We start from the raw sequence: 115,343 nt of genomic DNA on the forward strand, positions 1-115,343 counted from the left end.
AAAAGCTGATGGTTGAGGACGGAAGAAGATCAACCTCAGGAGATACCCTATCGCAACGACAACTGGTCTCTGCAATGGAACCTTCAATCTCCAACATCAGAAGCTTTTTCAAGGCGATCCACTCACAACACTATCTCGTTATGTCTGTCCTGAATGCGGGACGCCCATCGTTCCTCGGCGTAACGGTATTCAATGGACCTCGCAGCCTCACAGCAGCCCTAGGGCACCCGATACGTCCGCCGCCTATACGGTCAGGCATGAGGTTTCAGTTCAATCCTTCCATCCAGCAGACGAATAAGGCTGAGGATGAAAATCAGAGACAGCCAATTGAAAGGCTCACCAGCAGACTGATGCAGCCCTAGGCCTAGCCGCAGGTAAAAGCTAACTACCAGGGGCAGTAAAGCAGAATGAGGTCATGCCCGGTTGCATTCCGGGCACTCATTGACATGGTTCCAAAACTCGACAGAATCTCCATGAGCGTCCCGATCATCTTCGGCACTAAGGGGCGCGAGAGGGGAAGCATTCGGTGTCCGTGTGCAGTGTTCCATCCAGAGTTCGATCCCTGAGGGACATTCCAGAAAGAGCTCCGCGACATTGAGGGTTCGAAGGAACTCTCTTGCCATCTCACGATGAAGATGTTCTTCTACTCGCAGGACGAAGGCTTCATCCATGATTTTGGCCATCGTTTTACCTGTGACGACACGCTTAATCGCACCGCTTTCTGTTGTTAGATGCAAAGTTCCTCCCGCGGATTGATCTCCGGCAGGAGCAGCTTTGTTGTCAAGCAATCAGTTGATTCGTGCCTAGCGGCCACGTGCCGGGAGCGTCGCGGCGCCTAATGCAGCCGGAGATCGAGGGTGACGCGTTCTCAAACGACTTTTCAGCGATCTTGTTCCGTTCAAACAAAAACTATCCAGTCCCAACTTTAAAGCGGATACAGCAATAGCTGGTTTTTAATGATGGTGCACAAGCATTTGATCTTAGCGCTATGGCATCCGGAGATGTTCGACTACGTTTTTCTATGAGCACAGGATATTTCTCAACGGTTTCAACCAAATTGAACACAACAACGAAGCGGTTTTACAGTATGTAGCGGGCCGTTCCTTTAGAGAGTTTTGTGATCGGACGCGCGGCAGAGACGACAAACTCACAGCCGTGCATAGCGCCGCTACGTTAGAGATCCTCGACAAGTACAAGATTGCTCATAGTTATGTCGAATTGGACGGTCTCCATTCATTCGTCTTCCCAAGACGGTTTCTCCCTTCTATGTTTCCGCAGATGTTTCGATAAGACTAGCCTGAACGGCAGCGTGTATTTGTGGTTCTTCAGTGCGTTACAAACAAGAAGCAGTTGTGTGGGCGACGTTGTCATGGCGCATGGTAAGTGCGGCGAATTACACTACTTTCTCTGACATCCTGGGAAGCTCTGAACTTCTCTGGAATACTCTAAGCAGACCGCTTGCCGCACTTTCTGCTCGTAGTCTTAATCGTTTGAAGGAAAAGGCGTCAAACCGCGCCCTCCTGTAACTACGCGGCTCATCCGGCGATTGCCGAAGTCTAAGTCATACCGGCTCAAACTTGCGACTCACTTCGAGTCGATCCCAATCCAAAGTAAAAACTACGCCGTACTTCGTAGGGAGCAAGGGATTTTATATTGCACCTCTGGGCGTTTAAAGAATACTGTCTTGCTATATGGCGTTGCGTTCTCCCGTTAGATGAAGGTGTACAAGTGCAATTTCATGCTCACGTGTCGACGTCATGAGAATACTTTGTCCGGTCTTCGCACTGCTGTCATTTTTTTTTGCTCTTACCGGTCCAATGATGTGCCGTTGCGCGATCGCGGATTCTCTCCCACGCAACCTCACGCAGGTCGGACAAATCAGACGCCTCAGCCAGCAGGAAGCGGCAGGAGCTGTTCCTGTGGTCGTTTCGGGTGTGGTGACCGCATTCTCCGGTTACAAGAACTCCTTTTTCATGCAAGACAGCCACTTCGGCATCTCTGTCGATCGCACGGACCATGCGAAAGTCCACATTGGGGACTTAGTTGAAGTCACTGGCACCAGCAATCCTGGTATGTTTGCACCGACAATCATGGCGTCAAAGGTCCGCGTCACTGGTCGCTCCTCGCTCCCAAACGCACATCTTAAGCTTTTCAGTGATCTTCTGGGCGGAGGTGAAGATAGTCAATGGATCGAGTTACAGGGCGTTATTCATGCCGCGAAGCACCAGCAACTCTTTGGTCATGACATTCTTCGGTTGACTCTCAGTCTTGGAAATCAAAGCGTCGCTATCCTGCTGCAGCAGTTCGAAACGCTTGATACTAATCACCTCGTTGATGCAACAGTTCGTGTACATGGGGTCTGCTCAACTTCGTTCAACGACAAGAGACAGTTCGTTTCCGCTGCGCTTATAGTTCCTGATCAAAGAGATATCACTATTGTCGATCGAGTTAGCGATGATCCGTACGCAATTCCGCAGGTCCCGGTCCGCAGTGTTCTGCAGTTTGGACAGGCACTTCACCGGGTCAAGATCACGGGCGTTAGCACGTACCAGAGCGTTGGCCACTCTCTTTACCTTCAGCAAGGCGATGACGGCATCCAGTTGCGAACCTCATCGAAGGAGCAGGTTGGAGTTGGCATGAAAGTTGAAGCTGTCGGCTTTCCGGTGATGGGCAACTATTCCCCAATGCTGACCGACGCTTCCTACCGCCTGATTGGATCCAGAGCACCTATTCTACCCAAGCACGTGGAGGCGGAGCAGATTATCGGTCATGCGACATTTTCCTCTATTCCGTATGATCAGCAACTCGTGGAACTCAGAGGTAGTGTTGTTGAGGACCATGAATCGGGAGGTAATCGGTTACTTGTGCTCCATATGGGCGATCATGTGTTCGAAGCGAAAGGTGACGAAACCTCGCTCAAGCAACTCAAACGGGTTCAAGCCGGCAGCATGCTTTCCGTGACCGGGATCTGCGATGTGCATCTGGACTCTGACGGCGCGCCGAGTGGCTTCGATATTCTGCTCCGCTCTCCAAGCGACATTTTAGTTCTCAAGAAAGCCTCGTGGTGGACACTGCCTCGCACCTTTGTCGTCCTAGGCGGATTCGTTGCGCTCGCGCTCGTAGCAGCCCTGTGGGTCATAGCCCTGCGATCCAGAGTTCGACGACAGACCCAGACGATCCGCGAGAGCGAATGTCGCTTTCGTGAGCTTGCGCAAGTAGATGTCCTCACGAAGCTACCGAATCGCTTGATGCTTGAAGAGCACATCACACGAAGCCTTGAGCACTCGAAGATCTGTGATGCCAAAGCAGCGGTCTTCTCGATTGACATCGATCACTTCAAACAGATCAATGACCACTATGGTCATCATGTGGGAGATGAGTGTCTCAGGGTTGTCGCCGAGCGCCTTCGCAGCCGCGTGCGCAAGGTGGATTTGATCGCTCGTACCGGCGGCGAAGAGTTCATGCAGGTGACAGGCTGCCTCGCCGACAGAGAAAGCGCATTGAAGGTCGCCAATGGAATCCTAGAATTTTTTATTGAACCTCTTTCGTTGGCGGGACATGAGATAAAGATAACGGTCAGCGTTGGAGGAGCTATCTATCCAGATGATGGAGAGACAGTCGAGCTGTTGCGGAAACGTTCTGACCTGGCACTCTACGAAGCAAAGCGCGTGGGACGGAATTGTGTGATTTTCGCAAACGAGCGACTGGATACGTCGAATGACTTAACTGCCTCAATCGAAACAGCGCTTCGACATGCTCTCCAAACTCGAAGCTTTTATCTTGTATATCAGCCGATCGTCGACTCGGCAGGAGCAATTTGTTCATTTGAGGCTCTCATTCGAAGCTCGAATCTGTGGCTGAATGAACTTGGTCCTTCGAAATTCGTTCCCGTGGCGGAGAGCAGCGGACTTATCGTTGAAATCGGACGCTGGATTTTCGATGAGGTCTGTCATCAGGTTGTGACCTTCACTCTTCATGGCATCTGTGAATGCCCGATCGCAATGAACATTTCATGTCGAGAACTCCTTGAAAAAGGGTTCGCGGAATATATTTTGGAGACTTTTGAGCAACGTAGTATTCCCGGCGGCATGCTTCATTTTGAGGTTACCGAGACAACGATGATGTACGACCCAATTCGAGTGAAGGCCGTCATCGATCGTCTCGCAGCCGTCGGCATTCTTTTTTCCATCGATGATTTCGGAACAGGCTACTCGTCACTTTCGCGGCTCCATGAACTGTCGATTAGCCAGCTCAAAATTGACAAGTCTTTCACGAAGGACTTGTTAGCCGGCGGCGGCTCATACTCGATCGTTTCCGCCATCGTTCAGATGGCGAAGAGTATGCACCTAAGAGTTGTTGCCGAAGGGGTCGAAACAGAAGAGCAACTTAGATTATTGTCAACGCTCGGCTTGGATCGTTTTCAGGGTTATCTGTTTGAACCCGCAGTCAAGTCTGACAAGCTACTGCATGTCCTTCAACAGAATCAGGATCAAGTTGCTACCGCTGACCACAACCAAAGCTTTACCGAGGGGCCTGCGAGTTCATTCTCATAGCTGGGGACACATGACTCAGGTCAAAAAGCGTGAGCGTCCGGTGCTAGCCGCTTGTACATGGTGTAGCTTCGTCATCATGATGTGTGGATGGTTGGTGGGTTGGGTGGGAGTTTGGACCTCTGCATCGGCAAAATGCTGAGGTGTGTCGTCAGATGTATTGAGGAAGACGCGAAACGGGAGGGGAAGAGGTGTAAATCCTCCCGTCAGTCTTCAAGCTACTTTTCTGGCTGCAAGGCAACGAAGAAAGCAGCGGCAACGAACGATCTCGCGACTCAAGGCGAACTCACCGAAACGGCAGAAGAAGCAGTCGTTTCGAAGAAGAAGCGCAGGCCCGCATGCTGCACGTCGGATTTAGCGATGTCTTGTAATTGAATATCGACCAGATCAAGCCGCGAGCACAACCTAAATTGCGAGGCCTGCAAATCCTACCGTTGATGGGACCTGCGACTTCTATGGTGTTAATCAGGTGCTCAGGATGCACGTTCACAAGAACGTCGTCTATTTCGCTGCTGCTCATACGTGCGGCTCCAGGTGGCAATGGCGCGCCTTCAGAAAGGGAAACGGCTTTATGTTTTCCTCGCTTTCCATTAGGCTGTCATCTCCACCGCGGGCGCCGCTGCGTCTTTCGGTTTGTAGTTGGGTCCGTAAAGTAAGCGAGGGTTCTTTCTTATAGCCGATCTTCTCGCTGTTGGTCTGCACCTTCGGTTCATGCTTGTTGTCCTTCTGTGCCTTCACGGTAGCGAGTGCATGGCTGAGCCGCTTGTTCTCGACGATGGCCGTGTGCCTCACACGCTGGCCTTGCTGAAGACGCGGTAGGGAAGTAAGTGGCCTTTTCATCGCACCTCGAGCGGTCGATCGCTGAAGTCATAGACCTCGACGTACTGCCTGCTAAGCCATCTGCGAGCTCGCTACGCTCCTAGCGAAGTATCGAGTCACTAACGTAAGGGACATCAGTGAACTCTTTCCTCTGTTCAGTCGGAGCAGCTTCACTAAAGCTCTCCGGAGCGAATTACTAGGCTCAGTGGTTCTCGATTCCGCCGCGAGATTCGTTAGAAGTCAATGGCCTGCCGCACGCATACTCTTGCTTGGAAGCGCTTAGAGAAGGCTCGAAGATCACCTTTATGACGAGAGAATTCGTGCTTTTGCACTCCGCAAGACTTGCTGTCCTACTGGGCTGCGGCAGTATGATAGAGGCGAACCTTGAACTCGGCAAGGGTTTCTGGACCACCTATCCATTGCATCGGTCGTATGACCGGGCGACCTTCATCCCCATTGAGTCGGCGACCGGGTTTCCACTTACCGTTTGTATATAAGCCCTCTTCAATGGTGCCAATTTGCACGCTGGCGGAGTTCACTTCATCTAGCGTAAAAGTGGGGCTTAAATTTGAACCGACAAAAATAAACTCATCGGGTGAGACATTGAGGATCAGCCCAAATGATCTGGTGTCACCCGTCATCGCACGTGACTCATACGACACACCACCCGCCATCAGGGTAGGTGCTGTGGCTGCCGGTTCCGTTGTGCGAAGCTTTTTTACCGTGATCTTGTATCCGCCTAACGTGACGACTTGACTCATTTCTCCTTCGAGCAAGAGAACGGCTGCAATGTTATTGGCGGCCTGTGCTTGAGCAAGTTCAGGCAACATGCCCTCCAGAGTTCTATAGGACTTCGAGATCTGATCTTCGGGAGTGAGATCATCGACGCCAAACACTGCCCAGCCCAGCGCAGCATTGTTTCCGAGGGCCCAGAATAGGTTTCCGGCTTGGTCCCTGGCTTCCGGAATGAAGAGAGGGTTGCCAGACCTAGCATAGCGAGAGCACACGCCTTTGAAGTCATCCGCGTAGATGTCGGGAGCGAAAAGATCCACCTGGGGAGCCCCCGCCCGCCATACATCCATGACGCGAGCTACAGGTCCGCCGCTTGGCCAGTCTCCAGGTAAAGCCATTCCGGGCTGAGGGCCCAGCCATGCGTTCACGTACATAGGAAGATTGAGTTCTGATTTTCCGGCCCCAATCACGACGTTAATATAACGCGCGTAGTTCCACGCCATGAACACCTCATCCGCCCACTCGCTGTTGCCGAAGACCTCGACCCATGTTCCTTCTGTCTTGTATCCGCTGCGACCCCAAAGCTCCAAGAGCTCTGGAAGCAGTGTGGTTTTGTTGCTGATCAGATACTTTAAAAGATCGGAGGGGACAGGCTTCGACCATGCTGCATCCGCCGCGGGAGAACGGTCGCGACTATCACCGAGCAATCCTATTTCGTTCTCCACTTGCATCATGATGACGGTGTGGTGCTCATCGACCACCTTGATATGGTGCATCAATGCTCGAAAGGCCTTTGTGTCCGCTGCCATTGCGGCCTCGCCTAAAGGGCTCAGCGGAGGATCGTGTTGTAGCTTAGACATCGCCATCACGATGGAATTGGTAGATTCGCTCCCCCTCTTAATTTGTAGAGGAAAGCGTTGATGATTCGACTTGACCCACAAGGGAGCATATGTCGATTCTCCGTTCTTCCACGAGCCAAACCAGATGAGCACCAGGTGGAGATTCCTCTTATGAGCTTCCGTGATCTGTGAATCGACCAATGTGAAATCGAATTTATCTTCCTCGGGCTCGATGAGTTCCCAGCTCACGGTGCTGATTACCGTGTTCAAGTGCATCGCCGCGAGCTTGTCCCAGATGGGCGCCATATACTCCGTGGTCGATGCGCTTGAGTTGTGCAGCTCGCCAGCAAGCATGATGTACGGTTTTTCGTCGACGAATAGCTGCGTCGACGAGCCGTTCTTTCCAATATGAGGCAATGTTTTGATAGAAGGCTTGCGATCGGACGATTGAGCGTTCACGGTACTCATAGAGGTTAGAATCAGCAAAGAGGCCACGCCGTATCTGAGTTTCATCGAGGGTGTCATCCTTATATGAAAAGCGTCGAGTGGTTCGGGCTCTCCAAGTGGCCTCTGCCATCTGTGAACCAAGTTATCTGCCGAGAATCTTATATGCAAAGCCTCCTTGAGCGACTTGCTCTCAAGTAATTTGAATCCTGTATCGTAAGATCGCCTCTTCGGAGGAAAGCAACTCATGAGTTAGGGGAAGTCCTTGCTCTCGCCACGACTTAAGGCCACCCGCGAGCACCTCAATCTTTTGGACTCCGTGTTTCCTTAGTTCAAGAGCCACACGAGAGCTTCTGAAGTGATTAGGCGAAGCACAGTAGAGAACAACGTCCAGATCGGAGGGAAACACTACATGGTGAGCTTGGCGAACCTTGCTCGGGTCCAAGCGAACGGAAGTCGGAATTCCTTCTGTACCTTCAGTCCCTTCTTCGTAGCTCAGAAGATCGAAGATAAGAATTTTGTCACCGCTGCTGATCTTCTGCCATAGGCGTTCTGGCTGAATTCGATGTAGATGGAGACTTCGGCTGACTGGAATGAACTTCAACGTGTGCCAGATCATATAGATGGCCAAGGGTATGCCGAGTGCAGCTGCGAGGATGCCGGCAAATCTGCTCACTTCAACAGCAATGCCGTTGAGTTGGCGGCTGAAAAGCAAGCCCAGCCCCGCATAGGCGGCTGCCCAGATCGCTGCCCCAACGCTATCATAGGCCCAAAAACGGTATATGCTGCCTTCAGACATTCCCGCTAGCGGCGGCGCAACCGCGTCGATGCCCGGAATGAACTTGGCGACTAGCAAACAGCGCAGCCCGTACTTCTCGAATGTTCGCTTGGTCTTCCGAATCTGCTCATTTGGATCGGCAGAGAAAGCGGCGAGCAAACGGAGTACGCGACCGCCATGTTTTCGTCCTATCAGGAACCATGCCGTATCCCCCAGCAAGGAAGCGCCGATTGCAAGCGCTAGAACAGCTGGAAGGCTGAGCTGTCCCATATGGCAGAGTGCTCCGGCCGCAAGTAAAAACAGCACTCCAGGAACCGGCATAGATAGCTGGTTGGCAAAGACCGCAACGAAGAGGACCGGATACGTTGTGAGAAGAAGATAGTGATTCATACGATGACCGCGGCTCTTTCTGAAGTAAAAGATCCTAACGTTGAAGTGCCATTTCCCAGCAAGCGTTTGTTAAGCCGAGGTGCTCAAGCTACAGCTAGAGGTACGCTCACGTGTTACGTAGCTCTGTGCTTAGACAAACTGTGGGGTTCTAATCGTCTGTCTTCGTAGTGCAATTGCTAACTTGTTACTTTATTTACAGGCAACTTCCGTATTTTTTTGGCCACAGCCTTCGCAACCGACTCCGCCACTCCCAAGCTCTCACTGTCCATTCTCTTGGTATTGGTCATGTCCTTCTCTAGGAAGTTCTGTCCATCTGTGCCGGTGAGTTCAAGATGAAACGAGACGGAAGTCTTGCCAACGAAAAAGCCAATCGGGCCAGTCGAAGCACGGAGTGCCTGGTTACCTTTCTTGAAACCGGTTACAGTGATCCTCAGCTTCATTGTCGAACAAGCTGTTCCGCCATCATCATCACCTGCGCGAATATAGGTAGCAGGAGACGGGCTCTCGCCCAACTCATGGATGAGGCCCTCATAGAGCAACGCACGATACTCCGCAGGTAGCTCTAAGCCACGAGCCATAACAGGTTCAACGACGACAGAGGCGGAACCTAAGGGTCCACGCTCACACAGTTCAGGTAGTTGGTTTGTGGTTGTCGACATATGAGACGTCATACGAGCGCTGAGAATCTTTGCGGAGGCCATCGGTACGACGAATACAGCCCCGTGGTATCCACCCTTCTGGTCCAGGTATTCGATCGTGAGGAGATCTACAGACTTTTGCGTAATGGTTGCCACAGCAACGCCGCCTCCATAAGGAATCATCATTCTCACAATTCGTCCTGTCTTACCCCCAGTCTCAATTCGTTCATTGCCGATTGAGACATGGGTCATGCGCGCAAAAGGAATTTCCGCCTTGAACTCGAGGTTTGTGAACAGCAGCTTCGTATCAGTCGTAGTGAGGCGGCCTTTGATATTCGGCTTTGCGTCGGGTAGACCTGTAATCTGTGTCACGTCATACCCTGTTGAACTCGAGGTTCCTTCCGGGCTTGTAGATTGAGCGAATGCCGTCATGCCCGAGATGAGGCAAAGGGCGATTGCTAAACAAGTTGCGTGGGGGCGCTGATGGGTCATGATGAAATCCTTCCGAAGCACGAAATGGTTCTAGGTAAAAACTAAACGGTACAGTACTAAGATGTGCTTATGCATGATCTGATTCAGTTAATGGAGCTCTAAACCTGATTTTCGTTAGGAAGGTGTCAGCCAATTCCAAATGTCTCGGCATGCTTCTGTGTTTTGCTGATCACTGTCTTTGCGGCGGAAGGAAAAGGATGGCAACACCGTCCCAGACGTTCTTGCCGGACAACTGCGGAGGCCTTGAGTTGAGAGAAACGACCCCGATGTCGTTTGCGTGCAAACGGAAGCGTTGTACGAGATAGTGCTCCACCAGAATGGCGCGCTGGTTTGAAAGGGTGATCTGCGCTGCCGCGTCAGCGTCGTTCGAGTAGCCCTCAACGACAATGGGCTGCAGGACGATAGAATCCTTCACGCTTCCAACAACCTGATCGATCTGCTTCTTACCCGCGTCCGACAAGATTTCCACCCCCTTTGCGTCGGTGGTGAAAGCCTCCGACCGGCTGATCCAAGAGCGGTGATTACGCTGGCTTTGAAAGTATGGGCTGGCACGATAGGCATCCGGGGTTAGATCGTTCAGGCTATAGAAGCCCCTTTTCTTAAAGAAGCCACGGAAGAGGAATCCGTGTTTCAGAGCCTCGGTATCATCGCTAAGGTTCGCCGTGGTGCGATTGACATTTCAGAGTGTGTCGCGGAGATTTTCAGCAGCACTTACGCCAGAGCTGTCCGGAGCGAGGGCATCTGTGATGGTGCCGTTTACCGTATGTGAGACCTGATCGATCTGCTGCGAGGCGTCGCGTGCGCTGACCATCGTGTCATCGATCTTCGCCGGCAGGTTGCGCGACTGAACATCGGTCATTAATTGCTGTGCCTGTACGGATACTTGATTCAGGTTGACGCTTGCGTGTTGGACGTTTGAGACGGCCTGCTTTACATCGTCCGCAGTCCGCTGATCGCTCAAGAGCATCCCGACAGTCCCTTTGCCGCTGCGTGCCTCGGTGACGAGTCCATTGGTGTTGGTAACCGTTGAGGTGATGACATCGAGCGCCCCGTCGAGTTTATGACGAACGTCGCCGATCGTGGCGTTCGCCTGGTCGATCGTGCCGGACACCTTCTCGATGATCGCGGAGAGTTCCATTGGCTCTTTGTTGGGCAAGGTAGAGCCGACTGCTGCCTCTGGTGATGCGTCGGTTCCGGCGTGGATCATGAGAAACTTGTCCCCGACCAAGCCGTCCGAATCCACGCTGACGAGCGAATCCTGCCGGATAAACGAATGAAGTTTCCTGTCCACTTCCAACTTGACGCGAAACTTGGCAGAAGGACGAGGCGGGAGCTCAATGACCTTGACCTCTCCGGCGTCGAAGCCACCGGCACGCACCTTTGAGCCGGGAGCGATCCCGGTGACAGTCGCCATCTCGACGTAAAGCTGTTCGTGCTTGCTGAATGCCTGATTGCGGTCGCCGATCAGGAAGAGCACCGTGGTGAACAAGATGAGTCCGGCAAGTACGAACGCACCCAGGACTCCGAAATTTGTTTTCATGATTGTGACTCCGAAATCAGTTCTCTAACGAGGTCGTTATCGCTACGGTCAAGTTCCTCGATCGTCCCAAAACCAACCAGGCTTCCCTGGTCCAAGACGGCCACCTTATCCGCCAACCTTCGCGCACCGCGTACATCATGGGTCACGATGATCATGGTGGTGTTCCGCTCCTTGTTGAACTTCATCAGGAGGTGGTCGATCTCGGACGCGGTGATGCGATCCAAGCCACTGCTTGGTTCGTCCACCAGCAGCAGCTTTGGGTTCAGGACTAGCGCCCTCGCCAGGCCCGCCCGCTTCTTCATACCGCCGGAGAGCTCACCAGGTAACTTGTCCATATCCTTCTCGAGGCCAACCTGGCGGAGCATGTCCTTCACCTCTGCCTGAATCTGCTGGGGAGACTTATGCTTCTTATCGAATCGCTGCACAGGCAGCGCGAGATTGTCACCCACGGTGAAGGAGTCGAAAAGCGCAGCGCTTTGGAAGAGGAAGCCTATGCCGCGGCGGACTTTGGAAAGCCCATCGCGCTCAAGCTGACTGATATCTTCATCCCCTATGAAGACTGATCCGCTGTCCGGCTTGAGCAAGCCAATGATGAGCTTGAGCGTGACACTCTTACCGGTTCCGCTTCGGCCAAGCACGCAAAGCACCTCGCCTTCGTTGACCGTGAAGGAAACGTTCTCGAGGACTTTTCTATCCCCGAACCTTTTCGACACTTGCTTGAATTCGACGACAGGATGGTCACTCACAGGGCTCCTCCGGGAAAGAAGAAATAAATGATCTTTACCAGCAACACGTCTGACAAGATGATGAGCAAAGACGACAGGACGACACTGTTGGTTGCTGCTTTGCGGACACCAGCAGAGCCTTCGTCAATGGTGTAGCCGAAGAAGGAGGAGACGCTTCCTATGATGAAGCCGAAGACACAGGTCTTGAGTGTCGGTGCAAGGAAATCTGACCAGGAAAGGCTGGCAAAGGCACGATGTACATAGAGGGCGACGGACATCTGAGAACTGAGGCGCTCAGAGATGAATCCGCCGAGGAGACTAGTGAAGTCCATGAACAGGGTGAGGAACGGTAAGGCGATAACACAACCCACAACGCGGGTGACTACCAGCATCTTGAACGAGTCAACGGACATCGCGTCGATGGCGTCGATCTGCTCGCTGGCGCGAAGGTTAGCGAGTTCGGCCCCGATCCCAGATCCCACGCGCCCGGCGATGAGCAAAGCCGTGACGAGTGGACCGAGCTCTGTGATGAAAGAGGCCGCTTGTAACGTGGGGCTGAGTGCGACAGCCCCGAATTTGATGAGCGTCGCATGGGTGTGCAAGGTAAGCACAACGCCAAGAGCCAGGCCCGCGGCCGCGATGAGCGGCACAGAGCGAGCACCGATCTCCTCCAATTGCTGCAGCGATGCCGTCCACTCATAGGGCGGAGCAAACGCAGAGGCGATCGCACGAAGACCGAAATGGCTCATCTCCCCTGCGTTTGAAACAAATCGGGTTGCTTTGGACATTGCGCTTACCGGTCCTTTCGGTCAATCTCAAACGGGACAGTCACGCGTGTGCAGTCGATCGGTGACTCAAGTGGAGGTGATATTTATGCTATTCAGTCAAGACTCACTTTCGGCTCCACAGACATGCCCGGACGAATCTTGTCCAGATTCTGTTGTCCCTTTTCGAGGCGGATGCGGACCGGGAGGCGTTGAATGACTTTCACAAAGTTGCCCGTCGCATTCTCTGCCGGAAGGACACTGGCGCGGTCACCCGTGGACGCCGGCATGGCTTCCACTGTGCCGTTAAATGATTCGCCGAGCGCATCGATTTTGACACGGACGTGCTGGCCTGGATGCATCTTGCGCAACTGCGTTTCCTTGAAGTTTGCAGTGATCCAAGTGTCGTTTATCTGTGCAATGACCAGTAATTGCGTACCGGCCGCGTTGCGTGCCCCCGTCTCAGCGCTTCGTTGCATCACGATGCCGCTGACGGGTGCTATAACATGGCAATACGTGACACTGAGGCGGGCCTGATCTAACTGTGCTTTATATGATTCGACGCTGGCCTTGCGACTGGAGATGTTTGCTCTTTTTATTTCGATCTGCCGGGGAGCATTGACGGAGGTCTGGGAGAGCTTCGAGCGCTGTTGCGCCAACTGGGCGCGCCGCTGATCGATCACCTTCTGCGATGAAGCGGCGGCGGCAACTGCTGAGTTTACATTGGCCTGTTGTGACTTTGCGGTAGCCAGGTACTGGTCATAGTCTGCATGCGCGATCTCCTGCTTATCCAGCAGCTCTTTGTAACGCACCAGATCAGTCTGGCTCTTTTCGTTGTTAGCCTCAGCCTGGCGAAGTTTGGCGACAGAGCTTTCGTAGTCGCTGGATGCGGAGCTTAGGGACGCCTCCGCGTTGCGAACCTCTTCCTGTTGCGAAGTGATGTCGTTTGAGTTCGAGGACTGCGTGATCGGAACATTGGGACTTTCGGCATTCAATTGGGCGACCGCCTGATCGTAGTCTGCCCGGGCTTGTGCCAATTTGACTTCGAGATCACTGGTGTCGAGATCGACCAGTGGCTGGCCGGCCTGCACTGCCTGGTTATCCTCGACGTAGACATTCCTGACGGTACCTTCGACCCGGGCGGCGACGGGGTTCAGATGAGCATCGGCCTGAGCGTCGTCGGTACTTTCATAGGTACGCGAACGGAGCCACCACACGATACACACAGCGATGAGCAGCACACCAACGATGCTGAGGGTGATGATGCCGCGGCGACGTTTTGCGGGGTCGACCGGCGTTTGGCTCGGTTCCGCCTGATCAGCCTGATCGGGCCGTCTGGCTTGCTGTTCCTGCTGGTCCTCGGTCTGTGTGGGCATGGTCTTAATCCTTTCGGGAAAGCTAATTGAGCAGGGTCGAAACGGAGATCTCAGCGTGGCCCATGGCTCGCGCCAGGCTGATCTTTCCAAGGTTCAGAGAGAAGAGTGTGTTGATGTAATCCAACTCAGCTGAGGCCAGCGTTTCCTGCGACTGAACGACTTCGACAGACGTGGTGACGCCGGCGGAGAAGCGATCCTGCGATTGCTCGAGTGTGCTGAGCGCCAACTTGCGGTTGTCTTCCGCGACCTTCACCTGTTCCGAAGCGACGCGCAGGTCGAGGAGCGCGGTGCGAATGTCGTTCTCAACAACGCCCTGCTGATCCGCGAGTTCTGCCCGGCGCTGGTCCACGGAGGCGCCTGCTTGTTGCACATCTGCCTTCGTTCGACCGCCCTGCCAGATAGGAATGGTTACCGTTCCGCTCGCCTGAAAGACCCCGGAGCCTTTGTTGGGATTATTACCCTGCAATCCATAGTCGCCGCTGACGCCGAAGGACGGCAGATACTCGGACTTCGAGGCCCGCAGCGACTCTTCTGCTGCTTTCAACTGACGACCCGCGGCCTCTAAGTCGGCGCGATGAGACAGGCCTTCTTGAATCGCTGCGTCGGAATCGGGAACAGAGGGAACACTCGTAGGCAGAGTCTGCTCAATGCAAGAGGGTGGCCCAAAGGAAGACCGATCAGGCGCTCTAAAGCCATCTGCTCCTTTTCCAACTGGGTTTGCTGCGAACGGAGACGCTGCTGCTGCGATTGCAGCTCGACCATGCTCCGCGTAGCATCGATCTGCGCCTTCGTTCCGGCGTCAAATTGATCCTTCGCCTGTCTATAGCTCGACTCTGAATACCGGACCTGTGTGACTTGCGAAGCGACGAGTGCCTGGGTGGCAAGTACGCGAAGATAGGATCCGCCGACAGCTAGCACAATCAATTCGCGAGCGTCTTTCGCGCTCAACTGTGCAGCGTCGCGAGAGGCCGTGGCTGCACGCAGGTTGTGCAGCGAAGTGAAGCTGAGTTGCTCCGAGAGGTTGGCCTGTGCACTGTAGTAGTGATACGGGCCGACGGTCGTTGGAAGAGCAATGCCTGCTCCTAACACGCCGCTGCTGAGCCCTTGAGTCTGGAGATCGGTCTTTGCGCCCGATTCGGCAATGGTGGCATAGATGTTCGGCAGCATCTGACTGAGCGCGGAAAGCCGCAGGCCGCGCTGCTGACGAGCAGAAGCAGCGGAGTCGAGACCACCGAGGTTGTACTGCAGTCCGCGTCTGATGGCATCGGCGAGCGTCAGCGGGACCGCTCCTTTGCCCATAGCCGGTCCTGGCACACTACCCTGATACGCCCCTTGTACGGTAATGGTGGTATTGAGCGTGTTGACGCTTGAACTCGTGCTGCCGGATGCAGACTGCTGCGCTACAACGGGTGCGCCGCCCTGCGCACGACCAGAGATCTGCAATTGCTGTGCTTGCGGAGTTTGCGTATTGGAGGCTGCTTGCGGCCACGCTGCGTCCACGGCGCAAAGCGCGAAAGTGATCCAAATACTCATCTTTCTAGGTGAAATCCTGATTTTCATCTGAGCTCCTTAGTGCATAACCACTTCGCTGCCTCTGTTCTTCTTCATGAGGAAGGCGATGGGTGCCATCGCAAGACTTGCGAGGGCGAAATACATGATGATGTCGAGATAGGAAAGCAGGCTCGCCTGCTGTTGCACACGCTGATAAATTTGCGCCAACGCCTGGTGGCTGCCATGCAGCCCCGTTAACTTCGCTAGCTGGTTGTTGAAGAAGAAATTGCCTTTCGTGGTGTGTCCTACCAGCACGTGCTGGTGGACCTGCTGATGACGTGCAAGGATGGTCGTGAAGAAAGCTGTGCCGCACGATCCGCCGATGTTGCGCGCCAGATTCGTCATGCCGGAGACATCATTGCTCTTGTCCGGTGAAACGCCAACATAGGACATCGTGGTGATGGGTACAAACAGGAAGCCAAGGCCCAGAGATTGGAAGAAACGGACCTGTGCAGCATAGCCCATGCTCATCTGCAGGTCGATTCCACTCATATAAAAGAGACCGGCAGCGGTGGCAAGGAAGCCGATGGCAATCAGTTTGCGTGGATCGACCTTCGCTGCGAGATATCCAACCAACGGCATGCACAGCAGAGTCGCCAGACCGCCGCTTGAGAGCGTGATGCCGGACTGCTCTGCGGAATATCCCATTAGATTTTGAAGAAGCTGAGGAAGAAGGGTATTTACCCCGTATAGCGCAGCACCGAGTACGAACATCATGACAACGGAGACAGCAAAGGTTCGGTTTGAAAAGAGGCTTAGATCGAGAATCGGTCTCTGTTTATTCCGTGCCAGACTCAGTTCGTAAAAAATCACGGAGATAAAGCAGACGGCAAAGACGACAGAGAACATCGTGATGAAACCGGAGCCGAACCAATCATCCTGCTGCCCCTTGTCCAGTACAACTTCCAGACTGCCGAAGGTCAGCGCAAGCAGGCTAAAGCCGATATAGTCAAGGCGAAACTTGCCGCTGCGCGCCTCTTTCACCTCTCTCTGAATGCTCGGAGGGTCTTCGACCAGGCGATGGGTCATATAGAGCGAGAGGATGACAATTGGAATATTGATGAAGAAGATCCATCGCCAGCTGAAGTTGTCGGTGATCCAGCCGCCGATCGTTGGCCCCAAGGTCGGTGCCATCACTACGGCGATGCCGTACAGCGCGAAGGCCTGACTCCGCTTCTTCGGCTCGAACGTATCGGCTAAAATGGATTGTTCCGATGGTCCCAGTCCTCCACCACCTACGCCTTGGAGGACACGAAAGAAGAGAAGGAGCGGCAGGGTTGGCGCTAGTCCACACAAGAGAGAGCTGAGCCCGAACAGCGCGACACAGGTCATGTAGAAGCGTTTGCGACCTATAAGTGTTGACATATAGGCCGCGACGGGAAGCACGACGGCGTTCGAAACGAGGTAGGACGTGAGAACCCAGGTCGATTCATCCTGGCTCGCCCCAAAGGTACCGGCGATGTGAGGAAGCGCGACGTTGGCCACGGAACTATCGAGCACCTCCATAAAGGTGGCCATGCTGACAGTGATGGCGATCAGCCACGGGTTATGTTTTGGCACCCAGCGTTGTTCTTCCACGTTGTCAACCTCCGCTCCATGATGAGTACTGTACTGTATAGTTTAGATACGCGCCAGAGTGTATGGTTGCATTTTTGTACGATACTTTCGAGAAAAGGTTGCGATATGCCCGTTGTAAAGGTTGCGAAGTCTGGCTTGCTAAGGTCCACACAAGAAGAGCGCCTTCTGGCCGCTGCGACAGAAGTTTTTCTCGATAAAGGGTTCTCTGCGACGTCGATGGACGAAATTGCTGGAGCGGCGAAAGCCTCCAAGATCACTTTTTACAATCATTTTGGAAATAAAGATGAGCTGTTTGAGACAGTCATCCTTCGATTAAATGAGCGGATTGACGCCAGATTTGCGGCTGCCCTCGAAGGAGATATTTCTGTTGAGAAAGGGCTGGTGTCGTTTGCTAGGCTGATGATGACCGTTTTGTATTCTGGCGAATCCATCAGGCTGCTCCGCGTACTGCACTCTGAATCAGAACGCTTTCCTCATCTGGGCCACATCTTCGAGAAAGCCGGGCCCGAGCGAGGCCGAAAGTTGCTGACTGGCTTCATTCTCAAGAAGATGGAGGCTGGAAAACTTCGGAAATTGGATCCTGAGCTTGCTGCTGAACAGTTTATGCATCTGGCTCTAGGTGAACTTGCGCGTCTTTTGTTGCTTGGTCTGGCAACACCGAGCAAAGAACAGGTTGAAAGAAGGCTCAACTCAGCTGTCGATGTTTTTCAGCGCGCCTACGGTGCTTGAGGATTAATCGCCACTCTACAGCCATCATGAAACGCTGTGAGGCTCTACAAAGTCATCTCCAGGCTATCTTCCTTTCTGTCCAGGCGTACCTTAGCAATGTGTCTATGTGGATGGTAGCGTTTGTGAAGGGCCTGAAGAAGGTATCGAATTCAGTGGGTTCATCGAAGAATAGAATTTATCTTCTGATGCAGAACGACATGTTCGGCTCTTTGCAGTACTTTAGATCTGATCTTAAACAGATTGTCCAAATGCTTTCAGGCGCGTTCCTACTCTCTTGCAATATCCCTCAACTCCCGCGGAGTGCACGCGGAGGCTGTCCATCATCGTTTATGCCAGCCCAAACGCCATCTGTCGAGTCTCGCTTTGATCCCGTCTCAAACGCTTCCTGTCAGGCAAGGTATATCCATGAGAGTCTGGACGCTTTTCTTCTGGGCGCTACTTACTTTGGCGCCAACTGTTACGGTCAACGCACAATCAGGTGGATTGGAGCCATCCGAGCTTACTGTCGACTCACAACACTCACCGTTCGGCACGGCCGCGGCTCATCCCACCTTCGCGTGGACCTTACGCTCCTCGCATCAGGATGCGCACGATCTGCACCAGAGCGCGTATCGCATCCTGGTAGCGACGTCGGCAGCACGGCTTACCCATCACAAGGATGCCTTGTGGGATAGCGGGCGGGCTGTCGATCGCACCTACTGGCAGCGACCCTATCTCGGTCCAGCCCTCCAGTCGCATACGACCTACTATTGGAAGGTACAAACATGGGATGGTGGCTCTCGACCGGGCCCATGGAGTGAAGTCGCCCACTTCACCACCGCTTTGCTCTCGGAATCGGACTGGACCGCTCACTGGATCGCAGCCGTGGCCGATTCTCCATCATCCACGCCTGCGCAAGAGCATTGGGGTATGGAACGAACGGTCGACCCGCCGCCTCTGCCCGTCTTCCGTCATGACTTCATCATTAGAAAATCTGTCGTCTTCGCCATCCTTTCTGTCGTGGGGCTGGGCCAGTATGAAGTCCGCCTGAACGGCAAGGGCATCACCGACACCGTGTTGAATCCGGGGTGGACCGACTACCGCAAGACTGTCTCCTTCGACACTTACGATGTCACCTCGCTCCTCCATACAAGCTCGAACACCTTCGGTGTCCTGCTTGGGAACGGCATGTACAACGTACAGGGTGTCAAAGGCCACTACACGAAGTTCATTGGGAGCTTCGGACAGCTAAAATGCCTGATTCAGCTCGATGTGCGCTACGCGGACGGTACGTCCGATCGATTCATCTCAGACCCGTCCTGGAAGACTCATTCGGGACCAATCCTCTACTCCTCGATCTACGGTGGCGAGACGTACGATGCAAACGCGCTTCCTGTTGGCTGGGATCTGCCCGGCTTCGATTCAAACGACTGGCAGCCCGCGCTTGAGGTAGCCGGACCAGGAGGCAGGCTCATTGCAAGGTCCACTGCTCCCATGGTCATTGCCGAGACCTATCAACCTGTCCGCGTCACGACTCCGAAGCTTGGCGTCATGGTCTACGATCTTGGCCTCAACATGAGCGGCTGGCCCAGCATGACCGTTGAAGGCCCGGCGGGGTCGCGGGTCTCTCTCCTCGCCGGCGAGCTTCTAGATCAAGACGGTACCGTCACGCAGCACAGTGCTAACGCCTCGCCGACCGATCCCGTCCTCTTCAGTTACATTCTTCATGGAGGGCGGCCCGAGACATGGCGTCCTCGCTTCTCCTACTACAGCTTCCGTTACGTTCAGGTCACCACCGAGCCCGCTTCTTCAGCCGGATCCCTCCCCCGCGTTTCTTCACTTCAAGGAAACTTTGTCCACGCCAGCGCCTCAGTCGTCGGTCAGTTCAGTAGCTCCGACACTCTCTTCAATCGCATTCATGTCCTTATCGACCGCGCGGTTCTAAGTAATCTCGCAAGTGTGGTCACCGATTGTCCCTCCCGCGAGAAGCTCGGGTGGCTTGAACAGACGTACCTTAACGCCTCGACCTTGATGCTGAACTACGATGTGACCGGCCTCTATGAGAAGATGAGCGGCGATATGATTGACGCCCAGCTTCCTGACGGACTCGTGCCTTCCATAGCGCCAGAGTTTGTCCAATTCGTTGACAGCCACGGTGAGAGTACCGATTTCCGTGACTCGCCGGAATGGGGAAGTGCCATTATCCTCAGCCCCTGGGCGCTCTATCGTCACACCGGCGATGCCCGGCCGCTCGCCGCGAGCTATGAGGGGATGAAACGCTACGCTGCCTATCTAAAGAGCCGCTCTCTGCGCGGTTTGCTCAACTACGGACTGGGCGATTGGTACGATCTCGGTCCCAAGCCTCTGGGCCCCTCACAGCTCACTAGCAAGATGATCACCGCGACCGGCGTCTACTATGAGGATCTTCAGGTCCTCACCCAGATCGCGCGTCTGCTCGGTCATTCCATCGATGCTAAAACCTACGCGGACCAAGCGACTGAGGTCCACGCCGCCTACAACAAGACACTCTTCAACCCAGATACAAGTCTCTATGATCGCGGCAGCCAGACCGCCCAGGCCATCCCGCTAGCCCTCAAGCTCGTCCCTCCCGACCGCGTTTCGGCTGTGCTCGAGCATCTTGTGGCGGATATCCGCTCGCATGGCGACCACGTGACTGCGGGCGACGTCGGCTTCCACTACATCGTCCGTGCGCTCACTGACTACGGACGCTCCGACGTTCTCGCCGCCGTGCTCTCCCGCACCGACTCTCCGAGCTATGGATACCAGATTGCACGGGGCGCCACCACTCTCACTGAAGCCTGGAACGCAAATCCCGATAGTTCGCAAAACCACTTTATGCTCGGTCACGGGGAAGAATGGTTCTACCGTGGCCTCGCTGGACTGTCGATCGATATGGCTAAAGGGCTCGATCACGCTCTCAGCTTCAGGCCTTCGCTGCTTGAATCTGTCGCCAGCGCTTCGGCAACCTACCGCTCTCCCCTGGGCCTCGCAAGCATCGCGTGGAAGCGCTGCGGACAGATCGCATCGATTGACCTCGTCGTACCCATCGGAGCTCAGGCCCATCTGGCCCTCCCGCGAGGCGGCTCATGGAAGAGTGGTGCTGCGTTGGAGCATGCCCAAACCTCTGACGAGATCATCCTCCCCTCCGGAACCTACCACTTCTCGACCAGTAACTTGCGCAGTGATAAAAAGGCAAGCGCGCATTGAGCAATAAGGGGCCGCCGCAGGCACGGGACGCCGGCAAGGACGACATCAATCAAGCTGCGAACTGGTTCATGTAGCCAGAACGAAGATCTCCTTCGTGTAGGCGCAGTCCGCGTTCATGCGGTCTCGACCTCGCGTATCATCATGATTTGAAGCCAAATTTTACCGGCTTGCGCCCAAGAATGGCGAGGCAGGTGCCCATTGCAATGCCGCTTGCGGGGAGGGCGTTCACCTGCACGACATCGGTTGCTTAATAATCTCCTCCCTGATCGACCTTGCGGGTCCGGATACGAATGTCTCATCACCCAAGTGCTTCCGTATTTCACGTGTGCAACTTCCACGCTGCTCCTGCTTCATAATTACCTTTTACGGGGGCTTGTTGTAACGTTCTGATGAATTTGGCGTAACTTGCTGTGACTCTGGCGCACTTTGCAGAGTCAAGAGCCTTGCGTCCTTCAGTAGACGAAGTGTTGGATGAGGTGGTGTCCGAAGCGCCATGAACAAAACCTTTCGAGTTGCGGGTGTGATTGCTAGGAGGATGGAGAAGTCAGGAATCTCCGTTGCCTGAAGCGGATCAAAGAAGGCCCTGGCTCAATACCCGCTGTTTCGAAGAATCAGTGACGGGGTCGTAGCAATTATCTGCTCATCAGCGCGACGAAGACCAAGATTCGTTTCACTCGGCTCTGGTCAGAAATTCTAGCTTTGTAGTGAGACGAGATCCGACGAGGGCTGAGGGAGCATTTCAACGGCAGGATTACCGGCCCTCACATCACCTTCGTGGGGCGGTGAGATTCCCGCCAATCGCTGGGCGGTACACCTTCCCAGTTCCGAAACGCTCATCCGAAAGAGTTGGGGTATTCAAAACCCAGAAGGTATGCGGCTTCATTCAGTTCCAGGGCGGAGTTGCTGAGATAGTAGCGAGCCATCTGGTGACGAGCCCCATCAAGAACACGCTGGAAGCTGGATCCTGAATCCTGCAGACGACGCTGTAAAGTCCGCGGTCCATGTGAAGAGCCTTGGAGATCGCATCGATGCTCCGTCGTTGTACGGACCTTCAGTCCAGCGCGCTTCAGAACCCAACGGCGAGTCTCGAGTAAGCGATCATCACGACCGTATACCAGGATGGCGGCTGGCTCACCCTGTTCTCCTCCCCCGTTTTGCAAATCCTGCACCAGATCATTCTGCACTTAGTCTGAAATCTCATCGCCTTCTTCGACAATCGGCGCGTTGTTAACCTGATCTCTCACGTCAAACAGAAACTGCCCATGGAAAAGTGTAGCTGTCTGGTTCGAGAAGTGGATCAGGAGCGCGCCGTCCTCCATTACATCTGCAGCAACGACATCGATGCGGTTCTTCTTTTCAGCCATGTCCACCTCATTGCAAGGCATTGTCGTAAAGGTTGGCGAGATTGAAGCTCGCCTAGTTAGTCGGCCCTACATAGTAGAAAGTTGGTTCGGATTGTCCATGGTCTGTTGTTCCCGTAAACGGCGGAGGAGATCTGTCGGGTGAACTGGCTTGGAGAGCAAGCTGAAGTTGTGTCCCTGGTCACGAGCTGCGCGCAGCAGGTCTGCCGTTTGAGCCTGTCCCGAAAAGAGCAGTACCTTGCACTTCGGACAGAGGAGTTGAAGTCGAATCGCCAGGTCGATGCCCGAGAGCTGCGGCATCACGACATCGGATATCAGCAAGTCAGGGGCGTCTACGCCTGCTGCATCCAGTGCTTGCAGGGGATCGAAAATAGCCGTGGCCGAATAGCCGCTTTGTTCGAGGATTATCGCGAGAGTCTGGGCGATGATCTGCTCGTCATCGACAATAAACACACGAGGCCGCTTCAGGTCAGGCAAGAGATCGCTACTTTCGACAAGCGGAACAAAGGATTGAACCTGCGTGGGAACACCTTTCCAACTTCTATTAAGAAAAGGGAACTGTAGCGTATAACGTTCCACTTGGGCTGTCTGTCCTATCCCTTACAAAAGTAGAAGGATGATCGCCAAGGCCTTTGTCCTACGGAACACATACAGTCTATAGACCAGACGCTAGACTATGCTTACTCCGTGATTTCTTAGAAAGACGGAATCATCTGTCCTCCGGAGATTTAAACGCCCAAGCCTGTTCGGTCGACCCCACCTATTCCTGCGACACAGCCTGGCTGGTATTGGCAAAGCTGGGAGTCCGCAGTGCGTGAACTGTGCCCGTCCCGTTCGAAATTGATATTGATCCGCAAAGAGCAATCGATACCCAACTCTGCTCCAGTTTTACCTGATGTACCTTTTACGACGAGCACAACCAAAGTCCGATAAATTCAATGACCCGCGATCCTGTTGATTCATTTTTGCATGTCGATGGCGACAGTTTCGAGCGTCGACATGGATGGTGTTCCGGTCTCGACAGAGAAGCCCCTATTGAGGGTGGAGTAATACATTGCGGGGCTCTGGTAACGGTAGCGTCCGCTATTCTGCAGGTTGACCTGGTTTGAACTCGGTGAGTAGAAACGGGTACCATCCAGCGTGCGGACCAACTCATCGAGACCTGTGTTGAGGATGGGTTGAGGAACCCCTTCGTTCCGCCCACACCAGAGTACGATTGACGGATGATTGCGAAAGTGCATGATGGTATCGCGCGCACTCGCCAGAAAGAGTTCGGGATCCTCTACTTCAATGTTGTAGTTCTCAGTTGACTCCCAGAAATCGTTCCACACGAGCATGCCGTACTCGTCAGCGAGATCGAAGAAGGTCTCCTCGGTGCTCTGACCGACCCAGTTTCGAATCATGTTCAGGTTTGCGTCGCGATTTAGCCGAAAGAAGGGCTCAAGATGGTCCCATGAAACTCGTTTGCGGGAGTCGTCCATGCCCCAGTTTCCGCCACGTGCTGCAATACGAAAACTCCATTGACCTTGATGACAAGGTAGGGTGCTGGCACTCCATCTTCAATCGACCGGATCGCAGAGAGTTCTCACCTGCTGGAGCGAGGGTGGAGACATACGAGTGATAGCGTTCGCTGCGTTCTTCGGGGATGAGGAGCGCTGCTGCGTCGGCCGAGGCAATCTCTCGCGCATCCCTTCGTGGCGGACATCAACAATGGGAGCCTTGGCTGCGCGGCCCTCGGTCGGAGAGAACTCGACGCGCCGGAGGTGCCCGGCCTGATCAAGCAGGCTGAGTTCATAGCTGATCTCCTGAACCCCGAAGCGGATGTCTTTCGTGTCAGAAGGCGTTTTTTCACCCGCAACACCAAGCGAGAGTCCAAGTTTGTAAAGAGCCGGAGCACCATAGCCGTTTGGCCACCAGAGACGTGGATGCTGCATGACAAGTTGCGGGAAATTTGCAGGAGTGAGCCTTATCTCACTTTCACCGGGAGGTACTACGACACTCTCGTGAATGCGGACATCCTCAATGGTGGCATTGAGCGTTGCTCGGATGGGCTGCGTTGTCTGGTTCTTAACCGGCACCTCGATCTCGACCGAGGATTGCGTGGTGTCGTTATGAGCGAATGATGTATTTACGTGTGCATCGCCAAGCTTGAGACCGCCTGTGAGTGTGAGTGTGACAGGCTGCCCATATGCCACTGTCACGATCCCGAACAGCAGGTATCCAATCCCAGCCCTCAGTGGCGAGGAAGATGGGACCATCGAGTTCCATGGACCCGCCGTTCTCACCCGGTCCTCCTCGTGCAGGCTGCCTCGACGTTTACATTATCCTGCCGTCCCTGGCGAAAACCGGGTGCCGAGACTTACAAACGGACCAGTTTCATCTCTTCGTTGGGGTAAAACCTACGACAAAAAGCGACCACTTCAAATCCCGATTCTGGGGTTTTCCGCTTAACTATCTATACTAGCTCGGGAACGAGCCGGCTCAAAAGCGACAAAAGTGTCTCGTAAGTCCCAATGCTCACTTCTGAAATAGCCGTTATTGCTTTTTTCATGCAGAAATACGTGCATAAACTTGGAGAGCGCAAAACAAGTATTTTCACGGGCTTTCTGACCACTGAGAACGGCCTGCGGCGAGGGTGAATTGCATGAGAGTTTGTCCGCCTTGATACGCAGGCGAAGGGTAGTCCGATAGGCATGCTCTTGCCCCTCAAGTTAAGCACTATGATCGCTGCAGAGTTAAGGCCATACCGATTGCTGACCTACTACTCGACACCAAGCGTACCGCACATGCGTCACCCTGTGGACCGAGACACCCGTTGCGAGCCTTTCAGGATGCAGATTCGAGCTCACAGGGACGAAAGACAAGGTCCAGTCGTCGTGAGAGTGGGAATCCCGAGAGTTGGAAAGAGTCGGAAGGATAAAAAGGCGGCATCACTGCTACCACATCCTGGCTTCCATGCTCGTTTTGTCCTGAGACCTGCATCAATCTTCCTCAGAACTTGGCCAAGAGAGGTTCACCTGTCACGAGACGCTTATTTGGATCGGCTGTGAATGAGTGCGTTGGCGATAACTCACTCACCGATAGCGCAGCCGAAGAGAAACGCGTTCATAGGTAACTAGGCGACATGATTTTAGATTCCGCTTGTCTACGGTTCGCTGACGTAGCGGAGGCTGTCTAGCCAGAGTTCGTGTGCTTTATGCATGAGATGACTACCAGACGCAGGATCCTTGCGATCTCCGGGTCCAACGCCTGTCTCTTCAGTAGTGACGAGGCAATTTCCGGCTTGGGGGACGAAGCGCCAGGCGTGGTAATGACCATGACGGGTCTCTGTTTCATCCGCACCGAACGGAATCCAGCTGATACGCCGGTCTGCCTCAAACTCCACGATCCGCGACTGAATTGGGCTGTTAAAGATCTTCAGACGGTATAGAGCGCCCTCGCCCGTTTTCTGCGGTGTCTCATTGGAAACATCCTTGACGATGACGAGCCAGCTTGGCCACGCAGTGGCATCGGCGAGCCGGGCAAAGGTACGGTGGCAATCTGCATGGATCAGCAGTTCATTATGGGAGAACACGGGAGCGACTGAAGGATCGTAAGCGGCAGGCCAATGGATTGCCATATCGCGACGTGCACGATCTAATTGCATCTCGCTCGCCTGGGCGTTCAACTTTGTCACGCTTCCTTGGCTCATGAGCAGCATGAATGCAAACACTTTGACTGCACTCTTCATTGGACCTCCATGACACACGGGATCATATGCTTTGCAGGCGAGTCCAGCGATACAGAGCTCAATCCTTAGAGTGAAAGCCTGCCACCAGGCTCCGATTCCGAGCTGGCCGCGTTGCTGGACTGTCGTTAACGGCGTTTCACAGTATTTATCGGTTCCGGTAGCATCTTTGAAGCAGGCGGAGGCCAATTACAGGCATTTCGCAGCTGCAGCAGGACTTGCAATCATGTCGCTCTCCATCGTCCAACAATCTTCCGTCGATCTACATGCCTATGATTCTGTTCCAATCGCATTCACCGCATCCCAGCGCTGGAACGGAAATGCGCTTTCGAGCCCTTTCATCAAGGACTACGACGCCATACCTGGGCATCGTCCAATCGATTGGCCGCAGAGGTTCAATTTGTCGGGATGGCGATTCGCGGCTGCATTCCTGGAGGACGTAAGAGTAGGCGGAGCCACCGTTGCCCTTCAAGGGTGTGAAATCGAGGAGATCGCCAATTGGCAGGATGCTGTTCTTTGGGATTTACGCGTACATCCCGAATACCGCCGGCGCGGCGCTGGTCGCGGGTTGCTACGGTGGGCGGAGAACGTAGCCCTCTCTGCAAAGCGGGCTCGCCTGCTGGTCGAAACGCAGGACATTAACACGGCAGCGTGCGAGTTCTACTGTGCAAATGGGTACCCTTGTTTGCTGATCGATCCGCTCGCATATCCGGAATTGCCGAACGAAGCGCGAATCTTCTGGGCGAAATCGTTCCAGTAATCGTTCTGTCCAGCCTGGCTAATGCCAAACTGTGCTCTGCCTCTTGAACAAACCAAGCAGGAGATGCTCTATGAAACAAACCACACAAACGCCAGACCCACGAATTGTCTGGCCGCGTGAGCACCGACCGGAATCAGCCACAGTCTTTACCAGGAACATCATAGAGATAGCGGCAAGCCCAGATGCAGTCTGGGCTTTACTGACTAACTGCGTCAGATGGCCGACCTGGTATAAGCATTGCTCAGACTTATCCATTTTACGTGGTGGCCGACTTCTAGGACCTGATTCGAAGTTTCGATTCAAGACGCTAGGATTTTATGGCGAGCCGGAAATAACGGCGTTCCAACTGTCGCAAATGCTTGCCTGGTCAGCAAAAGGCCCGCCGGGCTTGGTGGCTCACACGCCTGGTTTATAGAGCCTATGCCAGGAGCCTGTCGTGTCATTACAGAAGAAGTTCAGATAGGTTGGCTTCTCATCGTGTTGCGCTCACTTATACGCAACAGACTCCTAACTTTTCATCAAGAATGGCTGCGAGCACTCAAAGAGCTAGCCGAAGATAGTGAGACTATTAATACCGACAAGTCGGCGTGTCGGAAGTAATCTGCGCCGCTGGAGCAGTGGCTTGGCGATTTAGCGCTCATCGAGTTGCCGACGATCTGGGGCAAGTGACGAAAACCCCATGTGTCGCTTAGGCCGGTCGCTGAAGACAGGCGGGATCACAAAACTTGAATCCAAGCGCTGGTTGCTGACAACGAGCAGGAATAGTTAGATCGGGTGCAAAGAAGACGGTGGAGAGCGAACTCTCCACCGTCCTGAAGCGGTACAAGTACAAGGAAATTTCAGGGTAACGCTACAGGTTGCGCGCCCGGTTACCGGTAACGAGCCGCAGGAGAAGCGTAAGCAGTACAGCGCCGATGACAGCAACGAAGATGGTATAGATCAAGCCACCAGATCCTGCGTAGCCCAGATGCTGCATGATAAAACCGCCGACCACGGCCCCGATGATGCCGACGATGATATCCCCAACGGCGCCAAAACCAGAACCCTTCATAAGCTTGCCGGTAAGAAACCCTGCAATCAGACCTACGACAATCCACCAGATAATAAACATGTAAGCACCTCCAGTGCTTTGGTTGGGTTAGAAACGGATGCAGCCAGTTGCCGAGTGAGCATGATTCAGACGCGGACAGTCACCATGTTGACGCAAACGACACCGCCAACATCAAGGAAGAAAGCAAACTGAAAAGCTAGTACGTTCTGGTTGACGTGGAGTGCACGGTGTGGGCGACGTCACTCGCTTCACCTGTGTTGTCGGTGTGGGTGCTCACTGCTTTTTCTCCGGAAGACGCAATATCCTCGCCGCCTGCGGCCTTCAGCACGTCCTTGGCGCGGGAGATCTCTTCGGAACTCTCGCAATGTACGGACACCAAGATTCCGCCGTCGTTGACCCGCCCTTCATAGCGCTTGGCCTCATACTCTGGAATGCCCATCCCGACCAGCGCGCCCACCAGGCCGCCGACTGCGCCACCAATCCCGAGACCGGCAAGCGCGCCCATAATCGGACCCGCTGCGATCAGCGGACCAACGCCAGGAATGGCAAGGGCTCCGATTCCGGCCAGAAGACCGAGCGTGCCGCCCAGGGTGCCGCCGCCCAGCACGCCGACCGTAGTGCCTTCGGGAGCCTTGGTATTCTTCTCCGCAGCAAAGTCTTTGGAGCCCTGCTTGTCAGCCATTAGGACAGAAACGTCATCGTTCGAAAAGCCTGCGGCGTGCAGGCGGTCCACTGCTGCTTCCGCTGCACTGTGAGAGGGGAAGATACCGAATGCTGCTGTGTTTTTACCTGCCATGGGAGTTTCTCCTTTTGCTCGAGTGAGTAATGCGCTGTAGGTGCGTTGACCGTGCTGCTTATTGCTTGACCGTAAGCTGATCCGTCACCTTGTCCTGACCCGCGATCGTTTCGGCCTTGGCGACAACGCTTTGCTTTTCAGCCGCGGAGTGAACTGGTCCCATAAGGGTGACGGCGCCACCGCTCACAATCACCTTGACGTTGTGGGCGTACTTGGAGAGGGAGTGGTCAGAGACGAGGGCATGCCGAATCTTCGCAGTCATGGTTCGGTCCGCAGCATTGTCTTTCTGCTGATCGGCTGTTTGTGACTGGTTCTGCGCGCGGTTGTTCGCAGAGTTATCGGGCATGGCCTGAGTTTGAGATAGAGCATGCGGAAGCACGCTCAACGGGAGCAGAAGGACGCTTGCAAAGACCCATTTGGGTGGTTGTGTAGTAGGGGACATAGAACCTCTCGCAAAGATTTAGAACGTCGCTGCCTTGGATTTGCAGGCGAAGTTCGCACCAAGGTTTGATTTTGGAGATAGCCACCGGACAAATGCTCAGAGGCTATCGAGAGCGCGAAACTGCACACTGCAACAACTCATGAGCTTTATGGTTTTGGCTCCCGGGGGACCGGAAGAAGGTGAGGACAGCGCAGCGTCGCGTTCGGGTCGATACCTGCAGCGTATGCGCACCTATTGAGTTGCCAGGTCCTTCATACTCGTTGCCCGTTATGTCAAATATTTGACATAACGGTTATGACCTATATTTGTCATATGGAAACTGAAACCCGAAGCCAGCTAAGCCATCCTGCTACAACATTCGCCCGTTCGTAACATCTAAACCGTTACTCAGTGTGTAAGCGTCCCGCCGCTTGCACCAGACTCGAACCTGGTTTGAACAAGGATCTATGCCTAAGCCCCATCCAAATCGTTTTCTTGCCGCCATCTCCTCCAAGAGCAGGAAACATCTGCTGTCTACTTCGTCTGAAATTGAATTGACAACCAAGACTGTGCTGCACGAGTCGCACACTCGGCCTTCGCACGCGTTCTTTCTCACTTCGGGTCTGGCTTCCGTTCTTGCGGTGACCACGGTCGGATTAGCGTCGGAAGTTGGCGTCATAGGCCGCGGGGGTTTCACGGGAAGTCTGCACCTCATCGGGCCGGTAGATACTCCGACACACTGTCGCATGCAGCTTGCCGGAGCGGCCGTGCAGATCCCCTTCGAGCATCTCCAGAAGGCATTTCATCAGGACGACGATCTCCATCGGCACATCCTCGAGTTTGTCCAGGTGCATACACATATTCTGAGCCAAGTAGCAGGGTGTCACTCCATCCATGGAGCCTCGCAGCGCCTTACGCGCTGGCTCCTGACCGCACAAGATCTTACCGAGTCATCAACGATCGATATTACCCAGGAGGTCTTGAGCGAGATCCTCGGCACCAAACGTGTAACGATCGCAGCGGCGGCGGGCGGGCTGCAGCGAGACAAATTAATCGAGTATCGGCGCGGACATATCCATATCGTAAACCGCAAAGGACTGGAAGCGGTAGCTTGCGACTGTTACGCGACCGTCAAGGAGCTTCATGAGGGTTTATACCTGTAAGCAGCGGCTGATGATGGTCGGCGAAGATGCCATCGTCTCTTCGACTACTTGAACCAGGGATGCTGACTCCGGCTCTTGGGTGCGCCTAGATAGAGCACCTCTCACTGGGCTGTGAGATCAAAATTGGCGAGCGCATTTGCGATTTAGCATCAAACAAGGAACTATCCAGCTGCGCGCGCGTTTCTCCGGAAAGTATTCCGGTGCGTCTTGCGCGATCCGCCGAGAATCAGGGTGTGAGTTCTCAGCTTCGCAAGAGTTTCGCGATCAAACCTGCAACTGTATCCGGCTGATCAAGCCATGTCAGTGTCCGGCGTTCGACACAACCTGCGCCCACCCGTGAGGCATGGATTGCGCCATGTCCCTCGCATGCGACGGAGGTCCTAAGCTGTCTTTTTCACCCAGATGAGCAGCGTAGGCATGGAAAGCTTCGGTAGCTCTGGCCGCAGGCTGTACGTCAACGTGGATCGCCCGCGCGTGAAGTGACGGTCTCCAAGGAGAGTGAGCCAGCTTTCTGTCGCCCCCGGGATCTCCGAAGCGGCCCTGCAGCAATCAAGATATGCAGAAGAAAGGCGCTCTTTCTGTGCGACCAGAATTCTTTGAAGCCTTCACACGTGGCAGAAACGCTAGGCTTCATCACCGTGGCATACATCAGGTCGTTCAGACCGCATAACACGAGCGGACGATTGCTTGACGCTTGAGCAAGAGGATCTGCAGAAGGTCTGCAGGAGCAATGGCGTAAGTCGTGATGACCGTACTGCTCAAACACCGCACTACAAGGTCCTTCTGCAATATTGTCTCGAGGCTTCATTAGACACAACTTGATTCCGGACTTAAAACCATTTGCCGAATAAACTTCAATGCAGATCCGGTTATGGCACTGCGTAGGAAGCCCCTTCAATGCTGACGCCATGATCGCAACCTGTGTTGATCTAGGAACCGCCGCAAACGGCGCGCTGAACGAGTGGACGGGGCGATTTGTACGCATCGAGATCACAGCAGACGAGAAGCGCGCTGGTGGGTACTTACCCGCGCAACCCCAAATGAATCAGGGGAACTTTTCTGCGTCCATCCCGTATGGAGGAGCAAACCCAGCATCGTCGACTTGCAGCCATCAGCATCAATCTTCACAAGTGGCCACTCGATACAGAACATCATGAGGTCATCATGGATTCGAATGCCCCGCATGAAAGGATAGCCGGACTCAGCCTTCGGGGAGCAGCACTTGTCGCCGGTCTGGCGTACCTGCTGAATCCCTTCCTGTTTGCAGAATCTTACGCCATGCCTAGGCTTGTTGTGGCCGATCCAGTGCGAACTCTTGCGAATCTCCAGGCTCATCCGCACCTGTTCGGTGCTGCCGTACTGGCATATTTCGGACAACTGCTGGGCGATGTTGTCATGGCTTGGGGACTTTATGTTCTCCTTGCTCCCGTTCATCGTGCGCTGTCGCTGCTCGCATCCTGGCTACAACTCATCTACGCAGCCATGGCGCTGGCTGCCTTGGTAAACCTTGCACTCGCCTATCGACTGCTGTTCGTGCCAGACTACGCAGGTCTGTTGGCACCGGGCGCATTGGCCGTCCAGGTGCGAATGCTCATCGGCGGATACCGCGCAGGATGGAGCCTTTCTCTCGTGCTGTTTGGCTTGCACCTTGTCGTTGTCGGTTTCCTGTTTGCCCGTTCGACTTATCTTCCTCGCTGGTTGGGATGGATCCTTATTGCGGATGGTCTGGCGTGGGTAGTCGACCGCCTGACCGAATATGTTGCGCCCACTGCGTCGATTGGTTTCCTGAATATCTTCTTTATTGGAGAGGTGATCCTGATGGTGTGGCTCCTGGGCTGGGGATCGAGGCCAGCGGAGCCTGAAGTTCGATCATCATTGCTGCAGTGACACGGAGATTCGTTCCACGGGAGAGCTTCGGGACCATGTAGACAGAATGGTGCTGAGAAGTCGGCCCATCGTCAGCGATCAATCAGATCAGTGAGCACACTGGCGATTCGCGCTCCTCGAGCTCGCAACTGGCGAGAAGAGCGTTGAGGAGGATTAATCTGCGTTCCCGAGAGTTACCTATTCAATGCGTGTACCAACGCTGTCTCTACCTAGGCAAAAGAATGTTCGTAGTCAGAAGGTCCGGTTTCCCGTTCCTGACCAATGCAGCATATTTTTCCCCGCCATGGTACGGAATCTTGTACACATGTGTTTCATCATCCCTGGATGCCTCCAGGACAATCAGGTCATTGCTTGTCAGCGAGGCATGCACTGCTGCTGTGAGCTCGTCTGCGTTATAAGGTTTGCCATTTACCTGGGTCAGCTTATCGCCTGGGCCAAGCCCTGCCGTGTACGCCGGGCTGTCGATCCAAACGTCCAGCAGAGTGCCGTCTGCCATGGCCTGCAGGCCGAGTGAATGGTACAACTCAGCCACATGCGACACCTTGATGAAGTCCGCTTCAGCCGGGGTCATTGTGTCCTTGTAGACGTAGCTGTAGCCGCTGGCTTCAAGTCCTCCGGTGAGTGATGTCATATCGAGTGCGTTCAGGCGTCCTTGCCAAAATCCCTGCCAGTCAAAGGGTGCAATTGCATTCAGTGCCTGGAGAAGGTCGGCTAACGTGTACGGAAGAACCCCTGGGCCAGTATCTCTTGAGAACGAGTTCGCCACTGGCGGAGCAAAGAAAAGGGCTGCGAAATCATCCAGAGATTTCTTGCCATGTGTAAGTTCCCGAATCTTTGCGTCGGCTTCCAGCCAGAGAAGTGTACCGGCGTAATAGTAGTCCTGGCTGAGTCGCCAGCTAGCCCAGGCGGAATCGTTACCGCGCAGGATCGCAGAGGCATCGGCTGTGTCCTGAACAGACCGCCATCGACGTCCCGGTTTGTCGACCTGAAACGCCTCATAGTCGAACGCACCTACAGTCTGTTCGGGCGTCCGGAATCCAGCGCGTGCGGTTAGCACGTTGCCGTAATACTGCGTAAAGCCTTCATAAGCCCAAATAAGGTCGTTTTGCATCGGCGTGTTATCGTTCGCGGTCGCTTCGCCAGCCGGACGGCGATATTTCCCGCACCACGAGTGGGTGAACTCGTGCGGCAGCAGCGAGCCGACGACGCCAGCATTTGCGACATCAGACATGTCGAGGCTGCTGACGATGTAATCGGCTGATTGCGTGTGTTCCGCACTGTCGCCATGCAGGTGTGGAGATGCGCCCACAAGGAAGTCGTAGTGCTCGTAATGATGACCTACGAACAGCTTCGTGGCCTGCTGAACCAACGCTGTCATCTTGGCCAGAAAAGCAGGTTGGAGGTCCAGATCGGCGTCTTTGTCTGAGCAAACGTCAAGCGTATGGACTGGATGGATCTCGGGTGCGATCGGGTACTGACGGCAATGATCCCCGGCAAGGATGGGAGAATCGATCAGCTGTTCCATCGATACTTTTTGGAACGTGGTGTCTGGCCCGTTGAGCGACGGTGCGGCGTATCCATCGGCACGCAAAGCTGTCGCGGCCTTCCAACCGGTCGGCAAGTGAATCTCCGTCACGACAGGCGTGTCATGCAGCGGTCGATCGCTGGGGTACAGCACCACTTCGCTTGGCTCGACCATGACAACATGTGAGCTCGTGTGATTGGTGCCGATGGTGTTTGCCCGACTGGGAACCTCAAGGATGTCGTACGAAGCAATAAGGAGAGAGATGTCTTTGGGAATAACAACATGGAACTTGTAAGAGTCTGAAAGGTCGCGACGCCACGGCATCGGTTCTCCGCCCGCAGAACGAGCGCGAAAGACAAGACCGGCAAGGTTATCGATGGGCCCTCCGGGAAGCTCCTGACTTGGAATCCATTCCGGATAGGAGAACGTGTTCGCCCCAGGATGCACTGGAACCTGCTCTGTCACATGGATGATTCGCCGCGGAGCGTCGGTCATGTCGATGCGGATATGCATCGTTATTTGCCCTGGGCAGGCGAGTGCCATCGAGAGAAGAACATTTATAGCTAGAACAAAGCGTACAGACATCTACATCCTCCCCATCGGGGCTGCTCGTGAGAAGAGAAGTATATATAGCCCATCAAATGTCGCACAGGCGGTAGCTTACGTCGGTAATGGGATCAACTTGTCTCACTAACGCCATTCTCAACTGACGAGAACAGACCAATGCACTCATGGACAAGCTCGGACTGTTATCGGGCAACTCTGGAGCGAAAGCAGCGGGGACACCTGGTAGCTCTCGATTTATGCGTAAATTATCTCCGCGCCCGCCCGACCCCATTTGCATTCGGACATGTCGGTACGCCTCTGCACGCCGGCCTTCAGCGAGCGCATTCAGAGGGTTTCTGCCCATGAAAACAAACAGAGCGCCTCAGGAAGGTCTTCAAGGTGTGTCACTCGTTGTCCGGCTGATGACAAGGCCTCTCTTTACACTTCGGAGAGACAGTCCACGAACAGCCAACGTCGACGTTTACGCCGGCTTATATAGCCGGCCATCATGTGCCGTTGCACTACATAGCAGATTAACGACACGAAAACAGCTGTTATCAAGAAGTGGTTGTACCACCTCCTTAATGACGCTTACGATGCGTCCACAGCGGCGTACAGCTCATAGATGCTACCAGGGCACCCCTACCCTTGCAGATCGCTGGTGGCGGCTTACAGAGGGTCTTACATCGCTAGCGGCACAGATCAGAGCATGCTCTGGTACTCACGCCGAAGCGGCGTCATTAGCGTGGTTTGCCTATGAGCAAGACCATGAACCGTAAACTTAGATCCTCGAGACCACAACAGGCGTTTTTAGAGACAATACAATCCACCGCGCTAAGGCTTATAGACGCTCTTTACTGCGGTCAAAACGCATCATCGATCGCCCAACGCCACTACTTATCAGTGCACTTTCGCCTGCTGATTGCTTATACAATCTCTGCTACCTCATGCTGGCATGAGCTTGTCAGCTTGACGAAGCGCCCCCTATCTCAGAGAACAGCCAGCGTTCATGCGCATGTTCTGTGCGCAACGCTTTATAGAGCAGGCACCATGCGGATTATGAAAGCTTCCTCACTCCTAGTGAGTCAAGTCGAGTCGATTCTCCTCTATCAACATGCGGCTTTGTTCCAAGCGTGTCCAGTTAAGCTTTTCATGCGGGCTCACCCACGCGGTCACAGCTTCGATGGCTTCATCAAGACTCGCCACGCGCACGCAAAGGCAATCGCGCATCATCGCATGGTCATGAGGGTTGCCCTCGGGTTCCATAGCGCAGATCACGGGGATGCCATTGTCTGATGCCCATGCAATCTCCATTACCGTTTCGATCGAGATCTCCATCGCACCCAGTACGTTGACCAAGATGGCCGCCGCTCGCAAGATATCAAACCGACTCCGACCAGTGATCGCCCGATCGGTCGAAAGAGGGAAGTCGATGGACTCAAATGATGCGTTGCTGGAAACATCGAGGTACTGCTTCGCGCGCATGGGTGAAATACCCTGCAAGTGAGGCGGGAATGATTTCATGGTGTACTCCCGCCACACGGTCATGCGTTGATAGGGAAGTCCAGAGGTCGGACCGGAGAGGTATATCGAATATGTTTGTGACATGGGTGATCCTTGTGGTTTCAGTAGTGGTTAGTTGGGGTACGTGAAACGTCTATTGTTGTGCTTTGCTGCTTCAAGTGACATCGCCATGGTAGTTTGCTCCATCTCGGAACACTCTTCCATCCGTCCACTCATTGGTTCCAGACGATAGAAGATGGTCTTCTTCTCACCAGTTACCTTGTTCTTATCGATGATCATCTCGACGATAGGAAGCTTCTTCTCTTTCATCGATGTAGTTCCATCAGGATTCGTAACCTGATCCATATGGTTGGAACTGGTCCAACTCAGGACACATTCGTCACCAAGATCCTGCAACTCCTGATAGACGCCGATGTTCAGCTTCGAATCGAATGAGATCCCGCCGGAGTTCTTCGCATCCGTGTACTTGGGACGCACACCAGCACGCAGGTTCTCTTTAGGAAGCTCCATGGTGAACAAGGTCGTGATCCCATGCTTGGTTGGCAGCGTCGAGATGAACCGTGACATCTCACGGACCTTGCCTTCTCCAGGATCCATCCCCGGCAAATCAAAGAGATGGAAGTTATCACCAACCGAGACGAAGTGACCCTTCGAGTTACGCCGGCGAATATCCCGAATCCACTGCTCATGTGCCGGCAACGTGTTAACCAGAACCGATTGATCGGCAAGGACCAAGCGTTCCTCTTCGATCCAGCGATTCAGCTTCTCTTCCGCCTTGCGGTACCGCTCCTCGAACTCGGCCGCCATAGGACCAAGCAGGGAAGCGCCCGCCTTCGAGATCGAGCGGCTCGACAAGCCACTCATCACTCCAAGAATGCGAGGGATCCTCATCAAGGCTGCATCATCCACATGATGCAGGAACACGGTGAGATCAGGGTTGTTCTCAAGCATGCCTACAATCAGGTTATCGATCACAATAGACTTGCCATGATGTGGTTTGCCCGGCATCGAACCCATCACTGCTTCCTTGGGGATCCCGCCCATCAGACTATCGAAGACCGGAAACCCAGTAACCAGCTCCGGCATGTCCGTGGCAGCTTCCATCTTGTCAACCGTCGCTCGATACGACTTCCAATTGACCTGAGGGTCATACCCCACACGAGAGCCAGCTACAGCACTCAGACGGCTTGCTGCTGTAGCCAGGATGGAATCCATAGCCTTGGGGTTCTGCGCAAGCGCCTTGGCCGTCTGCTGGGCAATAGCGGTACGTTCTTCCTCCGCCTCCATCTCATTCGAATCAATCAGACGAAGAAGTTCACGATGAATGAACTCAGTCGGCAAACTGGTGGCTTCAATGTTCCCATCGGCGATAGTGATCGGATCAGTAACTTCTTCGATGACCTCAGGGAAGTTATCCAAGGTGTCCAGGCATAGGGTTGTCGGGAAGGTGACTGTTAGTGGCGCCAGCTCAACAATAGAGAGTGACACTGGAACCTTAATTGTCTTGACTGGTTGGTAATGCCATCGCTTGGTCTTACGCTGGCGCTCATTCTTCCAATCTGGGGAGTAGAGGGGACCAGGATGAAACAGACCAATCCAATTGCAGTCCCAGGATGAATCCGCATCTGAGATTTGCTTGAGCAGATAACTTAGACCGTCTGCGTGAGAGCACCAAGGATCCACTCGCACGCTGTCGTCCTTCAACTCGCTAGCATTGGACCTACCAATGAGGTTCCTCCAAGTGGTCTTAACAAGATCAAGGGGAATTGTGATCGCGGCGGTCATTGCGACGTGGAAATGGAAGGGGACTGTCGGACCATTCTTTGAGCGGCCTTCTTTTCCGGCGATGAAACAGACACGTGTCTTGAGTGTCTTCTCAAGGTCGTTGACGAACTCGCGGAATTTGCTATCAGCCGTCTCGCTGCGAACGTTCCACGGAAATGTAAGGTGAACGAAGAGTTGCCAAGGGATGGGCCGCACCCAGTCTGCTACTGATTCGTTGAAGCGTCTGTCACGTGTGGTATGATCCATACAATCTCCTTCAGAATGGCTTGTTCGTAGGCGCACTTCGTCCTACGTGTAGCGATCGAGTGTAGGCCGGTTATCCACCATCCAGAGGCACCCATCGCCCCTGATCCCGCTCGAAAATTTCGCTTTGCTAAGACTGAACAATGAACGATCTTAGGCGTCCACAAATCCAACAGTATCGATCGGCCTGAAAATCGGGAATACAGGAATACCCTGAGTTTGGGCAGGAAAGCAAGTTACTTTGAAGAAATGTTAGAAGTCTCTTGAATCCGCCTAGTAACGTGTTAATGCATCGGGTTACGACGTGCTGCAGTGTTGAGCCTGGTGAAAGAACATTATTTGCGATCGGCGGGTACTCGCCTTGCTGGTCTAGTCTCTAAACAATCCGGACCGCCAAGACGCTTAGAAGTCCGATTGCAACAGGATCAGATCCTGCCCAGCTTCGATTAGCTCCGTAAAGATCTCGTGCTTTATGTCGGATCGCTGTACTGGAAGCTTCAACATGAAAGCTGTTGCCAATGGCGCTGGCACATGGTCGATATCGGCTTCGATAGGATTACTATTGTCTCAATCGCAGCTTGGCCAATCGATTTCACAATTGTTTAAAGCCAACATAAGATCTAACAGTCGTGGTTTATGCAGAATCGAACCACACTTAACAAGCCCGTCTCTATAGGGGGCGGGCTGTTTCTCGTTTAGGATCGGTGGTGGAGGATTCATGGATACCAAGAGCATTGTTGCGCAAATTGATTTGGAGATATTGAAGCTGCAGCAAGCAAAGGTGGCGTTAGTGGGCGTTAGTGCACCGTTGAAGATGAAAGCGGGTCGTCCCAAGAAGGCGAGCTAGAGATAGTTTGTGCCAAGGATTTTTCGGTGGAATGAAAATGTAGTTGACTCGGAAAGAGAACGCTCTCTGCAGCTACACCTCAAAACAAACAACCAAATTAACCTAATGATTCAGCGCGCCTATGGGACAGCATAGCCCGGCGCAGATATAGTGATCCAACTCCTGGGGCCGCTTTCACTTACCCAAACCGCTTGCAGCGGCAGTATTATGCTTGGCGTCAGAGTAAAAGGGCCAGCCTGCTTTTGACCGGAGCCAGCCGACTTCCTAATTGGCAGGATGGAATAAGTGCTTCAGAACCTTGGTTGCGAGTGCTGCTGACGGTTCGGTTGGCCTCAGCAACGCGGGTCTTTCGGGTCCGCCAAGTGCGTAGCATGCTGAACGGGACAGGCGCGCTGGCACCCACGGAAGGCTATCGGTGATAATCACTCGGTCGGATGATAGAGCACATACGGTGGTGGAAGTGTTCGCCCGCCTCGTTAGGCTCGGTAAGATTATGCTGAAGCAACAACCATTTTGCATCCCTCCAGACATCCGAGATCCCTGCGCAAGAGAATGGCCAAGGCGTCGTAAAGGTGATTGCATACGTCGCGTTATATATCGGTTTCGGTTCGAGCCACTCGTAGAAGCCATCGACTGATATAAGGCGGCGACGCTTCTCGAAGCGTTTATATTCTCGCGTTTCACTCGAAACCAAGTGCGTTCGAGCCAGGGCATCCGGCAATGGCGTGCAGCTAATTAGATTGGCGGCTATTTGCAAGACGGAAACGTCAGAGAGCTGTGTTATCCCTGCAAGGTGTTGTGAAGTCATGTCGGTGGATGTATCGAGGACGGCGGCGACAATCAACTTTGAGTTTTAGCCAAAGTTCTCAGGCAGAAAGCCGTATTGAAGTGATCAATCTGCGGGGTGAATGCCTTCAGTTCTGCATCGTCTGCCGTCATGTTGCCAACTGTTAATCTTTTTTGGCCTCTCACCGATCCCGGTGTAGAAAGCTAGGTAGCTCAGGTAGGTGCCAGCCCGCCTGAGCTTGCTTATGAATCTGTGAAGGTTTGCTGGTGCCCAACAAGGGCACAAACGAGGGCACGATAAAGACTCCGAATCTTCCTTCCCGTGCCTTTTCGTTCCCTCTGATTGCTCATAACTCTATCATTCTATTGATGTTACTACCTTCACACGGTGGAGGTCGTAGGTTCGAATCCTGCTGCGCCCACCATAAGCCGTTCAAAACGAACAACTTAGAGTCCGCTCAATTTGTCGGCCTGTTGATGTCGAGATACGTTTCGAATAAGCGGTCTGCAAAGTGCACTTTGGCCATGAGACCCCCATGCACTCCATGAGAGCCTGCGTCAGTGTGCGGGTGCTCCCTCTGTCCGACCTGGAAGCAAAACGATAAGTGGAGTATGCCCCAAACTTCGGAGGTTGCTTTCGTAGCCGGATGTAAGGATGACCAGGCTCTCAGCGCATCTGGTGTCGTATATGTTGTGCAAAGTACTTTCGTCTTGATTGTGTCTGTCGCGTGAACGGAGTAGCGTCAACCTATGGTCATCCACCGTACGGAAGAAGAGCGGCTTAGGCACATTCGTGAGCAGATTGAAGAACAGTTAGCATCTGAGCGGGACAAGCCGTTCTGTTGTAGGGAGAACGTCATTGCGTTCAGAGAGCATATTGCAGTTATCAACTCTCGCTTGGGTAGTCTGAATCAGCAAAGCGTCTAAAGTGAGCCTGGTTCACGATCCGTACATAAGGCTCCGGCAGCATTGTGCCATGCACTCTGATTACCGGCCCCGCATCGCTTTCGCAGAACGTCTCAACGACGGCATTATCGTAACGTTCGATGACGGCAAATTTGCAGTAGTCTCCGCGTCTTCCCTTTACGCCACTATCCAGCAAAACAAACTTGAAGCTGACCGAGACGGCTAGCGTGTACTCATGTTCAGGGAAAATTCGCTGCAACAATGCTTAGTCTGAGCTTCTTCCAAGCTTCGGTCCTCAGAGGCCGGACGAACGACCTGTAAACACCTCGTGCAAAAAGACTCCGTCTGCTTATGCAAAACCGGAACGAAGTCTCGAACGGAAATTGGCATACTTGTTCCTAGAAATAGATCAACTGACTCGTTAGGTACGTCAAAGGCTGAGCGAAGTGGAGGAGACGCTTCGGATCACATACATGCTCCACTTCGTCCCTACTTAGCTGAGTTTCGGTGGTGCGGTTGGCAATGGTGGCAAAGCAGGTTTTACATATCGAGTCGAATGAGTCGCAGCGGTTCATTCGGTGGACGAATCCGGCAGGTGAAATTGTCGCCATCGTGCGGCTGCTTTCTGAGGACATACTGAGAATACACGCTAAGTGCGCTAGGCGACATAGCGATTTCAGAATTCTCCGCCTACCAAGTCGAAAACTCTCTTGTCTCCGCCGCTCTCTATGAGTCCGGCGTCATCGTGCAAAAATGGCGAGATGGCTTCCCAGTCGCAGGCAGGCGCACAGCAGTTCACGGTGCCATTCTGGGCCGATGCTGGCGAGACCGAAGCCGACATTGCGAACGGTGATTTAACAATCAATAGCGTTCCATTGAAGATCGGTGCCGCGAAGTAGATTGTTCGCAAATCGTTCCTTCATCAGTCCTGATTAGAGATGAGCCTTGCGAGCGAGCTTTCAAGACCCGACGTTCTTGCTCGTGTCCAAAGCCGCGTTCAAGCGTGTTGGGATCGGTTCTGCGATGGATCGGCGCGTGAGGCAAGGTAGGTTCGTTAACGCGAATAGCGTGACTTACTCATGTACCAACACGAAGCCACGCCTCTGAGCAATCTGATACAGACATGGACTGAGGCACGGCGTAAGTTCTGCCCAAGCCCTTTACGACTCAGGACAGTTCGCAGGAGATCTTCCAGCGTCGAAGGAACCTTTGCCGTGAGAGGATGGCGGTACTGCAAACGACGTTGGGAGGTTCGCCTAACGAATCCGTCAACTCTGTTGCATGTCCATCTTCTCCCCCAGAGGAGTGTGCAAGGTCGTCAGTGAATTAGATTGGCAGGTATTCCTTTCAGGTAAGAGCAGGATGTAGAAAGGATCAGCTGAATGTCGAGATTGGGAACCTGCATCAGCACGATAGCCCGGCCAGCTCTCTATACGCGCGAACAGTGGATTGCGCTCATCCTGAGCCTGCTCTGTTTCGCTATCGACGCTTGTGCCATCTATCAGTCGCTGGCAGAGATGCAATTGCCAGATGGTCTTCTGAGACACCGATCGCCTGCGTCACCCGCCATGTTGATGACGGAAGCAGCACTTATCGTGGCTGGGTTCGGTCTTCTCTGGTTTGCCTTCTCAAGGCATCCGGATAGAGCAGAGCGCGTGTGACTCTTCTCAGGTAGTTCCTTGAAGCGGAAGAAACGATCCCTTTTGGGAAGTATTGTGTGTCGTGCAGGTTTCACCAGGCGCGGGGCTTCGGCCCAATCTTCCCGATCTTGTGACAATCCGTTCAGGCTTAACGGCTTGCAATGATAGGTGCTGATCCGCGTCGTTTGGCACGACACCTGCGCAGTCTCTGGGAACTTCGTGACCGCACCCCCAGAGGGCTGCGGCTTTAATCGAAGAATTACAAGGAGGAATTATGAAGACAGGCACTGCACTCGCAACGACCCTGTTCGCCGTAGCAAGCTTCCCCTTATTGGCGCAGCGACCGCCTCCGTCCACTCAGTCGAACAATCCCGCAAGCCAACAGAACGCCCCTGCAACAGGGTCGATGCCCTCACGTGATACGGCAGTTAGTCCGGATGCCTCCTCTGGAACTGAAGCAGCAGCCGCACCGATGAGTTCTGTGAACGGCAAACTCGTCGGCACACTCGACTCGAAAACCGCTAAGAGTGGCGATCCTGTAGTTGTTCAGACCGAAACTCCCTTGAAGGCTGCGGATGGAACGGACATTCCGCTGGGCTCGAAGTTCGTCGGCCACGTGATTGGGGCCCAGCCGAGTGGGGCAGGTCAAAACTCCCAAGTCGCGCTTCAGTTTGACCACCTTGATCTGAAGGGTGGCCAGAGCATGCCGGTTCACTTGCAAATTCAATCCATCGCGCCGGCGGGAACTGCAACAACGGCGAGCGCTTCCGACGCCCCCGGTGCATCTGCTACGCGCACTCAATCTGATGGCGCACCGCAAGGAGCGGGAGCACCATCCGCATCTGCTGCCCCTGAAAACGGTGTCCGCGCCCCGGGAACGATTGTCGCCACGTCTGGCAAGATCGCCATACGCACCACATCGGTTCCCGGTGTGATGCTGGCGAACAACGTACCCGGTCAACAAGACCCCAGGATGGCTCAGGCTTCCAGCATCCTGCTCGGAGCCAAGCAGGACATCACCCTCGATGGCGGCACGCAGATGGTTCTCGGCGTGTCCGCAGCAGGTGGAGCAACCCGGTAGGCGGTTGATAGCGTCAGCGGTTAGTTCTGCCGCTGACGCTGCCTCATCCATGCGGGTGAGAAGGATTAGATAAGTGACTCTAGCCTACGCGGATGCGGCGGCGATCCTCCACCAACAGAGGCACAGACGCCAGCAGAATTACTCCGTAGCAGATGAGGTAAAAGTTTCTTGGTGAAGTGTGCCTCTGTTCCCTGACGTCGTAACGAACGCTACGAGAGATAGTTCAGTGCATGAATACCGGTCGCGTCCTCTGCAAAGTCGTTCTGTTTCCGATGCTGCTTCTGCCGATTGCTCTACACGCTGAGTCGTGTGACGGACTCTCACAACTTACCTCGTCGACGGTCTCGATCACGTTGACGAAGGTTTTGGGTGCGGGTAGCTTCACACCTGCCGGAACCACGAACACGTTTCAAAATTTACCGGCCTTCTGTCGCGTCGCTGTAGAGCTCAGGCCCACTCAGGATTCCGACATTCGCATTGAAGTATGGCTTCCCACCGCATCCTGGAACGGCAAATATATTGCCGTCGGAAGCGGTGGCTGGGGAGGCTCCTTATCTTACGGAGACATGGCCGAGGCGCTGCGACGTGGCTATGCAACGAGCGCAACCGACGATGGCCACAGTGGTCCGAGCGCTTCGTTCGTTGTTGGTCATCCGGAGAAGCTCATTGATTTCGCCTATCGAGCCGAGCATGAGATGGCCGTTGAAGCCAAGGCTCTCATCCACGCGTTCTATGGTCGTGACCCGCGCTACTCCCTTTGGGACGGCTGTTCCGGAGGCGGACGCGAGGGTCTGTTGCAGGCCTCCCGCTATCCGGAGGAGTTCGACGGCATCATCGCTGGCGACCCGGCAGACATTCGCCGAAACTCCTGGGCACTCGAACTGGCTGCTCAAACGATCAAGGATCCCGAAGCCAACATCCCGCCAACGAAGTATCCCATGATTCATCAGGCGGTTTTGGATGCATGCGATGCGAAGGACGGGCTGAAAGACGGACTGATCGAAGCCCCTGAAAGTTGTCACGTCGATTTTAAGAGGCTGCAGTGTAAAGCGGCGGACAGCCCCGATTGCCTTACAGCACGTCAGGTACAAACTGCCCAGATGATCACGAGTCCAGTTGCGACCAAGACGGGTAAGGTGCTGTTTCCACGCGTGGAACCCGGGACAGAACTTCGCTGGAGCCGTATCGCCGGGGGGCCTCAGCCAGCCGATCTCTTTCTGGATGAGTTTCGCTACGTTGTGTATCAGGATCCCAGTTGGGACTGGCGAAGCTTCGACCTCGAACGCGACTCCGCGAAGGCACATGCAATCGATAAGGACGTTGACGAACTGAGTCCAGACCTCACCGCCTTTGCGAAACATGGCGGGAAATTGCTCCTGTATCACGGTTGGGCAGACCAGCAGGTCGCACCCGGCTTTAGTGTCGACTTCTACAAAGCGGTGCTGGACGCAAGCGGAGGTCCAGAACAAACCTCAAACTGGGTTCGTCTCTTCATGGCTCCTGGCATGGCACACTGCTCAGGTGGAGAGGGGCCTGACACCTTCGACAAGATTAGTGCGATGGAGCAGTGGGTCGAACAGGGAATGGCTCCGGCGCAGATCGTTGCTGCCCATCAGACAGGGGGTAAGATCGACCGGACGCGTCCACTCTGTCCCTATCCTCAGATCGCTCACTATAACGGCACTGGGAACATCGATGCGTCATCGAACTTTAGTTGCCGTCTGATTGACAGCTCGGAGAAGCGCTGACGTCCTCTAAGAATCACGGTTCATATTGTTTCTCATCAGGAGCGGAGTCTCTTCACGCGCGAAGCATATTACAAATGGCGCCCGACCTTCGAAGTTTTGACGGATACCGAAGATGGAGGCAAGCTCACGAGTGGCATCTCCTATCGGCCGATATTGCCGAAGGGAGTGGAGGTCAAGAAGACCGAGCTTCTGACCACATCAGACCAGACTGGCCGCTGGCTCTTTGAGGTCACCCAGGATAAATTTCACACATTCTCTATCTACGTTCGCCTGAAGATCTTGACAGCGATTGGCGGGGACGATTGATGCAGACGAGCAACGGCGAGCAGTGTTCAAGAAACTACCCTGGCGACAGGTTTATTCAGCGCTTTCGCTTTCTCGACTTTGACATCAGCTACCTTGAAGCTGGTCAATCGTGGCTGCTGCACTCGTCCACTCCAGCTCGCGTTGGGTCTTGAAACGATGCCTTGTTATAACAAGTCCGACAACAACGACCACAGCGAGAATCAGATAAGCGGCAATCCTGATCAGTTCTTGCCAGTCGCTCCGCTTGAGCGATGGCTTGTTACGAGCAGTTACAACAATGAACCGAAGTTTTGGAGGAACTAGAACTTCGCTGGGGCTACGGGATGTTCTGGACTCCAGAGCGGCTGCCCGGCAGAGACATGGTCCACCCGTATCCCGGGAAAGAGAAGTCGCAACTCTTTAGCCGCACGCTCCATCCCAGGCTCTTCCGATACCTCATGACCCAGTAGGATGAGGGCCTTCTTACGTCCCTGCGTCGAAGCATCCCGGACATATTCGACCGTCTCCCACTCGCGTGCTTCACCAGCGATCAACACGTCAACATTCGGTGCATTGAGTGCATGCACCTGTTCTTCCATGCCTGCAGCACCCGGCAAGAGTGCCACGTGCGTGATCGGCAATTTTGGATCTCCCTCCACTCGCAGTGTTTGAATGTGAAAGGCGCGCTCAAGCGTGCGTGCAAGTTCACCAAGAGTCGTTGGCGGAATTGTGACGACATATTCAGCAAACGGACCAGAGGGATGCGGATAGTTCATCCACCCCAGGGCTTCGTAAACGCCCTTCAGGATGTGATCGCCGGCAGGATCGGCATGGATCTGATCGTGCAACCGGTACACCACCAGATGATGCTGCTCGATATAGGCCACCTTTGCCTGGTACACGGGATCATCGGCAAAGAATCTCGTCTCATCGAGATGGTTATAAAACGTTGGCTCATGGGAGATCACAAGGTTGTCCCCTAAACGGACGGCCTCCTGAAGAACTGCCATCGTGTCCAGAAACGTAGTGACAATTCCAGTCACCGGCGTCGCAGGGTCGCCAGCCTTCAAGGTATCGACCGTCGCCGGAGGCGGGGCTGGGAGATAGAACTTCTGGATGCGTGACCACGCCTCGCCTGCTGTAGGCGTACTTGTCTGCGCTGTTGCAGTTCTATTAAGAAATGTCACCACTCCCAGGAAAACAGCAGCCCTGACGCAGCAAGCGGACAACGCACGAGAGTTTTTCATTGTTGCCATCTTAAACTTTCGCTACGGTCTTTGACTTCATTGCGGAGATGTTTTTCAAAACGCCGTTTGCGTGAACTGCCGACTCGATTTAGGTCACTTGGATAGGATGATTGCGCCAAAACTGATCATGAAGCCCGATGGAAATACAGACAAAGCTGAACCCGATGGGCCATGATGGCTCTGGACGAGCTCCCGGTCATTCTCTGCTAGGTTGCGTTTGGAAGACAGATAGCCGGTCCATCCACACAAACGGACAACCATCGTGTACTGTCACGCAAATCCGTCTAAAACGAATACATCGATGCCGAACTTGCATGTAAGCCAAATATTTCACTGTTCATCATCAACCCAGACCATCTTCCTTGAAAGTCAGTGTTTTCGGCAACTCAGGGCTTGTTGTTTTCGAAACGGCGCTTTTTAGTGAAGTTGGGTTCCAAACGACGAATCAGATGTCGAGTCTCAGGAGTCTTGCACTCATCCTTGCATCAGCGAGACGACGCGCGTGCGCTCTGCCCGCCGCTACTCTCGATCGCTTTCCCAACACCACGAACGCGAGGCAAAAGGCTGTGACAACGCCTACCAAAATGGCTATGAAAATGGCGATGGTTTCCATGTCGTTCTCCTGCGAAGAGTTTAGACCATCTACCGGATGGCGATGTCGAGGACCTCGATCGAGTTCGGCAGAATGGTATGAGTCCATGGCTTGCTGGATGTCTTGATCTTTGACATCACCGGCTTGATTGAGTCGGGATGTTCGATCGAATTGGTGGCGAAGCGAGTTGTCGCGTGCAATGTATATAAAGTCGCGTCGCTACCTGCAGCGTTGGCTATATCGAGGCTTAGAGGTTGAGGCACATCAGACGCGTTGACGAGTTTCAGATGCAACACCTTGTCCGTCGTTGAGAGCGTAGCCGACCAGAAGAGAAGAGGATTTGAACCTGTCGCGTTGCTTTGGACAGTGTGGTCACCAAGGTGATTGCCGAAGAGCACCTGCGCCCAGTACGCAGGCGATGCGTAGGACTGTAGGGCGTTATAACCGATCAGGTCGGTTGACCACTGCATCCCGCCCGGGCTTACGTTCGTTAGAAGTGGAGCATAGCTGGCCATCAGAATCAGATCGCTATTGCGTTCCATGCTGGTCATCCATGCAGCATCCCCGAGAGCGGCACCGAAGTCCGGGGTCGGCGAGCCGGTGCGTGTAGCCCATTCGCCGACAAAGATCTTCGGTCCCTTGCGATCGAAGGTATCGTCGTGATGGACCATCGCGAAGAACTCGTCCGGGGTCCTGTAGTAGTGGTCGTCGATGATGTCTGGATTACCTGACTTCACAGGCGCGGTGGCGATCAATTGGTACTTTGGATATTTAGCGCGGATCGCCTTTGCGAACTGGTCGAAGCGTCCGTCATAGCTGCCTGATTTGTCGAAGAAGTCTTCATTCCCGACCTCGATGTAGTGAAACGGAAACGGTGCGGCATGGCCATCTTTAGCGCGGACCGCGCCCCATTTTGTCGAAACATCGCCGGCAACGTACTCAATTTCTTCGAGTGCTTCCTGAATGTAGGGCTCAAGGGCTGGACCGGGTTCGACATGTTCTCCCTTCAGGGAGTAGCCGGCGTACACGGCTAGCACAGGCTCAACCTTCAGATCTTCGCACCACTCCAAAAACTCGAGCAGTCCCATCCCGTCGGTCGACTGGTAGTTCCATGGACTACGGTGAGTCGGGCGGTCCACCAGCGGGCCAATCGTCTCCTTCCATTTAAATCGCTCGTTGATGAAGTCGCCCTCAAGGTAGTTCCCTCCTGGAAGACGAAGAAATTGGGGCTTCATCGCAGCCATCATGTTGATAAGGTCAGGCCGATTGCCGTTGGGACGATTGTTGAAGGTTGGAGGAAAGAGTGACACAAGCTGCAGCCACACTGTCCCCGGTTTGGCGAATGTGATCTCCAGATGGTTGGTTGAACTCGTCTTGATCCCTGCAGCTGTCTGCAGCTCGTAGCTGTACTGCTGCCAATCTCCATCTTTGATGTCGACCGTCGCCTCGGCTAGCAAGACGCCGGCCTCGTCGGTCAGGATGCGCACGCGTGCGGCGCCGACCCCTTGGGACTTCGCATAAAATGAGCCGCGATAGGTCGTGCTCGGACGCATGGGAATACCCCAGTACCCACCATTTGCAACCCCGGCCTGGCTCGTGCTGGAGGCTTTACTGATCGTCAGCCTGAGACTCGCCGGGAGCGCCTCGCTAGGGCCCACTGCCGGGTCTGCAACCCGCTCCTCCACTGAGTCGCCATGCGTAATTGCCGGCCAAAGCTCCAGGCCGTGATGAGGTGCGAACATGGTCCGGTTACGTAACAACTCCGGGTAGAGCCCTCCGTCATAGGAGTAGTTGATCTCCTCCGTCATCAGACCGTACAGCATCGGGCTTACCGTTGCGACGGGTGTTCCTGTATCGATCTTCAGTGTTGCCGGAGTCTGGGCCGACAGAACGGTTGCAAGGAGACACAGTGAGCAGGTGCCGACCGACACAGGGGAGATCTTCATAAGCCTTCCTCCGGGAACGTTACACACTGTCTCTAAAGAGCAAGCATGCGACCCAGCAATGGTCGCATGCTTGCTTGTTCATGGCTAGAAGGTATCGTTGGGGGTCGTCCGTCCAGACGTAGTTCGAAACGTCTGGACGTCGCCACACTTAGGGTCGCTCCGGCCACTGATGCCGCGGGTATCGGCGCATCAATTCCTTCCGGACAGATGGGTAGAGCCGCTCCCAGAATCCGGCAAGGTCGGTAGTCGTCTGCACAGCACGCTGATTGGGGGCGAGCAGATGGACGACGACTGGCGTTCGTGCAGGGCCGATTCTGGGACTCTCCCGCATGCCGAAGAAGTCCTGAAGCCGCGATGCGATCCATGGCGGTTTTCCGGGTTCATAGTGAATCTTCGTCCTGCGTGCACCCTGAAGCGTGATAGTGGACGGGGCTAGCACTTCAAGCAACCGACCATCCACCTGCTGTTCGAGATGATTGAGGAACCTTTTGGCAGCGCCTCTTAGTTCGTTGAAGCTGGAAAAACCCAGACAGAACTCACGCATTGCATGCGGCAGGGACGGAACTTGAAACCCTGCAAAGGCGAGCCGTTCGAGATAGTCGTTCAGCAATTCTTTGTCTACGAACTTATCGATACCGACTTCAAGCGCCTTCTGTGCGAGCAGTGTGGCAGCGTCCTCATCCGAGGCTTTGCCCCTTGACTCGTCAATGGTCAGCTTTTCGTAGAGTAGCGCATTGACCTGTTCCACGCGTTCACCGGTGTGGCTCCAGACTATGGCTGCGCTCTCCCGGACACGGTTGGGAAACAGGTCGAGCAACCACTCCGGCTCGACCCTGGCGGTCATACGGACGAGCGGAAGGGGATTCTCCTTGCGGTCTTCTGCGTCGATGGCGACAAGGAATTCGTAGCCAGGAGCGCTGCCCGTCAACTCAGCCGAGACACCGGTTGAAAGAAGTACCTGGTTATCGGCTCTTCGCCTTCCTACGCGGTCCGGAAAGCCGCTGAGGACCGAGAGCAGAAGTGCCTGGTCATCGTGGCGGATCTGTTTCGGCAGTCGTGCGATTCGGAGCAACTGCTGAGTCTGTTGTGACTCGCGCTGCGTTGGAGGAAGGTCGAGCATCTCCAGCAGATCGCTTCTTTCACTTCTGGCTGCGAGACTGAGCATGGCGGCAACACGACACCCATCTTCGCCGACTCCACGCTCGATCGCTTCAATGAGGATGCGTGAAAGACGTGGTGAGACGGGATAGCGGTGCATTCGTTCGGCAACGTCGCCCTGTGCACCAAGCTGGTCGAGCAGCGATTCGGCCGCGAGAACCGCCTGAGCAGGCGGAGCGTCCAGCCAATCAAGATCGTTGAGGTGCTCGATCTTCATCGCACGAAGGGTGAGCAAGAGTTGCGAAAGATCGCTCCGAAGAATCTCAGGACTCTCATGCTCCGGTCGCAGGAAGTAGTCCTCTTCGGGATAGAGTCGAATGACCTGTCCGGCGGCAAGACGCCCTGCGCGACCTGCCCGCTGGGTTGCGGATGCTTTGCTGACGCGGCCGACATGCAACGTTGGCAGACCGGTCCAGGGCGAGTGAGTGGCAAGACGGGCGAGGCCACTATCTATGACCGTGGTGACGCCCTCGACCGTAATGGAGCTCTCCGCCACATTCGTGGCAAGGATCAGTCGCGGTTCTAAACCTGGCAGGACGGCGCGGTCCTGTTCCGCTGGAGTGAGGTCTCCGTGCAGCGGCAGCGTCAGCATGCCCGCCTGTTGTGCTGTCGCTTGACACTCGCGCATTGCGTGCCGAATCTCGGCGACGCCAGGCAAGAACGCCAGGATGTTTCCCCTGTGCTGCTCCGCCGTCAACTTCGCGACAGCCTTCCTGATCTGTACGGGCAAGATATCCGGCGAGTACGGGGTATGCCGGATGGAGAGCGGGAACAGCCGCCCCTCTGAACGTACGACCGGGCAGTTTCCGAGGAACCTGGAGATTGAGGTGGTGTCCAGCGTTGCCGACATCACGATGATGCAGAGTGTTGGTCGAGTTTTCTGGAGACGCTTTAGAAGTGCGAGTGCGAGATCGCTGTCGAGGTGACGTTCATGAAATTCGTCGAGGACAACGGCATCCACGTCCTTGAGAAGAGGGTCGCTCACGAAGCGTCGCGCAAGAATACCTTCGGTCACAAAGTGCAGACGGGTGCGAGGCCCGGTTCGGTCCTCGAAGCGAACTTGGTAGCCTACAGTCTCGCCTACCTCTTCACCGCGCTCGGTGGCAACTCTCCGGGCCGACATGCGTGCGGCGATTCGGCGTGGCTCGAGGACGATGACCTGCCCCTGAACCGCCTCAAGAAGTGCAGGGGGAACACGGGTGGTCTTACCGGCACCTGGAGGCGCTTCAAGAACTAGATTGGGAATGTGCCGAAGGGAGTTGAGAATCTCCGGCAGGACTGCGTCAACCGGAAGTGCTGATCGAGGGCTCACTTCCTTGATCGGACCATGCTGTCTTGGATCGAGTCAACGTTACGCCAGCTTAGCAGTTAACAACCATGGGGAAAGGGGAAGGACGGTGATGCGCGAACCTCCCTGTTCTTCACTGGATTGTTGGTGAGTCTTGTGATTACATCAGCGTATTTAGCACCGCACGAGGCCTGGGGACATTCGAACTTTGCACGAGACTAGACATCTGGACACTGCATCAACAAGATACTTTCTAATGAATAAGATAACGATGATGAGCTTCTACCCTGAGATGACAACAATGTTTCATGTCGGCTTGGCGGAAGGCCAATCAGGTTCGCCGTGCACGGGGCGATGTCGGCCGATTGCATCGAAGCGTAACGCCTGGAGGTTGGTAGGTCGCTCCCTGCGTCTATTGAGCACCCAATCGAATGAGTTTTTGCGTAGCCTGTCCTCACAGCGAATAACATTGATTTTACCGTTGATCGCACATACCATACTTTTCACTCTGAAAAGGGGCATCGATGAGCTTCGACAACGATCTGTTCATCAGTTATGCGCATATTGATAATGCTCCCTTGGCTGCCATGCAGGAGGGATGGGTGACTCGATTCCACCTTTCACTTACCTCTCTCTTGAGCATGCGGCTTGGCAAGCAGGCACGTATCTGGCGGGATCAGAAGCTGAGCGGCACCGACGCCTTTGAGAGCAGGATCGTTTCGCAATTTCCCAGGAGCGCTCTTCTGCTTTCCATCGTCAGCCCCCGGTACGTCGAGTCCGCGTGGTGCGTACGTGAAGTGACCGAGTTCTGCAAGATCGCAGCGACCCAGCCGTACGGCCTTACGATCGATAATAGTTGCCGTGTCGTCAAGGTCGTCAAGACGCCTCCCATCACCGAGGAGCAGCTCCCGGCAGTCATGCAGACCGTTCTTGGACATGAGTTCTATCAGATCAAGGAAAATAGTCCGGTCGAACTGGATCCATTCTTTGGCTCGGAGTTAGGAGAGAAGTATCTCCTTCGCGTCAGCAAGCTTGCATGGGAGCTGTCGCTAGTTCTCAAGCAACTAGACAATGTAATGCCAGACGGAACGATGATCGGCGAACGCAAGGAACACAAAGGTGTCAAGACCATGCCGACCGTCTATTTGGCGGAGTGCAGTTACGATCAGAAGGATCTGCGAGAGCAGATTGACGCGGAGCTGAAGAGCTATGGCTACAGGGTCCTGCCTCAGTGCCCATTGGCCCGCGACGAGACTACGTTCTGCGCACAGGTCCAGGAGCTTCTGGGGCAGTGCCAGCTATCAATTCATCTCATCGGCTCCAATTACGGAGCGGTGCCGGATGGTCCAAGTCAGAAGTCGATTGTCGTGTTACAGAATGAAATAGCCACCCTGCTCAGCCACGAGCGCAACCTGCCCCGCATACTGCGCCTGGCAGAGGACACGGTCTCCAGGCAGCCCGATCAGGGCGCCTTCATCGAGATGGTGAAGACCGACCCTGAGACCCAGTTCGGCGCCGACGTTATCACCTCCCAGAGCCCGGAAGAGCTCAAGGGAGCTATCCACGCGGCGCTCGAGAAGTTCCGAACTCCGAGCGTCGAGGAGCTTCCACCAAGCGCTTCCACCGATCGTCGCCTCGTCTACCTGATCTGCACGGTACAGGACAGAAGGAGTACCGTGCCCATCCGTCAGCGACTCAACGCACTTGGGTATGAGGTGGAGTTACCCGTCTTCCAAGGTAGTGCGGAGGAGGTCCGAGAGGCAAACCAGAGTCTCCTGCAGCAGAGCGTAGGCATCATCGTCTTTTACGGCTTAGGGAGCGAGGCCTGGAAGCTCTCGGTCAAGAATGAGCTGAGAAGGTTTCAGGGCGTCTCAAGCAAAAAGACGAAATCCCCCGTGTATACCTACCTTGCGGCGCCCGAGACAGAGGCCAAGCACGACCTGATCGACATGGGTGAACCCTTTCTGCTCGATGCTATGCAGGGTGACTCCGCCCAGATTCTCTCGCCATTCACCCAGGTGCTGGAGCAGGACTCCAGGTGACCAACGGTATTCTCGAGAATCCGTTTCCAGGGTTGAGGCCCTTCCGCGATGAGGAGGAATATCTCTTCTTCGGACGCGAGAGCCAGGTCGACCGCATGGTCGATAAGCTGGCCGCAACCCGCTTCCTTGCGGTCGTTGGAACCTCCGGCAGCGGCAAGTCGTCCCTTGTCAGTTGCGGTCTCAAGCCAGCCCTGAATCGCGGTCTCATGGCCAGCGCCGGAACGAGATGGCAGATCATTCAGTTCCGTCCCGGCGCCAAGCCCGTCCATTCACTTGCCGAGGCATGGGACGCGAGCATCAAGTCCACTTCGGATCTGCACCCTGAAGGACCCTCATTTCTCCAGATAATCGAGGCCACCCTCCAGATGAGCAGTCTCGGTCTCACCCATCTGGTCGACTTTGCGCGCTTTCCCGAGGGCACCAATGTTCTGCTCATCGTGGACCAGTTTGAAGAGATTTTCCGCTACGGTGCGGCATCGAAGGGCTCGGGAAATACCTACGGGGTCACCAAAGAGGCCGCCGCGCTCGTCAAGCTTCTGCTTGAGGCAGCCGCCCTCCGGGAGTTCCCCATCTACATCGTCCTCACCATGCGCTCGGACTTCCTCGGCGAATGCTCCCAGTTTGACGGTCTGCCGGAGGCCATCAATGCCGGCCAGTATCTCATCCCCAGAATGACTAGAGAGGAGCGCCGAGCGGCGATCGCCGGACCCATCGAAGTCTCCGGCGGTGAGATCAGCCCGGTCCTCCTCACGCGTCTTGTCAACGATGTCGGGGACAACCCCGATCAACTCTCACTCTTGCAGCACGCCATCAACCGGACGTGGATCAACTGGCAGGCTACGACAAATGCACAGGGCCTGATCTCGCTTGAGCACTATGAAGCGATCGGCACCATGATGCATGCGCTCGACCTCCATGCCGAGGAGGCGTACGCCTCTTTAAAATCCGCCGAAGAGAAAGAGATCTGCGGGCGCATCTTCAAAGCGCTGACCGATACCGGCACGGACGCCCGCGGCATTCGCCGCCCCATGTCGCTCGCTTCCCTGTACAACGTCCTCGGCTCGAACGATTTCGTCATGCCGGTGCTCGAGTTGATGCGCGGTCCGAACTGCTCTTTCCTCATGCCGCCTATCTCTCACAAGCTCCATCCGGATACCATGATTGACATATCCCACGAGATATTGATGCGCGTCTGGGACCGGCTCAAGGTCTGGGCTTCTGAAGAGGCCGAGTCTGCCAATATGTATCGCAGGCTAGTGGAATCCGCGATGCTCCATAAAAGCGGTCGGGAGGCTCTCTGGCGCGACCCCGGCCTGGAGGTGGCGCTGGAATGGCAGACCCGCCAAAAGCCGAATATCCACTGGGCTGCTCTGTACCGCGATGGATACAACATGGGACTCGCCTTTCTCGCAGCCAGCCGGGAAGAGCGGGACCAGCAGCGCTTCAATCAGGAACTCGAACGAAAGTGGGGCCGGATCTCACAAGGGTTGACGATGGCCGCTTGGGCCGCGTTCATGTTCTCCTCTTTCAAGTTCTTGAACGCCCTGGTACTTCACAGAGATGTTGTAGGTACTTTCTTGGATCCCGCCGACTCCGCTGTAACACTGACAATTCTGACGAAGATCATGAAATCAATAACAAGCCTATTTAGGGGGGACGAGTTTAGAACAGCGCTGAGTCTCGCGGCTGGCGGCATCTTTGGCATAGCTCTGCTCTGCTTATTAGGCTACCTGTGTGTCAATTTCGTCACAAGGCGAGTTTTCCTGCGCTTCGCAGCGAAGCAGCCAGTTGTAAGCATCGTTAAAACCTCTCCCTTTATCACAGCAGCTCCGCCGCCTCCACTTGCCTCTACTGCTTTAGGGGGTTCAGGAACTGTAGTTGAAAACCTTCGTTATGCCGGCTTCTGGCAACGCGTATTCGCCGCGTTGCTCGATGGGGCACTACTCTCTTTCTTCTCGTTTATCGTGGTCCTCGTAATCTCGGTCGCGTGGGAGTTTATTGCGACGCCGCCCCTGAAAAACGAGGACACCCTCGGCGGGTTATTTTTCTGCTTCCTTTTTCTCCTCGGCTGGCTCTACCCCGCAATCGCGAGGAGCGGCCCGGCGCGCGGCACCATCGCGGACCTCCTCTTCGGAATAGCCATCCTCAAGCGAAACGGCAGGCGCGCCGGCTTCGGAACGTTCACCGGCCGGTGCTTCGGAAGCCTCATCACCTTCTTCACCTTTTTCATCCAGCCCTTCACCCCGCAGAAGCGCGCCCTCGCCGACATGATCGCGGGCACCATCGTCGTGAGACGCCGCCAACGCTACGTCGATCAGTTCATCGAGAACTCCGGCCGGGTTTCCGCTCGATGATCCATCCGCCGCGTCCTCGCCTTGTGCTTCGTCTTGGAGTCACCGGCCACCGCCCCGTTCCCGGCCGGCCGTACGATCCCCCATCCGTTCTCGCGGCCTGTTCAAACGTCCTTGCGACCACGGAGGCGGCCCTCGGCCATCTGCATACCGCCACCTACGACCCCCATCATCAACCGCAGATGATTCTGGTCTCGGCACTCGCTCCAGGGGCTGACCAGGCTGCAGCGGAAGCTTTGCTCGCTCTGCCGCAAGCCGACAAGACTACGCGCCGTCTGGAAGTCGTCCTGCCCTTTCCCCATCGTGAATACAGCCGAACGATGGATGAATCGGAACGCATCGCCTACGAGAATCTGCTGACCCACGCAAACTCCGTCTTCCGTCTCTGCGACTTCATCCCGGAAGATTCGAAACAGGCAAGTCCGCTCGCAGCCTTCCGCCGCGACACGCGCTACCAGACCATCGGTGAGATCATCGTCCACCAGGCCGATCTGCTCATCGCGATCTGGAACGGCGAGCCGAGCCGCGGCCTCGGCGGCACCGGAGACGTTGTCCTGCATGCCCTCAAGATTGGCGTGCCCATCATCTGGATCGACCCGGCCACCGGCGACATTCGCTTCATTCCCTCCGGAGCGATCCAGGGAGATATCTTCGAGTGGGTTCGAAGACATGCCCATCCCTTCAATGCCGAAACCCTCCACGCCGCTCTTCACCCGATCCTTGTCCCTCCACGCTCGAACCCAAAATCGCATGAGGAACATGGAGCGCACGGTAGAAAAGCAGTGGAGAAGGAAGACAGCTCATACACCTTGCACGACTATCTGCATCATGAGTCCGTGCCCGGCACGACACCTTGGTTCATCTATCAGCTTTTCATCGCCGCTCCCGCGCAGCGTGCCTCGGCCACCCTGGAAGAAAAGGCCAAGAGACGTCAGCAGAGATTACGCGACCGGCTCAAACGCTGGCGTCTCTCGACCGACTACGTCAAGCAGCTCACCGAGGGAGCCTGGGAGGGCTACCCGATGGAGGAGCGGACCGCCTCCCAGGTCAACCTCACCGGAGCATGGGCTGCCGCTGATGCCATCGCCACCCAGCTTGGCCACGCCTACCGGTCCACCTACGTTCTCATCCTCGGGCTCTCGTTCCTCGCCGTCACCACGGGTCTTACCGGCGTCGTGCTGCACGAGCAGAAGCCCTGGTTTGTCTTTGCGGAGCTGGCCATACTCTTCACCGCCCTGTCACTCTACTGGCTAGGTCGCCGGGCGCAAAACCACCAACGCTGGCTCCGCACTCGGGAGCTCGCAGAACAACTCCGCGCTACGTGGGCAATGACCCTGTTAGGCCTTGGAGGGAGACGAACCATCCGGGATATCCAGAGACATTGGAATGGTTGGTTCGCCAACGCGTACCTCGCCGAGAGCGGCCTCCCCAACCTGGATCTCTCGGCCCCGGCCCTGCAGAAGGTCGCCCTGTCAGCCCTGACCGGCATCGCCGAGGATCAGGAGAGATATCATCAGCGAAATGCCTCCATCTTGAGCGCGATCCACGCCCGCCTGGAACGCGTGAGCCGCCTCTCATTGGTCATCGCGGTCGCTAATTCGCTCGCGCTGCTTATTTTTCTGCTCGTAACGCGCCACCTGGGAATCGACGAGAAAGAGGGGATTGAACGGATCATCTTGACCATGGCTGCGTTGAGCGCAGCCCTGCCCGCCCTCGGAGCGACCGCCGCTGCCCTCAGCCATCAGGGAGATTTTGAGCGCTTCAGCAAGCGTTCTGTCCAGACCAGCGCTGCGCTCCATGACATCAGCCGCTCGCTACGCCACTTCATCCACTCGGTCGGAGATCAGACAGACCTGGAACGCCAGACCGGCAAGGTGCCGCTGTTTGAGGAGCTACGTCAAATCCTCCTCGATCTTGAGATCGTGCTGGTCGCCGACCTGAACGATTGGCGATTCGTCTACGTCACCCGAGCCGTCCCGGAGCCCGCATAGTTGTGGTCTCTGCCGATTGGAACGCGTAAACGTGTTCGCCACGCACTCGTCGACGCTTCTGCGCACGCTTTCGGGCAATTCGGCGCTCGCTCCTATTCAGAGCCGGATGATCGCATCTTGGGAGCATGAGGCAAGAACAGTGCCTGACCGCCGACCGATCCTCAGCTATGACGCCCCGAGCGAATACGTACCAACTCTTTTTGAAGTCGGATGACGACCTCCGGATGCGCCTTTGCGAGGTTCTTCGTTTCGTGAGGATCGACGCTCAGGTCGTAGAGCTCCAGTTCAGCGGTCGGGTAACCGTCGTCCGCGAGCTTGGTCTCCATGGCGCCTGCCTTTGGCTTCGGAATCGGTCCCGGATGGAGGCCGGGCCGTTGCGATCGATCGATCAGCTTCCACGTGCCGTCGACGATCGCGAGGACCTGCGCCTCCTCAACCAACGACTGCCGACCTACCGGGGATCGGCCCAGTAACGCAGGCAGAACATTGACACTGTCTTCTGCCTGGCCCGGCGGAACTGCCTGCCGGGTCAACGCAGCGAAGCTCGCCAATAGATCTAACTGGCTTACCAGGGCGGTCGATGTGCCGGGCTTGATGTGACCGTCCCAGTTTGCGATCAGAGGAATGTGCGTGCCGCCCTCAGTGATCGTGTATTTTCCCCCACGAAAAGGTCCTGCTGGTTTGTGCTCACCCAGCTTGCGGTCCGAGCCGTCATCGTATCCATCGTTCACCACAGGGCCGTTGTCGGAGGTAAAGATGATGAGCGTGTCTTGCTGCAGATGAAGACGCTTTAGAGTCTCGACGATGCGGCCGACGCTCCAATCCAACTGGTCGATAACATCGCAGCGGACGCCGCACTCGCTCTTACCAGCAAACTGCTCTGCCGGCATGCGGGGTACGTGGATGTCGCTCGGTGTGAAGTAGAGCAGAAAGGGGCGGTGCTGATTCTTCTCGATGAACTCAACCGCTTTGTTGGTGAAGGTTGCGGCCATGTCTTCGTCCTTCCAGAGCGCGGATTTGCCTCCGGTCATGAAGCCGATACGGCTTACGCCGTCGACGATGGTGCCGTCGTGGCCTTCGCTCAAGTGCATCTTCAGCAGGTCAGGGTCTTCCTTGCCGGTCGGTTCGTGGCCGATCTTCTGGTCGTACGAGACCTGGATGGGGTCTGCAGGGTCGAGGTTTACCACGCGGTGATTGTGGATGTAGACCGATGGCACTCGGTCCGCAGTCGCCGCGAAGAAGAAAGCGTCGTCGAAGCCGACTTCGCAAGGGCCGGGCTTGATCTCTCCGTTCCAATCGATCTTGCCATCGCCAAGGCCGATGTGCCACTTGCCAACGAGACCAGTGGTGTAGCCTGCCGACTTGAGCACGGAGGCAATCGTTGCCTGATCTTGCTGGACGAGCAGTTTGGCGTCGCCGGGCAGAATCTGCACACCGTCGTGCCGCCAGGCATAGCTGCCTGTCAGCATGGCATAGCGAGATGGCGTACAGGTTGCTGCGTCCGAGTGTGCATTGGTGAAGCGCAGGCCGCTTGCGGCGAGAGCATCAATCATGGGCGTGTGAACGTGGGTCGCGCCGTAGCTCGACAGATCTCCGTAGCCGACATCGTCGGACAGAATGACGACAATGTTCGGCTTGTTCGCAGAGGATGAACGTGGGGACGCGTGCAGGGTGCTCGTTGCGAGGGATGTGCCCACGACCGCAAGTTGCTGAAGGAAGAGTCGTCGGTCGATCGGCATGCGGTCTCCATGAGTAGATTCCAGCATCAGCGATGCGGCGAGAATCTCATGCCAACTATACCGAAGCAAAGCGGTTTGCCGATCCGCCGCTTTCATTGGCTGCCTCTCCCAAACTTTCCCCTACATGGAGTAGCCTGCGACAAGGCAGCTTCTACGCTCTTCATCTCGCTCGACAGGAAAAACGTGTCCCGATATCTTCGATTCGCCATCTTCCTCATCGCTGCTCTCTCTTGCGCTTCCGTCAAGGCGCAGACTCCATCGAACCTTTCGCAGCAGGGCTGGTATGCAGATCCTGAGGTGCACATCTTTGCCGGTCAATATTGGATCTACCCTACCTCGTCCAGTCCCGCACCCGACAGTCATGACGATGCATCCTTCAACCCGCTCCAGCGGAAGCTTCGCAGTGGACCCATCATTCACCCGGTCTATCTTCTACATACCTCGCTCGATGCCTTCTCATCGCCGGACCTCGTCCACTGGACCAGGCATCCCCGCGTACTCGACATTCGCAACGTCGCCTGGGCCGCCTATGCGATCTGGGCACCCACGGCCATCCACCTCAATGGCCGCTACTATCTCTTCTTCGCCGCCAACGATATTCAGAAGCAGGACACCTTCCAGGGGGGCATTGGTGTCGCCGTCAGCGACCAGCCCGGAGGTCCCTTCATCGACGCCCTCGGCAAGCCGCTCATCGGCGCATTCCACAACGGCGCGCAGCCCATCGACCCGATGGTCTATCAGGACGACGATGGCTCGATCTACTTCTACTATGGCGGTCAGGGCCACTGCAATGTAGCCAGACTCGCACCTGATCTTAAGAGTGTCATCCCCATGAACGATGGCTCGTTGTACAAGGAGATCACTCCGGAACACTATGTCGAAGGACCGTTCATGATCAAGCGTCACGGCGTCTATTACTTCATGTGGTCCGAGGGCGACTGGGGAGATGCAAGCTACGGCGTTGCATACGCAAGGAGCGCCAGCCCGACCGGACCCTTCGAACGCATCGGTAAGATCCTCCAGACCGATCCCGCTGTCGCCAACGGTCCCGGCCATCACTCCGTGCTGCAGATCCCCGGGACCGATGACTGGTACATCGTCTATCATCGCCACCCTCTCGGCACCACCGGACCCAACGAGCGCGTCATGGCCATCGACGAGATGCATTTCGACGCAAAGGGCAACATCGAACCCGTGCGGATGACGCCCAACGGTCCCGCTCCCCGATCACTGCCACCATCAAGCCATCCTTGATCTTCACTTTGCAGGTGCCGGGGTCCGCCCGTAGTTCCGTCTCGTGTTCAGCGACCTGCAGTCGATGCAAAGCAGGGTTGCGCAAAGGCGTTCAGCCTCATTCACCAGCGAGACGTTGCAGGTACGGTCGAACTCGCGCTGACTGGAGCAATGGACGGGCCGCATGGATGGATCACGGCTTCGTAGCCTCAGCTTCGAAGCTACGGTTCCGACTCTGTATCAAGCAAGGCAACACGGACTTCTCTAACTAACCCGCCGGGCGGGTCGTATTCATAGATCGGGGCGACGCAAACTTATGCTGTGTTCGTTGTCTCCAAAAACCCAACTCTTGAGGGCGTCGTAGAGAACCAGGCCGGAACACGCGATCATTGACGCCGCAAATCATAGGTTTCTACCCTGCATTTAGACACGAAGTGAGAACTTCGCGGATGCAAGTTCCCGATCAGGCCTACGGCCTAACAAACAAGATGGCTGCCCGGAGAACACCCGAGCAGCCATGTTGTTTGTTACGACGATTTGGTTCAGCTCAGTTGACGACGCCCTTCTTGGCGACCGGTGTCTTGGTCACCGAAGGTGTCGCTGCCGACACCTGGACGGTGTTGGACGTGGTTGCCTTGTACGCATCGTTGGCCGATGGCTTGTACGTAGCGGAAACCTGATCGCCAGCGCCACCAGTGAGACCGGTGAGGCTATAGACCCCGGTCTGCGTGCCAAGCTGGATGGCGACGTTCGCGCCTCCGAAGAGCGTGACGGCGAAGTCCGGTTTGCCATCGCCGTTCAGATCGCCGACCGAGAGCAGGTACGGCGAGGCAACCGACGGAAAGCTTACCTGCGGGTTGAAGGTGCCGTCCCCGTTGCCGGTAAGGACGCCAACGGTGTTGCTGGCAAGATTGGCAACCGCCAGATCCTGTTTGCCGTCGCCGTTGAAGTCCAGCACCACGACCGAGGTCGGTTCGATACCGGTCGCGTAGCTCGTGGTGCCGAAGCCGCCGCCTGCCTGGTTGAGCAGGATGGTGACCGAGCCGGTGGTGGGAGGAGCGTTCGGATCGCCGAGGTTGCTGATGGCCACATCCGGACGACCATCCTGGTTGAAGTCGCCGACGACCGCCGCGTACGGTGTACCCCCGGTCGCGTAGGTGGTGACGGTTGCGGCACTGAAGTTGCCGCTTCCATCCCCGGTCAGGTAGGAGACATTGTTCGACTTCGAGTTCACCACCATCAGGTCAGGATTGCCGTCGCCGTTGAAGTCCGCCACGACGGAGAGGAAAGGATCTGTGCCGACCGCAGTCGTCAACGGTGCGGCGAAGCTACCATCGCCATTGCCGAGCAGGACGCTGATCGTTCCCTCCTGGGTGTTGGTGGTGACCAGGTCCAGTATCCCGTCCTTGTTGAAGTCTGCGATGGCCAATCCGTACGCTGCAGGCGGCGTCGTGGTGCCAGGGAGAGCAGTTTTGCCGGTGGGGTAGCTCTTCTGGGCCTTGAAGGTTCCGTTCGCCTTGCCGAGCAGGATGCTGACCGTGCCGCTGGCGAGGTTGCTCACCGCAAGATCCGGAATGCCGTCCTGGTCGAAGTCCCCGACCACCACACCATACGGCGCCTTGCCGACAGGATAGATTGCCGGCACCTTGTAGGAGGGCATCGCGGTAGGCTTGCCGAGCAGCACGGTGACGGTGCCGTCACCGAAGTTGGTGGTGGCAAGGTCCGGAATGCCGTCCTGGTTGAAGTCCCCGATCGCCGAGACCAGGGTGCTGGTGTTCGTGGCGCCTGTCGTGATCGTCGTCGGCAGCGCTGTAGTGGGAGTCAACGACACAAGCGTACCTTCCGTCTTGGTGACCGCTGTAGCGTCGTTGAAGTTGACCTTGCCCCCGGGTACCGACAAGCCATAGAACGTAACCGTATCCGTCAAGCTGTAGGTAGCACCAGTCGGCGTATACGTCAGCAGGCTGGTCGTCTCATAGTTGCCTGCAGCAGCGACGGTGAAGGGATACTGCGAGGCCGTCTTAGCAGGCAAGGCCGTCGTCCCCTGGAACTGAGCCACAAAGATATGGTCGCCCACAGCAGGAGTGATGGTGATCGTTGCTACACCGGAAGCGTTCAGCGCTGCCGAACCGAGCAGGGTGCCTGTCGCGACCGAGCCATCGTAGAACTTGACCGTGCTCCCTGTTACAGGAGCAGAGGTTGCGGTTGAGGTGACGGTCGCACTTAAGGTGATGGCCGTGCCAGCGGGGGCTGGCGACGCAGGAGTGGCGGTTAGAGCAACCGACGTGGACGCAGTGAGATTGGTCACTGTGACATTCGTGCTCGCGGAGGATGAGGTGAAAGACACTGTTGGGGTATAGGTGGCCGTAATGGTCTGCGTCCCCGTCTGCAGCATGGAGCCATTCACCGGAAGAGAGCATGTGCCACCGGCAATGGTGCAGGTGCCGAGGTTGACAGTACCTGAGGAGAACGAGAACGAACCATCGGGGGTGGGGCCGGCTCCAGTACTGGAGGCCGAGGTGACCGAAGCCTGCAGCGTGGTGGACTGTGTACTTGTGATAGCGGAGGGAGTTGCCGTAAGTGTCGTTGTTGTCGTGTAAACAACACTGGGCTTGCTGACCTGGACAAAGCCCATGTTCAAGAAGTTCGTATTATCGCTGCTGACGGTGATCGGGTGATTTCCAGAGAAGCCAGCGGGGAAGGATATGGACAGCGTGAGGGTAGCGTTGCTCCCGTTGGAGGTAAAGGTGCTGTTGCTCAGGTCGATCGTGCAGGCCCCGATCGTCACCGTACCGGAGCTTCCAATGATTGAGTCGGAAGTTCCGTTTGTGAAGATGCCATAGTTGCTTGGGTCATTCCCCGGTTGTGGCTCCGCGCCGATCGTGCACGCCTGGAATGCTGTGACTGGATTGAGACTGCCGATGGTGACGTAGAAGCTGGCGTCTGCCCCGGTGCCGGACCCGTTGTTGAGATGAAACGCAAACGGTGTAAAGACCCCCGGTGCTACGGTCGCACTCTTAGGAGTGACGGTGAGCACGTTGACCCCGGTGCCCTGCTGGATGAGTGGAAGACTCTGCCGTGCGGTGGTGAGGTAGGTGCGGCGTTCCAGAGAAGGGATATTTGCAATGGTGCTAGGTGAAGGCTGCAGTGCCATTGCCCATTCCGCTTGCGTTTGTGATGGTGATCCATGCCGCATTTGAAGAGACGGTCCATGCGCATCCGGCTGCTGCGGTTACAGTTACGGTGCCGCTACCGGCGGTGGCAGGTACGCTCGACGTGCTCAGGGCAGGAGTGGCGCATGCAGTGTCGTAGCTGACCGTTACTCCGAGAGCACTATTGGTCTGCGAGCCAGAGGTTATCGTCAGGAGCGAGTAGGGGTCCGACCAGCTTAGACCGTTGCCCAGGATTGCATCCGCGAAATTATTCGGTTTCGCGCTGGGCGTGGTGTCAATAATGTAGGTGTGTCTGGCGTCGAGATAGCTCGTTGAGTAAAGAAGTTCTGCGCCGCTGGTGAAGGTATTGGGCATCGCCAGGTAAGGGATACCGAAGTTGGTGTAGGTGCTGTTCGGCTGGTGAAACTCGACCCAGATCCAGGAGTTCGAGGGCGCATCACGAAGTACATGCAAGGCGCGGAGGCCAGTCGTATTTTCGGTAGGAGCCACGCTGAAGGTGCCGGAAGCGGTGACATCCTTCTCACCATCCGCCCCGATCCAGCCGAGGATGCTGTAGCGATGTTCTGCGTTGTAGGGAGTGTATCCAACGCCTGCCATGATCGGAAAAGGGTCGCCGTACTCATCATTGATCCCTGTAATCGGACTTCCAACAGCAGCAGGTAGGGCTGCGGCTTCTAACGCGGCCGGGTGGCTGGGACCGCCAGGATCTACGGTGCCGGGGTTAGTGGCCGCAAAGTCGATCGGACCAAGGGCGGTCGGACCGAAGTCGATGGTGTTGCTGTGGTTCATGCCAAGGTTGTGGCCGAACTCATGGCTCATGACGAGAAACTTTTGCGCAAATCCTGGCGTATTGTTGACTTCGGCTGGCTGGACGGGAAAAGCAACCCAGGTCCATTCGTGATTGATCAGCGGGGTCGTGAAGCCGGTTGAAGCGAGCCCGTCGTAGGTGCAGGCAGTCGACGGAAACGGAAAGACAAAGCGGTTGTACTTGGATGTATCCAGGCCAGCATTGACCGCAGCCTGTAGCGCGGCTGCAAGCATGGCGTTTGTCTGGGCGCAGTTATAGCCCGTCGATAAGACGAAGGGGCCATAGACGTCGGCAGCATAGCTGGCCTTGCCGTAGGATGTCTCGGCAATATAGTCGGAGACGTTGGGGAGCGAGCCTGGATTCAAGATCTTGTTGTAGTAAGCCTGGGTATTGAAGTCTCCCTGCAGCGTCAAAGGAGTTGCCGACGGGGGATTGTTATTTGTATCCATCGGCGTGCTGGCAAAATCGACGATGATCACGGCAGCGCTCTGCGGGCCCGTGACATTAGCGAACGGGGGTGCCGTGGTGGTAATGCCGGGTCCGGTGAAGGGCGGTATGGCATTCGTGCGGACAGCATTTGCGTTCAACCGTGAGACCTTCGAAACTTCCGCGATAGAAGAGTCTGCTTCCGCGCGTGTTGCAGGCCGAACTCTATCGGCAACCAAAATCTCAGGGAAACCAAGGCCATTGACGGTGACCACCCGACCCTCCAGGGCCGATAAGCTTGCCGGAGCGGCAGCAAAGGAAACCCTCATGGCGCCCGCCGCTGTATACAGGCTATACACCTTCTGCGAAGTGCGATTCCTAAAGTTATCTGCAATGGCGACGGTGAGTTGGCCGGTGATCGTCTTCTCCTGCTCAATCAGGGCTGCGTAGGCAGGGTTCGCCTTTACAAGCTCCTCGCGCGTGGCTGCCGGCAGAGCATAGCTGCGTGCCGTCGAGGGTGCATCCATGAAGACGGAGACGAGAGCAGTGTGACGCGCCACCAGCATCGACCGTGTTTCGGTCGTGAGCGGCAACCCGCTCTGCGCCTCAGCGGTGAGGCGGGCATTGGCCGTCTGCACCATCGCAGCGGAAGATGCGGCAACCTGTCCATGCAGGCTTCCGAACGAGGAAAGAACGAGAAGGGAGGCGAAAGCGCCTGCAAGGGCGAAGCGCGACGAGCGAACCAGAATGGGGAACATGGCAGAGATCCTTAGTGAGGCGTGAGTCGTACAACGTGGCCCGGTACTAATCGCTGGGCCGGAGGCACGCATTGCGCGTGTCGGGGCCTCAGGCAGAAGGGAAGAAAACAGCAGTGAAGTGCGCAAGACACTGGAAGAAGCTCGCTCACGCGGCAAAGAGGGCAGATTGATGGAACAAAAAATCGATCCAGACGCAGAAGGTTGAGCTGAAACGAACAAGTCGTTTCGAACAGCCCAACGTAAGCTACTTAGGAGTAGAGATGATCCTAATAGCAATCTCAGGATTTGTCCCCAGTAATTATGGACAGGGGCAATCTTAATCGTTGTTTCATTTAGTCAATAGAAGGGGGGAGCAACCCGTGTCGCATCGTCAGACTCTTTTTGAGGTCTTTCAACGTGTCGTACCGGGACCTCTGGCGGTCCCGGTAGCTTCTGCTTTGCGGCCCATTGTTAGAACGAGATACCACCCTGAAAGGTGATCTGCCGCTGCTGCCCCGTCTCAAGCGAATCGAAGGTCCCAAACTGGCTCGTGAATTGGTTTCCGGCAGCTACCGAAACGTCACCGCTGGGATTGAGGAATTGCGGATGATTGAAAAGGTTGGAGATCTGCGAATTGAATGTGAAATGCACCCGCTCCGTAACTGCAAAAGACTTCGTGAGCGAGACCTGGGTCTGGTAAAGGTTCTGGCTCTCCAGGCTGTTCGGTAGAGCGTTGCCGAAGTGACCTGACTGAGGAACGGCAAACGCCGCCTGATTAAACCAGTTGCTGATGGATTTGCCGCCCGGCACCTTGTTCGGGTCGCCAATCCGGTCGGGCAACCCACCAACCGTTCCAGTGTTAGAAGCGTCAACGCCGTCAAAGAAAGGTGAAAAGTAAAGGCCGGATGCGATATAGGTCACAGCACTCACCGACCACCCACCAACAAGTCGCTTCACCCCAGCGCCATTTCCGGCGAAGAGCTGATGATCCTTACCAAAGGGCAGCGCCCACACCACGCTCGCCACCGCGTATTGGTGACGCGTCACGCCATCGTTTGCCCAGTGGCTCAGCACGTCGTAGGGGTTCTCCGTATCCAGGAAATTTGCCTGGCTTCGGGAAAGCGCGTAGCTCGCATCAAACACCAGGCCACCCAGCCGCCGCTTGGCCTCGATCTGCAGCGCGTCATATCGCGCGCCACCGTCGTACCGCAGCTCCGTCGTGCTCTCGAACTGCGAGTAGGGACGACGGCTCGCAACGAAGGGCGTGGTGCTCGGCTGGGGCAGGTTGGTATTCACCATGTAGTTCAACCCCGAACTCCGCGAGCCAACGTAGGATGCTCGCAAGCCGATGTGGGCCAGTTCGTTCTCATAGGTCCCGCTGAACTGCTGAATATGCCCATGATTGACCTGCCGTGGATAGCCGGTCACTGCCTGGCTCGGAACCTGCGCAGTCGCCGTCGTTGACGGAAACGGATTTGGAAATTGCAGCAGCGGTTGCGTTCCCGGGGACACTACGTTCTGATACACCTCGCTGATTGAGAATGGCCCCGTCTGACCGAGCTGCGGATTGATCGGTAGAAAATTATTGAACGTGCCGGAACCGCTATCGAACCGCGATGTATAGAGGCCATAGCCACCACGGATGACCTGGTGACTGCCCATCGAGTATGCAACACCTACACGAGGCGCGAAGTTCGTCTTGTCCGCAATCGCCTGCACTTGTCCCCCAACTACAGTGATGTTGGATGGATAAAGCGGACTTACCTTCGAGACAGCTTGAGGGTCCACCACAATGTTGCCGGTCGTGGGATCGAAGTTATATTCAAGGTGATCCGACGCGCTTGGCGTTCCGTACAGATCCCATCGTAGGCCGTAGTTCACGGTCAGTTTTGGCGTCAGCTTATAGGTATCTTCCGCGAAGATATTCCACTCTGTCAGAGCTAGCTCGCGGCCGGTCAATGGAGCCTGTCGTTGCGTCTGCTGCGGCAGTCCTAGTAGGAAGTCTGCATAAGCATTACCGGTATATGTCCCATTGAAAGTGAACGTGCCGTAGTTCGGTACCGCGCCTTGGAACGTATCGAAGTGCTGCACGCCGCCACCAATTCGAATGACGTGCCGTCCAAGCTGCCAGTCCACCGTGTCATTGATGTTCAGGATGTCATTGTTCGCCTTTGTTCCTCCCGGCACATTGCTCAACGAGGTCAACCCTGATATGTCGATCTCGGGGAAGCCCTGCCCTACGGTGTTGCCGGGGTTGGCCCCCTGGAGTCCGATCGTCGACAGCACCTGCGCTCCGTTTGACGGAGTCTGCCCCGCCTCCGTCTGCCCATCCACAATATGGTCAATCGAAAATCCGAACCGCAGATTGTTGACCACCTTCGGCCCAAAGATCTGCGTATCGCCTGCAGCAAATTGCTGGTGACGCCGGAACCGCGTCCAGATCAGATCCGGCAAGCCGTTGTTCAGTACGTACGGTGTCTGCCGCATCAGCCATCGCCCGTATAGCGAGTTGGTCTTCGTCAGGTTGTGGTCGATTCGCACAATCGGCCAGTCGCCGCGATACAGATCGCTGTTGAACGGAAAATGCGTCGTAAAGTTATTCACCGGCGTGCCGAGATTCGTGTTCTCGCCCGGAAGGTAATTGTTCTGCACTGCCAACGCTACAGAACTAATACGATTCTGTGGAATCGTATTGTTCGCAAACGGCAGGCCAGTTGAAGGATCGATAATCACCGTCGAAAATACACCGCTGCGCCACGCGGTCGTCGGCACGCTTGCCTGGTAGGTATAGCCCAGCGGAATCCGCTGCCCAAAGTACCCACCGTAAAAAAAGGTGTGGTCCTTCCAGATTGGACCTGACGCTTCTACATCCCACTCATGCTGCAGAAACGCAGACTTCTGCTGATTGAAGTACCCATTTGCATCAAACACGGAGTCATAGATGCGATACGTTGCTTTGCCGTGGAACTTGTTATCGCCACGCTTGGTCACTTCACTAATCAACGCCGGCACAGCGCTCTCTGCGGGTGCATTCATCAGCGACGCTGAGACTTGTTCGAAGAAGTTCGCGTTGTTACTCTGGACGCCCTGCAGATCGTTCGGAATACCGTCAAACTGCTGCGATTGTTGAGACTGCTGCTGCCCATTCACAACCGGCGTTCCCGTACCGCCCTGCACTCCGCTAAAGGTCGTCAACAGGTTGTACGTCGAAGGATAGGGTGTGACCTGCGGCGACTCCTGATACATCTCCGCGGTAAAAGTTTCTGAGATGGTTGCGGACTCGGTATTAATGACTGCTGCGCCCGCGCTCACCGTCACTGTTTCGGATGTCTCACCCACCGACAGCATCGCATCGACGCGCCTGATCTGACCACTGTCCAGGATCACATTCTGCGCTTCGAACGACTTGAATCCGGAGGCTGAACATCGCACGCGGTAACTTCCGGGTTTCAGTTCGTCGAACTCATACTCGCCGGTCGCCCCGGGGCTCACTTCGCGGACAACTTGACCGGTGGCCGGCTCGAGGAGTTGTACGTGCGCGAACGTAACCATATTGCCCGCGGCGTCTGTCACTGTACCGCGTAGGGTCGCACTCACAGTCTGCGCGCCACTGACACTGCTAGCCGCAAGGAGTGCTATTGCCGTCGCCAGTGCAAGTGACAGCTTTCGTAAGTCTGTAGGCAGGCACAGCGCCGCGCCTATCCGCAGAGCAAAAGAAGAAAGAGGTCTGGTTAGAGACATCACGAATGCAGGCATATTCATCACCCTCCTGAAAGCAACATCATGCACAGCAAAAACAAAATGCCTTGTTACGCAATCAGGTTTCTAATTCTTTGAACGCTTATTATCACTTACGTTCGCCTTCGTTGCAAGCGGGAAATCTCTTTTCATTAGCTTACGAAAAGATTCGCAAGCAGGACCATTAGCAATCGAAGCTTGAATGGCACAGGTATGCCTGCGTTTCGATCTTGGCGAAACCTCTCATGTCGAATGCTGACCCGAGGTGGTGGGGATTGCCTTACCCTACTGAGATCCGGCCAGTTCTTCAGGGAGCACTTGTCTCAAGCGTAATCACTTGAAAGGGAGCCAGAGAGAAGGTGTGCGGAACGCCTGCCGTGAGCGGAATCACGGAATCTGCACGATCGGCTAGCCATGGGCTATGCGCACTGTAATGACGAGGAGCCCCGACAGGCAGTTCAAATGCAGAGGCGATATCAAGCTTCACACTTTGCGCTTTATCATTTGGATTGCGCAAGGTAAGAATTCCTTTTCCATTGGACCAGGCCGCCCATCCATACACTTCGAGCCATCGCGGATCTCCGCCAATCCAGTGAGTATCAACCAGGATAGAAGCATTCCGACGGGACCATTTTGCTGCTTCCGCAAGTACATCCCAATCAGCTTGCTTCAGAAGAGAAGGAGTAATGTACATCTCCTGCAGCTGTGTACCAGAGCCAAAGTACGAGTGGACTTCGTTGGCGAAGTCACTGCCAGGATCGGTGGAAAGATATGGCGCTCGTTGCGCGTAGACGATGCCATGAAGCATGACCGAATTCAGAGGAAACAACGGGCCACCTTTGACAATTTCGTCGTAGGTATCTGCATCTCGATAGGTGATCCAGCGTTCGCGACTGGACCCGACGCCAAGAAACTCTGTGTCTTCACCGCCGCGCCAGATCGAGTCAACGTCAAAGAGCCAGAATGGCGAGGGATAGGTCCCAGTGCTCAAATTGATGAAAAGATCCGGCTTCAGCTTACGGAGGTCGCGAATAAGGTGAATAGCTGCATCGAAGTCGCTGCTAAAGGCACTTCCTTTGACAACCTGATCTGCATTGCCGGTGCCATCGAACTTGAACTGGTTGATCCCGTAGTTCGTGACCATTTCGCTCGCAGCTTCATGGAACCGTTCGTAATACTTTGGTCCAGATAACGCAAGCCCGCCGTCAACGACCTCGTAACCGCTTCTCTTGCCTGCAGCGACACGCTCAGCCTTTGGCGGCCCGTACCCACCCCATGGTGAGAGCCATGCCCCCGGAGCAGTTCCATACTTCGCCGCTGCTTGTACTAAGGGCGTGAAACCATTCTTGAAGTCGCTCCGGATCTTCCAAAGATTTTCGTGGTCATCCCAGCCGTCATCGAACAGGAACGAATCGAGGACTACCGATCGTTTCTTATTCAACTCGATTCCAAAAGACTCGATCCGGTCCAAAGCGTCTTGTTGAGAGTACGGTGAGAAGAAGCCGATATCAAACCAGCTGTTGTAATGCAGGAACGTGCGATACGGGTGCGCCCGCTCGCGTTCAACATAGGTGAGAAAGCTGCGACGCATCTGCCCAGGCGTTGCGACCCCGATGACAGCGGAATAAGTGGCAGTCTGATGTCGTCCGATTGGCACACCACTTCTTAGTTCGCTTACCGCATGATCGCCGACAACACTTGATTGCGAAAGAGGATGCTCGAATCCAAGAAAGAAGTTGCCATCAAGGAGCGGACTGCCTTTAACACTTCCGGCCATCCGAATCGATGGAGAACGGACATCGAGAAGAACAACGTCGGAAAGTTGCAGGGGTTCGTCACCGACTGTGATCGTTACAAGCTGCCGGATATATCGAGAACCCTCTCGAAGAACAAGCGACCACTCCAGATTGAAACGGCCTTTCGGATCAGCCATCCGGTACTGAACCAAGGTTCCGCGAAGGCGCTCAGCATACCGGGCAGACGATGTATCGGGTGCAAGCTGAACAACCTGTGGTGGTCCGGTAAGGGTCAGATCGGCTGCATCCACAACCCTCCCATCCTTCATTTGAAGAATAAACGGTCCCTTTAACTCAATCCTTGAATGTAGACCAGGCTGATTGATTGACATCTCGGTCAAGTGGCCGTCGTGCATGTTCCATTCTGCACTTATTGCCTGATTCGCTAAGGTGCCACCATCTGCATGAAGGCTCGCGACAGGGTGGTCTGATGCCGTCTTGAGCTGCGAACGACCCTGAGTCGTGACACAGAGTAAGCAGAGCAAAGAGAAGACACCACGCTTCACACACTTGTACAGCCGAGCAGAGCTTGGCTCCTGAGAATTTGACGAGGAAATGACGTAATGCAAGAAGAGTTGCAATGTAGCTACTCCTTGTACCGCAGACTATTCTGCTCTGCCTGCCCTGTTGTGCTATTAGCCTGTTAGTCTAGCTCCTCTCCAGGCGGGTCGCCTGGGCGGACGTCGCGCTCCTCAACAATAAACGCAGTTTCGAGAAAGTCGCATCGTCAGGATGCCACAAGCCCCGCAACTGCTAAGCTGCAGTGGGCCCAATGACTACATTTGAGGTCGTATGCGAAACCTTCTTTCTTCCGCCTTCTCCATGACGGTGGCGATGCTGGCCATGGTCATCATCCCCGCGACGTTGACCCTCCAGACCGTCCATACCAGCCCCCCACCTGTGCAGATAACCCCTTCCGTCTCGCCCTACGGATATGCCATGAGTTTGCTTCTGTTTATCGTGCCTTCAGCATCTATTCTTTTCTGGTTCATTCCGCAGGAAGGCCTCAAGTTTTCGCGCCGGGCTTTTGGCTGGAGCGTCGCGCTTCTCTTTCCTCTCGGCGGAGCGCTTGACTTCTTTTTCGCGCAATACTTCTTTATCTATCCCAACGTGTCCGCCACTCTGGGTATCAAGGTCCCCGCCCTTGGACAGTCCGTTCCGCTTGAGGAATATGCCTTCTACCTACTCGGCTTTGTCACCGTCCTTCTTCTCTACATCTGGCTGGATGAGTATTGGCTTTCGGCCTACACTGTTCCCGCTCTCTCGCAACAACGCATCACCTTCGACCGCCTGCTGCGCTTTCATCCGGCGTCGTTTATTCTGGGCGGAGCATTGCTCTTGGCAGCGCTGTTCTACGAGCGGTACATCGCCAAAGACCCCACTAAGTTTCCCGGCTACTTCGTCTTTCTCGTTCTCTGCGCGTTTATACCTTCAACGGCTCTCCTTCCGACAGCACGTCCAGTGATCAACTGGCGTGCGCTCAGCCTCACCATGTTTATGATGCTCGTGACCAGTCTGCTTTGGGAGGTGACACTTGCCTTGCCGTATGGCTGGTGGAACTTTCGTCCGCAGCAGATGCTCGGCGTGCGCATCACTGCCTGGTCACTCCTCCCCGTTGAAGAGATCTACGTTTGGATCGCCGTCACCTACGCAAGTGTCATCGTCTACGAAATCATCAAGCGCTGGAAGACCTCCGGCCGGTCGATGCTTCATGCCTTCCTTGGTGTCGGGCCTGCGCCCTGGCCGCTTCCGTTAGGTCGCGCGGAAGCTCCAAAAGTTCCGTCCGTAATCAGATCGAGTGACCGCTTGATCTGATTACGGAGACAGACCTGTGAACAGAGCCGCACACGATGATTCTTTGATACAGAGGAGCGGTGCTGTGATTCTGGGCTTGGCCTACTTGGTGGTTGCTGTATCTCCTCTTCGCCTTGAGCGGGGATGGCTACCTGCATTCTCAGTCTTCACATCTCTCTTCCAAATCGTTGAAGACTGCCTCTAAATTTTCTTGACTCATACCTGCCTCCCCGGCATACTCGCCGCACTATGAGTCCAGTGTCCAAGCCCCCTGCCTCCCTGCGAGCACTTAGTAGACGTCTACCGTGCTTCCAGGTCTCCGAAATGCCACCTCCGTTCGCAGAGCAGCACCAGGGTCGCCCTTGACGTAGAAGCAACGTTGCAACTTTCATAATCAATCGCGTACGCACCGTGCTAACCTCCCTCAAATTTATGAAAGAGGTGTTGCTCGATGCGAAGACTCTTCTGCCTGTTCCTACTCTTAGCTATCCCGGATCTTCTGCTGGCTCAGTCCAGTAAAGACGCATGGTCCAGCGTCATGGCTCTCCAGGTAGGTCAGAAGGTCCAGGTGCTGGACATCGGCGCCAAGAAGCACAACGGTACGGTAGCCGCCGTGTCCGACGACGCCATCTCCCTCCGATTCTCATCCGGCGATCAGAGTGTTCGAAGGCAGGATGTCCGCTACGTCAAGCTCATGGAAAACAAGCACCGCCTGCGAAATACGCTCATCGGCACGGGAATCGGCGGTGGCGCTGGTGCCGCTATCCTCGCCGCCGCATGGGAGTCCAATGGCTTCGTTAAAGGCAAGGGCACCGGAGCCGCCGTTGGCCTGGCTCTCGGCGCTATCGTCGGCGCAGCCGTGGGGGTATCCTTGCCCTCGCATGGCACCATCTACGCCACGCCATAGTGGTTCGTACGTCTGCACGGCTGCAGTTTAGTGCAACGCCGGGCGCGAACGCATCAGCGTCCGATGGCGCCGCATCAGCAGTACCAAAGCTCGTCGAAGGTACATCGCCAGCAGCGGCATCGTAATCACTGCAAAAATTCCCCAAACAACGAGTGCGTGCCATTCCCACTGCCAGATGTCACGAAACAAACGCCAGGGATGGTGGCTCAGATGTTCGATCTGCTGGCGGCTTAGCGGCAGGCGCCGTGTATGAAAGAGGTGTACGCCCACTTGAATGAACGGGATGAACAGGAGCAGGTGGAGCGGCGTCATGGCATGTGCACCAACCTGCGAGGCGATCTGATTGAGGCCGAAGACCCACGCAAGCATGACCACCAGGAGCGTGGTGATACCCACAGATGGATTGATGCCGATGACGATCCCGAGCGCCAGACTCCACGCTAACCGGCGAGGCGACACCCCACCCCGCAGTTGACGCAACAGAGGGCGGAGTACGCGGCAACGAAAGAACTCTCGGACTGACTCAGGCACAAGCACAATAAGATGGGATGCGCCGCGTCTGCCGTTCGGTTGTGACCGAAAGCTCCCGCCATATCGACATGTTAGGTCGACCCTTCATCGTTGTCGCCGCAAACGCCGTCATGGCTCTTAGTCGGACTCCGCGTCTGGTTGGTTATGGTGGAGACCATGGCGAGATTGGGAATCGTGTTGAACCTGCTCGATCTCATCGTCAAGACGCATTTGACTGTCGTTCCAGATGTCGGTCTAACGATCAGGATTTGCTTGCTGTTGCTACCGATCGGCATTTATTGTTTGCGCAGTGGTTCGACTCACGGCGCGACGCCGGTTCGTTAGCGTATCTCAGGCGAAAGCTTTTGGCGTTCGACCAGGATTTGTGAAGACCGATAGATGATTGGTTTGAAATCAACATGTTGACCAGGCTCCCGTGAAATCGTTGTTGTTGGCAACTCCGTAGCCCAGAAATCTACACAGAGTAACGAGCTCACAAGGCCGTATACTTGCGCGGACACGCGGCCTGCTTCCCATTTCATTTGAAAGGTAACTACTCATGTTTACGAGCCGACGCTCCTTTGTTCGCACCTCGTCTGCTGCTGGATTGATGCTGCCAGGCTTGGCCTATGCCGCACCGTCTATACCCGAGACCCTGCCAAACGTCTTCGGTCCGCGCCCCGGCTACACCCCGCAGATTGGTACCTTCATCTCGCAGCTCACCTGGATGCGACGCGCGGTGACCAGCCCTGTTCGAGGTCTGACCCAGCCCCAACTCGACTGGCTCTTCGACAAGGACGCCAACTCGATCGGCGCACTCCTCCTGCACCTCGCAGCCACCGAGACTTATTACCAGATGAACACCTTCGACGGAATGAAGTGGGATAGCTGGCCTGCGGACATCAAACAGCGATGGGACCCCGCCATGAATCTTGGCGACAGCGGCCGCACCACCATCAAGGGCCACGACCTCGACTTCTACCTCAATCACCTCAAAGAGGTTCGCGAAAAGTCCCTTGCCGAATTCAAGAAGCGCGACGACGCCTGGTTCCTGGCAATCGATCAGACCTGGCCCTGGGGTCCAACCAATAACTTCTGCAAGTGGTTCCACGTCTGCGAACATGAATCACACCACGCCGGCCAGATCGACCTCCTCATCAAGCGCACTCCGGGTTACAAGGCACCCACCGGTTGAGAACGTCTTGACACAAACGCAACATGCTCGAACCGCTATCCCCTTCGCCGCAGGTCATCGAGATCGAAGCTGAGGAGCAGGCGAAGGTGGAATGGCTGCATAGTGCGACTGATGAGTCTTTTGCGGCGTTCGACCGAGGCGAAGGTGTTTCGCCATCGTCCGCTGGTGAAATCGATACTTTCGTGAACGATGCGATCGAAGAGGGAAGAGCCCCACGTCGCACGACGCGTGCCTAAGACTTCCTCGCGTCCTGACCTCGCACCCCACGCCTATGTCTATCATTCGATGTTCAGCCCGAACGAGTGGCCGGGGAACGGGTGAAATCCCCACGTCACTTTGTGCTCTACCGCCACATGGACGAGAAAGTGGTGTTTGCCCGTTTGCTCCAGGACAGTTGTGACTTTACCCGTCATATACCGCCAGCGCTTCACGATGAGTAATTACAGCTGTACGCTCACGTAATCGGCGGACGATAGATCGTAGCAGCCAGGCATTCCAGAGAGGCTCCCGCAAAGTCATGGTTTTTCGGCAACTTCGCTCTAGAACTGTTCAAAACCAGCACCTCTTTCTCCCACCATCAATAACCGGAAGACGAACCGCCCTAACCCGAGCAGTAACTTCAACTGAATGCAATCACCGCAGCGCACACCAGAAATACAGCAAGCAGCGAAGCCACAGGAACAATAATTTCATCGCACACATCGTTCCAGGGTGTCGTCCGGCGAACCGGCGTGCTGCTGAATCCAATCGGTGGTGCCACAGGATGACGATGTTCCAAGCTGCTATAACGCATGACCTCTCCTTCCGAGATGAACTAAACGTGTAGCTGGACAAGCTTCTCTTGCGGCGCAGTCAGCCAGACCGGTAGCGCCTCCATACTGCTTGCAGCAGGAAGATCGCCGATCGCCATCGCCGTCTCGTCACATGCATTCCGGCGCGGGCACTGCAGGCAATCCTTCAACACCTTATCCCGGAGCGCCGCATGCTCAGCGATGTGGAACCGATAGTGGGCGAAGAACTCCGGGATGCGCGTAAAAAGACACACGCAACGAATCTCTCGCGCACTTGCCTGCGCCAGCACCGCACCAACCAGCAATCCGCCGGCACCATGACCCTTGATCTCGGGCCGAACCACGATCGACCGGACCTCCGCAAGGTGCTGTCCATAGACATGAAGCGCAGCGCATCCGGCAAAGGAATGGTCATCCGCTTCCACCACGGTGAAGGTCTCTATATTGCAGCAGATCTCGTTGTAAGAGCGGGGAAGCAGAGTTCCGTCGTGGCAGAGGCTGCCGACCAACTGGTAAATCTGGGAAGCATCCTGTAACTGCGCGGGGCGCGTGAACATGAACCACTCCTGCCGGCACGCCATCTGCCGGCATGATTCATTTCATGCCGCAAGCCATTAGGGAGGCATAAAGGGGCCCTGATTTCCTCAGAAATGGGTCGTGGAGCCTTCGGAAGCACTCGCGTCAGGCGAACAAACCGCGTATCTTAACCTCATGCGCATGACCGTGCTCGCCTCGGGCTCCAAGGGAAATAGCACGGTCATCGCCAGCTCCAGAACGACCGTGCTGGTGGACGCCGGCCTCTCCTGCCGCGAACTCCTGAAGCGCATGGCGATTGCCGGTGAAGATCCCGAAAAACTAGACGCCATCCTCGTCACCCACGAACACTTCGACCACGTCGCCGGCCTCGCCGTACTCGCGCGCAAGCTCAACATCCCCGTCTTCTTTACCGAGCCGACCCACCGTGCCTGGGTCCGCATGCTCACGCCGCGAACGACCATGTCCTATGCCAGGTGGCTCGATCACATCCAGCAGGAAAAAGAGACCCGCGCAGCCGCAGTCGCCGCCAGCGAGGCATGGGGTGGCATCGCGTTATCAGCAGCAGAGGGTTGCCGCTCCGACGACCCAAACGCCACCCTCGAGCTTCCCGTTGAAGAAGAGCCCTGCGACGCCGAAGCCCAGGAGGCCCTGCCGCCAAAAGAAAAGGCTAATCCCGCCCACCTGCCAGCCGTCGAATACTTCCAGGCCGGAACCCATTTCTCCATCGGCGACCTCGAAATCACACCCTTCACCATCCCCCACGATGCCGCCGACCCCTGCGGCTTCGTCTTCGAGGCCGCAGGCATCCGCATGGCCGTTGCCACCGATCTCGGCTACATGCCACCCAACGTCAAGTCGGCCCTTAAGCGCATCGACGTCCTCCTCCTGGAGTCGAATCACGACCTCGAGATGCTCCGGGACGGCCCCTATCCCTGGTCCGTCAAGCAGCGCGTCCTCTCCCGTGTAGGCCATCTTTCCAACGATGCGACCGCCGAATTTCTGCAGCGCGACTACGACGGCGGCGCCGCCTACATCGTTCTAGGCCATCTTTCGGAGTCCAATAACGCACCGGAACTCGCCCGAATCTCGGCCGAGCGGGCCATAGGCGACAGAATGACCCTGCTCGGTAATCGGATTCTGCTCGCCCAGCAGGCCATCCCGCTGGAGCCGATTCACCTTTAGGGCGCAATCAAGTCTGTTAACTACGGATGAATCTTCGCTGCCTGCGCTGGAATCAAACGAGATAGACTAGAGGCTGCCCACTATGAATACTTCGCCTACGCCATTTCCGAGCAAACATCGCGTACCTGCATCACCCTGCATCGACCCCGTCGTCGGTGCTATCCTCTCAGGCTGGCGCTACGACATCTCCGCCCTCTCGCCTGAGATGCGCACGGACTACGACCAGCACCTCGAAGATTGCGGCCACTGCCGCTCCAAGCAGCGCCTCCACCGCACCGTAGACGTTCTCCTCATCTCCGTCAGCACTCTCTCCATCTTTGCCTTCCTGCTCGCCGCCGTCGTCATGAACCGCGTCGAGGCCCTCGTCCACATCAGCCAGGTTCACCTCCATCTGCGGCACTCCGTCGTCTTCATCTCGATGGAAGCTGTAGCCGTCGCCGGTGTCGTCTTCTCGACCCTCCTCTGGCTGCTCGTCGCCATCACGACGCCCCTGCCAAGCTATCTCGGCACCGTCCTCCAGCGAAAGCTGCCCGCAGATCTACGCGAACGATTCCATAAGAATGCCGCCTAGATACTGCCTCCGTCCTGCGTTAGTAGCGGTGTGTAAGAAGCATCAGGCCGCGCTCCGCTTGAACGCCGCAACGTCCCGTCGCGGAGATACCGCAAACATCCGTGAATACTTCCGGCTAAACTGCGACGGACTCTCATAGCCCACCTGAAACGCCGCCGTCTCCACGTTCGCCGCATCCGAAACATCAGCCGCCGCGCCTCCAGCAACCATAGCTGCTTCTGATTTTGCAGCAGCGTCATCGACGTGATCGTCTTGAACTGCCGGTGAAATGCCGACGGACTCATCCCCGCAACCGCCTCCGGCCTCCCAAGCAACCGCCCCATGCGCAGTGCGCAGTCCGCCAGCGGTCCGTCGAAGTCTGCCACCCAAATAATCCTGCTCACTAAGACCGCAACCGCGCTGCTTTCGCTTCTCTAGTTATCATTCCCGAAGGAAACCTGACCGTTTCCTTCGGGAATACCGACAGCCCGCGAAGCAGCGCCTTCTACAATCTGTCTGCCAACCTGCTGCAGCTCAGAGATCACAGGGCCTTCCGCATCAATCCGAATTGCTTCCCGATCAAACGGTCGACCATGCGCCTTGGCAGCAGCATCGGCATGGTCCAGTTCTTGAACCGCTGCGGCACCACGGCATACCGTACCTTTGGCTTCTTCACCGTAAGTGCGTGATAGATGGAGCGGCCAATTGCCTCCGGCGCAAGTCCCTTCTTGCCTTCGACTTCGAAGAACGCAAGGAAGCGTTGGATGACCGGACCATAATCCGTCACGTCGAACCGGCTAAAATCCTCTGCCGCCGCCTTGTCCCAGATGGGCGTCACCACCGCGCCCGGCCCCACCACGATTACATCGATCCCGTAGAGCATCAACTCCCGCCGAAGACTCTCCGACATGCCCTCGAGGGCGAACTTCGAAGCAACATACGCCCCGACAAAGGGCACCCCCAGTGCGCCTGAGACCGAACTGATCTGCACAATCCGGCCGGGCCGTCCGGTCCTCGACGGATCGCTCCCAAGCAGCGGCGCGAAGGCCTGCGTCACCACGAACGGACCCACCACATTCACCTCCATCTGCCGCCTCACTTCGTTGGCCTCAAGGTGCAGCAGAGGGCCGCCAACCACGATGCCCGCGTTATTGACCAACCCCGCCAGCCTCCCTCCGCCCAGCATCTCGCCGACTCGCTCTGCCGCCCGCCGAACCGACGCCTCATCGGTCACATCTGCCAGCAACGCAACAAAGTCCACGCCGAAATCAGCCTGTAGCCGGTCTGCATCGCGTTGCGTCCGCACCGTCCCAAACACACGGAAGCCCTTGCCCAGAAGAAACTTCGCAGTTGCCCAGCCGATGCCGGTCGACGCCCCTGTAATCACCACACTCTGCTTTGTCCCCATAACGCTCCCTCCAAGATGCACACTGCACATCTTCAATATGTTCACCGTACATCTTCCGGCAGCGCTGGTCAAGATGTACAGTGATAATCATGGCTTACCCTTCCAAAACTGACCGCGAGACGATCCTCGCCGCTGCCATCGAACAGCTCGAGGAACGGGGACTTCGTGGTCTCTCCCTGCGCTCGCTCGCGGCCACGCTCGAGCTTGCACCCAACGCCCTCTATCGCTACTTCGCCGATCGCTCCGTGCTGGAATCTGCCGTTGCCAACGAGGTGTCTCGTCTCCTCCATGCCGCCATGCAGCGCGCCATCCGCAAGGGAGAGCCCGAGCAGGCCATCCGTGGCATAGGCCGCGCCTACCTCGCCTTTGCCCGCAAACACCCGAATCTTTACGAGCTGCTGCTCTTACCCTGCGGCCCCGAAGATGAAAAAGCCTCCTCCCACCAGGACCTCTGGAACTTCGTCGCCAGCCACGTAATTACCCTCACAGGGCCGGATCGCGTCAATGAGGCATCAATCGCCCTATGGGCATTTCTGCACGGGATCGTCGAACTCGAAGCCGCCAACGTGTTCGGGTCTGAAAAGCCCGACGCAAGTTTCAACTTCGGCCTCAATGCCTGGCTCACTGCGGCCGCCGCCAGTCACTCGCCCAAACCCTAAGTCGCTGTACCAAGAACATCCCGCCATTTCGGCATCCCAGCTATCCGCCCAGTTGACGTCACCGCAAATCCGGTTTCTAGGGAGTGGGAGTCGAAGAGACCTATATGCTTGACGAAGGGAAAAGATTGATCTACTTCGGTCCTGTCTCTTCAGCCGCTCATGGCTCTTCAGCATCCTGGCTTCCCGTTCTCGGTGGCCTACTCGGCCTATTGTCGGGTTGGAGGCATTTCATCCTTCACCGTCAAAATGAGAAGCTAACGCTGAGTAGCCAGCCGGGTTCCCGTCTCGGACCGCACGCTGAACGCGCGAGATTCGATGAGAGTGCGACGGGGCAGCTACCACCTATGTGAAAATCGACACAGATGATTCCGACAACGAAGCGGCACTTTCTTGCTCTTGACGGGTTGCGAGGTGTAGCAGCCCTGGCCGTGGTCACCTTCCACTTCATGGAGATGGTCATCGGAAACTACAGCAAGCTCTGGATCGGCCACGGATGGCTGGCGGTCGATTTCTTCTTCTGCCTCTCTGGCTTCGTAATCGGTTATGCCTACGATAATCGTCTCGAGCAGATGGGTCTGTGGGACTTCCTGAAAGTGCGCCTGATTCGCTTGCATCCCCTGGTCGTCTTCGGGTCAGTACTCGGCCTGCTGACCTTGCTGGTGGACCCCTTTCACCTGGGTGCATTGGGGTACAGCGCTGGTCGGGTTGTCCTGATATTCGTTACTTCGATCTTCCTCATTCCGTACCCGGTGATGCAGGAGCGCGGGCACAGCTTGTTCAGCCTGAACTCACCGGCTTGGTCACTCTTCTGGGAGTATGTTGCGAACCTCATCTACGCGATCGTGCTCTACCGATGGAGCCGTCGTTGGTTGAGCGTGGCGACCGTCATTGCCGCAATTGTCCTCTGCTCTGTGGGCTACGCTGCCGGCAATCTCTGGGCAGGTTTTAACGGCAAGACCTTCTGGACCGGCGCCGCTCGCGTCAGTTTCTCTTTCCTGGCCGGCCTGCTCGTGCACCGCTCCGGATGGATTATCCGCACAAAGCTCGGCTTCGGCGCTCTGTCGGTGTTGTTGCTGCTCGCTTTCATGATGCCGTATGCGACAGGTGGTTGGATCCGGGAAGCAGCGGTGATCATCGTCTACTTCCCGTTGCTGGTCGTCCTTGGCGCAGGAGCGACGCTGGGGCCCCGCGCAGAAAAGCTCTGCAGGTTTGCAGGTGACATGTCCTACCCGCTCTACATGACGCACTACGCGGTGATCTGGAGCTTTGGGGAGTACTACGAACGCCTTAAGCCCGACGCGGTGCACCTTACACTCGTCGTGGTCAGTGGTGTCCTCCTCCTGACTGCCTTCGCTTACTTGGTGATGATCTTCTACGACCTTCCGATCCGGGCATTTCTACGCTCCAGATCAGTCACCTCTGCTTCTCGTAGCTAACGGTAAACGCCCTTCTGGTGAAAGATGTCCCTGAATCCCGCAAAGTCGGTGGTTTCGGCAACTTAATTTTTGAAGTTGCCGAAAACCCCGTTTTCGGAGAGTTTCAGAACGGTCGATGAAATGCAGCTATTCGGGAATGAAATCAGAAGCGTGTGGGTCTGGAAACCGAAGGCTGTCGTTCTGTGCAACACCTTGCTGGATCTGGGCTCTCGCCTCCGCGGTGTCGGGAACAACGAGGCAACGGTCGAGTTCGAGCGGCTCAGATTTGTATTCGGGATGCATAGACAGAAGCAGAAAGCGCTTGCCAGGAGTGAGCGGGGTTTCGATTTGGAGGGGGGTGTAAGGGCTGTAGGAACGGTCCGTGACGCTGAAGACCTCACCAGTCTTGTACCGCGTTGACCCCTTGAGGACACTCTCAAGACGGACACTAGCCTTTTCGTTGACTTCGCCGGGTTTCCGCTTCTGAGCTTCATTGACTGGAGTGACGCTGAGGATTTGGTCCGCGTCGCGACCGCGTGCCAGGATGGGCACATGGCAGGCAAGGCGCAGCGTCGAATCCTGGTGCATCGCTTGATCGGGCGGTGCTGGACGGCCTCCAACGGTGCCGTCGTATAAGTGCCACCTCTCGGATGCTGGGTAGATATCTTCGAGGTTGCGGCATGGGTGGAGGAGGCGAGTAATACAGCCAAGATCGAAGGTGGTTAGCCGACGCATCTCGGGATCAGGGGTATCGCGTGTGAAGGCCACGTTCACCATCATGCAAAAGGAGCAGCCGCCAGGTCTGGTAAAGCCATAGAACGAGTGTTCGGCGAGTTGCTCGCTGTTGATCAGGGGCCAACCATCCAAGGTCGTGAGGCGACTGGAAGCGCCGCTGGTGGCAATTAGCGAGTATCCGGAACCAGGGGAAAACGCATCGGGAACGTCGTATTTAAAGACAGCACTCTTCCGCACAACAACATTGTCCTGAACGACCATAGATGCTCGCAGGGTCGCGGACCTGACACCAAGATGCTGGCAGGTGGCAAAGAATATATGGACGGGTGCTAGAACGAAACGGTGATGCAGATGTTTGAAGAGTCGGATTTCGAGCCCTGCTTGGGGACTTTGAAGGGCAATCGTGTAGCGACAGAAGGAACCAGTGCAGTCGCCCTGATAGCTACCGTATTTTCCCCAACGCCGGATAAGGCCCTCCGCGTCGGGCCAAGTACTATGGCGAAGATTGATTGACTGGAAGTCTTCCATCATCCGCTCGGCCTTGTGCTGGAAGCGGTAGGTCTCGATGCGAAGGATGAGAATGAGCAGAGCGAAAGACACAATCAGGCCCAAAGTGAGGCCTCGTAACACTCGGGTCGATCTAGCCCAATGAACCATGCGATATTAGACACCGTTTAGTTGGTAAACAGATCAACAGCCTGGAAAGTCCGTGTTTTCGGCAATGACGAATGTTCCGACCGTCCGAGCGAGTCGTTATTGCCGCAAACAACGCTTTGACGGAGCAAATCATTTAAGAGAAATCATTACTTTTAGAGGGGCGAACATAACAGGAGTATTCGCGTTCACTATGGAACACTGCCAACTGCTCACAGCCCATTGAATGGAACAAATTGAGTAGAGTAGTCGTACAGAACGAGAGATGCTACGAATGTTCAGTAGTCCGGCAGCTAAGAAGCTTGCCGTTTTGCTCCTTGCGGCACTGGCAATCTCTTCAGCCAATGCACTTCCACCCGTACGTGTTGAGCAGATATTGTCGGCTCCCCCGGACATCTCGAAGACAACTCATAACGAGGCGCTTGCCCGGGCGATTATTCAATTGTTCAACGAAGACCAGGCGTTTCTGGCGGACCTCGAAAAGGCCAAGCTGGATCCTGCATTTCAGCAGACCCAAAAATCTTATGTTGAGCGTTCAGGAGTACAGGATCACAATCCCAATTTCTACGACTCGGCGGTTTATGCACTCTGGGCCCGAATGCCCGACGCTCCTGAGCTTGTTCAGCGCTATGCCAGGTTCCGCAAATCTACAGATGCACACGTTCAATCGATCGTCGCAGGAGATGGCTGGCCGCGGAGGGTCGCTGTGGGCGACGAAGCCGCCGCAGACTTCTTCTTCCTCTTCGGCCACGCTGATGACGACAACGCCTGGAGGGTAAGTCAACTCCCGACGATCAAGAGAGTTTTTCGAGAGGATCATCTCAATCCAAGGCTTTATGCCCACATGTGCGATCGCCTCGCCAACGTAGCAGGCAAGCCGCAGATCTATGGCTCTGTGATGGGGCCGGGCGCCACTCCGGGCACAGCAAAGCTTTATTGGCCGCTGATTGATAACATGGCGGCTGCGGACGACCGCCGAGCTCAGATTGGCTTGCCCTCTATCGAAGATGATCTCGAAAGATTTCGCCAAGGCGCCAACATCGGTCCGTATATGACACCTATAACGAAAGGGAAGGATTGGAGCATAGCTGACGTTTACGGGGCACCCTAGTGGCCATGACGAAGCGTCCGCCATTGACGATTTAGGTGTCCGCTCAAGATCCAAACGTCTATGTTCTTGCCGTAGAAGAAGTTCTTGGAACGTTGGTGTCTCAGCAAATTTGATCGTCATTGCTGAAAACGCCGTTTTGCGCGAACAAGCAACTAATTCCGCGTGGCATGCCTAAAATAGGATCTCGGACGGGGAGCCAACATGATTCTTAGAGAAACGCTTATAGCATGTGTCTCTGCCTCTCTTTGGTTCTCGTGGATAGCGATCCTCATAGCTTGTGTGCCAACACTAGTGGTCTTCTCAATTGCGGCTAAGCCGCACCGCTTGCAGTATCTTATTGCTGGACTGCTGGGAGGCATTGCGGGAGAGTTCTGCGGTACCAGCGCTTTGTTTCTCAGTCTTTGGTACGGCTGCCTCGGTCAAGGTCAATCCTGCAACACGGCCCAAGGGGACATGGGGCTTCTAGTCACAATCCCGATAGGTTCGCTCCTTGGCTGCCTGCTTGCAATGTGGTGGATCTCGGCGACGCTATCGTTTCTTCCGACGAGTCCCTGGGCTTCGGTATCTCGTTACACGGGACCAAGCCGGGTCGGAAATTGGACCTGCACCCTTGCGGTTCCAGCAATATTCTTCGTTTTGACGACTGTGGTGCTTGCGCGTTTGATGGCTTGATTCAGGAAGCTCCCGCAAAGTCGGTGGTTTCGGCAACTTGATTTTTGAAGTTTCCGAAACCACCGTTTTGCAGGAATGCACTGATCACTGGCGATAAGCCGACTTCCCAATATCAACCGGCGACGAGGCTTTCGGCATTGCGGATATAGAACCCTGGATCGCTGGCCATGACAGCATTCAGACATGCGGCAGAGATCGTCTCAGCGGGATTGATCTGGAGCTTTTTCGGCAGAATTGGCGCAAGAACCCGCAGGAGTTGCAGTGCAATGTGCTCCATGAAACGTGGCTCGTCTCGTTGACCGCCGATTAGGCTGGGCCGAGCGATGGTCAGTGATCTGAAGCCCACCCGCCCGATGTCCCGCTCGACTTCCCCTTTGATTCTGGAATAGAACATCGCAGAGCTGGTGGACGCAGTGCTCGCTGAGACAAGGACAAACGTTTCCACTCCATGCTGATGCGCGTCTCGCGCAAACTTCAACGGAAGCTCGTAGTCCACCTCGCGAAATGCTTCTTTCGAACCTGCTTTCTTGATCGTCGTTCCCAGACAGCAGACGACCCCGTCGATTCCTCGGTTGATCTCTTCAGAGAGCAACGCCTCCAGGCGCTCGGACACAGGATTTGTGAGCTTTGAATGTGGTTCCAACGGACGGCGGGTTGGTGCGATCACACGGATGACGGCGGGATTCGCAAGAGCCTGCGCCAACACATTTCTACCCACAAGCCCCGTGGCACCCAGCAACAGTAAGTTCATCGTAAAGTCCCCTTCTATTTCACCATTGCCTTCACCAACAGACGCCGCCATGCTGCATCGGGCAAGAACCGGTTCAACCAGAAGAGCGGGCCGGGCTTGGCTAGATAGCGCAGCCGGTTTGACGCATCATTCGCGGCACGATAGATAACTTTCGCAACGTCTTCCGGACTCGCTGCCCTGGCATTACTTTTTGTGAAGACGCCGAGAAATTTATTCATGCTCACCTGGTAGGGTTCGCTCGTCGCAACCTGCATGCTGCCTTTGCCGAACTCGGTAAGAATGCTGCCTGGCTCGATGAGCTTTACGCGGATGTGAAATGGGTCAAGCTCATAACGCATCGATTCGCTCAAGCCTTCCACTGCAAACTTTGTTGCGACGTAAGAAGAAGCATACGGAAGCGCCAGACGGCCCACGATGGATGAGACATTTAGGATCAGGCCTTGGCCAGCGGCGCGCATCACGGGGAGAACCTGCTGCGTGACTTCGATCAAGCCGAACAGATTTGTCGCGAACTGCTGTTGAATCTGCTCGCTGTCGCTTGCCTCCATTGGGCCAAACAAGGCATAGCCCGCGTTGTTTAGCAAGGCATCGATCTTTTGGTAGCGAGCCAGGGTCGCGGCTACGGCGTTCGCAATGGAGCTCCCATCTGTGACATCCAGAGCCAATACACTGATCTGCGGTTGCTGAAGCGCGGCATCGGCCTTCTGCGGGTCGCGCATCGTCGCAGCTACACTCCAGCCCTTTTCTGCGAAGTAGAGCGCACTGGCCCGCCCGATACCGCTCGATGCACCTGTAATCAATATTGTCTTTGCCATCATCTTCTTTCTTGGTCGGACTTAGTCCAACCCGATCGACACAAACTGGCCGATATCTTCATTGGTATAGATATACCGAATAGTATTTGAGTTGCAAATAGTTTTCGTGCGGTATGCTAAGAACGTGGCGAAGGCGATCAGGCAGAGACTGACCCGGCAGGAGAGCCGGTTCGAAACCAGGACAAGACTTCTGGATTCCGCAGCACAATTGTTTGCAAGAGGCGGCTATGAAGGCGCGTCTGTTGACCTGTTAGCTGAGAATGCGGGCTATTCCAAGGGAGCGTTTTACTCCAATTTCGAAAGCAAGGAAGCGATCTTTCTTGAGCTTCTCGATATACACAAGCGACGAGAGATCGAAGCTTTGGCACAGCTTCTTGTGCGAGACGTTTCCGGGTCGGAGCTTGTCTCGCTCATCCGCAACACTCAGAGCGAAGGCGCTTCGGATTTCGATTTTGGACTTCTCTCGGCTGAGTTTCAGTTGCAGGCCTGCCGAGATAAGACGTTCGCAAAGACCTATGGCAAGCTGCACCGCACACACATCGAGACTATGGCCGGACTCGTGACCAAGCTGTTCGCGAAGCTAAAACGTATTCCACCATCTGACCCCAAGAACCTTGCCGAGATCATCATGGGCCTGACGACGGGGCTCTCCTTACAAAGAACAAGCATGCAAGGATCACTTCGAAAAGGATTGGTCACTGAGGCGATCCTGCTGGTTCTTCGCCTTGACCTTATCGAAGACGATCGGTAACGACAAACGCCGTTGTGTTTACTGACCCTGGCGGAGTTCCCGCAAAGTCAGCGTTTTCGGCAATTACGCCTTTTTCTGACACATTGGCCTACGAGTTAGCCATTTGTGATACACTTAGGTTAGTAGGAATTATCACAAGCTCGGCTACCCAGCCGGGCTTGTTGCGTTTAACCAGCACCCCAACCAGAGCAACAAGGGAGATCAGCATGTCCGAAACAACGTCTGAAGCCAAAAAGCCCTACCAGTGCCGCCACATCTTCACCGACGGCCACCAGTGCGGCAGCCCCGCCCTCCGCACCCAGAAGCTCTGCTTCTACCACCACGCCAGCCGTCAGCCAGCAGCCCACAAGACCGTCCACGGCATCACCTTCATCGCCCTTCCCGCACCCGACGACTTCCACGCCATCCAGCGCGGTTTATCCGAAGTCCTTCGCCTGCTCGCCTCGAACGGCATCGACGACCGCCACGCCACCGCCCTCATCAAGGGACTCTCGGTTTGCAGCGCCAACCTCGCCCGCGCCGCCCGTCACGCCAGGTCCATGCCCGCCGCCACCGAACTCGTCCAGGACTTCATCCAGGACCCCACCCTCGGTGTCCTCGCCCCCGGTCCAGAACCAGAAGCCTCCATCGAAGACCCCATCCCCGACTACACCCCCGTCCAGACCCCCCGCCCCACCGTCGAATACACCACCACCCACGAAGCCATCGCCCTGGCCAACGCCCAATGGGACGCAACCCAAAAGACTCTCGCCAAAGACCGAGCCGACCACAAACAAGTCCAGACCTATCCCACCCCGAATCAAGACTTTGGACCTCAGAAAAAAATAATCCCGAAGTCCGTCCCCCCGGCCTTCCGCCCCGAATCCCCAGCTCTCCCCATAGCCGTCCAAGCATGATTCCCGTGGTTTCACCGCTGCGCTGAATGCGTTTGACGCTCGGTCCGGCATAGACGGTGGACTGAGGCGGTCTATCCCTCGACTGAGCAGCCCCCGAACACAACATGTTGGCGTAACGCATGTGTGAAGAGGCTGTAGAGCATTCGTGGATCGCTCGATGCACTCACTGTATCGAGTGCTGCGCGATGCTCACTCGAAAGCACTACGTCCAGGGCGGCTGCATTGTCGGCGACTTGTTCGGATCGGCTGACTCCCATCAGAGTCGACGTGATCCCCGCTCGCCCGCATACCCATGCAAGTGCCATACGGGCAGGGCTCTCCCCGGCCTCTGTAGAAACCCTCTTGAGTTCATCGACGATCTTCCAGTTGCGCGGCGTGAAAAGCGAATCACCAAAGGGATTCGCTCCATCAAGCCGCTTGTCACCCTCTGGACGTTTGGCGCCTGCGGTTGCAGCGTCGCGCGGCAAACCGCCCGTGCGCGGGGGAGCGGCCTCAACTGTAGCTCGATCGTACTTACCGGTCAGCAAGCCATAAGCAAGAGGACTCCACGGCACGATGCCCATGCCAAACTCCTTCGCCACAGGCATGTGCTCATCCTCGATATCGCGGTTTACCAGGGAGTAGAAGTATTGCAGCGCAACAGGGCCAGAAACTCCTCGCACAACGGCCAGCGTGGCAAGCTTTGATACATACCAGGCCGGCGCGTTGGACATGCCCCAGTATCGAATCTTGCCGGCGCGCACTAGTGTCGTCATCGTTTCAAGCAACTCTTCCGCGGGCGTAACGGAATCCCACACATGAACCCAGAACAGATCCACGTAGTCGGTACGCAGCCGCTTCAGCGAACCTTCGAGCGCCGCATACAGATGCTTCGCTCCGTTGCCCCCGGTATGCACGCCTTGACCCGCGGCGAAACCGGCCTTCGTCGCCACGACGATCTGATCGCGAAGCTTTCGCTCAGTGATCAAATTCCCCAGCATCTCTTCGCTGCGGCCACCAGCGTAAACGTCCGCTGTATCGACAAAGTTACCTCCCGCATCAACGTAAGCGTTGAAGACGGCTGATGATCCAGCTACATCCAGTCCCCACCGGGCGGTTCCAAAAGTCATGGTGCCGAGAGTGAATGGGCTAACAACGAGGCCTGAGCGGCCTAAGGTGTGATAGTTCGTTAGAGTCATCAGTATTCCTTAGTGTTCACTACGAAACCAAGTACATACGAGTTGCGTGCGAACGTCAAGGTGTTCCATAGTAATGACTATGGAAACGTTGACAGCACGCACAATTCGCAAGCCGGGACGCCCCCTGGGTTTTGATCGCGACGCCGCGCTTCATCAGGCGATGTTGCTGTTTTGGCGACACGGCTACGAAGCCACGTCCGTGAATGACCTCACGAAAGCCATGGGAATCACCCCACCAAGCCTCTACACTGCGTTCGGTGACAAGAAACAGCTTTTTCTCGAGACGGTTCGTCTCTACACCTCTGGCCCTATCACTTCCGAGTCGGTCATCGGCGAAGCAACGACTGCGCGCCAAGCAGCTGTCGGCTTGTTGCAGGCCTCGGCCATCGGGTTCACCGGTGACAGCACTCCGGCGGGATGTTTACTGGCGAGCTCGGCGATCAGCTGTTCTGCTGCAGCCGCGGATGTGCAGAAGGCTTTACGCGATATACGGTTTGAAGTCGAGAAGCGGCTTAGAAATAAAATTGTTGAAGACCGATCGATACGCAAGCTGAAGCCAAAGGTCGACGCAGAGGCGCTGGCGGGTCACATCATGGCAGTCATTCAAGGAATGTCCACTTTGGCTCGTGACGGTGCGTCGAGAGAAAAACTATTGGCTGTTTCGTCAACGGCCATGCTGGCATGGCCAGCCCAGAACTGAAGGGCTTCAAAGGATCTATCCTTTCAAAAAATAAAGTACCTTAACCCGCTCTGAAGGAGTGGAGGCGGTGGCGGTGGCAAGGCGCCGACTGCTCCTACCTTCCCAACTTCTCCAACCACTCCTGCCGTCCCCAAGATCACCCCCTTTGCAGTGGGTGATCTGATACACGCCTTCCGTCTCAATACCGGAGTGGGGAACGATCTGGAGATTAACCTGGGACCAGTCGTTTCCTTTCTTGCCGCTACCCGTGCGGGCCAACTTTCGCAACATACGTTGAGCCAGTTGAACGTCGCCGATTTGATCTCGACCTTTGGGCCAAGTGGAACTCGATCCATACCTCGTATGGACCGTTATCGCGACCGATCCAGTGACTGGCGATGTCTATCTGCCCGATCCCGGAAGCGCCAACGTGGTCGGTGTTCCAAACAGCACTGCCAATGCGGCGAAAGACGTTGACCCCTTCTATCCACCGGTTGCAGGCGTCCCGGGCTCGAACGAGAACACATTCGTAGTCCTCGGAAGTGATCCCTTGTCATATTCGAGCGTCATTGCAACCGCGGATTTCAGCCAGGAGTTTACCCGCTCCCGCGTCGATGAAGAGCCTGTTTCCCAAGATCGGCCGTCAGGGGACCTCGTCTGGTTTTAGAATGGTGGTCCGGTCAAGTGAGGCTCCACGGTGATAGGAACCGGAGGGCCGGATGTCGGACGCTTCATCCTACGGTGCGACTGTAAGCTGATATTCACGGATAACCAAAGCATCGTGAGGACTAACATCGGCTGGTCGATCTTGTCCTGACATGCTAAAGACGATGTCCTCACAAGCGTAAGGACGTCGTCTTGCACTGTTTTGTTTCTTGCGTATATTTCATTACTGTTTATTTGTCGTTCTGAGGAACGTTTACATCCCTCTTGGCAGCCGACGTACATACCAACTCTACGGTGCGTTTACTCTGCAATAGCCAAGGTGCGGCTGCTTCCTAAACAATCGGTGCGGTCCACGCTACGTATCTGCATTTTTGGAATGACTAATTTTCTTTCGAGCCATGTCTTTTGCAAGTCTTGATCCAGGCGCCGGTGTCTCGTCCAAGCCATCAGCCAACATTCGCGTCAAGCGAAGAAGCTCGTCGTAATCGAGGCGAGACCAGTTTCGGAACATCCGCAAGGAGAGCCGCTCACGAGCCCCATCGACAGCTCTCACAGCAGCTTTTCCTTGCGATGTCACGGTCGCTTCTCGAGTACGGCGGTCGGCCGACTTGAAGCGACGGGTGACCAGGCCAAGTTCTTCGAGTCGAGCCACCTGCCGGCTTACGGTGGTGTAGTCGCGTCCGACACGCGACGCAACGTCGACCACGCCGATAGGGCCGAACTTCCCGATCAGCACAAGAAGTGGAAACAGGGCTCGTTCGAGGGTTAGGCCGGCGCTCTCCAGCATAGCCGCGTCGCGCTCGGGGCTGTTGAAGATGCCGACGATGTCGAGCACTGAGCCGTGTAGCCCGGGCAACGATGCTCGGATGTGTGCCTTATAAGACTCTGTTTTCACCATCTCCCAAGTTTCATCCGAAAGTGTCTACGAAACACCTCATGTCTATAATTCAACTATGTGTATAATACACACTATGTACCCGGGAGGTTTAATGGCAAATACAAAGATATTGATAACTCAGGCGTACTCAGCATTCAATGATAGAAACATCGACGGCGCCTTAGCACTCATGACTGATAACGTGAGCTGGCCCAAGGCCTCGGAAGGTGGTCGTGCGGTTGGGAAAGAAGAAGTTCGTGCATACTGGACCCGTCAATGGCACGAGTTTGATCCTCATGTGGAACCGATCGAAGTGGTTGAACGCGAGGATGGCAAGGCTGAGGTCAAGGTTCACCAACTCGTAAAGAGTCTCAGCGGAGAAGTTCTTTCTGATTCCGAGGTGTGCCACGTACATACGATTGTGGGTGGATTAATCGAACGTATGGACCTTGAAGAGCGTGAAGTGAGTTCGAGCGCGGCCCCATCTGCAGCTTTTGCCAAGCACTAGAATGTGAGGAGCATTTCCGACATCCCGGCTCAACTGGAATACCTCCGCCCTCACTGCGTTATAAGCCATCTGTCCAGTTGACGATCCCATATTGGCCAGTAAAAATCTGCTGTTCGCGATTGAACGTTGACAGACGAAATCTTCTTGTTGAAGCATCCCTTCACCTCCATTCCTATAGACTCTCCGGTCATTCTTCAATCGTGCATTCACTATCCGGGAAGGGTTCGCTGGCTCCTAACTACTGCCTCATCTTCAAGCTCTCTCGAGAATGATCTTTGCGGCGACTTTGATCCGATCGCGCTCGAAGGGAGCGTTTTGTCAGTTGCTTCTCGAGATGCGACCGCCTAATAGTTCGTTCATAGTTCAGGGTCGGTCATTCTCTGCAAAGGCTTTTGATTGCGACCGGTTCCTGCGGCTTTCAACGTGCTCAATTAAGTAGGTTTGGGCTGCCGAATTAGCAATTCAACTCCGCCACCTTCGGACAGATCACATCGCAGTACAACCTGCCCCGCAACGTTCAAGCTATGTTGAAGCTGAATTTTTAGCAAAGGTGTCAAGAAAACTACGGAGATGGGTTCACAAGCTTTCACTCGTCGCCTGCTTTTCGCGCTAAGCTGATTTGGCTTAGAGGGTTTCCTATCGGAATCTGCGCGTTCAGATGAGCTCTTGGTGCCACAGAACGTTCAAGCCTGGGCGGCCTCGTCGATAGTCATAAAATTGTAGCTTGGAACGCAATGTGGCCAAGGTTCAGCACTTCGGCGTTGACGGTCGAGAAGCCGCGATCAAGGCTCTCCGATGACTGGACTGTCTCTCCACGGCGTTACATTCTTTTGGAACTGGTCTCAGATTGATGGGCTTTAGGGTGCGCTCCACTTGTGCCAAGAGTCGGGTTAGCGGAAAACTATCGCCGCTCATTTGATTGGGGCTGCAATCACGTCGGGGAGCAATCACTGCGTCAGGTAGTTCTACCCCGGTCGGCAGCCACCGCTATCACCGAGCTAAGAGATCGAGGGCTGACAACCTTCTAGATATCCCTGAGAGTGTCGATCCATACGGACCGATTTGCTGACGCCGGACCTTGGAGTATGCTGGTGCGCGTGCTCAATCCAGACGAAAACCTGCTCTCTGTGGACGCCTCACAAAACGAACCCCCGCGTGGCGACCGCCGGAAATTTATTAGAACCAGTTCTCTCGCTGTCGGCGCCCTCGCGTTTGGCCCGCCTGCACTGGTGCGCGGACAGCATCTCAACAGCAAGCTGAACATCGCCTGCATTGGCATCGGCGGAAAAGGTCGTAGCGACACGGATGCTTGCGCTGCTGAGAACATCGTCGCACTGTGCGATGTGGACTCCGGTTCCGATGCATATGAGACGCAAACAAGAAAATATCCGAGCGCCAAGTTCTACAAAGACTTTCGTCAGATGCTGGATCAACTTGGCGATCAGATCGATGCGGTGACAGTCTCCACGCCGGACCATATGCACGCCATCATTGCGTCGGCTGCCATGAAGAGGAATAAAGCGGTGTTCTGCCAGAAGCCGCTGACGCAAACGATCTATGAAGCGCGTTACCTGAGCAACATGGCCCAAGACCGAAAGATCGTAACGCAGATGGGCAATCAAGGTAGTGCCTCGGACGGTCTCCGCCGCGCGGTGGAGACGATTCAGGACGGTCTCATCGGACAAGTGCATGAAGTCCATGTCTGGACAAATCGCCCAATCTGGCCGCAGGCCATGGAGCTTTCGGATGGAGAAGACCCCATTCCTGCCACATTGGATTGGGATACCTGGATTGGAGCGGCTCCCATGCGGCCATACGTTGGCATCAGGAACCCGAATGACAAATTTGGTACTTACACGCCGTTCAACTGGCGTGGCTGGCAGGATTTCGGAACCGGCGCACTGGGCGATATGGCTTGCCACACCGTCAACGTGCCCTTTCGCGCTCTGCAACTCGATTATCCTACCGAGATTGAAGCGATGCCCTTCGGCAGAATGAACAAGCAATCGTATCCCGTCGGCTCCAAAATTCGATTCGCGTTTCCCAAACGCACGGGCCGTACTCCCTTTGAGCATCCACACCTCTTCCACCACTTCAAGAAGATCGAGCACGACCCGGTGACACTCTGGTGGTACGACGGCGGCCAGCCTGACCCCACAGCCCGTGGCGGCCACGACCTTACCAACAAGCCGCCTGCGGAACTCACTACCGACATTGTTGTGCTGCAAGGCAAGCTTCCGAACAGCGGCTGCCTGCTCATTGGAGAAGGAGGCATGGTCTTCTTACCGGACGACTACGGGACCAATTTCTTCATCAAGCTCAAGGGCGAAAAAGAATTCGTCAACTACCTTAAGCACCCGGCCATGGCGCAACATCCGGAGCGAATTGCCCGCAATAGGCATGCCGGAGATGGGAATCTCGTGCGGGCGCATGCACTGGAATGGATCGATGCCATTAAGGCGAACAAACCAGAGATGTGTTATTCGCGTTTTAATATCGGAGCGCGCCTTGTGGAGATTATGCTGCTGGGCTGCGTGTCCTTGCGCGTCGGCCAGAAGATCGAATGGGATGGACCGAAGATGGTTGCGAAAAACTGTCCTCAGGCTGCGCAGTACATACGACGGCAAGACCGCACCAATTGGGCACTTTCCTGATGCGTGCGTGTGCCCGACGATTTGCCCTGAGCATATAGCTGGCTTGGATAATGGAACGAGCCTGTCACGAGACTCACCGACCGTTATTTGCGGGCCTGAATTGCTGACGACAAGCCGACTGATGAGATGGTCCGCCGCTTGATTCCTCCGCGTAAGCAGGAGGATCGTGATGGCAGCTTCCAATAAGGAGGATCATCGCTATGCAGATACACTCAGTTGGCATCGACCTGGGCAAGACGACCTTTCACCTTGTGGCGCTCGGTGCCGCCGGCAAGGTGCTTGTGAAGAAGAAGTTCACACAGCGGCAGCTTTTGGCTTACACCGCGAACATGCAGACATTGCTGATCGGGCTGGAAGCTTGCTGAGGCACACACTTCCTCGGTCCAGCGCTACGCAAGCAAGGCCACGATGTCCGGCTGATTGCCGCTCAGTTTGTGAAGCCCTTCGTGAAGTCCAACAAGAACGACTACGTTGATGCGGAGGCGATCGCAGAAGCTGTTGAGCGCAAGAACATGCGCTTCGTTCCAATCAAGGACGACCAGTTGGACCTTCAAGCCATCCCTCGAGTTCGTGATCGGTTGGTCTCACGTCGAACGGCGGTGATTAACCAACTGCGGGCGTTCCTGCTAGAACAAGGCATGGTGTTCGCGCAGAAGCCAGCGAAGCTCAAGGCCGCCATGGCAGACACTCTTGAGAACGCCGAAGCCGACCTTACACCACTGACGCTAAGAAACCGAAGAGTGTTTTGAAGCTTCCCGATCTCGATTATTCCAAGTCTGCGGTTCTCAACAGCCTTCCATCACTGAACTCGAAACGGTCATACGAACATGCCATCCGGGGCTTCACCGACTGGTACTGCTCTGAACCTCGCCTCGCATTCAACAAAACGGTTGTTACTCGGTATCGGATCGCGTTGGAGCAGCGAAGATATGCTCCCTCAACGATCATCTAAGGCTCGCTGCGGTTCGCAGACTTGCATACGAGGCTTCGGATTGCGGACTACTCAGCCTCGACCTCGCGGCGGGCATTCGTCGTGTTAAAGGAGCTAAGCGACTAGGAGTGCGCCTCGGGAATTAGTTGACCGCTGAACAGAGCAAGAAGCTGCTGGCCGTCCACTCAGGTAAACAACTGAGAGACCTACGCAATCATGCTGTTCTAGCCATGCTTCTCGGCTGCGGCTTACGCAGAGCGGAACTTATCGCCGTTAGGATTGAAGACTTTGAGCTTCGAGAAGACCACTGGGTGCTCGCAGACCTGACCGGAAAAGGCCGACACATGCGCACCATTTCGGTGCCTCAACAAAAGACATACAGACTCAGCAGGTCTGGTCACGTCGATGTGCGCAGGTGAAGGAATCGCATTTCGTTGTTGCAGTTGTTTTTAGACGGTCGACGTTGCGGGCGGGAACTCCCTCCGAATCTACGATGATGCCTTGGCGCGTCATGACGCCCACGCTCTCGCGATGCTTCATGCCGAAGATGTACTTGTAGTGAACCGTTTCGGATCGATGGTTGAGGGTCGCGAGGAGCTTGAAAGAGTGATGGCGTTTCTCCACGGGCCGGGCGGCCCATTCCATAGCGTCAGTTTCCCGCCCCAACAACTGCTCGTAAGCCGTATTCTGAACAGCGATATGATCACTCGCCACGCAAAATGGAAAAGCCTGACGATGGGTCTGGGAGATCAACTCGCGCACGGCAGTCAATCGCCATGGCTCGACATGGTCTCCACCTATCTCCTCGCCCGCAACGGCCGGGCCTGGCAGATCGTACAACACGACCTCCACAGTGTCGATCCGATCGACTTTCCTTTAAAAACCAAATGGAACACATAAAGGTAAAACTTCAGCCCTCCGCGCCTCACCCGGCCCTGCGTCGCTTCGTGCGGTACTATTCGCAACGGAGCCTGGCCCCTTGGTGACAGTCTCCGGGAGCCGGTCACTGCCCGGTTGGGCGGCCTCCCCGAGTTCCATTTCGCCGGCCTTATCGCATTCCCATTGTCGGTACAGACCGCTTCGAGTCTTGCGCTCCCATGCTCGTCGTCGGCCCGATCACTTACCGACGTGTACAGCTTCATGCAGACGGAGCTGTTGAGGCACTAACGGTCATGTTTCAGCCATTCGGCCTGTATCAATTATTCGCTATACCCACCCATATTCTGCCCGAACACGCCGTCGAAGGCCACTCTCTCCTCAGACACTCCATATCGCAGCTTTACGCCACGCTTGGCAAAGCTCGATCCTTTACCACTCGCGTCTCCATCCTCGATGAATTCCTGCTCGCTCGGCTGTCCTCCAAGGGCGGTACACTGGACTCGCACTGGAATCGGTATCTCGCCGTCATGGCTCAGGATCGCGGTACACACACCGTCCGCCAGATCTCCGCTTCGCTCAACATCAGCGTTCGCCAGCGCGAACGCAGGTCCCTGAATCGCTGGCATGGCGCCGCAAACCATGGCCCGCGTCGCCCGTTTCGTCTACGCGTTGCGACTCAAACGAATATGGAGCCAAGAACAATCCATCACCTGGACCGAGATTGCCCACGCCGCCGGCTACTTCGACCAGATGCACCTTATTCGCGATTCCACCTCATGGGAGGAGCCAAACCAGCGCGCTCGCCAATCAGCTCGAGCCCCACCACGGCGTGGCTCTCCTGCTCCATTCCACTGCCCAATGTTCGAATCCGATACTGATTGATCTGCAAACTTGTTTGTTGGAACTGAGCGTCGCAGGCGGCAAAGAAAAGAGCAGGAATGGGAATGTGTCTGGCACAATAGCGGGCAGCACCATTTTCGACGACGTCGGATCTTCAGCAGAGAGGAGTCAGTACGTGCCTGTAAGTCAATTTCCAGACCTGCGTCATATTTAGAACCATTGATACGCTTCTACGTCCAGCGCGATGTCCGGATTCTCGGGCCAACTGTCGTGCATCCTGTCCCGGCTCGCCCAGCGCCGATGATCGTTTTGATTTAACGATCTAGTCGACGTCTTGTACTATGCGCAGAAGGCAGCTGTGAAGTCTCCATCGGTCGTTGTCGTGGGTCAGCAGACCTATCGCAGGCGAGAGATGCAATTGAAGGCGCGCTCGACACGTTCGTGATCGCATTTCAGCCGGACGGAAGCTATGGTCCGTTCTTTGTCCCGACCCATGTACTAACAGACAACGACTTCGAGGCACAGTCTGTCCTTGGAAAAGCCATTCAAGAACTCGGCGAACGCCCCGGTAACGCTGCGTCCTTCGCGGAGCGAGCGCACCGTCGAGAAAGTTCTACTCCCGCGGGCACTTTAGTCCAGCGGCCCCGACAGCATCTCCGCTGCTGGACTTGGAATCATCGTCGCCGGTGGTCGCGCTCGCATCCACATCCTCGCCGCCAGGGCCGGGTTGGGTGTACGACAGTTCGAACGAAAGTTCTTGCACCAGTTAGGCATGCGGCCCAAACTCTTTGCCAGGATCGCGAGGTTCGAAGCAGCTCTTGAATTCAAGGCGCACTTCGACTTGAGATTGTGGACCAGCGTCGCCCATACCTTCGGCTATTACGACCAGATGCACATGATCCGCGACTTCGCCGAGTTCACTGGCGGTACTCCATCGGAGACTCTCAACCAACCGGAAAAGTCTTTGTGGAGCAGATCAGGTCTTTACGAGCGGCCGGCTCCGCCCTCCCGGAAGCGAGTTCTTTACGGCTCGTCCTGTAGTGCTCTCGATTTCGAACAACTTGAGCGCCAAAAAGTATTACTACCCTGGTCAATCTTCCTTTGCTGAATGTCGCAATTTACTATTGCCGTCTCGAGCCGCGCCCAGCCTCAGGTTCAGAACGTTAGAGACCGAGGGAACAGATGAAGCCAATAAGCAGAAGGAAACTTTTGACCTCAAGCGCCGCCGCACGGGTGGCATCGACTATCTCGCCAGCTAGGGCGCAAAGCTCCCACACCCAGGCCGCCGGGCCGTTCACCGTTCGCGCCGATGAAGGTCGTCCCGGCGGTCTACGGCTTGTTCAAGGAGCAAAACCTTCTCTACCAAGGTGTCAAGATCTGACGTCGGCGGCAGGTACGCCATCATCGAGGCTCATACCCCGCCCGGCCTCGGACCCGAATTACATATCCATCCTCTTCAGAACGAATTGTTCCTTGTACTGAAAGGCAGCATAGGAGTGCAATGTGGCTTAGACCGGGTCATCCTGAAGGTCAGCGATACGTTCATGGCGCCCGCCAGTGTCCCGCACGCCTTTGTAGCTCTGGGAGCGGAGCCGGCACACACCCTTTTTCTTTTTTGATCCCGCAAGCGACATGGAACAATTCTTCGCAGACTACGCGACTGTTGTCAGCGTAGGAGGTGAACCCGACCATAAGAAACTCGCAGAAGTAAATGCAAAACACGGGATAACAGTAGTGGACCGCCGCTTGCCGCCCCCAGCTTTTCGTCATAGAGTGGGTGCGCTTACCAACTCCTTGTAAACGGGAGAAGGCCGGAAATGCCGATTCGGGGGCTCGGCCTGTTCGACGAATCATAGGTACTTACTATTCCTTCGAACTGGCAAATGGTAATCCGACGCGGTAGGTCTTGGCCTCGTCTATTGTTCCTCGATATGCACACCGCTTGATTGTGACCGTCTTCTGCTTCCAGTCAATATCTTCCCATTGAAGTCCCAGCATTTCACTCAGTCTCAGGCCCAATGCGGCAACGGTCATCACCATCAGATTGTATGGCTGCTGTAGAGAAGCGATGATAGCCACGGCCTGTTCGGGAGTCAGTAGGACAATTTCCTTCGCTCGTTTCGTAACTCCACGCACCTTTATCAACTCGATAGGATTACGGTTCAGGTCCGCATACTCCCAAAGTTGGCCGAGGTCATAAAAGCTTATGAAGCATTGAACGAATATGACCTTTGGACGGAGCAGCAAGAGGCAACGCATTCAGCCATTTGCTCATTACTTACGCCTTCATATCAGTGAGCGCCACGCCGCCCCACTTCGGTCTGATGGGGTCTCGATGATCGATGTGTAGAACCCACGAGTGGACGCCTTGGGTGGCATCTCCTCGGCTATGTACCGATCTAAGAGAGTCGCGAAGATGACTGTCTGGACGTAGTTGGCTGCTTTGCCGTCGTTCCCCGAGAAGCAGACCTTGCAACTTCTGCCGAGCAAGTTTCTCTGTGGGATAGTCTGCACCGCTAAAGGTTACATTCTCCGTTTGCTCTCGCCGTTCTTGACGAGGTTTATATGGAGCTCCCAAGCGAAGCCCTTTGCTCGTTTGACCTTCCGAAAAGCCCCACCTTTATACCTGTCGTGCGTGCTATGCAATCTCACCCCTTGGTGTTTCTAAGAGGGACGTTAGCATGCAGTGGGTTCAAGGGTTTTCCAACATTTGGCGTAAGAGGTTTATTTTGTTGGAGCACCGAATGGGATTTGAACCCATGAATACTGGTTTTGCAGACCAGCGCGTTAGCCACTTCGCCATCGGTGCTTCGGGTAATGATCGCAATCAATGCACAAATCTAAATGACTGATAGAACAAAGCTCTTTTTGAACGATACCAGTTCTGTCGGTTTTATCCAGCATCACTGTCGTTGATTCGATTGCTGCTAATTACAGTGTAACTGGAGCAAAGATGTTTGACTTCTCAAACTCACTCATCTGTTCTCCCTTACCCTTGTGCTTATGTTTGGGCAAAAGAAGAAACCCACCCTGCTTTGCTTTGGGTGGGTCAGGCTCTTCGAACTGGCTACGTCGATTCGCTCAGACACGCACTCGATCGCCAATACAGCGGCGGCGTCGGGTCGAGTTGGAGATCATCGTCATAGAAAATTTTGTCCGCAGCCAGATATGCTGGCATGGAGCCGGTTTGCTCCACTTGCGGTTCTCAAAACATACTTCCGAGGTGCTCATCATGTCAAATCACGGAGATCTCCCAGAAGAGCTTCGAAGCTTCAATTACTCACAGGTGGATGTTTTCGCAGAGCGTGCCATGGAGGGAAATGCTCTTGCAATCTTTACGGACGCACGTGGTCTTTCGACTGAGGAAATGCAAGCCCTGGCGCGAGAGACCAACCTTTCCGAGACTACGTTTATCATTCCGCGAGATGAGGCAATCGAACGTGAACACGGAGTGCAGGTACGCATCTTCACCACGCAGGAGGAGCTTCGCTTCGCCGGACACCCTACACTCGGCACTGCGAGCTGGCTTTATTGGAAGCATCCTGTCTTCAAAGGAGCCGAGCAGATCACCCTGGATCTTCCTGTTGGCCGTATTCCTGTGCGCTTCAGTCCGGTTGAGCGTGGACAGCGTGGAGTCTTTGGCACCATGCACCAAAATGATCCCAGCTTTGGCCATATTCACGATCCGGGAGCTATCGCCGAAGCGCTCGGCCTAACCGTCGAGGATCTCGATCCCTTGCTCCCCATTCAGACCGTCTCAACGGGCATGGCGTTCTGTATCGTGCCGCTCCGTTCGATGGAGGTCGCAGCCCGTCTGCAAATTCCATACGTTCGTGCGCAGACCTATCTGGACCACAGTGACGCCAAGTTCTTTCACTGCATTACCCGTGCCGAGGCCGCATCTGGAGCGGACTGGCATGCGCGTATGCAGTTCTACAACGGTGAAGATCCAGCTACAGGATCTGCATCAGGATGCACCATTGCCTACCTCGTGCAGCATGGCCTTGCTGTCAGCGGCCAAGCCGTCGTCATCGAGCAGGGAATTGAGATGCTCCGTCCAAGTCGCATTCACGTTCAAGCGACATCGCGTGACAATTCCATTTCGGGAGTGTTCGTCGGAGGACGCACTATTCTCGTTGCAAAGGGACGCCTTTTCATCCCGTGATGCAGGGCTTTTCAACAGGGCTTCTGCTCGAATCATCAGCATTAGAGCGGGCTTACGTTGTACCGGTGGATGAGCAATCTCTAATGTGGCCTGTATTCGCTTTATCTTTGCTGTTGCCAAGCTGTTCCTGTGACCGTACTGTTGGGAAGCGTTGACGAGGACAGTGACCCCAAAATCACACCTAGATGACGATTGCTTTCGCCTGATTTACGACAACTTGAGTTGAGAGAAGCTCGACTGCGGTGCAGTCGTGTCTCCTCAGCGCACCATCGTTCCCTGCTCACGCAGATGATTCGATTCCTGTTCTTTGGGCATCGTTTCTATCTGCTCCGCAGCAGACTCGATCTCATGCGCTGCTTGGAGCACGGGCAACCTGCGTCCTGCATACAGCTTCTCTCGCACCCGCGGTTCGGCACGGAGTCTCCATCGCAGAGCCGGGGGCACTGCTTCTCAATGAAGCAGACAGGAGAGCCTTGTCTACGGACATCGCGCTTCGTCTGCTCCGTCGGATGTAGCGCTCCCTCATGCGCCGGAGTTTCCGGTCGCACCGCGGGCCACACGAACTTCCCCGAGGGGAGCGTGTCTGCCAAACAGCAGCCGCTTCGTGAAGGCCTATCCGCCGGACCCGCCGCTACGGCGCAGTCTGGCAGAAGCGAGATTGCAATGCGCCCCAAGAAGGTTATTCTCTGCGTCGACGATAACGAGCAGGTCCTGTCCGTTCGCACCTTCCTCCTTGAAACCCGTGGCTATCGGGTCATCCAGGCACTCTCTCCACACGATGCGCTCGAACAGATTCAGCAAGCGGCTCCCGGCGCGATCGATCTTCTCCTCTGTGATCTCCTCATGCCCCAGATGGACGGTAATGAACTCGTTCGCCGTTCCAAGCAACTTCATCCTTCGCTTCCCGCGATGATCGTGTCCGGTACTGTAAACGCAGCGGATCGCGCCATCTGCGCCGATGCTTTTCTGCCCAAGGGAGCCTGTTCGCCGGTAGAAATGCTTGAACGCATTCGCATCCTGGTTGCTCGCAAACGTGGACCGCGAAAGGCGGTCACCTCGCAGCACCACGGTCCGATGATGGCCGTTGCCCTCGCTTCGTAGGCGTTTGCAGTAGAGCCAATCCCCAATCTGGAGAAGAACAAGTGTCAGATTTTGTTGAAATACGTGAATGTTCGGTGGCTGATTCTACTGCGTTGGCGCTCATCGGGGCGGCCACGATGCTCGAAGCCTTTGCCGGCTTGGTTCCCGGCCACGCGTTGATTGCGCATTGCCAAAAGAATCATGTTTCGGCGGCAGTAACGTCGCTCCTGGAACAACCCCAGACGCGGGCATGGCTGGCCGAAGTGCCACCTGGCGCGGCACCCATCGGTTACGCGATCCTTACTGCTCCCACCTTTCCGGAGGAACTTGTGCAGGATGGTGATCTGGAACTGCGGCGAATCTATCTTTTCTCCAAATTTCACGGCAGCGGCGCGGGTCGGCGCTTGATGGAGATTGCGATCGCGACTGCTCGCGAGCAGAAGGCTTTACGGCTACTCCTGGGAGTTCACCCTGACAATCAACGTGCGCTTGCCTTTTATCGTAAGAATGGCTTTGTGCAGATTGGAACTCGCAGCTTCCAGGTGGGCACGTCCATCTTTGAAGACCCCGTCTTCGCCCTGACGCTCTAGGCTTCGACAAGTCCGTATCGGCGCTGCCACTGATGCCTGAGCCGCGACCAGACCGCGTCCGATTCGACCTTTGAAATAGCCGGATCGGGCTCAAGCGCAAAGCGCGCCGCTTCGAGCTTGGCAAGCTCCAGCAGTGCTCGGTCGCGCAACAGGTTCGCCACGCGAAACTCCGGCATACCTGCCTGCCGTGTGCCAAAGAACTCTCCCGGACCACGCTGTTGAAGGTCCAACTCGGCAAGCTCGAAGCCGTTCTGCGTTCGTACCATTGCTTCCAGCCGCGCCTCAGCCTGCTCTGACACGCGCGGGCCAGTCATCAGAATGCAGAAGCTCTTCGCTGCGCCTCGCCCAACGCGGCCACGAAGCTGATGCATCTGGGCAAGCCCAAATCGCTCTGCATGCTCGATTACCATGACCGAGGCGTTCGGCACATCGACGCCGACCTCGATCACTGTCGTCGCGATCAAAACATCGATCTCGCCGCGCTTGAAACGGTTCATCGTTACCTCTTTGTCATCCGAGCTAAGCCGACCGTGCAGCAAGCCAAGCCGCAGGCCGGCGAGCGCGCCGTTTCGAAGCTCGTCGAACATGGCGGTCGCCGACCGTAACTCCTGCTTCGGCGTAGGCAGCTTCGCCTGTTTCGGCTTAGCAGCGACCTTCTTGCTCACACGCTTTGGCTTCACCGTTGCAGAGGCTTCGATTCTCTCTACATCGTGTGCGAAATCAAGCTCAGGTTGATCGTCTTTTGCCCCCTCAATGACTGGGTAGACGAGATAAGCCTGTCGCCCAAGTCCAACTTGCTTGCGAACAAACGCCCAGACCTCTTCTGCCCGCTGATCGCTCGTCTGCCGCGTCACAATAGGCGTTCGACCGGGCGGTAACTCGTCGATGACGCTCACGTCCAGATCGCCGTAGAGCGTCAACGCTAACGTGCGTGGAATCGGCGTTGCTGTCATCACCAACACATCCGGGTCGAGCGCTCCGGGTTTCTTCATCAACTTGAAGCGTTGCTGGACGCCGAATCGGTGCTGCTCGTCCACGATCACCAGGCCGAGATTGTCGAAGTCAACCTTGTCCTCGATCAGGGCGTGCGTCCCAATGGCGAGATCAGTTTCGCCGCGGTAGATTCGCCCGCGCGCCTCACGCTTCATAGCTTCATCCAGCGAACCAGTCAACAGCGTTACACGATACGGCTTGCCCGTTCGCGGTGATAGCACCTCGGCCAGCAGCTTGCGAGCCGACAGATAATGCTGCGTCGCCAAAATCTCGGTCGGGGCCATGAGCGCAGCTTGATAGCCATTCTCGATGGCCACCAAGGCTGCCTGCATTGCGACAATCGTCTTGCCGGAGCCGACATCGCCTTGCAGCAGCCGACGCATCGGCTGGGGCTGCCGCATGTCGCTTACGATTTCGCCGAGCACGCGCTTCTGCGCTGTCGTCGGATGGAAGGGAAGTACCTGCTTGATCGCCTGCCGCACCGTAGCGTCTGTCACAAAAGCCGTCCCCTCGCGCTCCCGCATCCGTCGCCGCTTGAGCTCAAGCCCAAGCTCGAGGTAGAACAGTTCCTCAAAGATTAACCGCCGGTGCCCCGATGTTGCCGCCGACATCAGCTCCACCATCGGCGTTCCGGCTTCGGGGAAGTGGATCGACCGGAGTGCCTGCATCCTTCCTGGCATTGCCAGCCGTTGCCGAAGCGCGCTCGGTAGCGTCTCCTGAGCCTCGATATTCCCTTCCGTCAACTCTTCGAAGACGCTCCACATCACCCGCCGCGTCCACTTGGAGGTGAGCTTCGCACCCCACGGAGTTGTTCCGCCGAGCGACTCGTAGATTGGCACGATCCTGCCCATTTCGAGCATGGCAAACTCGGCATCCGGGCCGGTCGTTCCCGGTGCGGGGAGAATCTCAAACTGAGGCTGGATCATCTTAAATCGCCCCGCAGACGACCGAGAGGCCTCAAGCTTTCCGTAGAGCGCAACCATCTGCCCCAGCTTGAACTTGTCTTTCAGGTAGGTTCCGTTGAACCACATGCACTTCAGCGAGGTCAGACCCTGCCCGACTGTCATCTCGAAGAGCGGCCCGCCGCGTGTCGTCAGCAGGACCGATCCGCGCACCTCGCCGATCACAGACGACATCGTTCCAGCGACCAACTCACTCATTAGCACAGGGTTCAGCCGGTCTTCGTACCGGAACGGCAGGTGGTACAGCAGGTCCTCAACCGTCTCGACGCCCCGCCTGGCGAGTCCTTCGGCAACACGTTCACCTACCCGCTTTACAAACTTGATCGATGTCGATAGTTCCAGCACAACCCGATACTAGCAAGCTGAGCGAGATCGTTACCCTGCTAAACTTGCGTCATCGCTCCTACTCCCGAGACCCAATGCCCATCGTAGAACTCGAACACGTCCGTAAGGCTTACGACACCAAAGTCGCTGTTTCCGACCTCAGCTTCAAGATCGAACCGGGCACTATGTTCGGCCTACTCGGCCCTAACGGCTCCGGTAAGACCTCCACAATCCGCATGATGATCGGCATTACCGTGCCGGACTCTGGTGCTGTTTCGCTCTTCGGCAAGCCGTTCACCCGCGACGCTCTGAAGCGCGTCGGGTACCTACCCGAGGAGCGCGGCCTCTACAAGAAGATGAAAGTCATGGACCAGCTCATCTTTCTTGGTCAACTCCACGGTCTCGATGCCACCGTTGCCAGCAAGCGCGCCCACGCCTGGTGCGAGCGCCTTCAGATTACCGAGGCTATCCCGAAGAAGACGGAAGAGTTGTCAAAGGGCATGCAGCAGAAGATCCAGTTCATCTCGACCCTTCTCCATGACCCGGAACTGATCATCATGGATGAGCCCTTCAGCGGCCTTGACCCCGTCAACGCGACTCTGCTGATCGACACCCTGATCGACCTTCGCAAATCAGGCAAGACCATCCTCTTCTCGACTCATCGGATGGATCAGGTGGAGAAGATGTGCGACGCCATCGCCATCATCCATCGTAGCCACCTCGTCCTCTCCGGTTCCATGCGCGACATCAAAGCAAGCTACCCGCGGAACCGTGTTCAGATCAACTTCAGCGGCGATGCCTCGTTCCTTCAGCACCCTTCGATCGAGGAGTACAAGGACTACAGCGGCCGCGCTGAGATAAAGCTGCGACCAGCGGTCAGCGGAGATCCGGACGCCCAGCCTCTCCTCGCCGAGGCGATCGCTCGTGGCACACGCATCTCCCGTTTCGAGGTCACTGAACCGACACTCGAAGAGATCTTCATCGAAAAGGTTGGCGCGGAAAATATCGCCAACGCCGCAGGAGGAAACGTCGATGCATAATGTGTGGCTGATCGCCCAACGCGAATACCTTGAGCGTATCCGTACCAAGAGCTTCCTCGTCATGACCATCCTGATCCCGCTGCTTATGGGGGGCGGCATCTTCGGCAGCGCCTATCTTGGTGGCAAATCACAGTCGAATTCGCACATTGCTATCGTCTCGAAGGACATCCAGGTCGCCGAAGATCTGCAGGCGGAACTCGAGCATGGCAAGCACAGCAAGATGGTCGTTGATATCATCTCTCCACCAGCGGCTGACACGCGTCACGTCCTCGATGGCGAGTTGGCGGATAAGCAACTCGACGGCTATCTCTGGATCACGCCCGGAGCCAACAGTGGGGCTCGTCCTTCGTTCGCCTGGACTCCAAAATCCAAAGCCGACATCGTTACCAAGGGAACCATTTCGACCGCGCTCCGCACCGTACTCACCCGCGAGAGCCTGACCCACCAGGGTATGGTTGCCTCCGATGTTGATGCCCTGATGCAACCGGTCGATCTCGACAACTCGCAGGCAGGTAAGAACGATGATTCTGAAACTGCGTTCTTCAGCGCCTATGCGCTCTTTTTCCTGATGTACTTTGTCATCATGCTGTACGGGATGAACGTGGCGCGCTCGATCATCGAAGAAAAAACCTCACGTGTCTTCGAGGTGTTGCTTGCTACGATCCGTCCCGAGGAGATGATGGCCGGCAAGGTCATCGGCGTTGGCTCGGTTGGACTGACGCAGGTCGGTATCTGGCTACTGACCGCGATCATTCTTACAAGCACATCGCTTGTCGCTCACTTCACCGGCTCAGACGTTCATGTGCCTCTCAGCGCCATGCAGATCGGTTTTTTCATCGTCTTCTTCCTGCTTGGCTACCTGCTCTACTCGTCGATTGCCGCTGCACTCGGAGCGATGACCAACTCTGAGCAGGAACTTCAACAGCTCAACATGTTCCTCGTCATGCCACTTGCCCTTTGCATGTTTTCGCTCAGCGTAGTTATTCCGAACCCTGATGGCGCAGCCGCGACGGTGCTTTCATTTATTCCTTTCTGCACGCCGCTGATCATGTATCTGCGAATCTCGATGGGGCATCCCTCCGGCGTCCAAATCGCTTCGTCGATCGCCCTGATGATTGTCACCATCTACGGCATCCTTTGGATTGCGAGCCGCATCTACCGCGTCGGCATCTTGATGTACGGGAAGAAGCCCAGCCTGCCTGAGATCATTCGTTGGCTGAAGTACAGCTAAGGCATCCCTTGCTCCGCCGTTCTCATCCGTCTTACAAGACACATAAGGAGTACGGCATGAGTGATCTCACAAGCAAGATTGAACACCAGGTAGAGCATGACCCCCACGGACCGCACGATCCCAACGAGATCAATCCCAAGCTCGCTTCGGATATTGCCTACTGGGCGAAGGAGTTCGGTGTTACAGGACAACTCCTTCACGAGGCTATTCGGGTTCACGGAACGCATGTTGAAAAGGTGCGCGCCGCGTTGGCTCATCATCAAGTAAGCCTGACATAAGCTCCACCAACTCCTGGAGTTGCGGCCACGGGTAGACTCATACTCGTGGCCTTTACCGTTAAACAGCGGATTGTTCTCGCGGTCGTACCGCGTATCACGGCGCTACTGATTCGACTGCTTGGCATGACCCTCAGGTATGAAGATCGTACCGAAGCGGGTGTCACTCCGGGCTACGCGATTCCCGGACCGTTCGTCTTTGCTTTCTGGCATCGATCCCTACTGGCTTGCGCCCATCGCTTCCGCGGTCTAGATATTGCGATCCTCATCAGCCGCAGCTTCGACGGGGAACTCATCGCTCGCACGGTAGAACTCCTCGGATTCACAGCCGTTCGTGGCTCCAGCAATCGAGGTGGACCTACGGGTCTTCGTCAGATGGAACGGGCCTATCAGGACGGTCATCGCTGCGCTATCACAGCGGACGGGCCACGCGGACCGGTCTTCGTGGCCAAGCCCGGAACTGCCCAGCTGGCCCAGCTTGTCGGGGCCTGGGTCGGGACCTTCTACGTGTTGCCGGTTCGGGCTTGGGAGCTGCGCTCCTGGGATCGCTTTCTCATTCCCAAGCCGTTCTCTCGTGTTGTTATTACCTGGCCTGCCCACATTCCGGCGACAGAGGTTACCGAGGGTTCTGTTCAGGCTGCACTCGAGCAGGCCGTTGCAATGGCAGGTCCAAACTTTACTGAAAGCGTGGTCGATTGATGCCCAATATTCCTGAATTCCCCGGTTTCGGCGAGATGTCTACTCAGGCACCTGCGGAGCTCGTCTCAGACTACGACTTCGACCTGCCGGAAGAGCTTATCGCCCAGGCGCCGCCGGGGGTTCGCGGCTCAAGCCGTATGCTCGCGATGGATCGGTCGAGTGGTGTTTGTACGGATGATCACTTCACCAATCTGCCTGACTATCTGCGAGCGGGCGATCTCGTAATTCTCAACGATAGCCGGGTCATTCCCGGACGGCTCTTTGCAACCCGTGGCGGTCTTAAGACTCAGGCTAACTCTCCCGACCCAACCGGCCAGATCGAGGTTTTGCTGGTCCGCCAGGTCACGGCCGATCAATGGACGGCGCTCGTTCGCCCCGCACGCAAGGTCGTCGTTGGCGAGAAGTTGTTCTTCTGTGCACCCGGCGAGACGACACCGCTGCTTGAAGCTCAGGTCATCATGGTCTCGGAGTATGGCGAGCGGACGCTGCGCTTTGCCCCGACAGCGGATTTCTGGGGCGTCCTCGACCGTATCGGCCACATGCCGCTTCCGCCTTACATCCACCGGGGCGATACTGCGGAGGACCGTCATCGGTATCAGACCGTATTCGCCGACACGCCTGGCTCCGCTGCGGCACCAACGGCCGGCCTGCACTTTACTCCTGAGATGATCGATCGGCTGAAGGCGAAAGGAGTGCAGGTCGAGAAGGTGACTCTTCATGTAGGCCTGGGCACCTTCCAGCCTGTCCGCGTCGACTTCCTTGCGCAGATCAGCCTGCACGGCGAGCGATACTCGGTTTCGCAGTCGACCGCCGATGCAATTCGCGCAACCTATGAGAGCGGAGGTCGCATCATTGCTGTCGGCACGACGGTTGCTCGCACCCTTGAGGCGATCACAACGCCTCAATTCCTTTTCGGGCCCTCAAACGGAAGTGTCACCTCGCTCTTTCGCAGCCCACTCGCAGGGACCACGGAGATCTTTATCCGGCCAGGTCATAACTTCAGGATCATCAGCGGTCTTCTCACCAACTTCCACCTACCCAAATCGACCCTTCTAATGCTCGTCAGCGCGTTTGCGGGACGGGAGAACGTGCTCGCCGCTTATGCACATGCGGTCGAGGAGCGGTATCGATTCTTTAGCTACGGCGACTGCATGCTCATCCTTTAGTCAGTGTGACTTCCCGCCACCGAGTACCATCAAATCAACATGGCCGCTACCAAGAACACGACCGAAAAGCCTCCCATCTACCTGCTCGACTCGATGGCCTTCATCTTCCGCGCGTACCACGCGATGCAGCGACAGCGTCCGATGTCCACGCGCACTGGCATTCCGACGGCTGCGACCTACGTCTTCGTCAATATGATCAACAAGCTGCGGAAGGACTTTGCGCCGCAGTATCTCGCAGCCATCTACGACGTCGGCGCGCCAGTTCATCGCAATGAACTCGCTACGCAGATGAAGGATGTGCAGAAGTTCAATATCAAGACGCAGGCCTTCGAGACCATCGAATACGGTGGCTACAAGGCTAACCGCGCCGAGACTCCGCCTGACCTGATCCAGCAGCAGCCTTACATCCGTCGGGCTCTTGAGGCCTTTCGCATCCCGATCCTCTACTACGAGGGGTTCGAAGCGGACGACGTGATTGGAACGCTGAGCTGCAAGCTGGCTGCGCTTGGCCACAAGGTCTACGTCGTCTCGTCCGACAAGGACATGATGCAGCTTGTCAACGCGGACGTGTCTATCCTGAATCCTACGAAGGACAACCTGATCCTTGATGCTGCGGGCGTTGAGGCTGCGCTTGGCGTTCCGCCGGAGCGCGTGATTGACGTAATGGCTCTGCGCGGCGACTCGATCGATAACATTCCTGGAGCTCCTGGAATCGGCGACAAAGGTTCGGTCGAACTTATCCTCCAGTTCGGGACCGTTGAGGCTGCGCTCGACCGTGCTGACGAGGTGAAGAAGAAGACGTATCGCGAGTCGCTCCAGAACAACCGCGACAACATCCTGCTGTCTAAGGAGCTTGTAACGATCCACACGAGCGTGCCGATCGAGTACTCGCTTGACGCGATGAAGACGCAACCAGTTGACAATGCCGCATGTCGACAACTTTTCTCGGAGCTTGAGTTCACCACGCTGCTGAAGGACCTTCCGCCGGATGTCGATAATGCTGTCATCAGCTACAACCTCAAGCCTTCGGATGCCGAGATTGCCGCTCTCCTGGCTGACGCTCGCAGCATCGATCCTGAGACGGAACAGCCTCGTGGTCTGGCTGTGGCAATCTTTGAAGATGCTCGCGCAATTGCGGAGGAGATCGCCGCTGAGGCTGATTCTGAAGCGCCTGAGCCTGAACCACCTCCTGCTGAGAATATGAATCTTTTCGGCGCTCCTGAGCCGCTTCTCCCGCTTGTCTCGATTACGGCGCCAACGCACGATGTAGCCTGCAACTTTGGCCTTGCGATCACGGATCATGCAGCTATCCAGGTTACGCTCGACGCTCCTGGAGTGAAGGAAGCGCTGGCCGATCCGACGCTGCCGAAGGATGTTCACGACCTCAAGGCTGTGCTGCGAGCGCTTGCTCCGCATGACGTAAAGCTTGCCGGAGTTCGCGATGACGTGATGCTGTTGAGCTACCTCGTCAATCCGACGCACGGCTCGCATACGTTGCCTGACATTGCTGCTCGCACGACGAGCCGAGCGCTTGTGCATCAGCCGACCAAAGACAATCCGAACGATCCGAAGCGCTTGCCTGAAGCTGCTGCGGCGATTATTCGGCTTGCCTCTGCGCTGGGAACGCAGATTGGCGAGGCGGGAACGTTCGAGCACCATATTCCCAAGGACGAGCCAACGCTTGGTGGGGCGATGACGACGGAGATGCTGTTCGCAACTCCTGTGACCGCTCATGTTGAGGATGCTGCGCAGTCGCCGCTGTGGAAGGTCTACGACACGATCGACAAGCCGCTTGTTCCGGTGTTGCTACGTATGGAACAGGCCGGTGTCTGCGTCGATCCGGGTTTTCTGCGCACCATGTCATCGCGGCTTGCGGTTGGTGTCGATACGCTCGCTGAGCGCATCTACGCGGACTCTGGACATCGCTTCAACATCAACTCCCCGAAGCAGCTTGGCGATGTGCTGTTCAACCGGATGGATCTGCCGAAGCCGATGAAGTACGGCAAAGGCAAGGTTGTCTCTACAGCGCAGGATGTTCTTGAAGAGCTTGCTCTTGTGCATCCGATTGCGGCGCTGGTAATTGAGCATCGGCAGTTGCAGAAGCTCAAGTCGACCTACCTCGACGCGCTGCCGCAGCTTGCGGATGCAGAGGGTCGAATCCACACGACCTTCAACCAGGTTGGAACGGCGACTGGACGACTCTCGAGCACGAACCCGAATCTGCAGAATATTCCGATCCGCACGGCGATCGGGCGTGAGATTCGTGCGGCGTTTATCGCTGCTCCTGGCAACGTGCTAATGTCGGCTGACTATTCGCAGATTGAACTGCGGCTGATGGCGCACTTCTCGCAGGATCCGTTGCTGCTGGATGCGTATCGGACCGGCAAAGACATTCATACGCTGACCGCTGCGGAGGTCTTCGGCGTCGATCCGGAGACGATGGATAAGGAGACGCGCGCTCGGGCGAAGGCGGTCAACTTTGGTATCGTTTATGGCATCAGTCCGTTCGGTCTTGCGGCGCAGTTGAACATCGATCAGAAGGTTGCGAAGACATATATCGAGACCTACTTCGACCGCTACAAGGGCGTTCGCGGCTTCATCGATCAGACGCTTGAGACGGTTCGTCGCGAACAGGCTGTGAAGACCTACTTTGGCCGCGTTCGGCCGATTCCGGATATAGGCTCGCGCAACCCGAACATGCGTGGATTCGCTGAGCGGACTGCGGTGAACACGCCGCTGCAGGGAACGGCTGCGGATCTGATCAAGCTGGCGATGATCAAGCTCGACAGCGAGATGACGCGGCTGAAGATGCGCTCGCGCATGACCCTGCAGGTGCATGATGAACTGCTTTTCGATGTTGTGCCAGACGAGGTCTCCGCGATGGAGACACTCGTGAAGCAGGAGATGGAGCATGTGGCTGAATTTTCGATCCCGATTGTTGCCGATGTTGGTGTCGGAGCGAACTGGCGAGATATTAAGTAAGCTCTGTGGAGCTAACGGCATCGAATCTGTGTGCGCTCTGCAAAGATAAAGCTTTCACTCAATCCCGTCGTGCCGAACCGCCTTCGCGGCTGGTCGAATCCGGTCGTTCCGGGCGATCATCCTGATCCAACCATTGTGCAGGTTGGTGATACGTTCTGGGCTTCGGCGACCTCGGGCGAATGGTCGCCGCAATTTCCACTCTTCCGTTCCACCGACCTTGTGGATTGGACGCCTTCGGGCTCAATCTTTCCACAACAGCCAGCCTGGGCTGAAGGGGCTTTCTGGGCTCCTGAGCTGGTGCACGATGAGGTCAGCGGTCGATGCTTCGTCTGGTATGTGGCGAAGAAGCGTGGTGGTCCGCTTTGCATTGCGATGGCTACTGCGCCGACGCTTGCTGGTCCTTATGTCGATCATGGACCGATGGTCTGTGAGCAGGATGGCTCGATCGATCCGTGCTTTGCGCGGGATGAGCATGGCAAGCCATTCCTGATCTGGAAAGAGGATGGCAACTCGCAGAATCGTCCCACGCCGATCTGGGCTCAGCAGCTTTCAGAGGACTTCTTGCACCTTGTGGGCGAGAAGACCAAGTTGATCGTCAACGATCAGCCGTGGGAAGAGGGAGTTGTTGAAGGGCCCTATATTCTGCGCCACGATGGTCGTTTCTACATGTTCTATGCGGGCAATTCCTGTTGCGGCAAGGAGTGCAAATACGCAGAGGGTGTTGCGCGCACTGATCGCCTGCTTGGACCGTGGGAGAAGTTTCCCGGGAATCCGCTGATTGCGGCGAACGATAAGTGGCGTTGTCCAGGACACGGAACTGCTGTGCATGCGCAGGGTCGCGATGGCAAAGCTGCGCAGGATTACCTGCTGTATCACGCGTATCCAGCTGCGAGCACGATCTATGTTGGCCGTGAAGCGGTACTTGACGCGATTACGTGGTCAGAGCCTGAGAGCGACGGTAAACCTGGCTGGCCGAGCGTGAACGCTGGAACTGGTCCGGGCGAGCCTGTGAAGGTTTCTCCTATCGACTTTGTGGATGATTTTGAATCACCGATGCTTGGCTCGTCGTGGCAGTGGCCGGTGAACACCAATCCTGATCTGGTGCTAGATGGTGGTTCGCTTACGCTTGGCATTCCGCTGCATTCGCCGCTTGGTGCTGGTCCTGTTGAGTCGGCGATGATTGCTGTTCCGCGACCTGCTGGACTGCACTATCGGGCTTCGGTTGCGCTGGATCTGGCTGTTGATTCCGACTCGCGGCTGTGGTCCGGTCTTGCGATCGTGGGCGATCCGTTTAACACCATTGGGCTTGGTGTTCGGGGAGATCGGCTTACGCTTTGGCAGCGACGTGGTGCAACGCAGGCTGTTCTGTGGCAGATTGCGGCTCCGGTTGGTCGAGCGATTTATCTCCGTTCGACGAGCTTTGGTGCGGAGCATCATCTGCAGTTTTATTTTTCGGTTGATGGCGAAATGTGGCAAGTTGCGGGCGATCCTTACGATGCGTCGGATCTTCCGGCGTGGGATCGCGGGTTGCGGATCGGGTTGATGCTTGAGGGTCCTCAGGGGCTGCGTGCGACGTTTCGAGGGTTTGAACTCTGTGCGGATTCTGTCCTGATCTGACATTGAGGCGGGCGAGACTGGTAGACTTATAGCTTGCGCGAGCACTGCTCGCCAAACTCCGTGCGGCAAAGCCCACGCGAATCTTTGAAGCGCATCGAAGGAAGACTCAGCCACCGTGGATCAGCAGACTAAAGCAGCTTTGAAGCAGAACGACGCGTTCGTCACGACTACCTCG

General features: G+C 55.8%; 94 protein-coding genes, 1 tRNA gene and 1 pseudogene (1 of these 96 cut by a window edge). 48 read left to right on the plus strand and 48 right to left on the minus strand.

Translation table 11 applies throughout. The features are described 5' to 3' along the window. The first annotated feature begins 1,919 nt into the window (after positions 1-1,919). Positions 1,920-4,553 carry an EAL domain-containing protein gene (locus tag OHL20_RS12825; RefSeq protein ID WP_263383572.1) on the plus strand — a complete coding sequence of 878 codons (2,634 nt, stop codon included), beginning with the start codon at positions 1,920-1,922 and terminating at the stop codon, positions 4,551-4,553. Between the two features lie 513 nt (positions 4,554-5,066). Here OHL20_RS12825 and OHL20_RS12830 read toward each other — a convergent pair. The 12 genes from OHL20_RS12830 to OHL20_RS12885 all read right to left on the minus strand — a co-directional run bounded on the left by OHL20_RS12830 (position 5,067) and on the right by OHL20_RS12885 (position 17,216). Then, positions 5,067-5,342 carry a hypothetical protein gene (locus OHL20_RS12830; protein ID WP_263383573.1) on the minus strand — a complete coding sequence of 92 codons (276 nt, stop codon included), beginning with the start codon at positions 5,340-5,342 and terminating at the stop codon, positions 5,067-5,069. 377 nt (positions 5,343-5,719) lie between these two features. Beyond that, a complete protein-coding gene (locus OHL20_RS12835; RefSeq protein WP_263383574.1) occupies positions 5,720-7,453 on the minus strand; it encodes a GH35 family beta-galactosidase in 1,734 nt (577 codons plus the stop codon). Positions 7,454-7,577: 124 nt separating this feature from the next. Next, complete coding sequence (locus OHL20_RS12840) at positions 7,578-8,552, minus strand: VTT domain-containing protein (protein WP_263383575.1); 975 nt, start codon at positions 8,550-8,552, stop codon at positions 7,578-7,580. Positions 8,553-8,728: 176 nt separating this feature from the next. Further along, positions 8,729-9,682 carry a hypothetical protein gene (locus OHL20_RS12845; protein ID WP_263383576.1) on the minus strand — a complete coding sequence of 318 codons (954 nt, stop codon included), beginning with the start codon at positions 9,680-9,682 and terminating at the stop codon, positions 8,729-8,731. A gap of 169 nt (positions 9,683-9,851) precedes the next feature. Continuing rightward, on the minus strand, positions 9,852-10,151 hold the full coding sequence (locus OHL20_RS12850; protein ID WP_263383577.1) for an OmpA family protein: 300 nt from the start codon (positions 10,149-10,151) through the stop codon (positions 9,852-9,854). A 210-nt stretch (positions 10,152-10,361) separates the two neighbouring features. Further along, the gene (locus tag OHL20_RS12855) at positions 10,362-11,222 is read right to left on the minus strand and encodes an MlaD family protein (RefSeq protein ID WP_263383578.1); all 861 of its coding nucleotides are present in this window, start codon (positions 11,220-11,222) and stop codon (positions 10,362-10,364) included. Beyond that, entirely contained in the window at positions 11,219-11,968 is a 750-nt protein-coding gene (locus OHL20_RS12860; RefSeq protein ID WP_263383579.1) for an ABC transporter ATP-binding protein, read from the minus strand. Before OHL20_RS12860 ends, OHL20_RS12855 begins: the two co-directional genes overlap by 4 nt. Continuing rightward, positions 11,965-12,735 (minus strand): MlaE family ABC transporter permease, encoded by a 771-nt coding sequence (locus tag OHL20_RS12865; RefSeq protein ID WP_263383580.1) that lies wholly within the window; start codon positions 12,733-12,735, stop codon positions 11,965-11,967. The genes OHL20_RS12860 and OHL20_RS12865 overlap by 4 nt, the downstream gene beginning before the upstream one ends. Before the next feature lie 92 nt (positions 12,736-12,827). Further along, a complete protein-coding gene (locus OHL20_RS12870) occupies positions 12,828-14,087 on the minus strand; it encodes an HlyD family secretion protein (protein ID WP_263383581.1) in 1,260 nt (419 codons plus the stop codon). Positions 14,088-14,109: 22 nt separating this feature from the next. Further along, positions 14,110-14,631: a TolC family protein gene (locus OHL20_RS12875; protein WP_263383582.1), complete on the minus strand. Its 522-nt coding sequence runs from the start codon at positions 14,629-14,631 to the stop codon at positions 14,110-14,112. Positions 14,632-14,648: 17 nt separating this feature from the next. Continuing rightward, positions 14,649-15,620 carry a TolC family protein gene (locus OHL20_RS12880; RefSeq protein WP_263383583.1) on the minus strand — a complete coding sequence of 324 codons (972 nt, stop codon included), beginning with the start codon at positions 15,618-15,620 and terminating at the stop codon, positions 14,649-14,651. 36 nt (positions 15,621-15,656) lie between these two features. After that, complete coding sequence (locus OHL20_RS12885) at positions 15,657-17,216, minus strand: DHA2 family efflux MFS transporter permease subunit (protein WP_263383584.1); 1,560 nt, start codon at positions 17,214-17,216, stop codon at positions 15,657-15,659. A 105-nt stretch (positions 17,217-17,321) separates the two neighbouring features. On the opposite strand from OHL20_RS12885, the gene OHL20_RS12890 reads away from it, so the two are divergent. Both OHL20_RS12890 and OHL20_RS12895 read left to right on the plus strand, forming a co-directional pair. Next, on the plus strand, positions 17,322-17,945 hold the full coding sequence (locus OHL20_RS12890; RefSeq protein WP_263383585.1) for a TetR/AcrR family transcriptional regulator: 624 nt from the start codon (positions 17,322-17,324) through the stop codon (positions 17,943-17,945). 405 nt (positions 17,946-18,350) lie between these two features. Further along, entirely contained in the window at positions 18,351-21,152 is a 2,802-nt protein-coding gene (locus tag OHL20_RS12895) for an alpha-L-rhamnosidase (protein ID WP_263383586.1), read from the plus strand. An 833-nt stretch (positions 21,153-21,985) separates the two neighbouring features. Here OHL20_RS12895 and OHL20_RS25220 read toward each other — a convergent pair. The 6 genes from OHL20_RS25220 to OHL20_RS12920 form a co-directional block, all read right to left on the minus strand. Beyond that, a complete protein-coding gene (locus OHL20_RS25220; RefSeq protein ID WP_396272063.1) occupies positions 21,986-22,336 on the minus strand; it encodes a helix-turn-helix domain-containing protein in 351 nt (116 codons plus the stop codon). After that, positions 22,337-22,516 (minus strand): hypothetical protein, encoded by a 180-nt coding sequence (locus OHL20_RS12900; RefSeq protein WP_263383587.1) that lies wholly within the window; start codon positions 22,514-22,516, stop codon positions 22,337-22,339. It lies immediately after the preceding gene. Between the two features lie 66 nt (positions 22,517-22,582). Continuing rightward, positions 22,583-22,990: a response regulator gene (locus OHL20_RS12905; RefSeq protein WP_263383588.1), complete on the minus strand. Its 408-nt coding sequence runs from the start codon at positions 22,988-22,990 to the stop codon at positions 22,583-22,585. A gap of 482 nt (positions 22,991-23,472) precedes the next feature. Then, positions 23,473-23,994 carry a glycoside hydrolase family 2 TIM barrel-domain containing protein gene (locus OHL20_RS12910; RefSeq protein WP_263383589.1) on the minus strand — a complete coding sequence of 174 codons (522 nt, stop codon included), beginning with the start codon at positions 23,992-23,994 and terminating at the stop codon, positions 23,473-23,475. Positions 23,995-24,072: 78 nt separating this feature from the next. Further along, positions 24,073-24,798: a hypothetical protein gene (locus OHL20_RS12915; protein ID WP_263383590.1), complete on the minus strand. Its 726-nt coding sequence runs from the start codon at positions 24,796-24,798 to the stop codon at positions 24,073-24,075. 860 nt (positions 24,799-25,658) lie between these two features. Then, a complete protein-coding gene (locus OHL20_RS12920) occupies positions 25,659-26,243 on the minus strand; it encodes an SRPBCC family protein (protein WP_263383591.1) in 585 nt (194 codons plus the stop codon). A gap of 223 nt (positions 26,244-26,466) precedes the next feature. Between OHL20_RS12920 and OHL20_RS12925 the strand changes: the two genes are divergently transcribed. Beyond that, on the plus strand, positions 26,467-27,000 hold the full coding sequence (locus OHL20_RS12925; RefSeq protein WP_263383592.1) for a GNAT family N-acetyltransferase: 534 nt from the start codon (positions 26,467-26,469) through the stop codon (positions 26,998-27,000). 70 nt (positions 27,001-27,070) lie between these two features. Continuing rightward, the gene (locus OHL20_RS25225) at positions 27,071-27,415 is read left to right on the plus strand and encodes an SRPBCC family protein (RefSeq protein ID WP_396272067.1); all 345 of its coding nucleotides are present in this window, start codon (positions 27,071-27,073) and stop codon (positions 27,413-27,415) included. 435 nt (positions 27,416-27,850) lie between these two features. Here the strand turns inward: OHL20_RS25225 and OHL20_RS12930 are convergent, their stop codons facing one another. From OHL20_RS12930 to OHL20_RS12940, 3 genes are all read right to left on the minus strand, one after another. After that, positions 27,851-28,111, minus strand: a complete 261-nt coding sequence (locus OHL20_RS12930) for a GlsB/YeaQ/YmgE family stress response membrane protein (protein WP_263383593.1) — start codon at positions 28,109-28,111, stop codon at positions 27,851-27,853. Positions 28,112-28,247: 136 nt separating this feature from the next. Beyond that, positions 28,248-28,847: an RNA recognition motif domain-containing protein gene (locus OHL20_RS12935; RefSeq protein WP_263383594.1), complete on the minus strand. Its 600-nt coding sequence runs from the start codon at positions 28,845-28,847 to the stop codon at positions 28,248-28,250. Positions 28,848-28,905: 58 nt separating this feature from the next. After that, positions 28,906-29,289 carry a BON domain-containing protein gene (locus tag OHL20_RS12940; RefSeq protein WP_263383595.1) on the minus strand — a complete coding sequence of 128 codons (384 nt, stop codon included), beginning with the start codon at positions 29,287-29,289 and terminating at the stop codon, positions 28,906-28,908. 446 nt (positions 29,290-29,735) lie between these two features. Here OHL20_RS12940 and OHL20_RS12945 point away from each other — a divergent pair, with 446 nt between their 5' ends. Further along, positions 29,736-30,431, plus strand: a complete 696-nt coding sequence (locus tag OHL20_RS12945; RefSeq protein WP_263383596.1) for a Crp/Fnr family transcriptional regulator — start codon at positions 29,736-29,738, stop codon at positions 30,429-30,431. A 1,164-nt stretch (positions 30,432-31,595) separates the two neighbouring features. Continuing rightward, positions 31,596-32,318, plus strand: a complete 723-nt coding sequence (locus OHL20_RS12950) for a DUF4386 domain-containing protein (RefSeq protein WP_263383597.1) — start codon at positions 31,596-31,598, stop codon at positions 32,316-32,318. Between the two features lie 205 nt (positions 32,319-32,523). On the opposite strand, the gene OHL20_RS12955 is transcribed toward OHL20_RS12950, so the two are convergent. From OHL20_RS12955 to OHL20_RS12965, 3 genes are all read right to left on the minus strand, one after another. Next, on the minus strand, positions 32,524-34,428 hold the full coding sequence (locus tag OHL20_RS12955; RefSeq protein ID WP_263383598.1) for a M61 family metallopeptidase: 1,905 nt from the start codon (positions 34,426-34,428) through the stop codon (positions 32,524-32,526). A 1,038-nt stretch (positions 34,429-35,466) separates the two neighbouring features. Beyond that, a complete protein-coding gene (locus OHL20_RS12960) occupies positions 35,467-35,997 on the minus strand; it encodes a hypothetical protein (protein ID WP_263383599.1) in 531 nt (176 codons plus the stop codon). 27 nt (positions 35,998-36,024) lie between these two features. Further along, positions 36,025-37,944 carry a hypothetical protein gene (locus OHL20_RS12965; RefSeq protein WP_263383600.1) on the minus strand — a complete coding sequence of 640 codons (1,920 nt, stop codon included), beginning with the start codon at positions 37,942-37,944 and terminating at the stop codon, positions 36,025-36,027. A gap of 715 nt (positions 37,945-38,659) precedes the next feature. On the opposite strand from OHL20_RS12965, the gene OHL20_RS12970 reads away from it, so the two are divergent. Continuing rightward, a complete protein-coding gene (locus OHL20_RS12970) occupies positions 38,660-38,788 on the plus strand; it encodes a hypothetical protein (protein WP_263383601.1) in 129 nt (42 codons plus the stop codon). A 409-nt stretch (positions 38,789-39,197) separates the two neighbouring features. Here OHL20_RS12970 and OHL20_RS25230 read toward each other — a convergent pair whose 3' ends face one another. Beyond that, complete coding sequence (locus OHL20_RS25230) at positions 39,198-39,596, minus strand: SOS response-associated peptidase family protein (RefSeq protein WP_396272563.1); 399 nt, start codon at positions 39,594-39,596, stop codon at positions 39,198-39,200. A 1,645-nt stretch (positions 39,597-41,241) separates the two neighbouring features. Between OHL20_RS25230 and OHL20_RS12975 the strand changes: the two genes are divergently transcribed. From OHL20_RS12975 to OHL20_RS12995, 5 genes are all read left to right on the plus strand, one after another. Continuing rightward, positions 41,242-41,379 carry a hypothetical protein gene (locus OHL20_RS12975; protein ID WP_263383602.1) on the plus strand — a complete coding sequence of 46 codons (138 nt, stop codon included), beginning with the start codon at positions 41,242-41,244 and terminating at the stop codon, positions 41,377-41,379. Between the two features lie 483 nt (positions 41,380-41,862). Further along, positions 41,863-42,141 (plus strand): hypothetical protein, encoded by a 279-nt coding sequence (locus OHL20_RS12980; RefSeq protein WP_263383603.1) that lies wholly within the window; start codon positions 41,863-41,865, stop codon positions 42,139-42,141. 253 nt (positions 42,142-42,394) lie between these two features. After that, positions 42,395-43,201, plus strand: coding sequence for a hypothetical protein (locus OHL20_RS12985; RefSeq protein ID WP_263383604.1), 807 nt, complete (start codon positions 42,395-42,397; stop codon positions 43,199-43,201). A gap of 230 nt (positions 43,202-43,431) precedes the next feature. Then, a complete protein-coding gene (locus tag OHL20_RS12990; RefSeq protein WP_263383605.1) occupies positions 43,432-44,949 on the plus strand; it encodes a tannase/feruloyl esterase family alpha/beta hydrolase in 1,518 nt (505 codons plus the stop codon). Positions 44,950-45,045: 96 nt separating this feature from the next. Further along, positions 45,046-45,255: a hypothetical protein gene (locus tag OHL20_RS12995; RefSeq protein WP_263383606.1), complete on the plus strand. Its 210-nt coding sequence runs from the start codon at positions 45,046-45,048 to the stop codon at positions 45,253-45,255. 299 nt (positions 45,256-45,554) lie between these two features. Here the strand turns inward: OHL20_RS12995 and OHL20_RS13000 are convergent, their stop codons facing one another. The 3 genes from OHL20_RS13000 to hrpB form a co-directional block, all read right to left on the minus strand. Next, a complete protein-coding gene (locus tag OHL20_RS13000) occupies positions 45,555-46,421 on the minus strand; it encodes a Nif3-like dinuclear metal center hexameric protein (RefSeq protein ID WP_263383607.1) in 867 nt (288 codons plus the stop codon). A gap of 702 nt (positions 46,422-47,123) precedes the next feature. Beyond that, positions 47,124-49,019, minus strand: coding sequence for an alpha-L-arabinofuranosidase C-terminal domain-containing protein (locus OHL20_RS13005; protein WP_263383608.1), 1,896 nt, complete (start codon positions 49,017-49,019; stop codon positions 47,124-47,126). 148 nt (positions 49,020-49,167) lie between these two features. Next, positions 49,168-51,489 carry an ATP-dependent helicase HrpB gene (gene hrpB, locus OHL20_RS13010; RefSeq protein WP_263383609.1) on the minus strand — a complete coding sequence of 774 codons (2,322 nt, stop codon included), beginning with the start codon at positions 51,487-51,489 and terminating at the stop codon, positions 49,168-49,170. Positions 51,490-51,989: 500 nt separating this feature from the next. Here hrpB and OHL20_RS13015 point away from each other — a divergent pair, with 500 nt between their 5' ends. Genes OHL20_RS13015 through OHL20_RS13025 form a run of 3 tightly spaced genes read left to right on the plus strand, consistent with a single transcriptional unit; the run spans position 51,990 to position 57,849 of the window. Next, positions 51,990-53,507 carry a toll/interleukin-1 receptor domain-containing protein gene (locus OHL20_RS13015; RefSeq protein ID WP_263383610.1) on the plus strand — a complete coding sequence of 506 codons (1,518 nt, stop codon included), beginning with the start codon at positions 51,990-51,992 and terminating at the stop codon, positions 53,505-53,507. Further along, the gene (locus OHL20_RS13020; RefSeq protein ID WP_263383611.1) at positions 53,504-55,861 is read left to right on the plus strand and encodes an nSTAND1 domain-containing NTPase; all 2,358 of its coding nucleotides are present in this window, start codon (positions 53,504-53,506) and stop codon (positions 55,859-55,861) included. The genes OHL20_RS13015 and OHL20_RS13020 overlap by 4 nt, the downstream gene beginning before the upstream one ends. Further along, positions 55,858-57,849, plus strand: a complete 1,992-nt coding sequence (locus OHL20_RS13025) for a hypothetical protein (protein ID WP_263383612.1) — start codon at positions 55,858-55,860, stop codon at positions 57,847-57,849. Before OHL20_RS13020 ends, OHL20_RS13025 begins: the two co-directional genes overlap by 4 nt. 161 nt (positions 57,850-58,010) lie before the next feature. On the opposite strand, the gene OHL20_RS13030 is transcribed toward OHL20_RS13025, so the two are convergent. Beyond that, the gene (locus tag OHL20_RS13030) at positions 58,011-59,588 is read right to left on the minus strand and encodes a sulfatase family protein (protein WP_263383613.1); all 1,578 of its coding nucleotides are present in this window, start codon (positions 59,586-59,588) and stop codon (positions 58,011-58,013) included. Positions 59,589-59,771: 183 nt separating this feature from the next. Between OHL20_RS13030 and OHL20_RS13035 the strand changes: the two genes are divergently transcribed. After that, positions 59,772-60,842, plus strand: coding sequence for a glycoside hydrolase family 43 protein (locus OHL20_RS13035; protein WP_263383614.1), 1,071 nt, complete (start codon positions 59,772-59,774; stop codon positions 60,840-60,842). 526 nt (positions 60,843-61,368) lie between these two features. Here OHL20_RS13035 and OHL20_RS13040 read toward each other — a convergent pair. The 4 genes from OHL20_RS13040 to OHL20_RS13055 all read right to left on the minus strand — a co-directional run bounded on the left by OHL20_RS13040 (position 61,369) and on the right by OHL20_RS13055 (position 71,750). Further along, a complete protein-coding gene (locus tag OHL20_RS13040) occupies positions 61,369-63,975 on the minus strand; it encodes an FG-GAP-like repeat-containing protein (protein ID WP_263383615.1) in 2,607 nt (868 codons plus the stop codon). Beyond that, positions 63,953-65,986, minus strand: coding sequence for a BACON domain-containing protein (locus tag OHL20_RS13045; RefSeq protein WP_263383616.1), 2,034 nt, complete (start codon positions 65,984-65,986; stop codon positions 63,953-63,955). Before OHL20_RS13045 ends, OHL20_RS13040 begins: the two co-directional genes overlap by 23 nt. 450 nt (positions 65,987-66,436) lie before the next feature. Continuing rightward, a complete protein-coding gene (locus OHL20_RS13050) occupies positions 66,437-69,727 on the minus strand; it encodes a TonB-dependent receptor (protein WP_263383617.1) in 3,291 nt (1,096 codons plus the stop codon). Between the two features lie 283 nt (positions 69,728-70,010). Then, positions 70,011-71,750, minus strand: coding sequence for an alpha-amylase family protein (locus OHL20_RS13055; RefSeq protein ID WP_263383618.1), 1,740 nt, complete (start codon positions 71,748-71,750; stop codon positions 70,011-70,013). A gap of 541 nt (positions 71,751-72,291) precedes the next feature. Here OHL20_RS13055 and OHL20_RS13060 point away from each other — a divergent pair. Together OHL20_RS13060 and OHL20_RS13065 are read left to right on the plus strand one after the other, a co-directional pair. Further along, positions 72,292-73,314: a hypothetical protein gene (locus OHL20_RS13060; protein WP_263383619.1), complete on the plus strand. Its 1,023-nt coding sequence runs from the start codon at positions 72,292-72,294 to the stop codon at positions 73,312-73,314. A 430-nt stretch (positions 73,315-73,744) separates the two neighbouring features. Continuing rightward, entirely contained in the window at positions 73,745-74,200 is a 456-nt protein-coding gene (locus OHL20_RS13065; RefSeq protein ID WP_263383620.1) for a hypothetical protein, read from the plus strand. A 27-nt stretch (positions 74,201-74,227) separates the two neighbouring features. Here the strand turns inward: OHL20_RS13065 and OHL20_RS13070 are convergent, their stop codons facing one another. After that, a complete protein-coding gene (locus OHL20_RS13070; protein ID WP_263383621.1) occupies positions 74,228-74,737 on the minus strand; it encodes a DUF2062 domain-containing protein in 510 nt (169 codons plus the stop codon). Between the two features lie 532 nt (positions 74,738-75,269). On the opposite strand from OHL20_RS13070, the gene OHL20_RS13075 reads away from it, so the two are divergent. Both OHL20_RS13075 and OHL20_RS13080 read left to right on the plus strand, forming a co-directional pair. Next, positions 75,270-75,905, plus strand: coding sequence for a DinB family protein (locus OHL20_RS13075; protein WP_263383622.1), 636 nt, complete (start codon positions 75,270-75,272; stop codon positions 75,903-75,905). A gap of 23 nt (positions 75,906-75,928) precedes the next feature. Next, complete coding sequence (locus OHL20_RS13080) at positions 75,929-76,141, plus strand: hypothetical protein (protein ID WP_263383623.1); 213 nt, start codon at positions 75,929-75,931, stop codon at positions 76,139-76,141. 383 nt (positions 76,142-76,524) lie between these two features. Here OHL20_RS13080 and OHL20_RS13085 read toward each other — a convergent pair whose 3' ends face one another. Next, complete coding sequence (locus OHL20_RS13085) at positions 76,525-76,698, minus strand: hypothetical protein (protein WP_263383624.1); 174 nt, start codon at positions 76,696-76,698, stop codon at positions 76,525-76,527. Between the two features lie 21 nt (positions 76,699-76,719). Then, positions 76,720-77,253 carry a GNAT family N-acetyltransferase gene (locus OHL20_RS13090; protein WP_263383625.1) on the minus strand — a complete coding sequence of 178 codons (534 nt, stop codon included), beginning with the start codon at positions 77,251-77,253 and terminating at the stop codon, positions 76,720-76,722. 154 nt (positions 77,254-77,407) lie between these two features. On the opposite strand from OHL20_RS13090, the gene OHL20_RS13095 reads away from it, so the two are divergent. Both OHL20_RS13095 and OHL20_RS13100 read left to right on the plus strand, forming a co-directional pair. Next, the gene (locus OHL20_RS13095) at positions 77,408-78,415 is read left to right on the plus strand and encodes an MBL fold metallo-hydrolase (protein ID WP_263385008.1); all 1,008 of its coding nucleotides are present in this window, start codon (positions 77,408-77,410) and stop codon (positions 78,413-78,415) included. An 82-nt stretch (positions 78,416-78,497) separates the two neighbouring features. Beyond that, positions 78,498-78,986 carry a hypothetical protein gene (locus tag OHL20_RS13100; protein ID WP_263383626.1) on the plus strand — a complete coding sequence of 163 codons (489 nt, stop codon included), beginning with the start codon at positions 78,498-78,500 and terminating at the stop codon, positions 78,984-78,986. A gap of 42 nt (positions 78,987-79,028) precedes the next feature. Here the strand turns inward: OHL20_RS13100 and OHL20_RS13105 are convergent, their stop codons facing one another. Continuing rightward, positions 79,029-79,355 carry a hypothetical protein gene (locus tag OHL20_RS13105; RefSeq protein WP_263383627.1) on the minus strand — a complete coding sequence of 109 codons (327 nt, stop codon included), beginning with the start codon at positions 79,353-79,355 and terminating at the stop codon, positions 79,029-79,031. Between the two features lie 151 nt (positions 79,356-79,506). Further along, positions 79,507-80,373, minus strand: a complete 867-nt coding sequence (locus OHL20_RS13110; RefSeq protein ID WP_263383628.1) for an SDR family oxidoreductase — start codon at positions 80,371-80,373, stop codon at positions 79,507-79,509. 89 nt (positions 80,374-80,462) lie between these two features. Between OHL20_RS13110 and OHL20_RS13115 the strand changes: the two genes are divergently transcribed. After that, positions 80,463-81,032 (plus strand): TetR/AcrR family transcriptional regulator, encoded by a 570-nt coding sequence (locus OHL20_RS13115; protein ID WP_263383629.1) that lies wholly within the window; start codon positions 80,463-80,465, stop codon positions 81,030-81,032. A 362-nt stretch (positions 81,033-81,394) separates the two neighbouring features. Next, complete coding sequence (locus OHL20_RS13120; protein ID WP_263383630.1) at positions 81,395-82,468, plus strand: acyltransferase family protein; 1,074 nt, start codon at positions 81,395-81,397, stop codon at positions 82,466-82,468. Positions 82,469-82,594: 126 nt separating this feature from the next. On the opposite strand, the gene OHL20_RS13125 is transcribed toward OHL20_RS13120, so the two are convergent. Continuing rightward, on the minus strand, positions 82,595-83,794 hold the full coding sequence (locus OHL20_RS13125) for a hypothetical protein (protein WP_263383631.1): 1,200 nt from the start codon (positions 83,792-83,794) through the stop codon (positions 82,595-82,597). Positions 83,795-84,110: 316 nt separating this feature from the next. Between OHL20_RS13125 and OHL20_RS13130 the strand changes: the two genes are divergently transcribed. After that, positions 84,111-84,947, plus strand: a complete 837-nt coding sequence (locus OHL20_RS13130) for a DUF6624 domain-containing protein (RefSeq protein WP_263383632.1) — start codon at positions 84,111-84,113, stop codon at positions 84,945-84,947. Between the two features lie 784 nt (positions 84,948-85,731). Here OHL20_RS13130 and OHL20_RS13135 read toward each other — a convergent pair. Further along, positions 85,732-86,370, minus strand: coding sequence for an NAD(P)H-binding protein (locus tag OHL20_RS13135; protein ID WP_263383633.1), 639 nt, complete (start codon positions 86,368-86,370; stop codon positions 85,732-85,734). Between the two features lie 14 nt (positions 86,371-86,384). Continuing rightward, positions 86,385-87,188, minus strand: a complete 804-nt coding sequence (locus tag OHL20_RS13140; protein WP_263383634.1) for an SDR family oxidoreductase — start codon at positions 87,186-87,188, stop codon at positions 86,385-86,387. Positions 87,189-87,309: 121 nt separating this feature from the next. Between OHL20_RS13140 and OHL20_RS13145 the strand changes: the two genes are divergently transcribed. Both OHL20_RS13145 and OHL20_RS13150 read left to right on the plus strand, forming a co-directional pair. After that, a complete protein-coding gene (locus OHL20_RS13145) occupies positions 87,310-87,936 on the plus strand; it encodes a TetR/AcrR family transcriptional regulator (RefSeq protein WP_263385009.1) in 627 nt (208 codons plus the stop codon). A 206-nt stretch (positions 87,937-88,142) separates the two neighbouring features. After that, positions 88,143-88,832, plus strand: coding sequence for a hypothetical protein (locus tag OHL20_RS13150; protein ID WP_263383635.1), 690 nt, complete (start codon positions 88,143-88,145; stop codon positions 88,830-88,832). Positions 88,833-88,903: 71 nt separating this feature from the next. Here OHL20_RS13150 and OHL20_RS13155 read toward each other — a convergent pair whose 3' ends face one another. Next, on the minus strand, positions 88,904-90,010 hold the full coding sequence (locus OHL20_RS13155) for an aldo/keto reductase (RefSeq protein ID WP_263383636.1): 1,107 nt from the start codon (positions 90,008-90,010) through the stop codon (positions 88,904-88,906). A gap of 79 nt (positions 90,011-90,089) precedes the next feature. On the opposite strand from OHL20_RS13155, the gene OHL20_RS13160 reads away from it, so the two are divergent. Further along, positions 90,090-90,710: a TetR/AcrR family transcriptional regulator gene (locus OHL20_RS13160; protein WP_263383637.1), complete on the plus strand. Its 621-nt coding sequence runs from the start codon at positions 90,090-90,092 to the stop codon at positions 90,708-90,710. Positions 90,711-91,020: 310 nt separating this feature from the next. Then, the gene (locus OHL20_RS13165; protein ID WP_263383638.1) at positions 91,021-91,356 is read left to right on the plus strand and encodes a hypothetical protein; all 336 of its coding nucleotides are present in this window, start codon (positions 91,021-91,023) and stop codon (positions 91,354-91,356) included. Positions 91,357-91,710: 354 nt separating this feature from the next. Here OHL20_RS13165 and OHL20_RS13170 read toward each other — a convergent pair whose 3' ends face one another. Beyond that, positions 91,711-92,253, minus strand: a complete 543-nt coding sequence (locus OHL20_RS13170) for a MarR family winged helix-turn-helix transcriptional regulator (protein ID WP_263383639.1) — start codon at positions 92,251-92,253, stop codon at positions 91,711-91,713. Between the two features lie 91 nt (positions 92,254-92,344). Between OHL20_RS13170 and OHL20_RS13175 the strand changes: the two genes are divergently transcribed. The 5 genes and pseudogenes from OHL20_RS13175 (at position 92,345) to OHL20_RS25240 (ending at position 97,225) form a co-directional block, all read left to right on the plus strand. Next, positions 92,345-92,740 carry a nuclear transport factor 2 family protein gene (locus OHL20_RS13175; protein ID WP_263383640.1) on the plus strand — a complete coding sequence of 132 codons (396 nt, stop codon included), beginning with the start codon at positions 92,345-92,347 and terminating at the stop codon, positions 92,738-92,740. Between the two features lie 1,085 nt (positions 92,741-93,825). Continuing rightward, positions 93,826-95,394 (plus strand): Gfo/Idh/MocA family protein, encoded by a 1,569-nt coding sequence (locus OHL20_RS13180; RefSeq protein WP_263383641.1) that lies wholly within the window; start codon positions 93,826-93,828, stop codon positions 95,392-95,394. A gap of 200 nt (positions 95,395-95,594) precedes the next feature. Continuing rightward, positions 95,595-96,128, plus strand: a pseudogene (locus OHL20_RS25440) (IS110 family transposase); the annotation flags it as partial. Between the two features lie 343 nt (positions 96,129-96,471). Then, positions 96,472-96,744 carry a tyrosine-type recombinase/integrase gene (locus OHL20_RS25235; RefSeq protein ID WP_396272085.1) on the plus strand — a complete coding sequence of 91 codons (273 nt, stop codon included), beginning with the start codon at positions 96,472-96,474 and terminating at the stop codon, positions 96,742-96,744. Between the two features lie 112 nt (positions 96,745-96,856). Then, positions 96,857-97,225: a hypothetical protein gene (locus OHL20_RS25240; RefSeq protein WP_396272565.1), complete on the plus strand. Its 369-nt coding sequence runs from the start codon at positions 96,857-96,859 to the stop codon at positions 97,223-97,225. A 299-nt stretch (positions 97,226-97,524) separates the two neighbouring features. On the opposite strand, the gene OHL20_RS13200 is transcribed toward OHL20_RS25240, so the two are convergent. Together OHL20_RS13200 and OHL20_RS13205 are read right to left on the minus strand one after the other, a co-directional pair. Continuing rightward, positions 97,525-97,830, minus strand: coding sequence for a hypothetical protein (locus OHL20_RS13200; RefSeq protein WP_263383644.1), 306 nt, complete (start codon positions 97,828-97,830; stop codon positions 97,525-97,527). An 827-nt stretch (positions 97,831-98,657) separates the two neighbouring features. Beyond that, complete coding sequence (locus OHL20_RS13205; RefSeq protein WP_263383645.1) at positions 98,658-98,807, minus strand: hypothetical protein; 150 nt, start codon at positions 98,805-98,807, stop codon at positions 98,658-98,660. Between OHL20_RS13205 and OHL20_RS25245 the strand changes: the two genes are divergently transcribed. Further along, positions 98,802-99,152, plus strand: a complete 351-nt coding sequence (locus tag OHL20_RS25245) for an AraC family transcriptional regulator (protein WP_396272088.1) — start codon at positions 98,802-98,804, stop codon at positions 99,150-99,152. The two genes, OHL20_RS13205 and OHL20_RS25245, sit on opposite strands and share 6 nt — an antisense overlap. Before the next feature lie 259 nt (positions 99,153-99,411). Further along, on the plus strand, positions 99,412-99,663 hold the full coding sequence (locus tag OHL20_RS25250; RefSeq protein WP_396272090.1) for a cupin domain-containing protein: 252 nt from the start codon (positions 99,412-99,414) through the stop codon (positions 99,661-99,663). 244 nt (positions 99,664-99,907) lie between these two features. Here OHL20_RS25250 and OHL20_RS13210 read toward each other — a convergent pair whose 3' ends face one another. Together OHL20_RS13210 and OHL20_RS13215 are read right to left on the minus strand one after the other, a co-directional pair. Next, positions 99,908-100,303 (minus strand): tyrosine-type recombinase/integrase, encoded by a 396-nt coding sequence (locus OHL20_RS13210; protein ID WP_263383646.1) that lies wholly within the window; start codon positions 100,301-100,303, stop codon positions 99,908-99,910. Positions 100,304-100,777: 474 nt separating this feature from the next. After that, positions 100,778-100,853, minus strand: a tRNA-Cys gene (locus OHL20_RS13215). Between the two features lie 423 nt (positions 100,854-101,276). On the opposite strand from OHL20_RS13215, the gene OHL20_RS13220 reads away from it, so the two are divergent. The 3 genes from OHL20_RS13220 to OHL20_RS13230 all read left to right on the plus strand — a co-directional run bounded on the left by OHL20_RS13220 (position 101,277) and on the right by OHL20_RS13230 (position 103,879). Then, positions 101,277-102,209 carry a PhzF family phenazine biosynthesis protein gene (locus OHL20_RS13220; protein WP_263383647.1) on the plus strand — a complete coding sequence of 311 codons (933 nt, stop codon included), beginning with the start codon at positions 101,277-101,279 and terminating at the stop codon, positions 102,207-102,209. A 579-nt stretch (positions 102,210-102,788) separates the two neighbouring features. Then, positions 102,789-103,310 carry a response regulator gene (locus tag OHL20_RS13225; RefSeq protein ID WP_396272092.1) on the plus strand — a complete coding sequence of 174 codons (522 nt, stop codon included), beginning with the start codon at positions 102,789-102,791 and terminating at the stop codon, positions 103,308-103,310. A 74-nt stretch (positions 103,311-103,384) separates the two neighbouring features. Beyond that, the gene (locus OHL20_RS13230) at positions 103,385-103,879 is read left to right on the plus strand and encodes a GNAT family N-acetyltransferase (RefSeq protein WP_263383648.1); all 495 of its coding nucleotides are present in this window, start codon (positions 103,385-103,387) and stop codon (positions 103,877-103,879) included. On the opposite strand, the gene recG is transcribed toward OHL20_RS13230, so the two are convergent. Beyond that, the gene (gene recG, locus OHL20_RS13235; protein ID WP_263383649.1) at positions 103,876-106,179 is read right to left on the minus strand and encodes an ATP-dependent DNA helicase RecG; all 2,304 of its coding nucleotides are present in this window, start codon (positions 106,177-106,179) and stop codon (positions 103,876-103,878) included. The two genes, OHL20_RS13230 and recG, sit on opposite strands and share 4 nt — an antisense overlap. 74 nt (positions 106,180-106,253) lie before the next feature. Here recG and OHL20_RS13240 point away from each other — a divergent pair, with 74 nt between their 5' ends. From OHL20_RS13240 to OHL20_RS13275, 8 genes are all read left to right on the plus strand, one after another. Continuing rightward, on the plus strand, positions 106,254-107,198 hold the full coding sequence (locus OHL20_RS13240) for an ABC transporter ATP-binding protein (RefSeq protein WP_263383650.1): 945 nt from the start codon (positions 106,254-106,256) through the stop codon (positions 107,196-107,198). Beyond that, positions 107,191-108,429, plus strand: a complete 1,239-nt coding sequence (locus OHL20_RS13245; protein WP_263383651.1) for an ABC transporter permease — start codon at positions 107,191-107,193, stop codon at positions 108,427-108,429. Before OHL20_RS13240 ends, OHL20_RS13245 begins: the two co-directional genes overlap by 8 nt. A gap of 56 nt (positions 108,430-108,485) precedes the next feature. Then, positions 108,486-108,707: a DUF3606 domain-containing protein gene (locus OHL20_RS13250; RefSeq protein WP_263383652.1), complete on the plus strand. Its 222-nt coding sequence runs from the start codon at positions 108,486-108,488 to the stop codon at positions 108,705-108,707. A gap of 45 nt (positions 108,708-108,752) precedes the next feature. After that, on the plus strand, positions 108,753-109,403 hold the full coding sequence (locus tag OHL20_RS13255) for a lysophospholipid acyltransferase family protein (protein WP_263383653.1): 651 nt from the start codon (positions 108,753-108,755) through the stop codon (positions 109,401-109,403). Between the two features lie 35 nt (positions 109,404-109,438). Beyond that, entirely contained in the window at positions 109,439-110,569 is a 1,131-nt protein-coding gene (gene queA, locus OHL20_RS13260; protein WP_263383654.1) for a tRNA preQ1(34) S-adenosylmethionine ribosyltransferase-isomerase QueA, read from the plus strand. A gap of 39 nt (positions 110,570-110,608) precedes the next feature. After that, entirely contained in the window at positions 110,609-113,551 is a 2,943-nt protein-coding gene (polA, locus tag OHL20_RS13265; protein ID WP_263383655.1) for a DNA polymerase I, read from the plus strand. Between the two features lie 30 nt (positions 113,552-113,581). After that, the gene (locus tag OHL20_RS13270) at positions 113,582-115,168 is read left to right on the plus strand and encodes a family 43 glycosylhydrolase (protein ID WP_263383656.1); all 1,587 of its coding nucleotides are present in this window, start codon (positions 113,582-113,584) and stop codon (positions 115,166-115,168) included. Positions 115,169-115,283: 115 nt separating this feature from the next. After that, positions 115,284-115,343, plus strand: partial view of a tetratricopeptide repeat protein gene (locus OHL20_RS13275; RefSeq protein ID WP_263383657.1) — the start only. Its footprint extends 684 nt past the window's final position; the window shows 60 of its 744 coding nt (coding positions 1-60); it begins with the start codon at positions 115,284-115,286; its stop codon lies beyond the right edge, outside the window.

Origin of the sequence: Granulicella arctica (assembly GCF_025685605.1) — a bacterium.
In the GTDB taxonomy this organism is placed as follows: domain Bacteria; phylum Acidobacteriota; class Terriglobia; order Terriglobales; family Acidobacteriaceae; genus Edaphobacter; species Edaphobacter arcticus.

Bases quoted from the DNA above. Each gene is read 5' to 3' on its own strand.
- OHL20_RS12835 (WP_263383574.1), bottom strand. From the start codon at position 7,453: ATGAAACTCAGATACGGCGTGGCCTCTTTGCTGATTCTAACCTCTATG.
- OHL20_RS12840 (WP_263383575.1), bottom strand. From the start codon at position 8,552: ATGAATCACTATCTTCTTCTCACAACGTATCCGGTCCTCTTCGTTGCG.
- OHL20_RS12845 (WP_263383576.1), bottom strand. From the start codon at position 9,682: ATGACCCATCAGCGCCCCCACGCAACTTGTTTAGCAATCGCCCTTTGC.
- OHL20_RS12855 (WP_263383578.1), bottom strand. From the start codon at position 11,222: ATGAAAACAAATTTCGGAGTCCTGGGTGCGTTCGTACTTGCCGGACTC.
- OHL20_RS12865 (WP_263383580.1), bottom strand. From the start codon at position 12,735: ATGTCCAAAGCAACCCGATTTGTTTCAAACGCAGGGGAGATGAGCCAT.
- OHL20_RS12870 (WP_263383581.1), bottom strand. From the start codon at position 14,087: ATGCCCACACAGACCGAGGACCAGCAGGAACAGCAAGCCAGACGGCCC.
- OHL20_RS12880 (WP_263383583.1), bottom strand. From the start codon at position 15,620: ATGAGTATTTGGATCACTTTCGCGCTTTGCGCCGTGGACGCAGCGTGG.
- OHL20_RS12890 (WP_263383585.1), top strand. From the start codon at position 17,322: ATGCCCGTTGTAAAGGTTGCGAAGTCTGGCTTGCTAAGGTCCACACAA.
- OHL20_RS12895 (WP_263383586.1), top strand. From the start codon at position 18,351: ATGAGAGTCTGGACGCTTTTCTTCTGGGCGCTACTTACTTTGGCGCCA.
- OHL20_RS12900 (WP_263383587.1), bottom strand. From the start codon at position 22,516: ATGGCTGAAAAGAAGAACCGCATCGATGTCGTTGCTGCAGATGTAATG.
- OHL20_RS12910 (WP_263383589.1), bottom strand. From the start codon at position 23,994: ATGGACGACTCCCGCAAACGAGTTTCATGGGACCATCTTGAGCCCTTC.
- OHL20_RS12920 (WP_263383591.1), bottom strand. From the start codon at position 26,243: ATGAAGAGTGCAGTCAAAGTGTTTGCATTCATGCTGCTCATGAGCCAA.
- OHL20_RS12925 (WP_263383592.1), top strand. From the start codon at position 26,467: ATGTCGCTCTCCATCGTCCAACAATCTTCCGTCGATCTACATGCCTAT.
- OHL20_RS25225 (WP_396272067.1), top strand. From the start codon at position 27,071: ATGAAACAAACCACACAAACGCCAGACCCACGAATTGTCTGGCCGCGT.
- OHL20_RS12930 (WP_263383593.1), bottom strand. From the start codon at position 28,111: ATGTTTATTATCTGGTGGATTGTCGTAGGTCTGATTGCAGGGTTTCTT.
- OHL20_RS12935 (WP_263383594.1), bottom strand. From the start codon at position 28,847: ATGGCAGGTAAAAACACAGCAGCATTCGGTATCTTCCCCTCTCACAGT.
- OHL20_RS12940 (WP_263383595.1), bottom strand. From the start codon at position 29,289: ATGTCCCCTACTACACAACCACCCAAATGGGTCTTTGCAAGCGTCCTT.
- OHL20_RS12945 (WP_263383596.1), top strand. From the start codon at position 29,736: ATGCCTAAGCCCCATCCAAATCGTTTTCTTGCCGCCATCTCCTCCAAG.
- OHL20_RS12950 (WP_263383597.1), top strand. From the start codon at position 31,596: ATGGATTCGAATGCCCCGCATGAAAGGATAGCCGGACTCAGCCTTCGG.
- OHL20_RS12955 (WP_263383598.1), bottom strand. From the start codon at position 34,428: ATGTCTGTACGCTTTGTTCTAGCTATAAATGTTCTTCTCTCGATGGCA.
- OHL20_RS12960 (WP_263383599.1), bottom strand. From the start codon at position 35,997: ATGTCACAAACATATTCGATATACCTCTCCGGTCCGACCTCTGGACTT.
- OHL20_RS12965 (WP_263383600.1), bottom strand. From the start codon at position 37,944: ATGGATCATACCACACGTGACAGACGCTTCAACGAATCAGTAGCAGAC.
- OHL20_RS12970 (WP_263383601.1), top strand. From the start codon at position 38,660: ATGGATACCAAGAGCATTGTTGCGCAAATTGATTTGGAGATATTGAAG.
- OHL20_RS25230 (WP_396272563.1), bottom strand. From the start codon at position 39,596: ATGACTTCACAACACCTTGCAGGGATAACACAGCTCTCTGACGTTTCC.
- OHL20_RS12975 (WP_263383602.1), top strand. From the start codon at position 41,242: ATGGCTTCCCAGTCGCAGGCAGGCGCACAGCAGTTCACGGTGCCATTC.
- OHL20_RS12980 (WP_263383603.1), top strand. From the start codon at position 41,863: ATGTCGAGATTGGGAACCTGCATCAGCACGATAGCCCGGCCAGCTCTC.
- OHL20_RS12985 (WP_263383604.1), top strand. From the start codon at position 42,395: ATGAAGACAGGCACTGCACTCGCAACGACCCTGTTCGCCGTAGCAAGC.
- OHL20_RS12990 (WP_263383605.1), top strand. From the start codon at position 43,432: ATGAATACCGGTCGCGTCCTCTGCAAAGTCGTTCTGTTTCCGATGCTG.
- OHL20_RS13005 (WP_263383608.1), bottom strand. From the start codon at position 49,019: ATGAAGATCTCCCCTGTGTCGGTCGGCACCTGCTCACTGTGTCTCCTT.
- OHL20_RS13015 (WP_263383610.1), top strand. From the start codon at position 51,990: ATGAGCTTCGACAACGATCTGTTCATCAGTTATGCGCATATTGATAAT.
- OHL20_RS13025 (WP_263383612.1), top strand. From the start codon at position 55,858: ATGATCCATCCGCCGCGTCCTCGCCTTGTGCTTCGTCTTGGAGTCACC.
- OHL20_RS13030 (WP_263383613.1), bottom strand. From the start codon at position 59,588: ATGCCGATCGACCGACGACTCTTCCTTCAGCAACTTGCGGTCGTGGGC.
- OHL20_RS13040 (WP_263383615.1), bottom strand. From the start codon at position 63,975: ATGGCACTGCAGCCTTCACCTAGCACCATTGCAAATATCCCTTCTCTG.
- OHL20_RS13045 (WP_263383616.1), bottom strand. From the start codon at position 65,986: ATGTTCCCCATTCTGGTTCGCTCGTCGCGCTTCGCCCTTGCAGGCGCT.
- OHL20_RS13050 (WP_263383617.1), bottom strand. From the start codon at position 69,727: ATGAATATGCCTGCATTCGTGATGTCTCTAACCAGACCTCTTTCTTCT.
- OHL20_RS13060 (WP_263383619.1), top strand. From the start codon at position 72,292: ATGCGAAACCTTCTTTCTTCCGCCTTCTCCATGACGGTGGCGATGCTG.
- OHL20_RS13065 (WP_263383620.1), top strand. From the start codon at position 73,745: ATGCGAAGACTCTTCTGCCTGTTCCTACTCTTAGCTATCCCGGATCTT.
- OHL20_RS13075 (WP_263383622.1), top strand. From the start codon at position 75,270: ATGTTTACGAGCCGACGCTCCTTTGTTCGCACCTCGTCTGCTGCTGGA.
- OHL20_RS13080 (WP_263383623.1), top strand. From the start codon at position 75,929: ATGCTCGAACCGCTATCCCCTTCGCCGCAGGTCATCGAGATCGAAGCT.
- OHL20_RS13085 (WP_263383624.1), bottom strand. From the start codon at position 76,698: ATGCGTTATAGCAGCTTGGAACATCGTCATCCTGTGGCACCACCGATT.
- OHL20_RS13090 (WP_263383625.1), bottom strand. From the start codon at position 77,253: ATGTTCACGCGCCCCGCGCAGTTACAGGATGCTTCCCAGATTTACCAG.
- OHL20_RS13095 (WP_263385008.1), top strand. From the start codon at position 77,408: ATGCGCATGACCGTGCTCGCCTCGGGCTCCAAGGGAAATAGCACGGTC.
- OHL20_RS13100 (WP_263383626.1), top strand. From the start codon at position 78,498: ATGAATACTTCGCCTACGCCATTTCCGAGCAAACATCGCGTACCTGCA.
- OHL20_RS13110 (WP_263383628.1), bottom strand. From the start codon at position 80,373: ATGGGGACAAAGCAGAGTGTGGTGATTACAGGGGCGTCGACCGGCATC.
- OHL20_RS13115 (WP_263383629.1), top strand. From the start codon at position 80,463: ATGGCTTACCCTTCCAAAACTGACCGCGAGACGATCCTCGCCGCTGCC.
- OHL20_RS13120 (WP_263383630.1), top strand. From the start codon at position 81,395: ATGATTCCGACAACGAAGCGGCACTTTCTTGCTCTTGACGGGTTGCGA.
- OHL20_RS13130 (WP_263383632.1), top strand. From the start codon at position 84,111: ATGTTCAGTAGTCCGGCAGCTAAGAAGCTTGCCGTTTTGCTCCTTGCG.
- OHL20_RS13135 (WP_263383633.1), bottom strand. From the start codon at position 86,370: ATGAACTTACTGTTGCTGGGTGCCACGGGGCTTGTGGGTAGAAATGTG.
- OHL20_RS13140 (WP_263383634.1), bottom strand. From the start codon at position 87,188: ATGATGGCAAAGACAATATTGATTACAGGTGCATCGAGCGGTATCGGG.
- OHL20_RS13150 (WP_263383635.1), top strand. From the start codon at position 88,143: ATGTCCGAAACAACGTCTGAAGCCAAAAAGCCCTACCAGTGCCGCCAC.
- OHL20_RS13155 (WP_263383636.1), bottom strand. From the start codon at position 90,010: ATGACTCTAACGAACTATCACACCTTAGGCCGCTCAGGCCTCGTTGTT.
- OHL20_RS13160 (WP_263383637.1), top strand. From the start codon at position 90,090: ATGGAAACGTTGACAGCACGCACAATTCGCAAGCCGGGACGCCCCCTG.
- OHL20_RS13170 (WP_263383639.1), bottom strand. From the start codon at position 92,253: ATGGTGAAAACAGAGTCTTATAAGGCACACATCCGAGCATCGTTGCCC.
- OHL20_RS13175 (WP_263383640.1), top strand. From the start codon at position 92,345: ATGGCAAATACAAAGATATTGATAACTCAGGCGTACTCAGCATTCAAT.
- OHL20_RS13180 (WP_263383641.1), top strand. From the start codon at position 93,826: ATGCTGGTGCGCGTGCTCAATCCAGACGAAAACCTGCTCTCTGTGGAC.
- OHL20_RS25240 (WP_396272565.1), top strand. From the start codon at position 96,857: ATGCTTCATGCCGAAGATGTACTTGTAGTGAACCGTTTCGGATCGATG.
- OHL20_RS13200 (WP_263383644.1), bottom strand. From the start codon at position 97,830: ATGCCAGCGATTCAGGGACCTGCGTTCGCGCTGGCGAACGCTGATGTT.
- OHL20_RS13210 (WP_263383646.1), bottom strand. From the start codon at position 100,303: ATGCGTTGCCTCTTGCTGCTCCGTCCAAAGGTCATATTCGTTCAATGC.
- OHL20_RS13220 (WP_263383647.1), top strand. From the start codon at position 101,277: ATGTCAAATCACGGAGATCTCCCAGAAGAGCTTCGAAGCTTCAATTAC.
- OHL20_RS13240 (WP_263383650.1), top strand. From the start codon at position 106,254: ATGCCCATCGTAGAACTCGAACACGTCCGTAAGGCTTACGACACCAAA.
- OHL20_RS13245 (WP_263383651.1), top strand. From the start codon at position 107,191: ATGCATAATGTGTGGCTGATCGCCCAACGCGAATACCTTGAGCGTATC.
- OHL20_RS13250 (WP_263383652.1), top strand. From the start codon at position 108,486: ATGAGTGATCTCACAAGCAAGATTGAACACCAGGTAGAGCATGACCCC.
- queA (WP_263383654.1), top strand. From the start codon at position 109,439: ATGTCTACTCAGGCACCTGCGGAGCTCGTCTCAGACTACGACTTCGAC.
- polA (WP_263383655.1), top strand. From the start codon at position 110,609: ATGGCCGCTACCAAGAACACGACCGAAAAGCCTCCCATCTACCTGCTC.